Source organism: Oceanobacillus senegalensis (assembly GCF_900176885.1).
Classification (GTDB): Bacteria; Bacillota; Bacilli; order Bacillales; family Amphibacillaceae; genus Oceanobacillus; species Oceanobacillus senegalensis.
Genome location: NZ_LT839648.1, coordinates 1,121,405 through 1,236,747 on the forward strand (window position 1 = coordinate 1,121,405; position 115,343 = coordinate 1,236,747).

At 34.3% G+C, this 115,343-nt stretch carries 119 protein-coding genes, 6 tRNA genes, 1 other RNA gene, 1 riboswitch and 3 other annotated features (2 of these 130 running past the window's edge); of the genes, 97 read left to right on the forward strand and 29 right to left on the reverse strand.

From position 1 onward, the window contains the following. From recJ to dtd, 4 genes are all read left to right on the forward strand, one after another. Positions 1-839: the final stretch of a single-stranded-DNA-specific exonuclease RecJ gene (gene recJ, locus CAO17_RS05260; protein ID WP_085991808.1), read on the forward strand. 1,474 nt of this gene lie to the left of the window's left edge; the window shows 839 of its 2,313 coding nt (coding positions 1,475-2,313); the start codon falls outside the window, past its left edge; it ends in the stop codon at positions 837-839. After that, entirely contained in the window at positions 829-1,341 is a 513-nt protein-coding gene (locus CAO17_RS05265; protein WP_085991809.1) for an adenine phosphoribosyltransferase, read from the forward strand. The genes recJ and CAO17_RS05265 overlap by 11 nt, the downstream gene beginning before the upstream one ends. 308 nt (positions 1,342-1,649) lie before the next feature. Then, entirely contained in the window at positions 1,650-3,851 is a 2,202-nt protein-coding gene (locus tag CAO17_RS05270; RefSeq protein ID WP_085991810.1) for a RelA/SpoT family protein, read from the forward strand. A 29-nt stretch (positions 3,852-3,880) separates the two neighbouring features. After that, positions 3,881-4,327 (forward strand): D-aminoacyl-tRNA deacylase, encoded by a 447-nt coding sequence (gene dtd, locus CAO17_RS05275; protein WP_085991811.1) that lies wholly within the window; start codon positions 3,881-3,883, stop codon positions 4,325-4,327. 91 nt (positions 4,328-4,418) lie between these two features. On the opposite strand, the gene CAO17_RS05280 is transcribed toward dtd, so the two are convergent. Continuing rightward, positions 4,419-5,468 (reverse strand): N-acetylmuramoyl-L-alanine amidase family protein, encoded by a 1,050-nt coding sequence (locus tag CAO17_RS05280; protein ID WP_179151893.1) that lies wholly within the window; start codon positions 5,466-5,468, stop codon positions 4,419-4,421. Between the two features lie 101 nt (positions 5,469-5,569). Here CAO17_RS05280 and CAO17_RS20965 point away from each other — a divergent pair, with 101 nt between their 5' ends. The 4 genes from CAO17_RS20965 to ssrS all read left to right on the forward strand — a co-directional run bounded on the left by CAO17_RS20965 (position 5,570) and on the right by ssrS (position 9,537). Further along, positions 5,570-5,743 carry an RNA polymerase sigma factor sigma-70 region 4 domain-containing protein gene (locus tag CAO17_RS20965; protein WP_179151894.1) on the forward strand — a complete coding sequence of 58 codons (174 nt, stop codon included), beginning with the start codon at positions 5,570-5,572 and terminating at the stop codon, positions 5,741-5,743. 77 nt (positions 5,744-5,820) lie between these two features. After that, positions 5,821-6,040, forward strand: a binding site (T-box leader). 159 nt (positions 6,041-6,199) lie between these two features. Then, positions 6,200-7,489 (forward strand): histidine--tRNA ligase, encoded by a 1,290-nt coding sequence (hisS, locus tag CAO17_RS05285; protein WP_085991813.1) that lies wholly within the window; start codon positions 6,200-6,202, stop codon positions 7,487-7,489. After that, on the forward strand, positions 7,482-9,251 hold the full coding sequence (gene aspS / locus CAO17_RS05290) for an aspartate--tRNA ligase (RefSeq protein WP_085991814.1): 1,770 nt from the start codon (positions 7,482-7,484) through the stop codon (positions 9,249-9,251). The genes hisS and aspS overlap by 8 nt, the downstream gene beginning before the upstream one ends. A 108-nt stretch (positions 9,252-9,359) precedes the next feature. Continuing rightward, a non-coding RNA gene (gene ssrS, locus CAO17_RS05295) (6S RNA) lies at positions 9,360-9,537 on the forward strand. 125 nt (positions 9,538-9,662) lie between these two features. Here the strand turns inward: ssrS and CAO17_RS05300 are convergent. Then, complete coding sequence (locus CAO17_RS05300) at positions 9,663-10,361, reverse strand: RsfA family transcriptional regulator (RefSeq protein WP_085991815.1); 699 nt, start codon at positions 10,359-10,361, stop codon at positions 9,663-9,665. A gap of 185 nt (positions 10,362-10,546) precedes the next feature. After that, entirely contained in the window at positions 10,547-11,830 is a 1,284-nt protein-coding gene (locus CAO17_RS05305) for a replication-associated recombination protein A (RefSeq protein ID WP_085991816.1), read from the reverse strand. A gap of 207 nt (positions 11,831-12,037) precedes the next feature. Between CAO17_RS05305 and cymR the strand changes: the two genes are divergently transcribed. From cymR to mtnN, 17 genes are all read left to right on the forward strand, one after another. Beyond that, positions 12,038-12,457, forward strand: coding sequence for a cysteine metabolism transcriptional regulator CymR (gene cymR / locus CAO17_RS05310; protein WP_085991817.1), 420 nt, complete (start codon positions 12,038-12,040; stop codon positions 12,455-12,457). Between the two features lie 29 nt (positions 12,458-12,486). After that, positions 12,487-13,629, forward strand: a complete 1,143-nt coding sequence (locus tag CAO17_RS05315; RefSeq protein ID WP_085991818.1) for a cysteine desulfurase family protein — start codon at positions 12,487-12,489, stop codon at positions 13,627-13,629. Between the two features lie 35 nt (positions 13,630-13,664). Further along, complete coding sequence (mnmA, locus tag CAO17_RS05320; RefSeq protein WP_085991819.1) at positions 13,665-14,777, forward strand: tRNA 2-thiouridine(34) synthase MnmA; 1,113 nt, start codon at positions 13,665-13,667, stop codon at positions 14,775-14,777. 25 nt (positions 14,778-14,802) lie between these two features. After that, positions 14,803-15,474: a tetratricopeptide repeat protein gene (locus CAO17_RS05325; protein ID WP_085991820.1), complete on the forward strand. Its 672-nt coding sequence runs from the start codon at positions 14,803-14,805 to the stop codon at positions 15,472-15,474. Between the two features lie 13 nt (positions 15,475-15,487). Next, a complete protein-coding gene (gene recD2 / locus CAO17_RS05330; RefSeq protein WP_085991821.1) occupies positions 15,488-17,848 on the forward strand; it encodes an SF1B family DNA helicase RecD2 in 2,361 nt (786 codons plus the stop codon). An 84-nt stretch (positions 17,849-17,932) separates the two neighbouring features. Then, positions 17,933-18,118, forward strand: a complete 186-nt coding sequence (locus tag CAO17_RS05335; protein WP_179152013.1) for a hypothetical protein — start codon at positions 17,933-17,935, stop codon at positions 18,116-18,118. 39 nt (positions 18,119-18,157) lie between these two features. Further along, positions 18,158-19,231, forward strand: coding sequence for an AI-2E family transporter (locus CAO17_RS05340; RefSeq protein ID WP_085991823.1), 1,074 nt, complete (start codon positions 18,158-18,160; stop codon positions 19,229-19,231). A gap of 51 nt (positions 19,232-19,282) precedes the next feature. After that, positions 19,283-19,496: a binding site (T-box leader), on the forward strand. A 60-nt stretch (positions 19,497-19,556) separates the two neighbouring features. After that, a complete protein-coding gene (gene alaS, locus CAO17_RS05345; protein WP_085991824.1) occupies positions 19,557-22,199 on the forward strand; it encodes an alanine--tRNA ligase in 2,643 nt (880 codons plus the stop codon). Positions 22,200-22,456: 257 nt separating this feature from the next. Next, a complete protein-coding gene (locus CAO17_RS05350) occupies positions 22,457-22,723 on the forward strand; it encodes an IreB family regulatory phosphoprotein (protein ID WP_085991825.1) in 267 nt (88 codons plus the stop codon). Next, positions 22,724-23,137: a Holliday junction resolvase RuvX gene (ruvX, locus tag CAO17_RS05355; protein ID WP_085991826.1), complete on the forward strand. Its 414-nt coding sequence runs from the start codon at positions 22,724-22,726 to the stop codon at positions 23,135-23,137. A 13-nt stretch (positions 23,138-23,150) separates the two neighbouring features. Next, positions 23,151-23,432 (forward strand): DUF1292 domain-containing protein, encoded by a 282-nt coding sequence (locus CAO17_RS05360; RefSeq protein WP_085991827.1) that lies wholly within the window; start codon positions 23,151-23,153, stop codon positions 23,430-23,432. A 164-nt stretch (positions 23,433-23,596) separates the two neighbouring features. Next, a complete protein-coding gene (gene mltG / locus CAO17_RS05365) occupies positions 23,597-24,715 on the forward strand; it encodes an endolytic transglycosylase MltG (RefSeq protein WP_085991828.1) in 1,119 nt (372 codons plus the stop codon). A gap of 164 nt (positions 24,716-24,879) precedes the next feature. Then, entirely contained in the window at positions 24,880-25,533 is a 654-nt protein-coding gene (locus tag CAO17_RS05370; RefSeq protein WP_085991829.1) for an O-methyltransferase, read from the forward strand. Beyond that, a complete protein-coding gene (udk, locus tag CAO17_RS05375; RefSeq protein ID WP_085991830.1) occupies positions 25,530-26,180 on the forward strand; it encodes a uridine kinase in 651 nt (216 codons plus the stop codon). The genes CAO17_RS05370 and udk overlap by 4 nt, the downstream gene beginning before the upstream one ends. Positions 26,181-26,288: 108 nt before the next feature. After that, a complete protein-coding gene (greA, locus tag CAO17_RS05380; protein ID WP_085991831.1) occupies positions 26,289-26,765 on the forward strand; it encodes a transcription elongation factor GreA in 477 nt (158 codons plus the stop codon). A gap of 185 nt (positions 26,766-26,950) precedes the next feature. After that, positions 26,951-27,664, forward strand: coding sequence for a YrrS family protein (locus tag CAO17_RS05385; RefSeq protein ID WP_085991832.1), 714 nt, complete (start codon positions 26,951-26,953; stop codon positions 27,662-27,664). Positions 27,665-27,698: 34 nt separating this feature from the next. Beyond that, the gene (mtnN, locus tag CAO17_RS05390) at positions 27,699-28,391 is read left to right on the forward strand and encodes a 5'-methylthioadenosine/S-adenosylhomocysteine nucleosidase (RefSeq protein ID WP_085991833.1); all 693 of its coding nucleotides are present in this window, start codon (positions 27,699-27,701) and stop codon (positions 28,389-28,391) included. A 318-nt stretch (positions 28,392-28,709) separates the two neighbouring features. On the opposite strand, the gene sigK is transcribed toward mtnN, so the two are convergent. From sigK to sda, 8 genes are all read right to left on the reverse strand, one after another. Then, on the reverse strand, positions 28,710-29,417 hold the full coding sequence (gene sigK, locus CAO17_RS05395) for an RNA polymerase sporulation sigma factor SigK (protein ID WP_085991834.1): 708 nt from the start codon (positions 29,415-29,417) through the stop codon (positions 28,710-28,712). 148 nt (positions 29,418-29,565) lie between these two features. Then, positions 29,566-29,943 carry a monovalent cation/H(+) antiporter subunit G gene (gene mnhG / locus CAO17_RS05400; protein WP_245831766.1) on the reverse strand — a complete coding sequence of 126 codons (378 nt, stop codon included), beginning with the start codon at positions 29,941-29,943 and terminating at the stop codon, positions 29,566-29,568. Beyond that, on the reverse strand, positions 29,930-30,235 hold the full coding sequence (locus tag CAO17_RS05405; RefSeq protein WP_085991836.1) for a monovalent cation/H+ antiporter complex subunit F: 306 nt from the start codon (positions 30,233-30,235) through the stop codon (positions 29,930-29,932). Before CAO17_RS05405 ends, mnhG begins: the two co-directional genes overlap by 14 nt. Beyond that, complete coding sequence (locus CAO17_RS05410) at positions 30,232-30,708, reverse strand: Na+/H+ antiporter subunit E (RefSeq protein ID WP_085991837.1); 477 nt, start codon at positions 30,706-30,708, stop codon at positions 30,232-30,234. Before CAO17_RS05410 ends, CAO17_RS05405 begins: the two co-directional genes overlap by 4 nt. A 6-nt stretch (positions 30,709-30,714) precedes the next feature. Next, the gene (locus CAO17_RS05415) at positions 30,715-32,196 is read right to left on the reverse strand and encodes a Na+/H+ antiporter subunit D (protein WP_085991838.1); all 1,482 of its coding nucleotides are present in this window, start codon (positions 32,194-32,196) and stop codon (positions 30,715-30,717) included. After that, positions 32,189-32,527, reverse strand: coding sequence for a Na(+)/H(+) antiporter subunit C (locus CAO17_RS05420; protein ID WP_085991839.1), 339 nt, complete (start codon positions 32,525-32,527; stop codon positions 32,189-32,191). The genes CAO17_RS05415 and CAO17_RS05420 overlap by 8 nt, the downstream gene beginning before the upstream one ends. Further along, positions 32,528-34,849, reverse strand: coding sequence for a Na+/H+ antiporter subunit A (locus CAO17_RS05425; protein WP_085991840.1), 2,322 nt, complete (start codon positions 34,847-34,849; stop codon positions 32,528-32,530). It lies immediately after the preceding gene. Positions 34,850-35,164: 315 nt separating this feature from the next. Then, positions 35,165-35,311 (reverse strand): sporulation histidine kinase inhibitor Sda, encoded by a 147-nt coding sequence (gene sda, locus CAO17_RS05430; protein ID WP_085991841.1) that lies wholly within the window; start codon positions 35,309-35,311, stop codon positions 35,165-35,167. 523 nt (positions 35,312-35,834) lie between these two features. Here sda and CAO17_RS05435 point away from each other — a divergent pair. The 11 genes from CAO17_RS05435 to CAO17_RS05485 all read left to right on the forward strand — a co-directional run bounded on the left by CAO17_RS05435 (position 35,835) and on the right by CAO17_RS05485 (position 44,695). After that, positions 35,835-36,350 carry a YqeG family HAD IIIA-type phosphatase gene (locus CAO17_RS05435; protein ID WP_085991842.1) on the forward strand — a complete coding sequence of 172 codons (516 nt, stop codon included), beginning with the start codon at positions 35,835-35,837 and terminating at the stop codon, positions 36,348-36,350. Positions 36,351-36,352: 2 nt separating this feature from the next. Beyond that, positions 36,353-37,453 carry a ribosome biogenesis GTPase YqeH gene (gene yqeH / locus CAO17_RS05440; protein WP_085991843.1) on the forward strand — a complete coding sequence of 367 codons (1,101 nt, stop codon included), beginning with the start codon at positions 36,353-36,355 and terminating at the stop codon, positions 37,451-37,453. Positions 37,454-37,534: 81 nt separating this feature from the next. Next, positions 37,535-38,380, forward strand: coding sequence for a shikimate dehydrogenase (aroE, locus tag CAO17_RS05445; protein ID WP_085991844.1), 846 nt, complete (start codon positions 37,535-37,537; stop codon positions 38,378-38,380). Position 38,381: 1 nt separating this feature from the next. Further along, a complete protein-coding gene (gene yhbY / locus CAO17_RS05450; protein WP_085991845.1) occupies positions 38,382-38,672 on the forward strand; it encodes a ribosome assembly RNA-binding protein YhbY in 291 nt (96 codons plus the stop codon). 12 nt (positions 38,673-38,684) lie between these two features. After that, positions 38,685-39,254: a nicotinate-nucleotide adenylyltransferase gene (locus tag CAO17_RS05455; RefSeq protein WP_085991846.1), complete on the forward strand. Its 570-nt coding sequence runs from the start codon at positions 38,685-38,687 to the stop codon at positions 39,252-39,254. Next, positions 39,241-39,828: a bis(5'-nucleosyl)-tetraphosphatase (symmetrical) YqeK gene (yqeK, locus tag CAO17_RS05460; RefSeq protein WP_085991847.1), complete on the forward strand. Its 588-nt coding sequence runs from the start codon at positions 39,241-39,243 to the stop codon at positions 39,826-39,828. Before CAO17_RS05455 ends, yqeK begins: the two co-directional genes overlap by 14 nt. After that, positions 39,818-40,174 carry a ribosome silencing factor gene (gene rsfS / locus CAO17_RS05465; protein WP_085991848.1) on the forward strand — a complete coding sequence of 119 codons (357 nt, stop codon included), beginning with the start codon at positions 39,818-39,820 and terminating at the stop codon, positions 40,172-40,174. The genes yqeK and rsfS overlap by 11 nt, the downstream gene beginning before the upstream one ends. Positions 40,175-40,177: 3 nt before the next feature. Further along, positions 40,178-40,921, forward strand: a complete 744-nt coding sequence (locus tag CAO17_RS05470) for a class I SAM-dependent DNA methyltransferase (protein ID WP_085991849.1) — start codon at positions 40,178-40,180, stop codon at positions 40,919-40,921. 195 nt (positions 40,922-41,116) lie between these two features. Next, positions 41,117-41,653 (forward strand): helix-hairpin-helix domain-containing protein, encoded by a 537-nt coding sequence (locus CAO17_RS05475; protein WP_085994411.1) that lies wholly within the window; start codon positions 41,117-41,119, stop codon positions 41,651-41,653. Between the two features lie 182 nt (positions 41,654-41,835). Then, positions 41,836-42,399 carry a ComE operon protein 2 gene (locus tag CAO17_RS05480; protein WP_085991850.1) on the forward strand — a complete coding sequence of 188 codons (564 nt, stop codon included), beginning with the start codon at positions 41,836-41,838 and terminating at the stop codon, positions 42,397-42,399. Positions 42,400-42,415: 16 nt separating this feature from the next. Beyond that, the gene (locus CAO17_RS05485) at positions 42,416-44,695 is read left to right on the forward strand and encodes a DNA internalization-related competence protein ComEC/Rec2 (protein ID WP_085991851.1); all 2,280 of its coding nucleotides are present in this window, start codon (positions 42,416-42,418) and stop codon (positions 44,693-44,695) included. 145 nt (positions 44,696-44,840) lie between these two features. Here CAO17_RS05485 and CAO17_RS05490 read toward each other — a convergent pair whose 3' ends face one another. Continuing rightward, a complete protein-coding gene (locus tag CAO17_RS05490) occupies positions 44,841-44,975 on the reverse strand; it encodes a YqzM family protein (RefSeq protein ID WP_085991852.1) in 135 nt (44 codons plus the stop codon). Positions 44,976-45,425: 450 nt separating this feature from the next. Between CAO17_RS05490 and holA the strand changes: the two genes are divergently transcribed. Beyond that, the gene (gene holA, locus CAO17_RS05495) at positions 45,426-46,448 is read left to right on the forward strand and encodes a DNA polymerase III subunit delta (RefSeq protein WP_085991853.1); all 1,023 of its coding nucleotides are present in this window, start codon (positions 45,426-45,428) and stop codon (positions 46,446-46,448) included. 110 nt (positions 46,449-46,558) lie between these two features. On the opposite strand, the gene rpsT is transcribed toward holA, so the two are convergent. Continuing rightward, positions 46,559-46,825, reverse strand: coding sequence for a 30S ribosomal protein S20 (rpsT, locus tag CAO17_RS05500; RefSeq protein ID WP_085991854.1), 267 nt, complete (start codon positions 46,823-46,825; stop codon positions 46,559-46,561). Positions 46,826-47,114: 289 nt separating this feature from the next. Here rpsT and gpr point away from each other — a divergent pair, with 289 nt between their 5' ends. The 36 genes from gpr (at position 47,115) to CAO17_RS05685 (ending at position 85,728) form a co-directional block, all read left to right on the forward strand. Next, positions 47,115-48,227 carry a GPR endopeptidase gene (gene gpr, locus CAO17_RS05505; RefSeq protein WP_085991855.1) on the forward strand — a complete coding sequence of 371 codons (1,113 nt, stop codon included), beginning with the start codon at positions 47,115-47,117 and terminating at the stop codon, positions 48,225-48,227. A gap of 111 nt (positions 48,228-48,338) precedes the next feature. Next, entirely contained in the window at positions 48,339-49,514 is a 1,176-nt protein-coding gene (gene spoIIP / locus CAO17_RS05510; RefSeq protein WP_245831767.1) for a stage II sporulation protein P, read from the forward strand. Next, positions 49,511-49,840, forward strand: coding sequence for a hypothetical protein (locus CAO17_RS05515; RefSeq protein WP_218775534.1), 330 nt, complete (start codon positions 49,511-49,513; stop codon positions 49,838-49,840). The genes spoIIP and CAO17_RS05515 overlap by 4 nt, the downstream gene beginning before the upstream one ends. A 238-nt stretch (positions 49,841-50,078) precedes the next feature. Next, complete coding sequence (gene lepA, locus CAO17_RS05520) at positions 50,079-51,887, forward strand: translation elongation factor 4 (RefSeq protein WP_085991858.1); 1,809 nt, start codon at positions 50,079-50,081, stop codon at positions 51,885-51,887. A 156-nt stretch (positions 51,888-52,043) separates the two neighbouring features. Beyond that, complete coding sequence (gene hemW / locus CAO17_RS05525) at positions 52,044-53,207, forward strand: radical SAM family heme chaperone HemW (RefSeq protein WP_085991859.1); 1,164 nt, start codon at positions 52,044-52,046, stop codon at positions 53,205-53,207. Positions 53,208-53,297: 90 nt separating this feature from the next. Then, positions 53,298-54,329, forward strand: a complete 1,032-nt coding sequence (gene hrcA, locus CAO17_RS05530) for a heat-inducible transcriptional repressor HrcA (RefSeq protein WP_085991860.1) — start codon at positions 53,298-53,300, stop codon at positions 54,327-54,329. 127 nt (positions 54,330-54,456) lie between these two features. Then, positions 54,457-55,017: a nucleotide exchange factor GrpE gene (gene grpE, locus CAO17_RS05535; RefSeq protein WP_085991861.1), complete on the forward strand. Its 561-nt coding sequence runs from the start codon at positions 54,457-54,459 to the stop codon at positions 55,015-55,017. 33 nt (positions 55,018-55,050) lie between these two features. Further along, entirely contained in the window at positions 55,051-56,883 is a 1,833-nt protein-coding gene (dnaK, locus tag CAO17_RS05540) for a molecular chaperone DnaK (RefSeq protein ID WP_085991862.1), read from the forward strand. Positions 56,884-57,226: 343 nt separating this feature from the next. Beyond that, positions 57,227-58,357 carry a molecular chaperone DnaJ gene (gene dnaJ, locus CAO17_RS05545; protein WP_085991863.1) on the forward strand — a complete coding sequence of 377 codons (1,131 nt, stop codon included), beginning with the start codon at positions 57,227-57,229 and terminating at the stop codon, positions 58,355-58,357. 101 nt (positions 58,358-58,458) lie between these two features. Beyond that, the gene (gene prmA / locus CAO17_RS05550) at positions 58,459-59,397 is read left to right on the forward strand and encodes a 50S ribosomal protein L11 methyltransferase (protein ID WP_085991864.1); all 939 of its coding nucleotides are present in this window, start codon (positions 58,459-58,461) and stop codon (positions 59,395-59,397) included. 23 nt (positions 59,398-59,420) lie between these two features. Next, a complete protein-coding gene (locus CAO17_RS05555; RefSeq protein ID WP_085991865.1) occupies positions 59,421-60,173 on the forward strand; it encodes a 16S rRNA (uracil(1498)-N(3))-methyltransferase in 753 nt (250 codons plus the stop codon). 205 nt (positions 60,174-60,378) lie between these two features. Beyond that, positions 60,379-60,555: a 30S ribosomal protein S21 gene (gene rpsU, locus CAO17_RS05560; protein WP_047183793.1), complete on the forward strand. Its 177-nt coding sequence runs from the start codon at positions 60,379-60,381 to the stop codon at positions 60,553-60,555. Positions 60,556-60,570: 15 nt separating this feature from the next. Beyond that, positions 60,571-61,017: a GatB/YqeY domain-containing protein gene (locus CAO17_RS05565; protein WP_085991866.1), complete on the forward strand. Its 447-nt coding sequence runs from the start codon at positions 60,571-60,573 to the stop codon at positions 61,015-61,017. A 199-nt stretch (positions 61,018-61,216) separates the two neighbouring features. Continuing rightward, positions 61,217-62,551 (forward strand): NfeD family protein, encoded by a 1,335-nt coding sequence (locus CAO17_RS05570; RefSeq protein ID WP_085991867.1) that lies wholly within the window; start codon positions 61,217-61,219, stop codon positions 62,549-62,551. Positions 62,552-62,570: 19 nt separating this feature from the next. After that, positions 62,571-63,563 carry a flotillin-like protein FloA gene (floA, locus tag CAO17_RS05575; protein ID WP_085991868.1) on the forward strand — a complete coding sequence of 331 codons (993 nt, stop codon included), beginning with the start codon at positions 62,571-62,573 and terminating at the stop codon, positions 63,561-63,563. A gap of 33 nt (positions 63,564-63,596) precedes the next feature. Further along, positions 63,597-64,097 carry a hypothetical protein gene (locus tag CAO17_RS05580; protein WP_085991869.1) on the forward strand — a complete coding sequence of 167 codons (501 nt, stop codon included), beginning with the start codon at positions 63,597-63,599 and terminating at the stop codon, positions 64,095-64,097. 150 nt (positions 64,098-64,247) lie between these two features. Further along, positions 64,248-64,529 (forward strand): sporulation protein YqfC, encoded by a 282-nt coding sequence (gene yqfC, locus CAO17_RS05585; RefSeq protein WP_085991870.1) that lies wholly within the window; start codon positions 64,248-64,250, stop codon positions 64,527-64,529. A gap of 26 nt (positions 64,530-64,555) precedes the next feature. Further along, positions 64,556-65,782: a sporulation protein YqfD gene (yqfD, locus tag CAO17_RS05590; RefSeq protein ID WP_085991871.1), complete on the forward strand. Its 1,227-nt coding sequence runs from the start codon at positions 64,556-64,558 to the stop codon at positions 65,780-65,782. A gap of 3 nt (positions 65,783-65,785) precedes the next feature. Next, positions 65,786-66,754: a PhoH family protein gene (locus tag CAO17_RS05595; protein ID WP_085991872.1), complete on the forward strand. Its 969-nt coding sequence runs from the start codon at positions 65,786-65,788 to the stop codon at positions 66,752-66,754. Positions 66,755-66,823: 69 nt separating this feature from the next. Beyond that, complete coding sequence (locus tag CAO17_RS05600; protein ID WP_085991873.1) at positions 66,824-68,953, forward strand: HD family phosphohydrolase; 2,130 nt, start codon at positions 66,824-66,826, stop codon at positions 68,951-68,953. 1 nt (position 68,954) lies between these two features. Further along, positions 68,955-69,425, forward strand: a complete 471-nt coding sequence (ybeY, locus tag CAO17_RS05605; protein ID WP_085991874.1) for an rRNA maturation RNase YbeY — start codon at positions 68,955-68,957, stop codon at positions 69,423-69,425. After that, on the forward strand, positions 69,415-69,783 hold the full coding sequence (locus tag CAO17_RS05610) for a diacylglycerol kinase (protein ID WP_245831768.1): 369 nt from the start codon (positions 69,415-69,417) through the stop codon (positions 69,781-69,783). Before ybeY ends, CAO17_RS05610 begins: the two co-directional genes overlap by 11 nt. Before the next feature lie 280 nt (positions 69,784-70,063). Continuing rightward, the gene (era, locus tag CAO17_RS05615) at positions 70,064-70,969 is read left to right on the forward strand and encodes a GTPase Era (RefSeq protein WP_085991876.1); all 906 of its coding nucleotides are present in this window, start codon (positions 70,064-70,066) and stop codon (positions 70,967-70,969) included. 100 nt (positions 70,970-71,069) lie between these two features. Then, positions 71,070-71,216, forward strand: a complete 147-nt coding sequence (locus CAO17_RS05620; RefSeq protein WP_085991877.1) for a YqzL family protein — start codon at positions 71,070-71,072, stop codon at positions 71,214-71,216. A 64-nt stretch (positions 71,217-71,280) separates the two neighbouring features. After that, positions 71,281-72,024 (forward strand): DNA repair protein RecO, encoded by a 744-nt coding sequence (recO, locus tag CAO17_RS05625; RefSeq protein WP_085991878.1) that lies wholly within the window; start codon positions 71,281-71,283, stop codon positions 72,022-72,024. A gap of 213 nt (positions 72,025-72,237) precedes the next feature. Then, positions 72,238-72,409, forward strand: a binding site (T-box leader). A 61-nt stretch (positions 72,410-72,470) separates the two neighbouring features. Then, complete coding sequence (glyQ, locus tag CAO17_RS05630) at positions 72,471-73,349, forward strand: glycine--tRNA ligase subunit alpha (protein ID WP_085991879.1); 879 nt, start codon at positions 72,471-72,473, stop codon at positions 73,347-73,349. Continuing rightward, positions 73,350-75,434: a glycine--tRNA ligase subunit beta gene (gene glyS / locus CAO17_RS05635; protein WP_085991880.1), complete on the forward strand. Its 2,085-nt coding sequence runs from the start codon at positions 73,350-73,352 to the stop codon at positions 75,432-75,434. It begins immediately after the preceding gene. A 91-nt stretch (positions 75,435-75,525) separates the two neighbouring features. Next, positions 75,526-76,155 carry a transcriptional regulator CcpN gene (gene ccpN, locus CAO17_RS05640; RefSeq protein ID WP_085991881.1) on the forward strand — a complete coding sequence of 210 codons (630 nt, stop codon included), beginning with the start codon at positions 75,526-75,528 and terminating at the stop codon, positions 76,153-76,155. 34 nt (positions 76,156-76,189) lie between these two features. Beyond that, positions 76,190-76,993, forward strand: a complete 804-nt coding sequence (locus tag CAO17_RS05645) for a pyruvate, water dikinase regulatory protein (RefSeq protein WP_085991882.1) — start codon at positions 76,190-76,192, stop codon at positions 76,991-76,993. 351 nt (positions 76,994-77,344) lie between these two features. Beyond that, entirely contained in the window at positions 77,345-79,165 is a 1,821-nt protein-coding gene (gene dnaG / locus CAO17_RS05650; RefSeq protein WP_085991883.1) for a DNA primase, read from the forward strand. A gap of 31 nt (positions 79,166-79,196) precedes the next feature. Beyond that, positions 79,197-80,342 carry an RNA polymerase sigma factor RpoD gene (rpoD, locus tag CAO17_RS05655; RefSeq protein WP_085991884.1) on the forward strand — a complete coding sequence of 382 codons (1,146 nt, stop codon included), beginning with the start codon at positions 79,197-79,199 and terminating at the stop codon, positions 80,340-80,342. Positions 80,343-81,114: 772 nt separating this feature from the next. Further along, positions 81,115-81,483: a cytochrome c550 gene (cccA, locus tag CAO17_RS05665; RefSeq protein ID WP_085991886.1), complete on the forward strand. Its 369-nt coding sequence runs from the start codon at positions 81,115-81,117 to the stop codon at positions 81,481-81,483. Between the two features lie 114 nt (positions 81,484-81,597). Then, positions 81,598-82,314, forward strand: coding sequence for a tRNA (adenine(22)-N(1))-methyltransferase (locus tag CAO17_RS05670; protein WP_085991887.1), 717 nt, complete (start codon positions 81,598-81,600; stop codon positions 82,312-82,314). After that, the gene (locus tag CAO17_RS05675; RefSeq protein ID WP_085991888.1) at positions 82,307-83,428 is read left to right on the forward strand and encodes a Nif3-like dinuclear metal center hexameric protein; all 1,122 of its coding nucleotides are present in this window, start codon (positions 82,307-82,309) and stop codon (positions 83,426-83,428) included. Before CAO17_RS05670 ends, CAO17_RS05675 begins: the two co-directional genes overlap by 8 nt. 27 nt (positions 83,429-83,455) lie before the next feature. Beyond that, a complete protein-coding gene (locus CAO17_RS05680; RefSeq protein ID WP_085991889.1) occupies positions 83,456-84,769 on the forward strand; it encodes a DEAD/DEAH box helicase in 1,314 nt (437 codons plus the stop codon). A 65-nt stretch (positions 84,770-84,834) separates the two neighbouring features. Beyond that, entirely contained in the window at positions 84,835-85,728 is an 894-nt protein-coding gene (locus tag CAO17_RS05685) for a deoxyribonuclease IV (protein ID WP_085991890.1), read from the forward strand. A 49-nt stretch (positions 85,729-85,777) separates the two neighbouring features. Here the strand turns inward: CAO17_RS05685 and CAO17_RS05690 are convergent, their stop codons facing one another. Beyond that, complete coding sequence (locus CAO17_RS05690; protein WP_085991891.1) at positions 85,778-86,062, reverse strand: DUF2624 family protein; 285 nt, start codon at positions 86,060-86,062, stop codon at positions 85,778-85,780. A 187-nt stretch (positions 86,063-86,249) separates the two neighbouring features. Between CAO17_RS05690 and CAO17_RS05695 the strand changes: the two genes are divergently transcribed. After that, positions 86,250-86,630 (forward strand): hypothetical protein, encoded by a 381-nt coding sequence (locus CAO17_RS05695; RefSeq protein WP_143833723.1) that lies wholly within the window; start codon positions 86,250-86,252, stop codon positions 86,628-86,630. A 12-nt stretch (positions 86,631-86,642) separates the two neighbouring features. Here the strand turns inward: CAO17_RS05695 and CAO17_RS05700 are convergent, their stop codons facing one another. Next, on the reverse strand, positions 86,643-87,005 hold the full coding sequence (locus tag CAO17_RS05700; protein ID WP_085991892.1) for a hypothetical protein: 363 nt from the start codon (positions 87,003-87,005) through the stop codon (positions 86,643-86,645). 65 nt (positions 87,006-87,070) lie between these two features. Here CAO17_RS05700 and CAO17_RS05705 point away from each other — a divergent pair, with 65 nt between their 5' ends. From CAO17_RS05705 to phoU, 12 genes are all read left to right on the forward strand, one after another. After that, positions 87,071-87,706: an NfeD family protein gene (locus CAO17_RS05705; RefSeq protein ID WP_085991893.1), complete on the forward strand. Its 636-nt coding sequence runs from the start codon at positions 87,071-87,073 to the stop codon at positions 87,704-87,706. 322 nt (positions 87,707-88,028) lie between these two features. Then, on the forward strand, positions 88,029-89,657 hold the full coding sequence (locus tag CAO17_RS05710) for a Na/Pi cotransporter family protein (protein ID WP_085991894.1): 1,629 nt from the start codon (positions 88,029-88,031) through the stop codon (positions 89,655-89,657). A gap of 254 nt (positions 89,658-89,911) precedes the next feature. Then, positions 89,912-89,986: transfer RNA gene (locus CAO17_RS05715), tRNA-Asn, on the forward strand. 4 nt (positions 89,987-89,990) lie between these two features. Further along, positions 89,991-90,064, forward strand: a tRNA-Met gene (locus tag CAO17_RS05720). A gap of 38 nt (positions 90,065-90,102) precedes the next feature. Further along, positions 90,103-90,178, forward strand: a tRNA-His gene (locus CAO17_RS05725). Between the two features lie 17 nt (positions 90,179-90,195). Next, positions 90,196-90,272 (forward strand) — tRNA-Ile (locus CAO17_RS05730). Positions 90,273-90,291: 19 nt separating this feature from the next. Next, positions 90,292-90,384 (forward strand) — tRNA-Ser (locus tag CAO17_RS05735). A 32-nt stretch (positions 90,385-90,416) separates the two neighbouring features. After that, a tRNA-Phe gene (locus tag CAO17_RS05740) sits at positions 90,417-90,489 on the forward strand. Positions 90,490-90,654: 165 nt separating this feature from the next. Continuing rightward, positions 90,655-91,266, forward strand: coding sequence for a superoxide dismutase (locus CAO17_RS05745; protein WP_085991895.1), 612 nt, complete (start codon positions 90,655-90,657; stop codon positions 91,264-91,266). 97 nt (positions 91,267-91,363) lie between these two features. Next, on the forward strand, positions 91,364-92,635 hold the full coding sequence (locus CAO17_RS05750; protein ID WP_085991896.1) for an MFS transporter: 1,272 nt from the start codon (positions 91,364-91,366) through the stop codon (positions 92,633-92,635). Positions 92,636-92,676: 41 nt separating this feature from the next. Next, the gene (locus CAO17_RS05755; protein WP_085991897.1) at positions 92,677-94,752 is read left to right on the forward strand and encodes a peptidoglycan D,D-transpeptidase FtsI family protein; all 2,076 of its coding nucleotides are present in this window, start codon (positions 92,677-92,679) and stop codon (positions 94,750-94,752) included. A gap of 210 nt (positions 94,753-94,962) precedes the next feature. Continuing rightward, entirely contained in the window at positions 94,963-95,616 is a 654-nt protein-coding gene (gene phoU, locus CAO17_RS05760) for a phosphate signaling complex protein PhoU (protein ID WP_085991898.1), read from the forward strand. Between the two features lie 123 nt (positions 95,617-95,739). Here the strand turns inward: phoU and CAO17_RS20970 are convergent, their stop codons facing one another. After that, positions 95,740-96,261, reverse strand: a complete 522-nt coding sequence (locus tag CAO17_RS20970) for a hypothetical protein (RefSeq protein WP_179151835.1) — start codon at positions 96,259-96,261, stop codon at positions 95,740-95,742. A gap of 24 nt (positions 96,262-96,285) precedes the next feature. Then, positions 96,286-96,495 (reverse strand): hypothetical protein, encoded by a 210-nt coding sequence (locus tag CAO17_RS05770; RefSeq protein WP_085991899.1) that lies wholly within the window; start codon positions 96,493-96,495, stop codon positions 96,286-96,288. Positions 96,496-96,737: 242 nt separating this feature from the next. Here CAO17_RS05770 and rpmG point away from each other — a divergent pair, with 242 nt between their 5' ends. The 7 genes from rpmG (at position 96,738) to CAO17_RS05805 (ending at position 103,797) form a co-directional block, all read left to right on the forward strand. After that, positions 96,738-96,887 (forward strand): 50S ribosomal protein L33, encoded by a 150-nt coding sequence (gene rpmG, locus CAO17_RS05775; protein WP_019377954.1) that lies wholly within the window; start codon positions 96,738-96,740, stop codon positions 96,885-96,887. A gap of 142 nt (positions 96,888-97,029) precedes the next feature. Continuing rightward, positions 97,030-97,230, forward strand: coding sequence for a hypothetical protein (locus CAO17_RS05780; RefSeq protein ID WP_085991900.1), 201 nt, complete (start codon positions 97,030-97,032; stop codon positions 97,228-97,230). A gap of 111 nt (positions 97,231-97,341) precedes the next feature. Next, positions 97,342-98,886 carry a rhomboid family intramembrane serine protease gene (locus tag CAO17_RS05785; RefSeq protein WP_085991901.1) on the forward strand — a complete coding sequence of 515 codons (1,545 nt, stop codon included), beginning with the start codon at positions 97,342-97,344 and terminating at the stop codon, positions 98,884-98,886. Between the two features lie 81 nt (positions 98,887-98,967). After that, positions 98,968-100,425, forward strand: coding sequence for a spore germination protein (locus CAO17_RS05790; protein WP_085991902.1), 1,458 nt, complete (start codon positions 98,968-98,970; stop codon positions 100,423-100,425). Between the two features lie 105 nt (positions 100,426-100,530). Then, complete coding sequence (locus tag CAO17_RS05795) at positions 100,531-100,743, forward strand: YqgQ family protein (protein WP_085991903.1); 213 nt, start codon at positions 100,531-100,533, stop codon at positions 100,741-100,743. Next, positions 100,736-101,695, forward strand: coding sequence for an ROK family glucokinase (locus CAO17_RS05800; RefSeq protein WP_085991904.1), 960 nt, complete (start codon positions 100,736-100,738; stop codon positions 101,693-101,695). Before CAO17_RS05795 ends, CAO17_RS05800 begins: the two co-directional genes overlap by 8 nt. Positions 101,696-101,895: 200 nt before the next feature. Then, complete coding sequence (locus CAO17_RS05805) at positions 101,896-103,797, forward strand: LTA synthase family protein (RefSeq protein ID WP_085991905.1); 1,902 nt, start codon at positions 101,896-101,898, stop codon at positions 103,795-103,797. A 103-nt stretch (positions 103,798-103,900) separates the two neighbouring features. Here CAO17_RS05805 and CAO17_RS05810 read toward each other — a convergent pair whose 3' ends face one another. Next, on the reverse strand, positions 103,901-104,071 hold the full coding sequence (locus CAO17_RS05810) for a DUF2759 family protein (RefSeq protein ID WP_085991906.1): 171 nt from the start codon (positions 104,069-104,071) through the stop codon (positions 103,901-103,903). Positions 104,072-104,243: 172 nt separating this feature from the next. Here CAO17_RS05810 and CAO17_RS05815 point away from each other — a divergent pair, with 172 nt between their 5' ends. Continuing rightward, positions 104,244-104,867, forward strand: a complete 624-nt coding sequence (locus tag CAO17_RS05815) for an MBL fold metallo-hydrolase (RefSeq protein ID WP_085991907.1) — start codon at positions 104,244-104,246, stop codon at positions 104,865-104,867. A 103-nt stretch (positions 104,868-104,970) separates the two neighbouring features. Here CAO17_RS05815 and CAO17_RS05820 read toward each other — a convergent pair whose 3' ends face one another. The 9 genes from CAO17_RS05820 to comGA all read right to left on the reverse strand — a co-directional run bounded on the left by CAO17_RS05820 (position 104,971) and on the right by comGA (position 109,947). Beyond that, on the reverse strand, positions 104,971-105,213 hold the full coding sequence (locus CAO17_RS05820; protein ID WP_085991908.1) for a DUF2626 domain-containing protein: 243 nt from the start codon (positions 105,211-105,213) through the stop codon (positions 104,971-104,973). A 71-nt stretch (positions 105,214-105,284) separates the two neighbouring features. After that, the gene (locus tag CAO17_RS05825) at positions 105,285-105,980 is read right to left on the reverse strand and encodes a helix-turn-helix transcriptional regulator (RefSeq protein WP_085991909.1); all 696 of its coding nucleotides are present in this window, start codon (positions 105,978-105,980) and stop codon (positions 105,285-105,287) included. 99 nt (positions 105,981-106,079) lie between these two features. Beyond that, the gene (locus tag CAO17_RS05830; RefSeq protein ID WP_085991910.1) at positions 106,080-106,460 is read right to left on the reverse strand and encodes a hypothetical protein; all 381 of its coding nucleotides are present in this window, start codon (positions 106,458-106,460) and stop codon (positions 106,080-106,082) included. Continuing rightward, positions 106,432-106,887, reverse strand: coding sequence for a competence type IV pilus minor pilin ComGF (gene comGF, locus CAO17_RS05835; protein WP_085991911.1), 456 nt, complete (start codon positions 106,885-106,887; stop codon positions 106,432-106,434). The genes CAO17_RS05830 and comGF overlap by 29 nt, the downstream gene beginning before the upstream one ends. Then, positions 106,829-107,170, reverse strand: a complete 342-nt coding sequence (locus CAO17_RS05840) for a prepilin-type N-terminal cleavage/methylation domain-containing protein (protein WP_179151895.1) — start codon at positions 107,168-107,170, stop codon at positions 106,829-106,831. The genes comGF and CAO17_RS05840 overlap by 59 nt, the downstream gene beginning before the upstream one ends. Continuing rightward, complete coding sequence (comGD, locus tag CAO17_RS05845; RefSeq protein WP_085991913.1) at positions 107,154-107,585, reverse strand: competence type IV pilus minor pilin ComGD; 432 nt, start codon at positions 107,583-107,585, stop codon at positions 107,154-107,156. Before comGD ends, CAO17_RS05840 begins: the two co-directional genes overlap by 17 nt. Further along, the gene (gene comGC, locus CAO17_RS05850; RefSeq protein ID WP_085991914.1) at positions 107,566-107,907 is read right to left on the reverse strand and encodes a competence type IV pilus major pilin ComGC; all 342 of its coding nucleotides are present in this window, start codon (positions 107,905-107,907) and stop codon (positions 107,566-107,568) included. Before comGC ends, comGD begins: the two co-directional genes overlap by 20 nt. A 14-nt stretch (positions 107,908-107,921) precedes the next feature. Continuing rightward, complete coding sequence (gene comGB / locus CAO17_RS05855; protein WP_085991915.1) at positions 107,922-108,980, reverse strand: competence type IV pilus assembly protein ComGB; 1,059 nt, start codon at positions 108,978-108,980, stop codon at positions 107,922-107,924. Beyond that, positions 108,931-109,947 carry a competence type IV pilus ATPase ComGA gene (gene comGA, locus CAO17_RS05860; RefSeq protein ID WP_085991916.1) on the reverse strand — a complete coding sequence of 339 codons (1,017 nt, stop codon included), beginning with the start codon at positions 109,945-109,947 and terminating at the stop codon, positions 108,931-108,933. The genes comGB and comGA overlap by 50 nt, the downstream gene beginning before the upstream one ends. A gap of 165 nt (positions 109,948-110,112) precedes the next feature. On the opposite strand from comGA, the gene CAO17_RS05865 reads away from it, so the two are divergent. After that, a complete protein-coding gene (locus CAO17_RS05865) occupies positions 110,113-110,289 on the forward strand; it encodes a YqzE family protein (RefSeq protein WP_085991917.1) in 177 nt (58 codons plus the stop codon). A 42-nt stretch (positions 110,290-110,331) separates the two neighbouring features. On the opposite strand, the gene CAO17_RS05870 is transcribed toward CAO17_RS05865, so the two are convergent. Both CAO17_RS05870 and CAO17_RS05875 read right to left on the reverse strand, forming a co-directional pair. Beyond that, positions 110,332-111,102, reverse strand: a complete 771-nt coding sequence (locus CAO17_RS05870) for a YqhG family protein (RefSeq protein WP_085991918.1) — start codon at positions 111,100-111,102, stop codon at positions 110,332-110,334. Continuing rightward, a complete protein-coding gene (locus tag CAO17_RS05875) occupies positions 111,089-112,747 on the reverse strand; it encodes an SNF2-related protein (RefSeq protein ID WP_085991919.1) in 1,659 nt (552 codons plus the stop codon). The genes CAO17_RS05870 and CAO17_RS05875 overlap by 14 nt, the downstream gene beginning before the upstream one ends. Before the next feature lie 138 nt (positions 112,748-112,885). Then, positions 112,886-112,978: riboswitch (glycine riboswitch) on the forward strand. A 174-nt stretch (positions 112,979-113,152) separates the two neighbouring features. On the opposite strand from CAO17_RS05875, the gene gcvT reads away from it, so the two are divergent. Next, complete coding sequence (gcvT, locus tag CAO17_RS05880) at positions 113,153-114,265, forward strand: glycine cleavage system aminomethyltransferase GcvT (RefSeq protein WP_085991920.1); 1,113 nt, start codon at positions 113,153-113,155, stop codon at positions 114,263-114,265. A 17-nt stretch (positions 114,266-114,282) separates the two neighbouring features. Then, on the forward strand, positions 114,283-115,343 hold the 5' portion of the coding sequence (gene gcvPA, locus CAO17_RS05885) for an aminomethyl-transferring glycine dehydrogenase subunit GcvPA (RefSeq protein ID WP_085991921.1). Its footprint extends 292 nt past the window's final position; 1,061 of the gene's 1,353 nt are visible here — the first part of the coding sequence; its start codon is at positions 114,283-114,285; its stop codon lies beyond the right edge, outside the window.

The following is a 115,343-nucleotide window of genomic DNA, read 5'->3' on the forward strand; positions in this document are numbered from 1 at the left end:
GTAGTGCTAGGGATCATCTTAAAATGCAATTTAAAAAAGATAATATTAAATTAGAAGCAATTGGGTTTGGAATAGGTGATTTATTTTCAAACATTGCCCCAAAAACTCCTATTAAGGTTATCGGGGAATTAGGCATTAATGAATGGAATGGAAATAAAAAAGTGCAGATGATGATTCAAGATATAAGAATCGATACTTGGCAGCTATTTGATAATAGAGGAAGAAAATATTTTACTATACCGCGCGAATTTAACCAAACTGCTTTAGCATTGACTATAGATGGTCAGAGGCGGTTAGATGGAGACATAGAACATATTTCCTATGATATAAATAGCAAAGAATTTCAACATATCGATATATTATATATTTGTGATTTACCACCTAATCTGAAAGTTTTACGAGACATCGTTCAAGCAACTCGTCCAAAAATTATTCATACCTGTTATACTGTTGAAAACAGTGCCTATTTAACAACCTTTCCAACTAGAGATGAATTTATTTGGTATTATGCGCTAATAAAAAAACGTAAAGAACTAGATTTAAAACATGAACTAGCGGCTATTATGAATGCTAAGGGATGGAGTAAAGAACGCATTATTTTTATTTCTAAGGTGTTTTATGAATTAGATTTTGTTAGAATAAATGATGGAGTTGTTCAGATTAATCCGAACCCAAGTAAACGAGATCTTGCAGATTCAAAACTATACCAGAAACGAATGAATCGCATTGAAATTGAAAAAACGTTATACTACTCAAATTATGATGAATTAAGGAATTGGTTTTCAAGTTGTATGGATTATACGGAAACCGCCAAGGAGGAAATTTTGAATGGATTATAAACAGCATATAGAGATTGTAGAAAATTATCCGAAAGAAGGAATTCAATTTAAGGATATCACACCATTAATGAATAATGGAGAGGCATACAGAGCTGCGGTTAACGATATCGTTGAGTATGCAAAAGATAAAGAGGTTGATATAGTAGTCGGACCAGAGGCTCGAGGATTTATTATTGGCTGTCCTGTTTCCTATGCATTAGGAATTGGATTTGCTCCAGTAAGAAAAGAAGGAAAATTACCTCGTGAAGTCATAAAAGTAGACTATGGTTTAGAGTATGGAACAAATGTATTAACTATCCATAAGGATGCTATTAAACCAGGGCAGCGTGTGTTAATAACAGATGATTTATTAGCAACTGGCGGAACCATTGAAGCAACGATTAAATTAGTAGAAGAACTTGGCGGTATCGTTGCGGGATGTGCTTTTCTTATTGAATTAAGCTATTTAGATGGAATGGATAAGTTAAAAGATTATGATGTCCTAACACTTATGAAATACTAAATAATACGTAATCTGGGCTTGAATGAGTAAAAAAAATGCAGGTAAATAGGTCTGATGATATTGCAAAATTCGTCAGACCTATTATTATATATTTTTTTGTACTTTACTTTGTTTTATTTTATAAGTTTTTTAATTTAAAATGTTACATTAAAGTTAGTTTAGCCTGATATTACTTATTAGTTGGAATTAATGTTAAAATTATAGTAGACACAAAGTTTGAAAGAACATATAATGAAGGTTATATTTAACAGTATTAAGATATAAGCAGGAAGCAATTATACCTAGGATAGTAGAACAAAGGTGATCTTATGGCTAAAGACGATAATTATACAATTGAAGACATTAACGAAGTTGCTGGCAAATATCTATCTGACAATGATATGGCTTTTATTAATAAGGCTTATGAATATGCAAAAGAAGCGCACAAAGAGCAGTATCGAAAGTCCGGCGAACCATACATTATCCATCCTATACAGGTTGCAGGAATATTGGTAGACCTAGAGATGGATGCTGAAACGATAGCAGGTGGCTTTTTGCATGATGTTGTTGAGGATACAGACTATACATTTGATGATTTAGAGAAAGCTTTTAATCATGAAGTTGCAGTATTAGTAGATGGTGTTACCAAATTAGGGAAAATAAAATATAAATCTAAACAGGATTTACAAGCCGAGAATCATCGGAAAATGTTTGTTGCAATGGCAAAGGATATTCGGGTTATTCTTATTAAGTTAGCAGATAGACTTCACAATATGAGAACCCTAAAGCATTTGCCGCCAGAAAAGCAACGGATTAAAGCAAATGAAACGATTGAAATTTTTGCACCGTTAGCACATCGCTTAGGAATTTCGACGATTAAATGGGAATTAGAAGATACAGCTTTACGATATTTAAACCCACAGCAATATTATCGAATTGTGCATTTAATGAAGCAAAAAAGAATAGAACGTGAGAATTATATTCATGAGGTTATAGAGGAGTTAACTAATCAATTAAAAGAAGTAAACATAGATGCTGAAATGTCAGGTAGGCCTAAGCATTTATATAGTATTTACCAAAAGATGGTGAAACAAAACAAACAATTCAATGAAATTTATGATTTATTAGCGGTGCGGATTATTGTTGATAACATTAAAGATTGTTATGCAGCTCTTGGAATTATTCATACGAACTGGAAGCCGATGCCAGGACGTTTTAAGGATTATATTGCGATGCCGAAGCAAAACCTGTATCAATCCCTGCATACTACTGTTATAGGACCAAAAGGAGACCCATTAGAGGTTCAAATTCGCACAAAAGAGATGCATGAAATTGCTGAATATGGAATAGCTGCACATTGGGCTTATAAGGAAGGGAAGCAACTTAAAAAAGGGACTAAGACTTTTGAGGAAAAGCTTACTTTATTTAGAGAAATCTTAGATTGGCAGAGTGATACACATGATGCCGAGGAATTTATAGAATCCCTTAAAGTTGATTTATTCTCTGATATGGTCTATGTCTTCACACCTAAAGGGGATGTTATTGAACTTCCTTCAGGGTCTGTTCCGTTGGATTTTGCATATAAAATTCATACTGAAATCGGCAATAAAACTGTCGGTGCAAAAATTAATGGGAAAATGGAACCATTAGATTATAAATTAAAAAATGGTGATATTATTGAGGTAATGACTTCCAAGCATTCTTATGGACCATCGCAGGATTGGTTAAAAATTACACAAACATCACAAGCAAAAAGTAAAATTAAACAATTTTTCAAAAAGCAACGAAAAGAAGAAAATGTTCTAAAAGGAAAAGAAGTAGTTGATAAGGAAATCCGAGCGCTTAATATTAATCCTAAGGAAGTATTAACGCCTGAAAACCTTCAACGAGTATGTGAGCGATTCAATTTTTCTAATGAAGAGGACATGTATGCAGCAGTTGGTTATCAAGGGATTACTGGAGCATTAATTGCTACTCGGTTAACGGAAAAAATTCGTGAAGCAAAACAGAAAGAACAAAATATTGAACAGACTATTCATGAGGTTAACTCTAGTGTTCGTAACAGAAAGGCACATAAAAAAGATTCGGGTGTTCGTGTTGAAGGTGTGGATAATTTATTAGTTAGACTTGCTAAATGCTGTAATCCAGTTCCCGGGGATAATATTGTCGGGTATATCACAAAAGGTCGAGGAGTGTCTGTTCATCGTTCGGATTGTCCCAATGTCCAGTCTGATGAAGCAAAACAACGCTTTCTACATGTAGAATGGGGAAGTTCACAGACTATTGATAAACAATATCACGTTGATTTAGAGGTCTCTGCTTATGATCGAAGAGGATTATTAAATGAAGTTTTACAAGCAGTAAATGAGCTGAAGACCAACATAACCCATGTGAATGGTAGGTCTGACCGTAATAAAATGGCGATAATACAAATTACCATTCTTATTCATAACACACATCATCTTAGAAAAGTTGTTGAACGAATTAAACAAATTAGGGATGTTTACAGTGTTACCAGAACATTGCATTAATGGAATAAAAAGTAAAGAGGAATGATTGAATGAAGGCAGTAATTCAGCGAGCAAGAAATGCACAGGTTTCGGTAGAAAAAGAGATAGTGGGGAAAATAGATAACGGTTTTGTTGTTCTATTAGGTGTAACCCATGACGATACGGAGGAAGATATTGATTATCTTGTAAACAAAATTGTTAACCTACGTGTTTTTGAGGATGAAAACGAAAAAATGAATGACTCACTTAAAGATGTAGGTGGTAGTATATTATCTATATCCCAATTCACCTTATATGCAGACACAAAAAAGGGGAGGAGACCTAATTTCACTAAAGCTGCAAAACCTGATTTTGCTAAACAGATGTACGAGACGTTTAATGAAAAGATTAGAAGTGAAGGTGTATTTGTAGAAACTGGTAAATTTGGCGAAATGATGGATGTGTCCCTCACCAATGTAGGGCCAGTTACCCTAATTATTGATAGTAAATCAAGGTAGTCCGAAAGCAAGAAGCGCCTTTACAGTTCAAGAATGCAGCGTCCTAAGGGGCGTTCGTTTTTTAACCTGTAAGAGCGCTATTGTTTTGTATTTATTGATTAGCAAAATGTTTTCTTAACCCGTTTATAATTCCATTTACTAGTCGTTTTTGATAGAAGCTTGTCTGAAGTTGTTTTTCGGTATTTTGATTCGAGATAAAGCCAAGCTCAACAAGTACTGCAGGTTTAAAATTTTGCCTGAGAACGTAAAAATCGCCAAAACTAGTGCCTCTGTCCTCAGCGTTTGTCGCTTGGATTATACCTTCTTGTATAGCTTGTGCAAGGGCTTGGTTTTGCTCATGGTAATAGTAAGTTTCAATACCTTTAACATTTTGTTGTCTTGGAAAACTATTATAATGTATACTTATAAAAACATCAGCGTCTGAGATGTTGGCATAGCTAGCCCGCGATTTTAGGGAGATGAATTCATCATTAGGTCTAGTAAGCAATACATTTGCACCAAGAATAGATAGTTCGTTTTTCAATTTTAATGTGGTAAAATATGCAAAATCCTTTTCATAGGTTCCAGTTGCTCCAATTGCACCCACGTCATGTCCCCCATGCCCAGCATCTAACACGATATTTTTATTTTTAAAACGGAAGTGTCCTGCCTCATTATGACTTTTCGATTTCTGCACTAATGCCTTGTTTAAAAAACCTGTGTACTCGCCATTAGAAACTTCAATCCAATTGGTTGTTTGGGAAATAACATTAAATGTTTCACCACGATTAGCAAAAGTGATAATTTCAAATGCAATGGAAGGCCCACTACGTATCTGGGTGTTATCAAATGGAATGGTTAGCCTTTTTGAGCTAGGTGATTTAAGATTTACTGGTTGGCCAGAAATATTCACATAATCGGCTATAATCCACCCATTACTTCCTTTGAATTCAATTTTTATCCAATTATCTTTTATGTCTAGGATAGGATATTGATCATTAGTATTAGCTTGTCCAATCGGTGCAAACTGTGTACCCGGACCACTACGAACATTTACATGGTCGGCTGTAATGTTGGCATTATCAGCCGATGTTGATTTAGGTGATGAAAAGAAGGCTACTATAATCAGTCCAATGATAACGTATGATTTTTTATGTAGCAAAATTAGTTTTCCCCCATATTCTCTCATGTAGCGTTTCCACTAAGTATAATAAATTTACTCCCTTTAGGCAAAACTATAATGACTAAAGGAGGAAGATGTGGATGCGAATGCAAGATAAACAATGGAATGTTGGGAATAGCAAGGATGTATTTGGAGTGGATTTACATCACTTTATGAACTTAGATGGGCATGCTAATTATATGGAAATTGCCGAGGAATTTGGTATTTCTATTGGTGAAGTAAAAATGTTAAAGAAAAAGTTGAATCGCTCTTGACAAGATAAAGTATAAAGATTATTATTATATTCATTCCAGTTGATTTTAGAAAATACAGTTTCAATAGAAGTTTGATAAATGTACCTATGATGGAAAAAGTAATTAGTAGAACGCTTGGATAGAGAGAAAATGTCGCGGGCTGAAAACATTTTTGCAAGAAGAACTAATGAAAGACATTCCTGAGGTTTTATATTGAAATAGAGTAGATATAAACGTTTTACAGGCGTTAACTGTAAAGAGCGAATGTATGAATATGCATTAACTAGGGTGGCAACGCGGGTAACTCTCGTCCCTTTTCATAGGGATGGGAGTTTTTTTGTTGTCATTTTTAGTATAAAGCAGAAGAAATGCTCAATAGCAATTTATAGTATTAAAAGAGCTATGGCATTTTATAAAGAAATGAAGTAGCTTCTATTATACATATTAATTATTTGAAATCAGGAGGTAAGGAAGGAAATGAGTATGAAAGCACCTAGAGGTACGGTAGATATACTGCCTAAGGATGCAAAGAAATGGCAATATGTCGAAAATAAAATAAAAGACATATGTACCCGATACAATTTTGACGAAATTCGGACACCATTGTTCGAGCATACGGAAGTATTTCAACGTGGTGTTGGTGATTCAACAGATATTGTTCAAAAAGAGATGTATACCTTTGAGGATAGAGGGGGAAGAAGTTTAACACTTCGTCCTGAGGGAACAGCAGCCGTTTCCCGTGCATTCGTTGAGAATAAATTGTATGGAGAAGCAAGTCAACCAGTAAAATTATATTATTTTGCACAAATGTTCCGCTATGAAAGACCACAAAAAGGGAGAATGCGTCAGCTTAATCAATTTGGTGTAGAGGTTTTAGGTAGTGATGATCCTGCAATTGATGCAGAAGTTATTGACTTGGCAATGACGGTTTATCAAAGTCTTGGTTTGAAATCATTAAAATTAGTTATCAACTCATTAGGTGATAAAGAAAGTAGAACTAATCATCGGAATGCTTTAATTGAACATTTTACACCACATATAGACGAGCTTTGCGACGATTGTAAGGTTCGTTTAAATCAAAATCCACTTAGAGTTTTGGACTGTAAAAGGGATAGAGAGCATCCAGCAATGAAGACAGCTCCATCTATTTTAGAGTATTTAAATGATGAATCAAAAACTTATTTTGCACAGGTAAAATCTCATTTAACGTCAATGGGGATTGAATATGTTGTAGATCCTAATTTAGTACGTGGCCTTGATTATTATAATCATACAGCCTTTGAAATTATGAGTGACGCAGATGGTTTTGGTGCCATTACTACCTTAGCAGGCGGTGGGAGATATAATGGATTAATTGAGGAATTAGGGGGGCCTAACACCCCCGGAATTGGCTTTGGAATGGGGTTAGAACGTTTACTTATGGCCTTAGATGCTGAACATGTAACACTACCAGTAGATGAAAAACTAGATTGTTATTTTATAGCTGTAGGGGATGAAGCGGTGAACGAATCCGTTCGTCTTGTACATGCATTAAGGGCAAATGGCATTCAAGTAGAAAAAGATTATCTTGGTAGAAAAATAAAAGGCCAGTTCAAAGCTGCTGATAGACTTCAGGCTAAATATGTATTAATTCTAGGGGAAAGTGAATTAGAAAATAATATTATTAATGTAAAATCAATGGAGTCAGGAGAACAAATTGAAGTTCCATTAGACCAGTTAATAGAAACAATGCAGAGAAATCTTCAGGGAGGAAAAAGCAATGAGTAATCGTCTTCTAGCAGGTACATTGACAGAAAACCAAGTTAATCAAGAAGTTTTATTAAAGGGTTGGGTGCAAAAACGCCGTGACCTTGGTGGATTAATTTTTATTGATCTCCGTGATAAATCAGGACTTGTACAGGTTGTATTTAATCCTGATTTTTCTGAAGAGGCATTACAAGTAGCGGATAAAATTAGAACAGAATATGTCGTTGAAATTAAAGGTAAGGTAGTTAAAAGAGATGAAGCTACCTATAATACCGCAATGAAGACCGGTAAGATTGAAGTCATTGCAAATGAAATTATCATCTTAAACAAGTCAAAAACACCGCCATTTACAATCCAAGATGAAACAGATGTTTCAGAAGATTTACGACTGAAGTATCGATATATTGATTTGCGAAGAAGTTCATTACAAGAAACGTTTCAATTACGTCATCAAACAACTCAAGCAATACGTAACTTTTTGAATAATGATGGGTTCCTTGAAATGGAAACACCAATTTTGACGAAAAGTACACCTGAAGGGGCACGTGATTATTTAGTGCCTAGTCGTGTTCATCCGGGGGAGTTTTATGCATTGCCACAGTCCCCTCAATTATTTAAGCAGTTAATTATGATGAGTGGCTTTGAAAAATATTATCAAATTGCTCGCTGTTTTCGTGATGAAGACCTTCGTGCTGACCGTCAACCAGAATTTACTCAAGTTGATATTGAGACATCCTTTATGACAAGTGATGAGATTATGGAAATGACAGAACGCATGATGCAGCAGGTTGTTAAAGAAGTGAAGGATATAGATATTGAATTACCTTTAGAAAGTATGCCATATCAGGAAGCGATGGATCGGTTTGGGTCAGATAAACCGGATACTAGGTTCGGACTTGAATTGATTCATGTATCTGAAATTGTTGCAAACTCTTCTTTTAAAGTATTCCAAGGAGCGGTTGAAAATGGTGGAAAAGTGGCACTGTTAAATGTTCAAGGTGAAGCGAAAAGCTATTCGAGAAAAGATATTGATAAATTAACAGATTTTGTAAAAATTTATGGTGCTAAAGGTCTTGCTTGGCTAAAGCTAGAAGAGGGCGAGTTAAAAGGACCTATTTCGAAGTTTTTATCAGAGGATGAAAAATCCGGTATAATTTCTAAAGCAAATGCTAAGGACGGAGATTTATTATTATTTGTGGCTGATAAAAATTCAATAGTTTATGATAGCTTAGGTGCATTAAGGTTAAAACTAGGTAAAGAGTTGAATCTTATTGATGAATCGAAGTTCAACTTTCTATGGGTAACGGATTGGCCACTATTAGAATATGACGAAGAATTAGGCAGATATTTTGCTGCACACCATCCATTCACATCTCCTGTAGAAGAGGATATGGATAAGCTAGAATCATCTCCAGAAACTGTTCGTGCTAATGCGTATGACCTAGTATTAAACGGGTATGAGCTTGGTGGGGGATCTGTACGTATCTATCAACGTGATGTTCAAAATAAGATGTTTAAGGCCCTTGGCTTTACAAAGGAAGAGGCAGAGGAGCAATTTGGATTCTTACTAGAAGCATTAGAATATGGTGCACCACCACATGGAGGAGTTGCACTTGGACTTGATCGAATTATTATGTTATTAGCCGGTAGATCTAATCTAAGAGATACGATTCTATTTCCAAAAACCGCTTCTGCATCTGATTTACTAACAGCAGCGCCTAGTGCAGTTAGCAATGCTCAGTTAAATGAATTGGGTATTCATTTAACGGAAAAAAATGATTAATTTGTTTAGCTGATGACATACTTTTGTAATGGCTTTTCATAATAATGAATGTTGCGAAAATTACGTTGGCATGTTAATATAAATTTACAAAGTAAAATAACTTATGTATATATCCTGATATGTACGTCTTTTTAATATATTTTGACCGAACAACTTTACAAATGGGAGCATCGAGTTTTTATGTTGCGTGCATGCCATCAAATGGTGGAAGCATAACATGCATAAAATAGGGCACCCACCTGCCAAATGCGGGATCAAAAAATAAGACGGCATTATCGGGATATATATATAACAGCTAATTATTGCAATAATTGATAAAATCGAAGCTTATTTTATACTTCACTCTAAACTAAAATTAAATTTTTATAAAGTGTATAAAAAAACTGACTCAAATTTATTGAGTCAGTTTTTTTAGTTCGAACTTTGAGCTACTTGCTCTAAATTACCGTTTTTATCCATTCGGAATGTTGGAGCTTTTATGGTGTCCTTATCATCAAAAACGGTCATCTTTCTAGCTCTTTCCATAATCTGGATAAAGGTTTGGTAATCTTCTTTAATAGCATTCATTTCATCTTCGGTTTGTCCTAATTGTTTTTCTAAACTATTTATTTTTTCTTTTAACATGCTATTCTCTCTTTGCGTTTGCTCTAATGATGCTTTTGATTGATTAGAAGCGTAGTAGTCTTTCTTTATTTCTTTTAAATATTGTATGACCATATCTAATGAAATAGCTGGTATTTCTGTTTGTTCTACCTTCTCTGGAAGGGTTATCCGTTCTTCATCAGATGGTAGTTCTTCAGAGGCAAATTCTTCAAAGTGTGCGCTAGATAGGACAGGAGCTATTGGTTTTCTAAACTGTCCTGATTTTCTTGCCATAGCACGCTTCTTTTCTTTTCTTTGCCTTTTTGCAAGGTCGATAGCACTATCGTATTTTTGTCTAACTTCTGCATTCCAGCGAAAACCGCAAGCTGCAGATGTTCGATTTAACTTGTCTCCAACCTCTTCAAAAGCATTTAGTTGTGTACTTCCTTCTCGAATATGTCTTAAAACCGTTTCAGCTAACAATAAATCATCTTCATGTGACCAAGCATCTTGTCTGACTTTAGCCATTGTGTTCAACTCCTTTTCCTAGCAGCATAAACAATAGTTTCGTACAGATAGGTATTCTCTTTAACTTGATATAAGTTTAGTAGGAAATCTATCTGCCCTTGAAAAATGATAATCATCTATGGAAAATAGATTTCCTTCGATGATTGGTGTTACTTTTTAATTATTGTTACCAGGAAAAGTGAGTTTTATACCTTTTTTCTTTTCTGTTGATTAATTTTATCATAGACTTGTTTCAGGGCTTGTTCAAATTTACCAGATTCTTTTGGGGAGTAGTAGTGTTTGTTTTTTATAGAATCAGGCAAATATTGTTGAATCACCCATCCATTTTCCGAATTATGTGGATATAAGTAGTCAACTCCACGTCCTAGTTTTTGTGCACCTTGGTAGTGTGCATCCTTAAGGTGGGCTGGTATTTCTCCACCCTTACCACTACGAATGTCGGATAAAGCTGCATCTAGTGCCTTATAAGCTGAGTTGGACTTTGGCGATAAACATAATTCAATAATAGCAACACTAAGGGGAATACGAGCTTCAGGGAAACCTAAGCGTTCTGCTGCCTGAACAGCTGCAATGGCTCTAGGACCTGCTTGTGGATTCGCTAAGCCGATATCTTCGTATGCCGTTACAATCATCCTTCTGGCTATACTGTCTAAATCACCAGCTTCGATTAACCTTCCAAGATAATGCAGTGCAGCATCTACATCACTTCCGCGAATTGATTTTTGGAAGGCGGAGATCACGTCATAATGTGCATCACCATTCTTATCATGAGAAAAGCTTTTCTTTTGCATACATTCTTCAGCTATTTCAAGTGAAATCACCGTTTGATTGCTTGAATCAGATGGTGTAGATGATACAGCTAGTTCCAATCCATTTAAAGCTGATCTTAAATCCCCACCTGAGGAATTTGCAAAATGCTCTAATGCCTCATCAGTAATATGTATATTTATGTTTCCATAGCCTTTTTCTTCATCATGAATGGCTCTGATAAGTGCATTTTTTATATTATCAATCGTAAGGCTATGTAATTCAAATAGATGGCACCGGCTACGAATAGCAGGATTTATGGCATGATATGGATTACTAGTCGTACAGCCAATCAAGGTTACTAGATTACTTTCTAAATGAGGTAAGAGAAAATCCTGTTTTGCTTTATCCAGACGATGAACCTCATCCAGTATAAGTACAATGTTTCCACGCATTTTCGCTTCTTCAACAACGATTTCCATGTCTTTCTTTTTATCAGTGACTGCATTAAGCAATTTAATGGGCAACCCCAAACTCTTCCCTAAGGCATTGGCCATTGATGTTTTCCCTGTACCTGGTGGTCCAAATAAAATCATGGAAGATAGTTTTTCTGCTTTAATCATGCGATTTAATATTTTTCCCTCTCCAACAAGATGTTCTTGACCAATAATTTCATCAATATGTGTAGGTCGCATTCGAAAAGCTAATGGTTCTTGTTTCATTTTCTCCGTCCTTTGTATATGATATTTTAGTATAAAGCTTAATTCCAATTCGGGTGAAATGCAAGGAACAAGTCATTCATGATATAATATCATGTACTGCTAAATGAAATAAATCTAATTCTCACATGCAAATGACATAAGACGATAACATTCAACTGAAAATATAATAAAGAATCGAAAATAAAAACTACTGAGGTGACAAACAATATGAAAATTTCAACCAAAGGAAGATACGGTTTAACGATAATGATTGATTTAGCAAAAAAAGAAGGGAATGGACCAACATCGCTAAAATCAATTGCTAAGGATAATGATTTATCCGAACACTATTTAGAGCAACTGGCATCACCATTAAGAAATGCAGGTCTCATAAAAAGCATTCGTGGTGCTTACGGTGGTTACGTATTAGCAAAAAATGCGAAGGAAATAAAAGCAGGTGATATTATACGTGTATTAGAGGGTCCTATCACCATTGTTGAAGGGATAGAGGATGAGCAACCAGCCCAGCAAGAATTATGGGGTAGAATACGAGATGCAATTAAAGGTGTATTAGATCGAACCACTTTAGAAGACTTAAAAAATCACGATGACGGCGAAAAACAACAAGCTTATATGTTTTATATTTAGTAGTAATGGACAGAAAGGAATCTGTGAGTATGGAAGCAATTTACTTGGATCATGCAGCAACAACGCCAATTGAAAAAGAAGTACTGGAAGCTATGTATCCGATTTATGAGCAAACATTCGGTAATCCATCTAGTGTACATTCATTTGGTAGAAAAGCTAGACGTGTTTTAGATGAAGCTAGACGTGTAATGGCTAAAAGTATCAACGCAAATGAAAAAGAAATTACCTTTACCAGTGGTGGAACGGAAGCGGATAACTTAGCTTTAATCGGAACAGCTCTTGCCAATAAGGAACGAGGTAAACATATAATAACAACAGTTATGGAGCATCATGCTACACTTCATACTGCAGAGTATTTGGAAAAACAGGGGTTTGATGTAACTTATTTGCCCGTATACGAGGATGGTATGATACGTGTAGATGACTTAAAACAAGCATTGCGAGATGATACCATACTAGTTTCGATTATGTATGTAAACAATGAAACTGGAATGGTTCAACCTATTGAACAAATTGGGGAAATCTTATTTAATCATCCAGCATTTTTCCATACTGATGCTGTCCAGGCTTATGGTTTATTAGATATTAATGTAAAGGAGCTGGGAATTGATTTATTATCCGTATCCTCTCACAAAATTTATGGGCCAAAAGGGGTCGGCTTCCTATATGTGAAGGAAGGGGTTCCTATTCAAACATTACAATTTGGGGGAGAACAGGAGAGAAAACGGCGTCCTGGTACAGAGAATGTAGTTAGTATAGTCGGTTTCCAAAAAGCGGTCGAACTTTCAATGGAACGTAAAGAGGAACGTAATCAACAGTATAAAATGTTTAAAAATTTGTTTTTACAAGTGCTTCGGGAAAATGGAGTAACCTTTACTATAAATGGTGATCCTGATTCACAAATTGCTTCTATTGTAAACCTGAGCTTCCCTGGTGCGAATGTTGAACAATTGTTAACCAATTTTGACCTAGATGGTATTGCTGCTTCAAGTGGAAGTGCTTGTACGGCGGGAAGTGTGGAGCCTTCACATGTATTAACAGCCATGTTTGGAGAAAATAACCCATGTACAACAAATTCTATTCGATTCAGCTTTGGAAACTTTAATACTACTGAAAACGTAAAAGAAGCAGCAAATCGTATTGCAAAAATAGTAAAACGGTTAACCTCGTAAGGATACTGAAATCATAAAAAGGAATGTGAGTTAACATGAAAGATAATAAAGATATACGAGTGGTTGTAGGAATGAGCGGAGGTGTTGATTCTTCCGTCGCAGCATTATTACTAAAGGAACAGGGATATGATGTTATTGGCATATTTATGAAAAATTGGGATGATACGGATGAGTTCGGTGTTTGTACAGCAACAGAAGATTTTGATGATGTGGTTCGAGTTTGTAATCAGCTTGATATACCTTATTACTCCGTTAACTTTGAAAAAGAATATTGGGATAAAGTATTTACTTATTTTTTAGATGAGTACAAGGCAGGAAGAACACCAAATCCAGATGTTATGTGTAACAAAGAGATTAAATTTAAAGCATTTTTGGACCATGCGCTGTCATTAGGTGCAGATTATTTAGCTACAGGACATTATGCGCAAGTTCGAGAAGTGGATGGAACAGTGCAAATGCTACGCGGTGTCGATGATAACAAAGATCAAACTTATTTCCTTAATCAATTATCTTCAGACATTTTAAGTAAAGTGATGTTCCCGCTAGGTGACATACCTAAATCAAAAGTACGTGAAATTGCTAAAGAGGCAGGGTTAGTAACTGCTAGTAAAAAGGATTCAACAGGGATATGTTTTATTGGAGAACGTAATTTTAAAGAATTCTTAAGTGAATATTTACCAGCTCAACCAGGGGAAATGAAAACGTTAGATGGAGAGGTAAAAGGTCGTCATGATGGATTAATGTACTACACACTAGGTCAAAGACAAGGTCTAGGAATTGGTGGACCAGGAGATCCTTGGTTTGTTGTTGGAAAAAATCTAAAAGAAAATACATTGTATGTAGAACAAGGCTACTCTAATGATAAATTATATTCAGAAGCGTTAATTGCAACGGATATAAATTGGATTAATCCAGACTTGGTTGAAGAATCGTTTACATGTACTGCAAAATTCAGATATCGTCAAAAGGATAGTGATGTTACAGTAACTTTACTAGATGAAGGTAAAGTTAGGGTTGATTTTCATGAGAATCAACGTGCGATTACCCCAGGACAGGCCGTAGTTTTTTATGATGGAGAAGTATGTCTTGGTGGGGCAACCATAGACATAGTTATTAAAAATGATCAAGCACTATCTTATGTCGGCTAAGGGTACACTTAAAAGGAGTTATACGATGGATAAAAATACAAAGGGAATTAAATTTCTAGAGGAGCAAAAATACGAGGAAGCTGCGAAGCTCTTTAATGAGGTAATAGAAGAAAATCCTAATGATCCATTAGGGTATATTAATTTCGGGAATTTGCTATTACACCTTAAAGAGTATAAAAAAGCTGAGCGTTTCTTTAATCGAGCAATTGAATTAGATGAAAAAGCGGCTACTGCCTATTACGGATTAGGGAATCTATTTTTCGAACTGGAAAATTTTAAAAATGCTGCAACACACTTTCAGCAGGCAATTCAACTTGGTTTGGATGAAGCAGACGTTTATTTCATGCTTGGTCTTACATTTGTTAATGAGGAGCAATTTAAGTTGGCTCTTCCATACCTATTGAGAGCTACAGAACTAGCACCGAATGATGAAGAAATGCTATTTCAGTATGGACTATCTTTGGCACAAAGTGGTACGTTAAAAGATGCAAAGGATATATTTATAAAAGTACTCCATAAAAATGAAAATCATGCAGATGCATGTTATAACTTAGGGGTAATTGAATTGTATGAAGAGAACGTCAATGAGGCACTTGAGCAATTTAATAAAGCATTAAAGATTCAACCAGATCATTTGTTAGCTATCAATGGAAAGAAAAATATTGAAAAGTTATTAGAAGAGAACACGGAAGAATAGTGAGGTTTTAATCATGGGAAACGTTCAGCAAATAGAAGAAAAAAAGTATATAAAGGGAGAATTGTTATATACAATCTTTCACAATGAAGCTGAACATTTTTCCATTGCAAAGGTAAAGGTTCAAGAAACAAATGAGGACTTTAAAGAAAAGGACGTGGTAGTAAAAGGATATTTTTCTAATTTACAAGAAAAAACTACCTACTATTTTTATGGAGAATTTGAGCGTCATGTGAAGTTTGGCTTACAGTATAAGGTTTTATCTTATCAGACCTATATTCCAGATACAAAAGAGGGCCTAGTATCTTATCTTTCTAGTGATTTGTTTTATGGTATCGGTAAGAAATTAGCAAAACGTATAATAGATAACTTGGGTGAGAATGCCGTATCTAAAATCCTAGACCAGCCCGACTGCTTAAAAAAAGTACCTGGTTTAAAGAAGGAAATTCGTGAAAAATTAGCTCAAACTCTTCAAGAAAATCAAGGATTTGAACACGTAGTCGTGAAATTATCTCAATATAATATTGGTTTAAAAATGTCCCAGAAAATTTATGAAGTTTATAAAGACGAATCGATTAATAAATTAGAAGAAGATCCATATCAATTTGTATTTGATATTGACGGATTTGGATTTCAAACAGCCGATGGGATTGCTAAACAAAATGATCTTCCCATGTCACATCCCAATCGAATTGGAGCCGGTTGTATTTACGTACTGCAAAAGAGTGTTCAAGACGGTCATGTATTTCTTCCAATAGATTATTGTGTTAATGAGGTTATAAACTTACTAACTGTTCATCACGAACTAACCCCATCTGTCATTGTAGATAGACTAGAAGAATTAAATACGGAGAAAAAAGTTATTATTTACGATGGTAATATCTATTTGCCGTCCTTATATTATGCGGAAGACGGCTTTTCTTCCCATTTAGATCGCATAATTCAAAAGAATGTGGATAATGAGATTGATATTGCTGAATTAATGAAGATTATTGGAGAAATAGAAGAAGAAGAGATATTAAGCTATGGTAAAGAACAATTTGAAGCAATTCACCAAGCTATTCATTCTAAATTAATGATTTTAACAGGTGGACCCGGGACAGGGAAAACAACAGTAATTAAAGGAATCATTAAAGCCTATGCTTCTAATTATGATCTTTCATTAGATCAAAAAGATTATAAAAGTAAATCAGATTTTCCATTTGTTTTGGCTGCCCCAACCGGACGCGCTGCTAAACGATTAACGGAATCAACTGGATTACCTGCCTCTACCATTCATAGATTATTAGGATGGAATGGCAATAATGGTTTTGATAAGGACGAACATGAGCAATTGGATGGAAAGTTTTTAATTGTCGATGAGTTTTCTATGGTTGATATTTGGTTAGCGAATAGTTTATTTAAAGCAATTCCAGACGATATGCAAGTTTTATTAGTAGGTGATGAGGATCAACTTCCATCTGTCGGACCTGGTCAAGTTTTATCTGACCTACTAATGAGCGGTGCGATACCTTCAGTAAGTTTAAGTGAAGTTTATCGTCAAAAAGAAGGATCTAAAATTATTCAGTTAGCACATGAAATTAAAAATGACACATGTACTGCTGAATCTTTAAAGAATGCTACAGACTTCAGTTTTATTAATTGTCATGAACATCAAATGATTGATGCCATAACAACTATATTTGAAAGGGCAAAAGATAAAGGCATTGATTTACGAGAAATGCAGGTATTGGCTCCAATGTATCGCACACAGGCAGGAATAACAGAGATTAACAAACACTTACAGCAATTAGTAAATCCTAAGTCTAAGGGAAGACGGGAAGTAAAGGCCAATGATGTTATATTCCGAGTAGGAGATAAGGTTATTCAATTAGTAAATCAACCTGAAGATGGTGTTTATAATGGAGATATTGGTGAAATTGTAGCCATTTTTAAAGAGAATGAAAATATGGAGAATGAAGAACAAATCGTGATTTCGTTTGATGATAAAGAGATTGCATACATGCGCAAAGAGTATGTTAATTTTATGCATGCTTACTGTATCTCTATTCATAAGTCACAGGGGAGTGAATTTCCGATTGTCATTCTTCCGGTTATTTCAGCATATCATCGTATGCTCCGGAAAAATTTGTTATATACTGCGATTACAAGAAGTAAAGATTCTTTAATCATTTGTGGGGAAAAGAATGCCTTTTTTAAAGGAATCAGTACGATGGATACAAATAAACGTCATACTACCTTGAGAGAACAGCTAAACCGAAAAATTAAATTATCCGAAAATGATGAAATACAGTCTGAGAGTGAAGAGGTAGAAATAAAGGGAATGGAAACAAGTGAGGAAACAGAATCACTCTCACCTTATGATTTTATGGAATAATTTCCATATTTATGTATATTTTAGAATCTTTCGGGCAAGCCTACCATTGTAAAGTTTTCTAAGAACGAGGTGTTAGATATGGTAATGCGTTGCCCGAATTGTAATGGAAAAGATATTGGGAAAATTGGTTCACAAAATTATTACTGTTGGACATGTTTTATTGAAATGACTGTAGTTAACAATGAGTTAGCTGTCCATCAAATAGAAGCAGATGGTAGTTTAAGCTCTTTGAACGATTTATTTTCCGATGAGGAACTAAAGTTACAATAACCTTCCTTCGCATTAAACTAGTTACTAGGGAGGGTTATTATGTTTCGGAATGAAAAGCGCATGACGATTATTTATTGGCTGATTCTTGGTATATTATTATTTTTATCTGTGTATTTACTTGTAAAAACCTTTCCATACTATGCGGTAGTTTTTGCATTTCTGTGGAAACTATTGACCCCATTTTTAATCGCATGCCTCATTGCTTATTTGTTATATCCAGTTATAGAAAAATTGCATCAATATAATATCCCTAGAGGTCTAGCTATTTTATTCATTTACCTATTATTTTTCGGTGGGGTCGGTTATCTAGTTTATCGTGTTTATCCAGCACTAGTTCAACAATTGCGTGATTTAACGGATAACTTTCCGGTGTTTGTGCAAACCTATCAAAGTATTATATACAGCTTGTATGAGTATACATCTTTTATGCCGGAAACAGTACATGATAAAATGGATGAATTCTTTATTGGCTTAGAAAGTTCCCTTAATCAAATATTATTCAAGCTTCTCAGTGGATTTACTAGAATATTTGATATGATTATTACCATTACAGTAATTCCAGTACTTGTATTTTATTTTCTAAAAGACTTTGATAAAATAAAAACTTCTATAAATCGGTTTATTCCAAAAAAATATAGGGAAAAAACCAGTAAAATGATTCATGCAATAGATGATAGCCTTGGAGACTATATACGTGGACAATTGATTGTCTGTGTATTTGTTGGTTTGACGGCATTAATTTTATTTAAATTTCTTAAATTAGAATATGCACTATTATTAGCTATCATTATGGGTATTACTAATATCATTCCATATTTTGGTCCAATTATTGGGGCGATACCGGCAATAGTTATATCGTTTACAACAACCAATTCGATAAAAATGGTTATATTTGTTTCTATTGGAATTTTTGTTATTCAGGTTATAGAAGGTAATCTTCTATCTCCTTATATTGTAGGAAAAAGTGTTGCCATTCACCCAGTTGCGATTATTTTTGTATTATTATTAGGGGGCCAATTATTTGGTGTGATAGGGATGATTTTAGCAGTCCCCGTACTATCAATAATTAAGGTGGTTATGAATCATATCTTAGCCTTTCCAGCTAGGCGTTGACAACGGCTTTGAAGTTTTTTATACTCAAAATATGGAAAAGTGTATATCATAAATAAAATGTTGATAGTGATAAGTACATGTTAATTTAGGTTCGAAAGAGAGGGATTTCCATTAGGCTGAAAGAAATCCGAATCTAATTTCATGGAAAGCTACACTGGAGTGCGGTTAATACCCGCCGGTTTTCAGACCGTTAACATGGATTAAAGTGGTGAATGGTTATGTCATTCATTATTAGGGTGGTACCGCGAATAATCTCGTCCCTGCATCAAGCAGAGAGGAGATTTTTTTAGTTTTCATAGCAGCTTAAGAAAAAGGAGGGCTTTATATGAAGGAATTATCTTCATCAGAAGTGAGACAAATGTTTATTGATTTCTTTAAAGAAAAAGGACATCGTGTGGAACCCAGTGCATCACTTGTTCCAAAGGATGATCCAACATTATTATGGATTAACAGTGGTGTTGCTACATTAAAGAAATATTTTGATGGGCGTGTAATCCCTGAAAATCCTCGTATTGTCAATGCGCAAAAATCCATTCGAACTAATGATATCGAGAATGTTGGATTTACGGCTAGACATCATACCTTCTTTGAAATGCTTGGTAATTTCTCTATCGGGGATTATTTTAAAAAAGAAGCAATCGAATGGGCATGGGAATTTTTAACAGGTGAAAGATGGCTAAACTTAGAATCTGAATTATTATCCGTTACTGTACATCCTGAAGACGATGAAGCATACGATATATGGCTAAATGAAATAAAAATCCCTAAAGAACGTATTATTCGTCTAGAAGAAAACTTCTGGGATATTGGTGAGGGGCCAAGTGGACCAAATACGGAAATTTTCTATGACCGGGGTGAAGCATATGGAAATGACTTGAATGATCCTGAATTGTATCCTGGTGGCGAAAATAGTCGTTATTTAGAAATATGGAATTTAGTATTTTCTCAATTCAACCATAATCCTGATGACACGTACACACCTCTTCCTAAGAAAAATATTGATACGGGAATGGGGTTAGAGCGAATCGTTTCGGTTATACAGAATACACCTACAAACTTTGAAACAGATCTATTTATGCCGATTATTCGTAAAGTAGAGGATTTAGCTACTATCTCTTATGGTAAATCAGATGAAGCTGATACCGCATTTAAGGTAATTGCAGACCATATTAGAACTGTTAGTTTTGCGATTGGAGATGGAGCACTTCCATCAAATGAAGGAAGGGGCTATGTACTAAGAAGACTCCTTCGCAGGGCGGTACGATTTGCAAAAGAAATTGGTATTAATAAACCATTTATGTTTGAATTAGTGGAAACCGTTGGAGAAATTATGAAAGATTTCTATCCTCAAGTAGTAAAACAAAAGGAATTAATTGAATCAGTTGTTAAAGTAGAAGAAGAGCGATTTCATGAGACATTGAATGACGGCCTTGAAATATTAACAACCATTATGAAAAAAGAAAAGGAAAAAGGTAGTACAGTATTTCCTGGGGAGGAAGTATTTCGTTTATATGATACCTATGGTTTTCCTAAAGAACTAACAGAGGAGTATGTGGAGCAACAAGGGTTTACTATTGACGAAGAGGCATATAATAAAGAAATGGAAAAACAAAGGAACCGAGCTAGAAATGCAAGACAAAAAGTAGATTCTATGCAAGTTCAGAATAGCGCTCTTAGTGAAGTAGATGTAGATAGTACATTTATAGGATATGATACACTAGAGACAGAAACGAATCTCGCTGCAATTTTTGATGGGAATCAACTATTGGAACAGCTGAACAAAGGGGATAAAGGTTATATTTTCTTAACCGAAACACCGTTTTATGCTGAAAGTGGTGGTCAAATATCAGACCATGGCTGGATATATACGGAAACAGCTTCGGCTTATGTGGAAAATGTACAAAAAGCTCCTAAAGGACAACACATTCATCAAATTGTTATTAAAGATGGAGAATTACGTACAAATGATAAAGTAAAAGCCATAGTGGATGATGAATTTCGTTCATCGATTATTAAAAATCATACTGCAACCCACCTCCTGCATCAGGCGTTGAAAGATGTGCTTGGTTCTCATGTAAATCAAGCTGGTTCATTAGTTACTCCAGAAAGACTACGGTTTGATTTTTCACATTTTAATCCAGTAACAGGGGAAGAATTGGAAAAAATTGAGAAAATCGTTAATGAAAAAGTATGGAAAGCACTGCCTGTTGAGATTAATCTTAAGAAATTACAAGAAGCTAAAGAAATGGGTGCGATGGCTCTATTTGGTGAGAAATATGGCGAAATCGTAAGAGTTGTCCAAATTGGTGACTACAGCATTGAATTGTGTGGTGGTTGTCATGTTCAAAACACTTCTGATATTGGTATATTTAAGCTTGTTTCAGAGAGTGGAATTGGAGCTGGAACACGTAGGATAGAAGCTGTAACAAGCAAATATGCTTATTCTCATTTACATTCTAAACTAAGCATTTTAAAGAATTCTTCTAAGCTGCTTAAAGCAAATGAAGAGAAAGTACCCGAAAGAATTGAGGGCTTGTTTCAAGAAATAAAACAACTTGAGAAGGAAAATGAATCTCTTAGTGCAAAGCTAGCAAGCGCAGAAAGTTCTTCTATACTTGAGCAAGTGGAAACCATTGAGGGTGTTTCAGTCTTAGCTCAACAAGTGAATGTTAAGGACATGAACCAGCTTCGAACAATGATTGATGATTTAAAACAGAAACTTACTTCTGGTGTTATCCTGTTGGCAACCGAAAATAATGGTAAAGTACAGCTTGCCTCGGGCGTTTCAAAAGATTTAGTTGATAAAGGATATCACGCAGGGAATTTGATTAAACAAGCTGCTAGTGCCTGTGGTGGAGGCGGTGGTGGCCGTCCGGATATGGCGCAAGCGGGTGGAAAAGACCCTAATAAGATAAAAGAAGCAATACAAACGGCAAAAGAATATGTTCTAGCTCAAGCTAGTAAATGATATAAGAAAAGTTCATCCTTGCTAACTTCTAGGAAAACTATCCTAGAGGTTAGTTTCACTTTATTGTACTTACATGTTAGAATAGTTACAGTAGAATTTCGCTACGATCATATTTTAATAAAATTACCATATGCTGCAAATAGTGAAATAGTAGTGTTAATTTTTTTCAAACAGCTTAAAGGACGAAGTATAATAATAAGCAATTTATTCGCAGAGGAAAGAGCGAATACGAGTCTTTCTAAAAATGAGGTGTTAGAATGTCTTCGATTGATAAAACGATGAAGTTTAACTTTTCAGAAGAACCATATGATCAGGATATTAAGGAAATTCTTTTTACGGTACATAATGCCTTAAAAGAAAAAGGGTATAATCCAATAAATCAAATTGTTGGCTATCTATTGTCTGGTGATCCGGCTTATATTCCTAGATATAACGATGCTAGGAACTTAATACGGAAGGTTGAGCGTGATGAAGTAATAGAAGAATTAGTGAAATATTATCTAGAACAGCAGAAGGCGGATTAAATGAAAACAATGGGACTTGATGTTGGCTCGAAAACGATTGGAGTCGCAATAAGTGATGCACTTGGTTGGACTGCTCAAGGCTTAAAAACCATATATTGGGACGAATCTAATATAAAATCGGCAGATGAGGAACTAAAAGAAATTATAAGAGAACACGAAGTTGGTAAAACTATTATTGGTCTACCCAAAAACATGAACGGAACAATTGGGGAACGAGGCGAGGCATCGCAGAAGTTTGCAAAACACATAGAGGATACGTTTCATATTCCCACTGTTTTATGGGATGAAAGATTGACCACAATGGCTGCTGAGAGGGTTTTACTGGAAGCAGATATGAGTAGAAAAAAACGAAAAAAGGTAATTGACAAAATGGCAGCAGTAATGATATTACAAGGTTATTTAGACCACAAGTAAAAGGGGTGTAAGTGTGTCACTAGAAAGAAAAGAACGAATTATTGTTCCTAATGAAGACGGCGAAGAACATTTATTTGAAGTATTATTTACCTTTGACGTGGATGATACGGGAAACTCTTATATTGCAGTAGTTCCTGTTGAGCAATCAGAGGATGAGGAAGTGGAAGTTTATGCCTTTCGCTATGAAGAAAACGAGAAGGAAGATCTAACACTGTTCCCAATTGAATCAGATGAAGAATGGGATATGGTAGAGGAAATGTTAAATACCTTGTCTGATGAGGAATTAACTGAATAAATCAACGGACTGGTGTCGAAATACGGCATCAGTTTTTCTTTGGTTGCTATTATATTGACGTTAAATGAAAATAATAATAATCTTTATTCTCTTAACTTCCCCAAAAAATATGGATATTATTGTACTTTTTTAGTATAATAAGTCGAATGAGAGGGGGAAACGGTATGTCCAAAAAGAGAAATAAAGAAGGTTTCAAGGACAATCTCATTAAACGAAGTAAAGAAGCAAAAAAGGTTCGTAAAATTGTATCCATTATTATTTTATCTATTTTAGTTATATTCATGATTAGTGTAACAGCAGGTTTTCTATATATTCAGTCTGCTTTGAAACCAGTTGATCCATCTAGTGATGAAAATATTCATGTTGAAATACCACTTGGTTCTTCCACTTCGACTATAGCAAATATTCTAGAGAAGAACGGTATTATTAAGAATGCTATCATTTATCAATTCTATATAAAATTTAATAATGAGTCTGATTTTCAAGCTGGTAATTACACGTTCTCACCATCAATGACATTAAATGAAATCACACAAGCTCTGAAAACTGGAAAAGTAATGGAAGAACCGTTATATTCTATTACGATTCCTGAAGGACTTAATATTGAAGAAATAGCAGAAATTTATGCGGAGCATTTACACTTTACGAAAAAGGAATTTATTGACGTTGTAAATGATAAGGGCTATGTCGAGGAATTAGTTGACCGCTTCCCGATTTTACCGGATGTCATTCTAGAGAATGATGAAATTAAGATGCCTTTAGAAGGTTACTTATTTGCCGCTACCTATGATTATTATGAAAAGGAACCTAGTATAAAGTCTATAATTGAAAAAATGTTAAGTCAGACACAAGAAGTAGTATCTCCATATTTGGATAGGATAAAAGAGAAAGAACTTACAATACACGAGGCTTTAACACTCGCTTCATTAGTTGAAAAAGAGGCAGCTAAAAAAGAACAAAGAAAAACGATTGCTGGTGTATTCTATAATCGATTAGAAAAGGGTATGAGACTACAAACGGATCCAACCGTTGCTTATGCGGTAGGGGAACACTTGGAAACGACGTTAAATAAACATCTAGAAACAGAATCACCCTACAACACTTATCAAATTACTGGACTACCAATAGGTCCAATTGCAAACTTCTCAAAAAGTTCTCTAGAAGCAGTGATTAATCCCGAAGAAACAGATTATATATTCTTCTTGCATGATAATGAGGGAAATATTCACTATGCTGAAACGAATGAAGAACATAATAAGAATAGAGCAAAGTATTTAGATTAAAACAAGGAATTTCCCTTATATGCATCGCTATAATTATAGTTAGTACAATTTTTTAGAAAACAACCAAGATAATTTTAGAAATGTGATCACCTTTCACATTTCTCATTTTTTTTACTGAGAAGCTTAATACTTGATAAACGGTTTACAGGAAAGAGGTAATGGATATGAGTGAAACTCAAAATAACTATTTGAATCAAACACTACCTCCAAACGAAGAATGGGTTTTGGAAATAGAAGATCAAGCTATAAAAGATAACGTTCCGATAATGGATCGAGTTGGAATAAATTTTGTTATGCAGTTGGTTCGAATTTCAAAACCAACGTGTATCTTGGAAGTTGGAACCGCTATTGGTTATTCAGCTTTACGTATGTTACAAGCAAATCCTAAAACATCCATTGTGACCATAGAAAGAGATGAAAAACGCTACCAACAAGCATTGGATAACATTAAACATCAAAAAAAGGAAAGTAATATTGATGTCATTTTTGGTGATGCATTAGAGGAATTGCAACATTTAGAAAAGGGCAAGTTTAACCTGATATTTATTGATGCTGCAAAGGGACAATATAAACATTTTTTTGATCTTTGTTTGCCTTTACTTTCAGAAAACGGAATTATTGTAACCGATAATGTATTATTTAGAGGTTTTGTTGCCAATCCGGAATCAGCACCAAAACGATATAGGAAAATGGTTGATAAGCTAAGAGATTATAATGAGTACTTAATGAAACACGAAGATTTCCACACAACCATTATTCCAATTGGAGATGGAGTTGCAGTAAGTTATAAGAAAGCGAAAGGGAGATATCATACATGAAAGGAAAACCAGTAGTAATTGGTGTAGCTGGCGGAAGTGGTAGTGGTAAGACTTCTGTTACCCGGTCAATATTTGAACGTTTTTCAGATAAAACCATTCTTGTCATCGAACAAGATTATTACTATAAAGACCAAAGTCACCTACCTTTTAAGGAACGATTAAATACAAATTATGATCATCCACTAGCATTTGACAATGATTTATTGATTGAACATCTTCATAATTTATTAGAGAATAAATCAATTGAAAAGCCTGTTTATGATTATTCCATACATACTAGGTCTAAACAGGTTATTCCGGTAGAACCAAAAGATGTAATTATTTTAGAGGGAATTTTAGTATTGGAAGATCCAAGGTTGTTAGATTTGATGGACATTAAGGTATATGTTGATACTGATGCTGATCTTCGAATTATAAGAAGATTGACAAGGGATATCAAAGAGAGAGGGAGAACTTTAGACTCTGTAATTAATCAATATCTAAATGAGGTAAGACCGTCACATTTACAATTTATTGAGCCAACAAAACGATACGCAGATATTATTATTCCTGAAGGTGGACAAAATCAAGTTGCCATAGATATTATAGCTTCAAAGATTGAAAATATTTTATCAAAAAAGAAATTAAATGAAGGGGAAATTTCTTGATTATTTACAGAAAGTCTGCCATAGTAATGATTAGCATATTTTACTACTAGAAACTAGAGCGTAATCAAAACGCTTATTTGATATGTTTGTAAAAGGAGTGTTTTTTAAATGGCTGAAGAAAAAAGTTATTATATGACAAAAGAGGGGAAAGAAAAATTAGAAAAAGAATTAGAATACTTAAAAACAGATCGAAGACAAGAAGTGGTTGAACGAATCAAAATAGCACGTGACTTCGGAGACCTTTCTGAGAACTCTGAGTATGATGCAGCAAAAGATGAACAAGCTTTTGTGGAACAGCGTATTACACAAGTCGAAAAGATGATTCGCAATGCTGTTATTATCGAGAATGATGAGGCAAATGCTAATATTGTTTCGCTCGGTAAATCTGTTACATTCATTGAATTACCAGATGGTGATGAAGAGACATATACAATTGTTGGTAGTGCTGAGGCAGATCCATTTGAAGGAAAAATCTCTAATGACTCACCAATGGCAAGAAGCTTACTTGGTCAAGAAATTGGTGCAGAGGTAACGGTTGCAACACCAGGTGGCGATATTCAAGTAAAAATCTTAAAAGTAGAATAAATGAATGGAAGTAGGAGTTACTATGACTCCTGCTTTTTCTTTATACGTTTTAAGAGCCTATGTTCGTTTATTATTAACATTTTTAGATTGTTAAAATGCATATTGAAAAATAAAAACATTTTCCTATTTCATGTAATCTATACTATGATAATATAATAAAGGTATGATATGAGGAGGGGAGTAAAATGAGTAACAAGAAACATACAAGAAAAGTTAAGTTTGAAAAACGAAGGAAAAATACAAAATTTACTTCTTTGATTTTAGTTATTGGTGTAATATTGTTTATATCGCTGACAGCTATTTGGTTGTTTGGTGGAGGAAGTGAAGTAGCCGATGATTCAGAAACGGAAGAACAAGAAGTAAAAATTACTCAAGAAAATGATGATAATGAGACTGATGTAAAAGTGAATGAAAAAGAAGAAGAAGAAGCTATATCACAAAAGGAAACACAGCATTCCGTGAAAGAAGAAAAACAAGACGAGCAAGAAACTATCGATGAAGATGAAGATAAAAAAAATGATGAAAATAAAGATGAAACAACAAATAATGATCAAGATGTTGTAATAGAGGAAGTAGAATCTAGTGATGAAAATGTCTTAAAAGCCTATGAAGGTGATTGGGAACCAGTTGGTACAATTCAAGAAGGACCACATACCGTTACATATGACAGTGGTTCACAAGATAGAAAAGAAATGAAAAAGGCAATTTTATTGGCTACAGGTTTAAATGGGAATGATTACACCGTATGGTGGATTGGCAATGGGGGAGATCAAAAAGTCATAGCCACTGTGTCTGATAAAGCAGAATCAGAAATTTACCGAGTTTATTTATCTTGGGTAGATGAAGAAGGTTGGAAGCCAACGAGGGTGGAAGAACTAAAGGAAAACGATAAGAAATAAGAGCAAGAATGTATTAGAAATTGGAGGCTACAAATTGACGATAGGAATTATTGGAGCAATGGATGAAGAAGTCAAGTTATTATTAGAAAATATGAAGGACCAATCAGAACAGAAGGTAGCGGGCTGCCTTTTTGTTGAGGGAAAATTACATGATCACCATGTTGTCCTTTTAAAATCAGGAATAGGAAAAGTTAATGCAGCGATGGCAACAACCATTATGCATGAGCGATATGCCCCATCCCATGTCATTAATACAGGTTCTGCGGGTGGTTTCTCTAAAAAGTTAGAGGTAGGTGATGTTGTACTGTCATCTAAGGTTGTCCACCATGATGTGGATGTGACAGCATTTGATTATGAATATGGCCAAGTACCAGGCTTACCTTCAATGTATGAAGCAGATTCATATCTAGTTTCGAAAGCTATTTCGGCAGTCAATCAATTGAAATTAAATTACGAAGAGGGAATAATAGCAACTGGTGACTCATTTATGGAAGATCCGAATCGGGTTGCCTTCGTTAGGGAAAAGTTCCCATCGATGATTGCTTCTGAAATGGAAGCTGCGGCGGTTGCACAAGTATGTCACCAATATGGAAAGCCATTTGTAATTATTCGAGCGCTGTCTGACATTGCAGGCAAGGAATCTTCTGTTTCATTTGATGCTTTCCTAGACAAAGCAGCAAAAAATGCAGCAGAACTTATTATGACAATGATTAAATTCATGAAGTAAACTAATTTATCGCAGGTTAAGGGACAGTAATACCCCCACCTCAAAATGGAGGAAATATTAATCATTTTAGGTGGGGGATGAAAGAAAAACCCCATTGGTTGAAAATTCACTTTATGAAGAGCGACTATGGAACAAAGGCTAAGAACGCCACGTCCTGTGGAAACGCCTTCGTGATCACCATCGTGTTGGCCTGAAGTAGGCTCAGCAGCGCCTAAGGTGAGCGTAGTTTATTTCCGTAGTGGTCTATATGCACGACCTGTTCGGATTTTACTTTGATATAAACACTTTTGTTCTAGTCTCTGTTTAAATATGGTGGGATTATATATTATCTCTTTCTTGACGATAATATTCGTGAAATACCTTCATTAAGGCTCTTTTTTCTATTCGTGAAACATAACTACGAGAAATATTTAGTTTTTTAGCTATCTCTCTTTGTGTCATTTCTTTTGAATCATTAAGACCATATCGATATACAATAACTTCACGTTCTCTGCTATCTAAAATTGAAAAGTATTCTTGCATTTTTTCAATTTCCATATTGAGCTGGATGTACTCAATGATATTTTCATTTTCTGCCTCTAATATATCTATGAGGCTAATTTCATTTCCCTCTTTATCTTGACCAATTGGATCATGAAGAGAAACATCTTTTTTAACCTTTTTTAAAGCCCTTAAATGCATAAGTATCTCGTTTTCAATACAGCGTGCAGCATAGGTGGCTAGCTTAGTACCTTTATCTAATGAAAAACTTTCAACCCCTTTAATTAATCCAATCGTACCAATTGAGATAAGATCCTCCATATCTTCCCCTGTATTTTCAAACTTTTTTACAATATGAGCGACAAGGCGCAAGTTATGTTCAATCAGTTTGTTCCTAGCGATTTCACTACCTTCCTGCATTTCTTTTATATATTTCTTTTCTTCATCTGGTGGTAATGGCTGAGGAAAGGCATGATTTTTTACATAGGAAACAAAGAAGAGGACTTCCTTTACAAGAAGAGCAAGTACTGTTAATATTCCAGACAAACACATGCACCTCCTATAATAATATTCAAACTGTGTAAAAAGAATTCTTGTGTTTGGGTATTTGCCTATATTACAACTCTATGTAGGGAAGGGGGCTTTTGTGTCTGTCCATTAAAATAAAACATAAAAAAGTGACCTTTTTAAAAGGTCACTTGTTGTTTAGATTAGCTTTATATTGTTCATAAGCATCGTTGCGATTTTTAATAACTGGTGAAATTCCTTTTGAATGAGCTGCTCTGGATATCATATGAGCTGATACAGGATTGGTTATCATCATAAATAAAATCGCAATTAACAACTTCCCACTAATAATATCGTGGTGAAGGTATAAATATAGAAATGCTGCAATTAAAATTCCAGCAATTCCTAGTGTGGATGCTTTAGTTGCGGCATGTAGCTTTGTATAAACATCCGGAAATCGAATAATTCCAATGGATGCAGATACTATAAGGAATGCACCAATTAGTATGGAGAGGATGATTAGTATATTTATAATAATTTGGAAGAACATTTCAGTTTCTGTCAATGATAGCACCCTCTTCATAGTATTTAGCAATACCAACCGTTCCTAAGAAAGCAAGGATACCAATTAGTAGAACCACATCATTTAGTTTATCTGTAACAAGATAGATGGATAGTAATCCAGCAACAGCCATTAAATTTGCACCAATTGTATCTAATGCAATCGCTCTAATAGCATTATCTGGGCCAATAATGATTTGATACATTAAGATTGCAAGGGATATGGCAATTGCTAAAAATCCAATAGTAACCGAAATCTCGACAATATTATTTGTTATCTCTAAGATCTCCCTCATCTTGTCACCTCCATAATAGCTTTTTCAAATGAATTTTTGATATCATTTATCGATTCCTCTGTATCGTCAATATTCATAGCATGGACATACAAATAATGGTTATCAGCAGATACAGCTACAGATAAGGTTCCCGGCGTTAATGAAATGAGAGTGGTTAGAATAGTTATTTCCCAATTTGATTTAACGTCAAGAGGTATTTCAAAGATCCCTGGTTCAGCTAATTGCTTTGGTGAGTAAATATATTTAAGCATTGTAATATTTGATAAGATTAATTCTCTAATAAAAATTAAAATTAACTTAATAATATTTTTGACTTTAATTAGATAAAAAGGACCTGGTATAAACCTCCTTAACACAAATAGTAAAATAATCCCTAAGAGATATCCAATAATAAAACTTGGTGCAGTGTAGGATTCACCTAGAAACATCCAAAGAATAGCAATTGTTATATTAATAATAATTTGAAAGGCCATGTTTCACTACTCCTTTAGTACAGAATCAATATAAACCTCAGGATTAAGTAAATATCCTGCAATGGAATCGGTGATTGGATAAAAGTATTCTGCCCCTACACCTAATATAACTGTTAAGGATATTAGAAAAACAACTGGTGCAATTAAACCTTTTGTAGATACTGGTTTTAAGTTTTTCATTTCATCTTTCTTTCCCCAAAAAGCATGAATGAAGATTTTTATGATAGAATAGAGGATTAAAAGACTTGTTATAAGGGCAATGACAGCAATAACAACCTCATCACTTCTAAATGCACCATCAAGTAGCATCAGCTTTCCAATAAATCCACTAAATGGTGGGATACCTGCTAAAACAAAAGCACTAATAAATAACAGCCATCCTAGAACAGGGTAATGATGGATTAATCCACCCATCTTACGTAAATCTGACGTGCCAGCCACATATGCAATTACACCTACTAATAGGAATAGTGCTGCTTTAACTATAATATCCTGCATGAGATAATAAATGGACCCACTTAAAGCCTCTTGATTGAATATACCAATTCCCATAATGATATAGCCAATAGCAGGGATAATATTATAAGCTACTATCAGTTTAATATTATTTGTAGAGAGTGCTCCAATGACACCGAAAATCATGGAAAGTCCTGCTACCCAAATAAAGAAATCATGGGTGAGTTCTAATTTTTGATTGAATATTAATGTAAATACCCGTAATATCGAATAAATACCGACTTTTGTTAATAATGCACCAAATAAAGCTGAAATAACTGGGTTTGGTACTATGTAGGAATTAGGTAACCAATAATATAACGGGAATAACGCTGCTTTCGTTGCAAAAACAAAGAACAGCAAGAAGGCGATTGTTGTTAAAATACCTTGTTGATCAACTTCTGCCACTCGTTTAGCAATTTGTGCCATATTAACTGTACCTACCGCACCATAAACAAAGGCGACTGCCGTAACGAATAACATGGAAGAAAATACATTGATTAATACATATTTCATAGATTCTCTTAATTGAACTCTATCTCCACCTAAGACAATTAGGGCATAAGAGGCCATTAATAATACTTCAAAGAATACAAAAAGGTTAAATAAATCCCCAGTAATGAACGCACCGGACACACCAGTAATTAGGAAAAAGAAAAAGGGATAGAAATAGTACTTCTCTTTTTTTTCAAGGCCCGCATGTGGTGCATAAAAAGCACATCCTACAGCAACTAAATTAGTTGAGAGAACTAATAATGCTGCCAACATGTCAACAACTAATATGATTCCATACGGTGCAATCCAATCACCTGTTTGCAATACTACCGTTCCATTTTCATCTACATATAGGAAGAGATAAATTGCAACGGCTAAGCCAATTAGTGAAAACACTTTCGTCAATAATCTTGAAATTTTAACATTAGAGTTAAAAAATATTAAGATTATTGCTGATAGTAACGGCAAGACAATCGGTAAAACTGCTAAATTACTCATTTGATTTACCCCTTAACTGTTCCATATTATCTGTATTGTTTTCTCTTGTTGTTCGGTATGCTAATACAAGAAGAAGACTTGTAATACCAAAACTAATAACAATGGACGTAAGAATTAAAGCCTGTGGTAAAGGATCTGTGTACTCTGTAATACCATCCATTAAAATAGGTGGTTGACCGGTTTTTAGTTTACCCATTGTCAAAATAAGCAAATGGGCACCATGGGATAACAATACAGTACCTATAATAATACGTAGTAACTGTTTCTGTAACAAATTATAAATGGCAGGTGCAAAAAGAACACCACCAAGAATAATAATTAATATTTCCATTTATTCCGCCTCCTTTTTCTTTTTTAATTTAATAAGAGAAAAGATGGCCAGTGCTGCAATTCCTAGCACAGTTATTTCGAATAATGTATCTAGTCCACGGAAATCCACTAGAATTACGTTAACGATATTATCCCCACCACCGAGTTTATAGGAATTCTCGATAAAATAATCAGAAATGGATTTGAACCAATTGGAGCTATGTGCCGATATTCCTATTAAGATAATTAATAATCCAAATCCAGCAGAAATAAAGATGTTTGTAAATTTATTTGATAGTGTTTCTTCCCTTTTTCTTAAATTCGGCAAGTGATAGAAACATAATAAGAACAGAGCAATGGATATCGTTTCCACAGTTAACTGTGTTAATGCAAGGTCTGGAGCACGGTAGATTACAAATAACATAGATACGCCATAACCTACGATTCCAGTTACTAAAATAACTGCAACATTATTATTTACAAATAGAGTAGCTATAGCAGCAATCATAATTATTGTTACGAGAGCAACCTCAAGGCTCGTTACATCAGCTACCTGGCTAAAGTCAATTGTAAATCCATTTGTTAACCACATATACATCAAAGTTACGATGAATGTAGTGCCTAATATTAAAATCATATATGTTCTAAGAGAACCAGTCATATATGTATTCGTAATACCTGCAGAGTAGGTATCCAATTTTTCTATTATTGTGTTATATACGCGATTAAAGCTTAAGTTACCTGGTAAAATGTTGTAGATACCTTGCCACTTTTTACGGGTCAAGAATAGAATGATTCCTACGCCTACTACGATTAATGACATGATTAATGGTGGATAATTAAACCCATGCCAAAATGCTATATCATGGTATTCTACATTACTATTAACCGCTTCCGCAGCATGTTGTAGGAATGTGCCATTCACCATATTAGGGAATAATCCAATTAAAACAACACCAAGCACAAGAATAATAGGGGAGATTAACATCCCAATTGGTGCTTCATGAGGTTTCTTCGGTAGCTTGTCCAGTTGTTTCGGTCCAGTAAATACTCCAAAAAAGAAGTACATGGAATAAACAAAGGTAAAAATACTACCGAAAACAGCAAGGTATGGTATAGCTTGACTAAGCCATGCTGCACCTTCCAAACCAAGTGTTGCGTCGAAAAATAATTCTTTACTATAAAATCCATTTAGGAATGGTAACGGTACACCTGCCATGGAGAACGTAGCAAATACGGCTAATGTACCTGATATAGGTAATAGGGTAAATAGACCACCTAGTTTCCTTATATCACGTGTCCCGGTTTCATGGTCAATTATTCCAGCAATCATAAACAGGCTACCTTTAAATGTCGCATGGTTTAAAATATGAAATACAGCAGCAAATACGGCGGCTTCTGTTCCAAAACCAAGCATTGCCATAATCATACCTAATTGACTGATGGTAGAGAAAGCCAAAATACCTTTTAAATCGGTCTGCCTGACTGCCATGTAGGAGCCCCAGCAAAGCGTTACAATACCGATAAGGCTTACAATAATAAAGAAACCTTCATATAAAGCAAAGATAGGTGAAAATCTAGCAACTAAAAATATGCCTGCTTTTACCATGGTTGCTGAGTGTAGATACGCACTAACAGGGGTTGGTGCTTCCATTGCGTCAGGTAACCAAATATGGAATGGAAATTGTGCAGATTTTGTAAATGCACCTAGTAGTATGAAGATTAAAGTTAGAAGTAGATAATCACTTTCTAAAATAATATCTACCTGTTCTATCATTCCTTGAATACTAGTTGTACCAGTAATAATCGTTAGAAGTATGAACCCTCCAAGTAAACTTAAACCACCAAATACGGTTATAAGCATTGATTTTAACGCGCCATATCTTGAACGCTCTTTAAAATTCCAATAACCAATTAATAAAAATGATGAAATGGATGTTAATTCCCAGAATGCATATAATGCAAAAACGTTATCAGATAATACAACACCTAACATTGCAGCCATAAACATTAATAGGTAGACATAAAAATGTCCCAACTTTTCTGATTTGTCTAAGTACCATATTGAATAGAGTACGACTAATGACCCAATTCCACTAATTAGTAAAACAAATAGTAAACTTAGTCCGTCTAAATAAAAGTCTAGGTTCAATCCTAGGGATGGTATCCAATTGTATGTTTGTCTAATTGGACTAAAGTTGGCTCCGATAAATTGGATAAAGTAAAGAAAGATGATAAAAGGGATGAAAAAAACAAAAATACCAGTATGTATTCGATCTTTTACTTTACTAATCCATGGTACAAATATAGCAAACAGTAATGGAGCGAAAACTGCGTAAATCATCTAATACTATTCCTCCTTTATAAATTAAGTCTTCTTGAGCATAACCATATTATTTCCTATAATAGGAAATAATGTAAAAGAATGCCTAATCTTGTAAAAGTGTCTAATAATGGTTTTTGATGGTGAACTATCCATTGGGAATTGTAATATGTTGTGGAATTTTGTTTACTTTGGGAATCCAACTTTTATCATAATATATAATAAAAGTTTATACAAACATAGTCTATCGTAGTCATTATTATATTAAAAAATAAATAACTCCTGCTTGGGGGGAGCAGGAGTTTGGAAAAAACCGATATTATTTGGTATCCATGATTAACTAGTTTTAATCCATTTAATTTTGTGTGATAACTTTCTTCTATGAATTTCTTCTTCTATTAATGAGATAAAATCAGGGCTTAAATTTAAATCGTTTGCTGTATAATAGGATTCAATTAGTAGGTCATCAGATAAATGTTCCATCCATACAGCCCTCCTAAGTAAATTGTCTTGCTTGATTTAAGTTAATAATAATTTACCATGTTTCTCAAACTAGGACAAGACACAAGTTATCTACATAAGCCTGTAGATAACTTGTTAGTAATATCACATTTCTCTGTAAAAAATGGATAACTTAGCCTGTTGAAAATGTTAGTAAAGTTATCCACATTCGAAACATGGAGATATTTGTCGAACGATTTTTTAAAATCTTATCGAAAAAACACATATTTAGTATGATTTTTATCATATATTTACTGTTTGCCCACCTAAAGGAAATATGTCTTACACGATGAAAGGTTCGTTAGCCTGTTTATCGCAGGTTAAGAGGCATCATACCCCACCTCAAAGATGGAGGAAAAACGAATCCCTTTTAGGTGAGGGATGAGAGAAAACCCCACTGATTGAAGATTTACTTTATCTGGGACAGAACTATCATATTATGGTAAATTATTGTAGGATTGTTTTATGTAATTATAGCCGAAGAAATTTGATGAGGTGTAATAACGTGTTAAGTAAATTTTTGCCCAATGAGCATGTAAAAAGCATTTTTGATATTCACCCTAGTACCTTAACGGAGAAAGGAATTAAAGGCATCATAACCGATTTAGATAATACGCTTGTAGCCTGGGATGTTGCTGATGCGACACCAGAGGTTATTCAGTGGTTTAAATTAATGAAGGAACATGATATTCAAATAACGATTATTTCTAATAATAATCTTGACCGAGTTAAGGTGTTTTCTGAACCATTAGGCACGCCATTTGTTTATAGTGCCAGAAAACCATTACGTCGTGCTTTCAACAAAGTTCGGAAACAAATGAAATTAAAAAAAGAAGAAATAGTAGTTATTGGTGATCAAGTTTTAACTGATGTCCTTGGTGGGAACATTGCTGGTTTCTACACCATATTAGTTGTTCCGATAGTAAAATCTGATGGAAGAATAACAAGAATAAATCGGAAAATAGAACGGAGAATATTAAACTATTTTAGAAACAAAGGTAAAATCAGCTGGGAGGAATGAGTGTGGAACATATTTTTTGTCAAGGTTGTGGAGCAAAAATACAAACAGAAAAACCTGATAAAATAGGGTATACTCCAAAGTCTTCACTAGAAAAGGAAAATGTAATGTGTAAGAGATGTTTTCGATTAAAACATTACAATGAAATTCAGGATGTATCTATAAGTGATGATGATTTCTTAAAAATGGTTAGCTCGATTCGAAACGCTAGCGGTTTAGTTGTCCATGTTATTGATATATTTGATGTAAATGGAACGTTAATTAAAAGTCTTCCTAGGATTATCGGAGACAATCCAATTATCTTAGTTGGTAATAAGGTGGACTTGTTACCGAAATCAACAAATAAGCGTAAATTGGTTCAATGGTTACAAGGCGAAGCAAAAAACGCAGGAATTAAAGTATTGGATGTCTTTTTAATATCATCTATTAAGGGACACGGCATGGATGACCTTACTTATCAAATCGAAGCATATCGAAAAAATAGAGATGTGTTTATAGTAGGGACAACCAATGTAGGTAAATCTACATTTATAAATCGGTTAATTAAACAAACAACAGGTTATCAGGATGTAATTACTACATCGTATTTTCCAGGAACTACCCTAGGTTTTATTGAAATACCTTTGGATGATCACTCTTCATTAATAGATACTCCTGGAATTGTAAATCGTCAACAAATTGCTCATTATGTTGATGACGAGGACTTGAAATTGATTACTCCTAAAAATGAGATTAAGCCACGGATATATCAGTTAAATAGTTCACAGACGTTATTTTTTGGAGGATTGGCCCGATTAGACTTTATGAAAGGGGGAAGACAACCCTTTGTCTGCTATTTTTCTAATCAACTATCCATTCATCGAACGAAACTGGAAAAAGCCGATCATCTATATAAAAATCATGTAGGAGAATTACTATCACCTCCAAATGAAAAGTCATTAGAAAAATTACCAAAGTTAATAGAAAGCACATTTAAAATTTCGCAGGATAAGACAGACATCGTTTTCCCAGGATTAGGATGGGTAAGTTTATCAGGGGAACCAGCTACGGTTGTAGCTTATAGTCCTAAAGGAGTAGCTGTTACAATTAGGAAATCATTGATTTAAAGAGACCTTACTACGCATTCTGTACATCTCAATTTAAAGTCTGGCTTCACTAAAAAATTGAATATTGGGGGAGGAGAAATCATGTCTTATAATTTTAAATTAATTGGTTATCCAATTGAGCATTCACTGTCACCATGGATACATGAGCAATTTTTGAGAAAAACTAACATACAGGGAAGCTATACAATTAATGAAATACCAACAGATGCTCCATTTGCAGAGAGCATTGAAAAGATGAAAAAAGAAAAAGTAAATGGATTTAATGTTACCGTACCATATAAACAAAAAATAATTCCGTTATTAGACGAAATGGATCGTAATGCTAAAAATATTGGGGCTGTCAATACGGTATTAATAAAGGATGGAAAATTAATTGGTTACAATACTGATGGAAAAGGATATGTCCGTTCTTTAGAAAATAAAATTCCTAACCTGGTAAATGAGAAATCAAAACGTATTTTAATTCTCGGGGCAGGTGGTGCTGCTCGAGGAATCTACTATGGTTTGAGTGATGCAGGATATCAACATATTGATATCGCTAATAGAACGAAGGAAAAAGCAGAGGAAATAGCAAGTATTAAGCAAACCTCTACAGAAACGCAGATTATAACATTAAAGGAAGCTGAACGAAACTTAAGTGAATATGACGTTATTATTCAAACTACCTCTGTAGGGATGAAACCCGAAGTGGATAATTCGGTTGTCTCTTTACAGAGATTAAAGCCAGAAACTATTGTAAGTGATATCGTATATCAACCAATTAAAACAACTTTTTTGAAACAAGCTAAACAAAAAGGATCTACCATCCATTTTGGACATACTATGCTTTTATATCAAGCAAAATTAGCTTATGAAATTTGGACAGAAATCGATGTTCAGATAGATAATATGGATGAAGAACTACAATTAATTTTGGAAGGAAGATAATATGCTAACAGGTAAACAAAAACGATTTTTGCGTTCAGAAGCGCACCATATGAAGCCGATATTCCAAGTTGGAAAAGTTGGAGTAAACGAGAATATGGTAAAGCAAATTAGGGAGGCATTGGAAAAACGGGAGCTATTAAAAGTGAGCATTTTGCAAAATTGCATGGAGGATAAGGATTCCGTTGCAGAGCAGATTGCGGAGGGTACGGAGGCAGAAATTGTTCAAATTATTGGTAACAATATTGTTTTGTACAAGGAATCACAAGAAAATAAACAATTACAGTTACCTTAAAGGAGTTATAGAGTGAAACGGATAGGTATTTTAGGTGGTACATTTGATCCACCACATCTTGGTCATTTAGTTATTGCTGAAGAAGTTCGTGTTGCATTGGAATTAGAAGAAATTTGGTTTATTCCAACATATACACCACCACATAAGAATGATTCCCAGACAAGTGCTTACCACCGTATGAAAATGTTGGAAAGTGCAATTGACAGTAATAATAGTTTTAAATTAAATACGATAGAAATGGAACGTTTAGGTAAATCATACACGATAGATACCGTCAAAGTATTAAGAAGTGAATTTCCGGATTACAAGTTCTATTTCATTATTGGTGCAGATATGGTGGAGTATTTACCAAACTGGAATAAAATTGATGAATTGGTCCAGTTGATACAATTTGTAGGTGTAAAAAGGCCCGGTTATAAATTAGAGACTCATTATCCATTAATAGAAGTAACTGTACCAATACTTGATATTTCTTCAACAATGTTAAGAAGAAGGTTACGAAATAAAGAGTCCATCAAGTATATCGTACCAGATAAAGTTCATAGATATATTAGGGAGAAGGGGTTATATGAAGATAGATGATGCAATAAAAGTGGTTGAACCCTTTTTAACGAAGAAAAGATTTGAACATACAATAAGGGTAAAAGATACTGCTGTTTTGTTAGCTGAAAGGTATAATGTATCTCAATCTAAAGCTGAGCTTTCTGCCATTTTTCATGATTATTGTAAGTATCGATCACTAGAAGAAATGAAACGAATTATAAAGGAAAGCTCTCTTCCAAAGGATTTATTACAATATCACCATGAATTATGGCACGGTCCTGTAGCATCCATATTAATTGAAAGAGAATACGGGATTCGAAACCGTGACATACAGCAAGCAATTTATTATCATACTACTGGAAGAGCAAATATGAGTAATTTAGACATGGTATTGTTTCTTGCAGATTATATGGAGCCTGGCAGGGATTTTCCGGGGGTAACACAAGTGAGGGAAATGGCAGAAAAAGACTTAGTAAGAGCTTGCTGGATGGCATCCAAAAATACAATAACATTTTTAATGCACAAAAATTCCAGGATATATCCAGATACATTTTATGCCTATAATGATCTTACATTACGGATTAATGGAGGTAATGGAATAAATGGAGATTAAGGAAATAGTACAACAAATTGCTATAGCATGTGATGATAAACGCGCGGAAGATATTATTGCGCTTGATATGCAACAGGTATCATTAGTTGCTGATTATTTTGTCATTTGTCATGGTAGTAATGAGCGGCAAGTACAATCCATTGCTAGAGAGATTAAAGATAAAATGGATGAATTAAAGATAGATGTCAAAAGAATGGAGGGGTTAGAACAAGCACGTTGGGTTTTAGTGGATGTAGGTGACGTAGTTTGTCATATATTCCATAAGGATGAACGTAGCTATTATAATCTTGAGCGACTTTGGGGAGATGCGGACCGTATTCCATTAGAAATAGGATTGGAAGGGTAGAAGATGGAATATAAGCAGATGGCCTATGTGTATGATAAATTTATGGCTGAGGCTCCCTATGACAAATGGATACAGTTTACCCTTGAAAGGTTGAAAAACAAAAAAATAAAGACAATAGCCGATTTAGGATGTGGGACAGGAGAAATTACTGTCCGATTAGCAGAAGAAGGTTTTCAAATGATTGGTGTTGATTTTTCGATGGACATGCTTTCTTATGCAGAACATAAAGCTAGTAATAAAAATGTACCAATCACTTGGCTACATCAGAATTTACAGGAATTAGAGGGGCTAAATGATCTTGACGTAGCCATTAGCTATTGTGATGTTATCAATTATATTACGGAAGAAGACAACCTAAAGAATGTTTTCCAAAGAATTTATCAAAGCTTAAAAAAGGATGGGGTTTTTATATTTGATGTTCACTCGATTTATCATGTAGAACAAAACTATAAAAACCAAACCTTTGCTGATGTGATGGAGGATGTTTCTTATATTTGGTTTTGCTTAGAAGGTGAAACCATTGGTGATATGTATCATGATTTAACTTTTTTTGCCTTAGATGGTGACAAATATATACGTTTTGATGAAATCCATCATCAACGGACTTATTCTATAGATTTTTATAAAAAGTTATTATATGAAATTGGATTTCATCATGTACAAGTATATGCTGATTTTCGATTAGAAGAAGAGAATATAACAAGTGATTCAGAGAGAATATTTTTTGTGGCTGAAAGATGCGAGTGATTAAAAACTCGTATCTTTTTTTAAAAAAATAAAGGATTTTGTAAAGTGATGTCGAAAATATTAGTGTACCCAGTTAGTCATATAACCTAGCGTAACCTCCCCTTTATCCCCAAATTCTATAATTGGAAGTGATTCTACTTGTTTGAACTCCTGAAAAAATATTCTTTTTTTCTCATATTAGGTATCCTCATTGTTATGTTTATCGTGTTTTCCGGTGAAAGTAAAATACAACCAGAGTATCAAGCTGCACATCCACTTCCGTCTGCAGATACAAATACCGAGCAAAACAATTTGGAAGTAGAGTTAAATAACTTGGTTGTAGATGTAAAAGGCGCAGTAACAAGCCCTGGTGTATACGAAATGGAAGAAGGTATGCGAGTAAATGATGTTATCCAACAGGCAGGTGGTTTTACCGATAGTGCTGATACTTCTCAAGTAAATCTAGCACAGAAATTAATGGATGAGATGGTTATTATCGTCCCAGATTTAAGTGATGGAACGGCACCTGTTTCTGAATCAAACAATAATAGTAATAATGGTAAAGTTAGATTAAATTATGCTACGAGAGAAGAAATAGAATCTTTAAATGGTATAGGTCCTTCGAAAGCACAAGCTATCATTCAATATAGAGACGAAAATGGACTTTTTCATTCGATAGAGGACCTACTAGAAATCTCTGGAATTGGAGAAAAGACATTGGAACAAATGAAAGATTCTGTCCAGGTTCCATGATGACGTAGCACATAACGATAATTAATTTTAAATGGGTATGGCATCATACCGAAAGAGAAGGTAGTAATAAGAATATACACCGGTGTTTATGTCGAAAAACTTCATGAAGCGTCGGATATTGACGGATTTTTATGTTGGCGTGTAAACTAATTGTAATGTAAAAAAGAGTTTGGAGGATTTATATGGAAAGAATTTCATGGAATCAGTATTTTATGGCACAAAGTCATCTTCTTGCCCTTAGAAGTACTTGTAAGAGATTAATGGTAGGCGCTACTATTGTTCGAGATAAGAGAATAATTGCAGGCGGTTACAATGGAAGTGTTTCAGGTAGTGTACACTGTATGGATGATGGTTGTTATGTGATTGATGGTCATTGTGTGAGAACAGTCCATGCAGAAGCAAATGCATTATTACAATGCGCGAAATTTGGTGTGCCTACAGATAATGCAGACATATATGTAACGCATTACCCATGTTTGCAGTGCTGCAAGCAAATCATACAAGCTGGTATTAAAACTGTTTATTATGCCGAGGATTATCGCAATCATAAGTATGCCATTCAGCTATTTAATGAAGCGGGTGTGGACACCATAAAAGTAAAGTTAGATTACCTAGCAGTTGACACAAATTATAAAGAAAAACATCGATTAGTAAACGAACTTCTAAATAAACTAGAAGAATCAAACGATGATGAACAAGAAATTAGAAACCTAAAAGATAGAGTAAGTAGTTTATTTACTTTATAGAAGCAGGGTGAAATGAATGAAGGGATCTTGGTATATTGTAGCCATAGCAATAATTATCTCCACCATGGCTATATATTTTAATAGCTATTTCTTCCTTATCTTTTATGGGTTGTGGTTATTTTATTTGTATAGGAGTAAACGGTTAGGGAATATTCCCATCCTTGTTTCCTTAACCTTTCTTCTCTTTTCACTTTATTATATCCCCGATGTAACTAATAATCCAATTCACAATATAAAAATTAATTCAAAAGAGCAGATTGAAGGAAAAATTGTAAGTACTGTTCTATCCACTAAGAAAAAAGTCGAATTTACACTTCAAGAAACCAACACACGCAATAAACTTCTAATCGTTCACTTCCCTCATTCCAACCTAGATACATCGAAACTCAAGCACGGAGCAGTGTGCACCGTTACAGGACAAAGGGAGAAACCAAAAGAACCAAGTAGTCCTGGACAATTTCGTTATGGAGATTACTTAAGAAAACAGGGAATAACAAATCAGTTTATCGTCTCTTCCATGGAGGATATAAAATGTGAGGGTTCCTCATTTTTTCATCGTTTTCATCATATTCGTTCGAATTTAATTACAAAGATGGAAGAAAATCTAAGCCCATTTACTTCTGCTTGGCTTAATGCATTAGTATTAGGGGATGATAGTAGTTTACCGGAAGAAACGGTACGTGTATTTCAAAGATGGGGGCTTACTCATCTTGTGGCGATTTCAGGAACACATATTGCATTGTTATTAGGCTTTTTTTATTTTTTAGTGATAAAATTATCCATTTTAACGCGAGAAAAAGCACAATGGATGGTGGTGATTTTGCTTCCAATCTATGCAATTTTAGCTGGTGGCGAACCATCTGTTTGGCGTGCTAGTGTTATGGTTATTATGGTTATACTACTACATAAACTTCGCTTTAGGTTTAGTGCATTAGACGTGTTTTCATTTGCTTTTATTGTACTGATTTTTTTGAACCCGTATTTTGTTTATCAGGTAGGATTTCAATTGTCCTTTCTTGTTACGTTTGGAATTATATTATCGAGAAGGTGGCTTGGTATTACAAATAATTCTTTTTACCAAGCACTAAAAATTAGTCTTGTCGCTCAATTAATTATACTTCCTCTACAATTTAATTATTTTTCCTTACTACAGCCCTTATCTATTCTCTTAAATGTTATTGTCATTCCTTATTTTTCACTTATTGTACTTCCATTGATGTATGTATTATTACCCATAACTCTTCTTCCTTTTTCATTCTTCCATATAATAGATCATTTTTTTATTATGATACATTCATTTATTCTATCCCTTCTAACATGGCTTGATTCATCTGTGAATTTTACATGGATACTTGGTGAATTTACGCCTGGAATGTCTGTAATTTATTATATTATTTTCTTTAGCCTAATGATTAAAATACAGAATGACAAAAAGAAATTGGCATTTTCATATGGGATTATATTAGTTTTATTTCTTTTTCTTCTAATTGTTCGACCTTATTTTTCACCAATAGGATCCGTATCGATGCTAGATATCGGTCAGGGTGATGCATTTGTCATTGAACTGCCATATAGAAAAGGGGTAATTATGATTGATGCTGGGGCGAAAGTTTCTCTTGAAGATGGATTAGCAAGTGACAAAATATATAATCATACCATCAAACCATTTTTAGATTCAAAAGGGATACAAAGGATAGATGCCTTATTTTTAACTCATGAGGATGCCGATCATGTTGGAAGTGTAGAGTATTTACTGAAGGATATAAATGTTGAAAATATTTATATATCCACCTTTTACGAGGTATCGAAAGAAGAAGAACAATTATGGAGTTATAAAGATATCCCAGTTCGCCGAATTTCTGATGGAGAACAAGTTACAATCCAAGACCATTCTTTCTTTGTCCTTGGACCAAGCAAAAATGCAAAGACACCAAATGATAATTCAATTATTTTATTTACAGAATTTGGAGGTTTAAAATGGCTCTTTACAGGGGATATAGGTAAAGACATCGAAAAAGATTTAATGAACAGATACCCTAATATTAGAGCGGATGTTCTAAAAGCCGCACACCATGGAAGCATCACATCAACAGATGAGGATTTTTTAAAACAGTTAAATCCATCAACTGTCCTTATATCAGTAGGGGAGAATAATCGATATGGTCATCCAGCAGATGAAGTTATACAGCGAATTAAAGCGAGTAATGATGTTCGTCTTTTACGTACTGATAAACATGGAACAGTTACATTTCGTTTTAAATATGATACAGGAACCTTTTTTACATATTTACCATAGTATAATCACGGAAACAGTTATGGAAATTAAATTGAATGAACAATCTACATCACCAGATGAAAAATAAAAAAGAGACTGTCTATACATCAGTCTCTTTCATATGCGAGTGGAATATGAAAAATATTCATCCTCTGTAAACAATCGATTAGCCACCAACCACACTGATGATGACACCAATAGTAAATATCCCTACAAAGAAAATAAATGAACCTAGAAATCCTTTAATGGAATCAACTACATCGTTATTTCTTGATTGTGGATTATTTTCGAATTCGTTCACAATTACCCCTCCTATTTCATCAATAGTATATAGCAAATAAACTAAAAAATCTACTTATGTATAAAGATTGTCACAAATGTTGGGACAGTTGAGTAGACCAAGAAAGTACTTTTGTTTAGTTTATTATAAACGAAAAAAGATATGACTTACTTCCATTTCCATCCATTAACAGGGAATAAATTTATACATTCTTACTTAACTAGAAAGACTTAACAACTATACTTTTGCTAAGAACGCATAAGCTATAAGCAAATATCGCTTTAACATTTAGTTTCTAGAGCTAAGTGTTAAGCGTTCATATAGATCTGGAGGGAAATTCAATGGGTATTAAAGGTGGTGAAATTTCCCTCCACTTACTTCTTGCTATTCCTTTATATACAATTTACCATATATGTATATAAAAAATGAACTAAAAAGTAAAAAAGTTCATTTTGTAATGGAGTGAAAAAGATGTCGACATACATAGAATTGTTAAAAGAAGTAAAAAAAAATCAAATTGCTCCTGTCTATCTTCTCTATGGAACGGAAAATTATTTAATTGACACTATTAGAAAGGAAATAGTTAATCGAGTATTAGGATCGGATAAAGAAAATCTGTCTATTTTCGATTTAGAGGAAATTCCCATACAAGAAGTAATTGCTGATGTTGAAACCTATCCATTTTTTGGTGATAAGAAATTAATTATTGCTAATAATCCAGTTTTTTTAAAGACAAAACCAGATAAGTTGCCATTTGAACACAATTTAGATGTATTGGATGTCTATTTGGAAAATCCTGTTGATTATTCCATATTGCTTATTATTGCACCTTATGAAAAGCTGGATGAACGGAAAAAAATAAGTAAACTCTTAAAACGAAAAGCCGCTGTAGCAAATTGTGAGCCTATTAAGGAAAAAGATGTTAAAGGCTGGATTAAATCTTTAGTTCAACAATTCAATATTACGATGGATGATGGTGCATACGAAGTTATTGAGAGTGAGCTTTCCACAAATCTTCAATTATTAGAGCAGGAATTAAAAAAGTTTGCTCTATACGTTGGTGAAGATGGTCATGTAACAAAAGATATGGTTGAAAATTTAATATCTCATACTTCCAATAGCTCTTCTTTACGTTTAGTAGACGCGGTAATTGCTAGAGATATGCATAGAGCAATTTCGATTTATAGAGATCTTGATAAAATGAACGAGGAACCTATTGCTTTAATTGGGTTACTTGCTTTTCAGTTTCGTACCATATTACGAGTGAAGTTATTAAGACAAAAGGGATATAGTCAATTTCAAATGCAAAAACAGTTGGGGGTTCACCCTTATGTAATTAAAATTGCTATGAGTAGAGAAAGGCAATTTACAGTGGAAAAACTGCAATCCATTATGGACAGGCTTGCAGAAACGGATGCTGTTATGAAGCAAGGGAAAATGGAAAAACAACTTGCATTTGAGCTGTTGTTACATCATTTAATTCAAGTAGCTTGAAGAGCTTTTTCTAATGTAAACTGTGAAGTATGAATAAAACGAATAGGCATAAAAAAACGATCCGTATTGGATCGTTTTTTTTATGCATTATCAGTTAAGCATTAGAGCAATTATGCTCCAAGATTATTAACTTTTTCAGCTAGACGTGATTTTTGACGTTTTCCATTGTTTTTATGGATAATCCCTTTTTGAACAGCTTTATCAATTTGCTTCACTGTATCTTTAAGAGCAGCTTTCGCGTTTTCTAAATCTTTTGCTTCAACTAATTTCTCTACATTCTTAATAGCAGTACGCATTTCAGATTTTTGAGCTTGATTAGCTGAACGTTTTTTATTGTTTGTTTCAACACGTTTAATTGCAGATTTAATATTTGCCATGTATTTCACCTCCTAGTAGGACACGGTTAGACTTCATTAACATCCATAGAAGATTCTTCATTTAAATATAGTCTACCAAATCAATAACTTTGAAAGTTAACAAAGGTTATTTTACCAGAGGAAGTGGTGTATTTCAATATCTTTGTTAGTAATTAGGATATTATTCCCTGAATTTGAATATTCAATCTATTGTGTGCTGTAGCTTTTACAAGCTTTTCATACATGTTGTATGATTTTAGTTTTCTTGTTCATTCTAATAAATAAGATGTTTGGAAAGGATGTCATTATAATGGATGAAACCAAAAAAGATGAAAATTTGAAAGCCTTTCAAGTAAGAACCGATTTAGCCGTAGAAGCTAAGGATATGTATGTTAATTCAGAACAAAAAAAGGAGGACGAGATAAAAGGTGTAACATTTAAGGAAAGACATCAAGATGATATTAAAATTTCCTACGTAGATATAGACGAAGATGGTGCTGAATTAATAGGGAAAAAACCAGGTTCTTATGTAACTATTTATGCAGATGGTGTGAAAAGGCAAGATACCAAACGCCAGGAAAATGCAGCAAAAATTTTAGCAAAAGAACTGGAGGAATTGGTTGAAAAAAATAATATACCAAAGGATGGCATGGGGCTTATCGTTGGGTTAGGTAACTGGAATGTCACACCAGATGCACTCGGTCCGATGACTGCTGAAAAAACACTTGTTACAAGTCATTTATTTAAACTTCAGTTTGAAAGTGTTTCAGAAGGTTATCGACCTGTAGCAGCAGTTACTCCCGGTGTAATGGGGGTTACAGGTATTGAAACTAGTGATATTATCTTTGGGATTGTAGAGAAGGCTAAGCCTGATTTTGTCATAGCAATCGATGCTTTAGCTTCAAGGTCCGTTGAACGTGTGAATGAAACCATTCAATTATCTGATTCCGGAATTCATCCTGGATCTGGGGTTGGGAATAAGAGGAAGGAATTAAGTAAGAAGACACTAGGAGTACCGGTCATAGCAATAGGTGTTCCTACGGTCGTCGATGCTGTTACGATTACAAGTGATACGATAGATTATATTCTAAAGCATTTTGGAAGAGAGTGGAAGGAAAAGGATCGTCCTTCCAAAGCATTATCCCCTGCAGGTATGGCATTTGGGGGAGAAAAATTAACGGATGAGGATTTACCAGATGAAGAAAAAAGAAAAACGTTTATGGGAATAGTAGGAACTTTATCGGAAGAAGAAAAAAGAAAACTAATTCAGGAGGTATTAACACCGTCTGGAAATAATTTAATGGTAACACCAAAGGAAGTAGATGGATTTATGATAGATATGGCTAGTTTACTTGCGGAAGGGATTAATGCAGCCTTACATGAGAAAGTTGATATTACAAATTTTGCCTCCTACTCCCGGTGAAATCTCATAAATTTCTATTAACTTTTATAAAAAAAATAGATAGTAACTGTTCTACTCTCTGATAGCCGTTCATAGAGTTAAGTATGGATGACATCAGAAAGAGGTGGAAGAGTGGCTTCGAAATATGGAGATATCAAAAGGCGAACATATCTTTTTTATAAAAGAAGTGGACTGTATCTAGTTAGCTTAGCTGTTTTATTTATTTTAATTGGATTACTCACTACCATACAGCCTGCATATCGAATTTCATCTGAAATGATTACTAAATGGACTAGTGATATTGATAGTTCCGTCTTTTTAAATTTAATTGGAATGGAGAACAGAGGTTTTAAGCAGGCACTTCCAGAAGAAAATCAATTTCCTAGCTTATCCTCTTCTCTGTTTCAGGTAGCAACAAGTATTAAGCCTAATGATCCTAGAAGCTTACTGGGAAATGAGATACCAGGATTTTCAATTTATGATAATCAAATTTTAATTGCTGGTGAGGGGACAGATTATACTAACCTTCCATATGAATCCTCGCCACCATTGGAAGAAGTGCTAAAGGATAGAGAGGCAGTGGTGGAAACAGAAGAAAATGATAATGTCGAACAAAAACAAGATGAAAATATGCCTACTACTGGTGAAAGAGAAGTTGTTTATCTTTATAATTCTCATAATCGGGAGTCTTTTTTACCGCATTTACCCGATGAAACAGACCCAAATTTAGCCCATCATTCTGAAGTGAATATAACAAAGGTTAGTGAACGCTTAGCAAAATCTCTTGAAGCAAAAGGGATTGGAACAGAGGTTGAAGATGCGGATATTGGAAATCTATTAAATAAAAAAGGTTGGGAGTATCATCAATCCTATGATGCTGCAAGGGGAGTAGTAGAAGAAGCAATAGCCGGAAATAAAGATATACAATTCGTGTTTGATATACACCGAGATGCTATGCCTAGGGAGCATACGACTATGGAAATGGATGGAAAGTCTTACGCAAAAATTATGTTTGTTGTTGGAAAAGAACATGCAAATTATGAGAAAAATTTAGAATTGGCTACGGAATTACATTACTTGTTTGAGGAAAAATACCCTGGACTGAGTAGGGGGGTACTACCTAAAGGTGGGGCAGGTACTAATGGGGTGTTTAATCAGGATTTATCTGAAAATGCAGTATTAATCGAATTTGGTGGTGTAGGAAATAATTTAGATGAATTATATCGAACAGCTGATATTGTAGCAGAAGTATTTAGTGATTATTATTGGGATGCAGAAGAAGTAGATAGTAATTCTCAGGAGGAATGAAAATGATCCGTTCGGTTGTTATTTTATTATTGTTAGCTGTATTTTTTCTATCTGGCACTCTATATGGAATGAATTCAACAAATAATAATCTACAAGCAAATAATAATAGCAATAAAGTAGAACAATTAGAGACGACCGCTAGTCTCGAAAAACATATGGAAAAGGTCGAAGTAGAAACACCACAGACAGTAAAAGAGGATGTTATGGATATGGAAAATAATATACAGCTTACACAAAATACCGCATCTTTTTTGGAAACAAGTGTACAAGGCTTTTTTGAATTAGTTGTGGGTATTCTTTACCAAATAGCCGAAATATTCTTCTAAATAGTGAGGTAATAAACGAACGGATTTTAGTATATTGAAGTAGGGGCAGAAAACACAATCCCTATTCCCTGATAAGCGTGGAGGGGGGGCTGGGATGTTTTCTGCTCTTATTTCTATTTATAGGTTCTAGATTGAATATATTGATTTCAATTGCTATAATCATTCTTATTGGATACCCTTCTAAATATTTTAATCTTTTATCAAAATTGATAAAGGACATGTAGGAGTGAACATCAAAATGGGGAACAAACAAAGGAAAGTACGTAATTTTTCGATTATAGCTCATATTGATCACGGGAAATCGACATTAGCTGATAGAATTTTAGAAAATACAGAAACTGTTTCAAAAAGGGAAATGAAAGAACAATTATTGGATGGTATGGAATTAGAACGGGAAAGAGGTATAACGATAAAATTAAATGCTGTTCAATTAAAATATACCAGTAAAGACGGCGAGGAATATCTATTTCATTTAATAGATACACCGGGACATGTGGATTTTACATATGAAGTTTCTAGAAGTCTTGCTGCTTGTGAAGGTGCGATATTAGTTGTTGATGCTGCACAAGGCATTGAAGCCCAGACCTTGGCGAATGTTTATTTGGCAATGGAAAATGATTTGGAAATTATCCCAGTTATAAATAAAATCGACCTACCTAGTGCTGATCCTGATCGTGTGAAACAAGAATTAGAGGATGTTCTTGGAATTGATGGTGACGAAGCAATTTTAGCATCGGCGAAAGCAAATATTGGTATTGAGGAAATTTTAGAGCGAATTGTGGAGGATATACCTGAACCAGCAGGCGAGCCAGATGCACCGTTAAAAGCACTAATATTTGATTCTCTATATGATTCTTATCGTGGTGCTATTGCCTATGTATGTGTAAAAGAAGGAACAGTAAAAGTTGGCGATAAAATTAGGATGATGGCAAATGGCAAAGAATTTGAAGTGAATGAAGTAGGAGTGTTTACTCCAAAGGCTACATCTCGTAACGAATTAACTGTAGGTGATGTTGGATTTATTACAGCATCCATTAAAGATGTGAAGGATACTCATGTTGGGGATACAATAACCAACGCGTTACACCCTGCTGAGCAAGCACTTCCTGGATACAGAAGGTTAAATCCGATGGTGTTTTGTGGACTCTATCCAGTTGATTCCAATGATTACAATGATTTACGTGATGCATTAGAACGTTTGGAGTTAAATGATTCGGCACTACAGTACGAACCGGAAACATCACAAGCACTTGGTTTTGGATTCAGGTGCGGATTTTTAGGGTTATTGCATATGGAAATTTTGCAAGAGCGTATAGAAAGAGAATTTAATATTAATTTAATTACAACAGCTCCAAGTGTAATTTTCGAAGTAGAAAAGACAGATGGAGAAGTGTTGAACGTGGACAATCCGTCAGTTATGCCTGATCCACAAGTGATTCATGAAATTCGCGAGCCTTATGTTGAAGCTACCATTATGGTACCTAATGATTTTGTTGGTCCAGTTATGGAAATAGCTCAAAAGAAACGTGGGAATTTTGTCGATATGCAGTATGTGGATGAGATACGGGTAAATGTAGTTTATCATATTCCATTATCAGAAATTGTGTATGACTTCTTTGATCAGTTGAAATCACAAACGAAAGGGTATGCATCATTCGATTATGAGTTAATTGGATATCAGCCTTCAAACTTGGTGAAAATGGATATTCTACTTAATGGTGAGACTATTGATGCATTATCCTTTATTGTCCATCGAGATTTTGCTTATAGTCGAGGCAAACAGATTGTTGATAAATTAAAAGAGTTAATTCCAAGACAGCAATTTGAGGTACCAGTTCAAGCTGCAATAGGAAATAAAATAGTTGCACGTTCGACAATCAAAGCAGTTCGAAAAGATGTTACTGCAAAATTATATGGTGGGGATATTTCCCGTAAGCGTAAATTGCTGGAAAAACAAAAAGAAGGTAAAAAACGTATGAAGATGGTTGGTTCTGTCGAAGTACCTCAAGAAGCGTTCATGGCTGTGCTCGAAATGAATGAAGACTGAGACGAAAGTCAAGACTGTAAGATAAATTAGTTAACAATATATTAAAAGCGGGAGGGAAAACTTAGAAGCACCTGCACTAAGTTTTTCCCTTTTTATTTTGAGGCTATATGTGTCAAAGAGTTAAAGCCTATTACCTTAAGAAAGGAACGAATACAAGTGAAGCAACAAGTTCAGTCGGTATATATTCACATCCCTTTTTGCACGCAGATTTGTCACTATTGTGATTTCGTGAAGTTCTTCTATAACGAAAAAAAAGCAACCGAATATTTGTATGCATTAGCAAATGAAATTAATACTAATATAAAAGGGATGAACCATAAAATTAGTACGATTTATATAGGTGGTGGTACCCCTACTGCTTTAAGCTATGAACAGTTGAAATTTCTTCTAGAATTTTTAAGTAAAAAGTTCGATGTTCAGAACTGTGAGGAGTATACCATAGAAGTAAATCCAGGAGATATTGATAAGGAAAAGGCCAAGCTCTTAAAGGATTATGGAATTACACGAATATCATTTGGAGTCCAAGTAATGGATAATCGGCTATTAGAAGAAATAGGAAGGGTTCATCGGGTGAAAGATGTTTACAAAACCGTTGACCTTTTCGAGCAACAGCATTTTTCAAATATTAGTCTGGACTTAATGTATGCCTTGCCACATCAAACTGTTGAGCAGTTCCAATCTTCCTTGAAAAAAGCATTAGAATTTAATTTGCCACATTATGCGACATACGGATTGCAAATCGAACCCAAAACGGTTTTTTATATGCGTCATAAAAAAGGTTTATTACATCGCCCGACGGAAGATGATGAGGTAATAATGTATGAAATATTAAAAGAAAATATGAAGAAGAATGGAATAAATCAATATGAAATTAGTAATTTCGCCAAACCTGGTTATGAGAGTAAGCACAATCTTACCTATTGGAGTAATGGATATTATTATGGATTTGGTGCAGGTGCCCATGGTTATATACCGGGAAAACGAATTACAAATTTAAGACTGTTACCTGCATATGTTAAAAAGGCCATGGAAGATGGGGAGCCTATTTTACAAACAGAAACGATTTCATTAAGAGAGAATATTGAAGAGGAAATATTTTTAGGATTACGTAGAATTAAGGGGATAAGTAAAAGCGAATTTTTAAAGAAATTTGGTTTTGAAATAGATTCGTTCTTTAAAAGAGAGTTAGGGGAGTTAATTAATCAGGATTTACTCTATGAAAAAAATGATTCAATCCGTCTAACTGACAAAGGAATGCTATTAGCTAATAAAGTATTTGAAAGATTTATGATAGAGGATACCGATTTAGTAAGTATTTAGGTCATGATTATTGACAAAGAAAATAGGATTTGTTAATTTATTATTAGCATTAGCACTCGCATTTACCGAGTGCTAACAGGGGTGAACATCATGCTAACAGAAAGGCAATTATTAGTGTTACAAATGATTATTGATGATTTCATCGAGACTGCTCATCCAGTTGGCTCTCGTGCCCTTTCTAAGAAGGAAAAAATTCCATATAGTGCAGCTACTATTCGAAATGAAATGGCTGATTTAGAAGATATGGGGTTTCTTGAAAAAACTCATTCATCTTCTGGACGCATTCCCTCTGAAAAAGGGTATCGCTATTATGTGGATCATGTAATCGCTCCGTTTTCAAATCAGCATAATATAAAAATAATAAGAAATATTATTGAAGATGGATTCTATGAGTTTGAACAAATTGTTCAAATGTCAGCAGAGGTATTATCTGAGTTAACAAATTATACTTCCATCATTCTAGGGCCAGAACTTAGTGAGACGAAGCTTAAGCAGCTACAGATTCTTACTTTATCTGCTCATACTGCGGTAGCGATTCTAGTAACCGATACAGGTCATGTAGAACATCGTACATTTACCATACCTAATGAAATCCAACCATCAGAACTGGAGAAAATGGTGAATATACTTAATGACCGTCTGCGGGGGGTTCCCATTCTACATTTGGTAGAAGTTTTTCAAAAAGAAGTTGCTGGTATAATGGGAAAACATATTCGCGACTTTGATAAATCCTTTGACTATTTACAGGCTATATTTTTACAAGAACATCCTGTAAAGCTGTATATAGGTGGAAAATCTAATATACTCATGCAACCTGAATTTAATGATGTTGACAAGATTAGATCCTTTTATACCATGATGGAAAATGAAAATGAAATAGCTAATTTGTTAAAAAATACAAAGCATGGTATTGGCGTATCCATTGGTAATGAGAATGAAGTAGAGGCCATAAAGGATTTAAGCTTAATCACTGCTACCTATCAATTAGGTGAAGAGCAACTAGGTACTATTGCATTGCTAGGCCCTACTAGAATGGAATATCGTAAGGTGATAACCATTCTATCCAGCCTTTCCAAAGAAATGTCAGAAGCATTTTATAAATGGTATAAGTCTTCTGAATAGGAATCATCAAAAAAATGTGGTAGGGTAATACCTGCCACATTTTGGAGTGTGCTTTAAGTTAGTATGTAATCATGTAAATATGTTTCATAAAGGGTATAACCTATTCTTATAAATGGAGGTGGCAGTCATGGAAGAAACAAACAAAGCAATTAACGAAGAAACGAACCAAGAAGAGGTAGTGGATAATAAAAATCATTCTGAAGCTACGGATAATATTGACCAAGATTCTTTTAAAGAACTTGAAAGTCAAGTAGAAACATTAAAGGCTGAAAAAAATGATACTTATCAACGCCTGTTACGACTACAAGCTGAATTTGATAATTATAAAAAACGCACCTTAAAAGAAAGAGAAGCTGATAGAAAGTATAAATCCCAAGATCTGGCCAACGAGTTATTGCCAGCACTTGATAATTTTGAGCGTGCATTACAAGTTGAAGTTACAGATGAAACAAAGAACTTGATTGAAGGAATAACTATGGTCTACAAGCAGCTAGTTGAAGCTTTAAAATCACAGGGTGTGGAACCAATAGAATCTGAAGGTAAGGAGTTCGACCCTAATGTTCATCACGCTGTAATGCAGGTAGAGGATGAAACATTTGAATCTAATGTAATAGTTGAAGAACTACAAAAAGGATATATACTTAAAGACAGAGTTATTCGACCGGCAATGGTAAAGGTTAATAAATAAAACATAACAGTAACTAAGGAGGAACATAACGTTATGGGTAAAATAATCGGAATTGACTTAGGTACAACTAATTCATGTGTGTCAGTAATGGAAGGTGGGGAAGCAGTAGTCATCCCAAATCCTGAAGGGAATCGTACAACACCATCTGTAGTAGCTTTTAAAAATGGTGAAAGACAAGTAGGAGAGGTTGCTAAACGTCAAGCAATCACAAACCCTAATACAATTCAATCTATCAAACGCCATATGGGTACGGACTACAAAGTGAAAATTGAGGATAAAGAATACACTCCACAAGAAGTATCTGCAATCATTCTTCAACACATTAAATCTTATGCAGAAGACTATATTGGTGAAACAGTTGATAAAGCAGTAATTACTGTTCCTGCATATTTTAATGATGCTGAGCGTCAAGCAACAAAAGATGCTGGTAAAATTGCTGGGCTAGAAGTAGAACGTATCATCAATGAGCCAACAGCAGCAGCTCTAGCGTATGGTATTGATAAGGAGGAAGAAGATCAAACATTATTAGTTTATGACCTTGGTGGTGGTACATTTGACGTATCTATCCTTGATATTGGTGACGGTACATTTGAAGTGGTTGCAACAGCAGGTGATAACCGTCTAGGTGGAGATGACTTTGACCAAGTTATTATTGACTACATGGTACAGGAATTCAAGAAAGAAAACGGTATTGATTTGTCACAAGATAAGATGGCAACGCAACGTTTAAAAGATGCTGCTGAGAAAGCTAAAAAGGATCTTTCTGGTGTAACGCAAACTCAAGTTTCTCTTCCGTTTATCACAGCGGGTGAAGCAGGACCATTACACTTAGAAATGACCATTACTCGTGCAAAATTTGAAGAGTTATCATCAGAATTAGTAGAGCGTACAATGGTTCCAACACGTAAAGCTTTGTCTGATGCTGGATTTAGTAATAATGATATTAATAAAGTTCTCTTAGTTGGTGGATCTACTCGTATTCCAGCAGTACAAGAAGCAATTAAAAACGAAATCGGTAAAGAACCTTCTAAAGGCGTGAACCCAGACGAAGTGGTTGCATTAGGTGCAGCAATTCAAGGTGGGGTTTTACAAGGTGATGTAAAAGATGTTCTATTACTTGATGTAACTCCATTATCACTTGGTATTGAGACAATGGGGGGCGTATCTACAAAATTAATTGAGCGTAATACTACAATCCCAACAAGTCACTCTCAAGTGTTCTCAACGGCTGCAGATAACCAAACAGCTGTAGATATTCACGTATTACAAGGGGAAAGAGAAATGGCTGCGGATAATAAAACACTTGGCCGTTTCCAATTAACAGATATTCCACCAGCTCCGCGTGGTGTTCCTCAAATTGAGGTATCCTTTGATATTGATGCAAACGGTATTGTTAATGTTCGTGCGAAAGATTTAGGAACGAATAAAGAGCAATCCATTACAATCAAATCTTCCTCTGGCCTATCTGATGAAGAAGTAGATCGCATGGTTAAAGAGGCTGAGGAGAATGCGGAAGAAGATAAGAAACGTCGTGAGGAAATAGACCTTCGTAATGAAGCAGATCAGTTAGTATTTACCACTGATAAAACATTAAAGGACCTTGGTGAACAGGTTTCTGAAGAAGAAAAGCAAAAAGCAGAATCTGCCAAGGATGAATTGAAACAAGCGTTAGAAGCTAACGATATTGAACAAATTAAAGAGAAAAAAGAAGCACTTCAAGAACAAGTACAACAATTATCTGTCAAACTATATGAGCAAGCACAAGCACAAGCGCAAGCAGCCCAAGGAGATCAAGCTGCAAATGATGCTGATGATGTTGTAGATGCTGATTATCAAGAAGTAGATGACGATAAAGATAATAAATAATGATTAGAGAGCATGGGTTAATTATTATCATATAATAATTATTAGCTTTCGATTCCTAGAAAAAGTCAAAGTCAGGACTATCTTGACTTTGACTTTTTTACTAAGGTTGTTTTAGTAGTTTTTGTTGTTTTTTGTAGCAAAATCAAAGTGTTATGCGTAATAACATGTTCAGATTATGGGTATGGAAATATCGCTACGGAAATACAGAAAGCATCCTTCACTTAAAATGCAGTTCCAAAAATAGAATATGTGAATGAAAATGAATCAAGTTTATTTGCTAACCTAAGTCAAATGATGATAATATAAAACGTATGCTAAAGTGTGTCGGGAGAGTGATTTTGCAATGAGTAAGCGTGATTATTATGAGGTACTGGGAATTGAAAAAGGTGCCTCAAAAGATGAAATAAAAAAAGCTTATCGTAAGTTAGCTAGAAAATACCATCCAGATGTTAGTAAAGAAGAAAATGCAGCGGATAAATTTAAAGAGGTAAAGGAAGCTTATGAAGTTTTAAGTGACGAGAATAAGCGAGCTCAATATGATCAATTTGGTCATGCTGGAACAAGTGGTCAAGGGTTCGGTGGCTTTGGTGGTGGAGCCGAAGACTTTGGTGGTTTTGGAGATATATTTGATATGTTCTTTGGTGGAGGAAGAAGACGTGATCCGAATGCTCCACAACAAGGAGCAGATTTACAATATACAATGGTTTTAGATTTCGAAGAAGCAATATTTGGTAAAGAAACCGATATACGTATTCCGAGGGAAGAGACCTGTGAAACGTGTAGTGGTTCTGGTGCGAAACCTGGTACAAAAGTTGACACTTGTTCCCATTGCCACGGTTCGGGTCAACTGAACCAAGAACAAAATACACCATTCGGTAAAGTGGTAAACCGTAGAGTATGTCATTATTGTGGTGGATCCGGGAAAATGATTCAAGATAAATGTGGTACTTGTGGTGGCTCCGGTAAAGTTAAGAAAAATAAGAAAATCCATATTAAAATTCCTGCTGGCATTGATGAAGGACAGCAAATCCGTGTGACAGGTAAAGGAGAACCTGGTAAAAATGGTGGGCCGGCTGGTGATTTATTTGTTGTTATACAAATAAAACCACATGACTTTTTTGAACGTGAGGGTGACAACATTTATTGTGAATTACCAATCAATTTTGCACAGGCTGCCCTTGGTGATGAGTTAGAAGTACCAACCGTTCATGGGAAAGTAAAATTAAAAGTCCCTGCTGGAACACAAACAGGTAAATTGTTCCGTTTAAGAGGAAAAGGGGCACCTAATGTACGTGGTCGCGGACAAGGCGATCAATTAATTAGGGTTCGCGTTGTTACTCCAACTAAATTATCGGATAGAGAGAAAGAGTTATTACGTGAGTTTAGTGATTTACGAGGCAATGATGTGACAGAAGAAGAGGACAGTTCTCTTTTCCAACGTTTTAAAAATGCCTTTAAAAACCACAACGAATAAATAATATATAAATGATTCTTTCATATGTGCTTATTGAAAGAATCATTTCCATACATATTTAGTTTTCCCAAATAAGTATTTAAGAAATGGGTGGATCAGAATTGAAGTGGTCAGAAATTTGTATTGAGACAACGAATGAAGCAGTTGAGCCAATATCTAATATCTTACATGAAACAGGTGCGAGTGGTTTAGTTATAGAGGATCCTCAAGATCTAGTTGCTTCCATGGAGTCACCATTTGGGGAAATATATGAACTTAATCCAGACGATTACCCTGAAGAAGGTGTCCGGATTAAAGCATATCTTCCTGTTAATAGTTTTCTAAGTGAGACAGTTGAGGAGATTAAACAAGCCATTAATAACCTTCTTACCTATGATATTGATGTTGGAAAAAATAAGGTTACATTAAGTGAAGTAAATGAAAAAGAATGGGCTACAGCTTGGAAAAAGTACTACCATCCAGTAAAAATCTCAAAAAGAATTACAATTAAACCGACTTGGGAGGAATACGCACCTGTATCTAGTGATGAGATTATAATTGAACTAGATCCAGGGATGGCTTTTGGAACAGGTACCCATCCGACAACTGTTCTGAGTATGCAGGCATTAGAACAATATTTGCAACCGGGAGATGTTGTAATGGATGTAGGTAGTGGTTCCGGTGTGTTGAGTATCGCATCTGCTCTTTTAGGTGCTGAGAAGGTTTATGCCTTTGATTTGGACGATATAGCTGTGAAGAGTACGATGCAAAATGCGAAACTTAATCAACTGAATAAAGCAATTGAAGCTAAGCAAAACAATCTGTTAAATGATGTAAATATAAAATCTGACATTATAGTTTCAAATATTTTAGCTGAGATTATTATACAATTTGTAGATGATGCATGGAAAAACCTTAATAACGGTGGTTTGTTTATTACATCAGGAATTATTCAGAATAAAAAACAACTAGTTAAAGATAGTTTAATGAAACAAGGATTTGAAATAATAGTTGTTAATGAAATGGAAGATTGGGTATCCATTGTAGCTAAGAAGGTTTAAAACGAGAAGAGTAGGTGCAAACATTGCAACGATATTTTATTCCAGCGAATTTCTGGGAAGAAAGCAACGTTCATATTGAGGGTGATGATGTACACCACATGACAAGGGTTATGCGTCTAACATCTGGAGACCAAATAATTTGTAATCATCCAAATGGGGAGGCGGCAGTATGTGAAATTCTAGAAACGAGTAATAATTATGTTAAAGCTGCTATACTTCAATGGATTGAACAACATGTAGAACTCCCTGTACATGTTACAATTGCTCAAGGTATTCCTAAAGGGGATAAATTCGATTTAGTATTACAAAAGGGAACTGAATTAGGTGCAAATGCTTTTATTCCATTAAAGTCAGATAGGACTATCGTTGTATGGGATGATAAAAAGGCGGAGAAGAAGGTAAAGCGTTTTAAAAAAATAGTTAAAGAAGCTAGTGAGCAATGTCATCGGAATAAAATACCAGAAGTAAAAGCGCCCATAGGAATGTCTGAACTACTAAAAGAAAGTTCAGAATATGACTTTAAAATAATTGCTTATGAGGAAGAAGCCAAAACAAAGAAATATCATACATTTGGCTCGATATTGAGCCGGATGGGAAATGGACAGAAAATACTAGTATGCGTTGGACCAGAAGGTGGGTTCACAGAAGAAGAAATCGCCTTACTAAAAGATAATAATTTTCATGCAGTACGGTTAGGTCCACGAATATTACGTTCGGAAACAGCTCCATTATATGCACTAGCGGCCATTTCCTATCACTTTGAAGAAATGGGTTAATGTACATAAATAGAAAAAATTTGTCCGACTTTTATAATGACTGTTCACTTTAATATTTTCCAAGACATTTATTATTCTTAGATGTTTCTTAAAATAATTAGTTGACCAATTGATAGTATTATATTATACTTTAAAGTGGCATGTGAGATATGGATACATATGCCTTATAATTTTGGTTTTGTGCTTCGGAGGGAGGGAAATTAGCATGTCAAATACAACTCGCGTTCGTAAAAACGAGTCTCTTGAAGATGCTCTTCGTCGCTTTAAACGTAGTGTGTCAAAAAGTGGTACACTATCTGAATATCGTAAGCGTGAATACTATGAAAAACCTAGCGTACGCCGTAAGAAGAAATCTGAGGCTGCTAGAAAGCGTAAATACTAAAGAAGGTGCAGATTCATGTCATTACTCGATACTTTGAACCAAGATATGAAGCAAGCGATGAAGAATAAGGATAAAGAAACCTTAAGTGTCATTCGCATGATTAAGGCTTCAATACAGAATGAATCGATAAAGCTTGGTAAAGATATACTATCAGAAGACGAAGAATTAACAATATTGTCTAGAGAGGTAAAACAAAGAAAAGATTCCCTCCAAGAATTTAAATCCGCTGGACGCGACGATCTTGTTAACAAAATGGAAACTGAGTTATCTGTTGTTAAACAATATATGCCTGAACAGCTTTCAGCTGAAGAGCTAGAGAATATTGTTCAGCAAACGATTCAGGAAGTAAATGCTACAACAAAAAAAGATATCGGTAAAGTGATGAGTGCAGTTATGCCTAAAGTAAAAGGGAAGGCTGATGGCTCACAAATAAAAGAAGCTGTATTACAACAGTTGGATTAAAAGAAAAAGGTTCTTATCTTTGGATAAGAGCCTTTTTTACACGTTAAAAAGGTTTAAATTTTATCAAGGCTGTAATATGACTGACATAGTGAATATTTTCAAAGGTTTCATGTAGTATATCATAAAAATAATAAATAAATGAAACCTTTCTTTATACATACCGTATACGTATTATGATGGAAAAGGAGGTGTAAATAAAATGCTGAAAAAATGGTCCACCCCATACATAGTATTAATTGCAATGATATGTATTTTTTTTGGTTTTAGCACAAATCATGTAATCAATGCCGAATCAGAGGATAGTAGGGGGAAATTAGTTTATTTCATTCCAATCGAGCGAGAAGTAGAACGAGGCTTGCAGGCATTTTTAGAGAGAACAACTTCAGAAGCAATTGGTTCTGGTGCAGATCATATTATTTTTGAGATTGACACACCTGGTGGACGGGTAGATTCAGCCGGACAGATTGCAACAATTATACAAAATTTAGAAATACCTACTACTTCCTTCATCATTAATGAGGCCTTATCTGCCGGTTCTTACATCGCATTAAATACAGATAATATATACTTTGTATCACATGCAACAATGGGGGCTAGTGGAGTAATCACGGGTGACGGAACTGCTGCTGATAAAAAGGCACAATCAGCATGGAAGGAGAAAATGATTGCGGCTGCAGAATCAAAGGGGAGGGACCCAATTTTTGCTGAGGCTATGGCCGATCCAAGTATACACTTACCTGAATACGGAGCACCCGAGGGAGAATTCCTTACACTTAATCCAAATGATGCACTTGAAATTGGATATGCAGAAGGTATTGTAGATGATCGTGTCGAATTGCTTCATAAGTTAGGCTTATCAGAGGCTAGAATTATTGAAACAGAACCTACCTTAGCTGAAGAAATAGCTAGATTTTTAACCAATCCGGTTGTATATTCTATTCTCTTGTCTTTGGCAAGTTTAGGACTTATTGTAGAGCTCTATTCTCCTGGATTTGGAATACCAGGAATTATGGGCTTAACAGCATTAATTCTCTTTTTCTATGGACACATAGTTGCAGGCTTAGCAGGTATGGAGGCGCTAGTACTACTAGTTTTAGGGATAATCCTAATTATAGTTGAGTTTTTTGTTCCTGGAGGTATATTGGGTCTACTAGGTATTGGATCAATTCTAGGAGCATTATTAATGTCAGGATATGATATTGGTCAAATGTCAATGAGTATCGGGATAGCATTTCTTGTAGCAATTATAACTAGTGTTATCCTATTTAGAAGGATAGGTTTGGATAAAGGTGTTTTTAGACATATTATACTAAGGGACTCCACGGAAACAGAATTAGGTTATGTATCGTCTGCAAGTAGGGACGACCTTTTGACGATGGAAGGTATCGCGCTCACTACATTACGTCCTTCAGGTATTGGTGAATTTAAAGGGGAAAGAATTGATGTAGTCTCAGAAGGAAGTTTCATTGATAAAGATAGTCCTATCAAAGTGGTTAAAGTAGAGGGCTCTCGCGTTGTGGTTAGAAGAAAATAAAATAATAGGAGGAGTTTAAATGAATTTTACAGATTTAATGCCGCTTATCATCATAGCGGTCATTCTAATTGCAGTTGTTGTACTATTTACTTTTATTCCAGTAGCATTGTGGATTAGTGCATTAGCTGCAGGGGTTAGAGTTAGTATTTTCACGCTGGTAGGTATGCGCTTGCGACGAGTTGTGCCGAGTAGAGTCATTAATCCGTTGATTAAAGCTCATAAGGCTGGTCTTAATGTAAAAATCAATCAGTTGGAAAGCCACTACTTGGCAGGTGGTAATGTGGACCGAGTTGTTAATGCCTTAATTGCTGCACACCGTGCTAATATTGAGTTAACATTTGAACGTGCTGCTGCTATTGACTTAGCAGGTCGTGATGTATTAGAAGCTGTACAAATGAGTGTCAATCCAGAAGTTATTGAAACCCCATTCATTGCTGGTATTGCTATGGACGGGATAGAAGTAAAAGCAAAAGCAAGAATAACCGTTCGTGCAAATATCGACAGACTTGTCGGGGGTGCCGGTGAGGAAACTATTATAGCACGTGTTGGTGAAGGGGTAGTAAGTACCATTGGTAGTTCTGAAACACATGCACAGGTTTTAGAAAATCCGGATTCCATTTCTCACACAGTATTAGCTAAGGGGCTAGATGCAGGTACGGCGTTTGAAATCCTATCTATTGATATCGCTGATGTAGATATTGGTAAAAATATTGGTGCAATCCTGCAAACAGACCAAGCGGAAGCAGACAAAAATATTGCGCAAGCTAAGGCAGAAGAACGTCGTGCCATGGCTGTTGCTCAAGAACAAGAAATGGTTGCTCGTACTCAAGAAATGCGTGCAAAAGTTGTTGAAGCAGAAGCGGATGTACCACAAGCATTGGCAGAGGCTTTGCGTTCTGGGAAAATGGGAGTTATGGACTACTTAAACTATCAAAATATCAATGCAGATACAGATATGCGTGACACTATTGGTAAGTTAACAAAAGAAAATGATGATAATAATGATAACTAATAAATTATTTTTTATTAATGAAGGAGGAGTTTAATGGAGGGGTTATTCGAAGCGATTTTTAGTAATTTCTTTTTAATTCTTATTGTCATTTCCGGTATTATTGGATTTTTTAGAAATAATTCTGGAGAAGATCAAAAGAAAAAACAATCAAATCGACCGATGCGCCCCGAAACTCCTTCAAATAGGAACCAGAGGGCAGACAGTCATTCTAAACCAATAAATCAATCTAGTCCGACAATGACTATGACGGTCGAAGAACAACAACAGCAACAGATGGAGCGATTGGCGAGTCGATTAAAAACAAACGCGAACCAGCCCTTAGATGATAATACAGAGAACCCCATGATTAATGAAAATTTAGCGGGCTTATCTAGTCATAATTACTCCAAGGAACAAAAGGAGCTAAAAAGGCAAATAGGTACGAATTTAAAGGGGAAAGGGTTAATACAAGGGATTATTATGTCAGAGGTTCTAGGGTCACCGCGTGGAAGAAGTCCGTATCGGAATGTTATACAAAAACGTCAGATGAAATAAACATTAAAAGAAAAGCTATTAACGGATAAGCATAAGCTTATTGCTGTTAATAGCTTTTTTTGTACCGAGAAATTTTGTGTTCAAATTGAAATGTGATGTTCTTATCTCTTTAATACATTCATACTATGTATGTGAGAGGGGGATGCATACGTGAAGAAATTGCAACAGCGTATCCAATCATTATTAATTAACTCTTTTGCACTTCCTTCTGATGTTATTCTCGAGTTACCAAGAATAACAGTCATTGGACAAATTCATGTGTACATTGAAAATCATCAGGGATTAGCAACCTATTCTGATACGGAGCTTAAATTAAAAGTGAATAAAGGATATGTACAAATAAAGGGAAATTCTTTTGTATTAAAAATGATGCTTCCAGAGGAAATATTACTGGAAGGTACTATCACTGACATTACATTTTTGCCAGATTAATATATTCAGAGTTTTAGGAGGAAGAAATGAGACAGGTACAAGGCACTTTTTTCACAGGATATGTAACCATTGTAGTTAAAGGAAATAACCCTGAATTATTTTTTCAAATGTGTACAAAAAGAGGTATTACCGTTTGGAATATTAGAAAGTTAGAACAGGATACTTGTGAAGGTAATATTAAAATAGCAGATATTAAAGAAGTAAGAAAATTAATAAGAAGAACTGAATATAAGCTATCCTTTACCAAAAGAAAAGGGTATCCTTTTCTTTATAAACGGTTTATACGAAAAAAACCATTGCTGGTTGCTCTTACGTTAAGTATATTATTGGCATTATTCTTATCTAATATTCTATGGAAAATTGAAATAACGAATGTTCCTAAAGAAATAGAAGAAAAAATAGAGAAACAGCTGGATAGATATGGTATTCACCGAGGGGCATGGATATTCTCATTAGAGTCTCCCAATACTATCCAGCAAAAATTAGTGGAAGATGTTCCAGAATTATTATGGGTAGGTGTCGATCAAAAAGGGACAACCTATTATTTAGAAGGAGTAGAAAAGGTCATTGTAAAAGAAGAGCAGAGAAGTGGGCCCAGAAACTTAATAGCCACAAAAAAAGGTGTTATCAAAAATATGTATGTTGCAAAAGGACAGCCCATGGTTCAAGTCAATGATTATGTGGAACAAGGTGATTTACTTGTATCAGGTGAAATCAATGGGAATGAGGACAAAAGTGATCAAGAGGATGAGGAAAAGAAGGAGAAGGCAGTTGATTATGTGGCGGCAGAAGGTGAGATTACAGCACAAACTTGGTATGAAGTAAAAGCTACTGTTCCATTACAATATAATTATGAAAAATTAACAGGGAATAAAGAAAAGAAGTATTTCCTTGAACTGGGGGATTTTCGATTACCTATATGGGGATTTCGTAATCCTGACTTTGATGCAATTCATTATGAGATTAATGAAAAACCAATAAATTTTTTAAGATGGGAATTACCAATAAAAATAGTGGATACAGTACTTAGTGAGAAAAAATATCTTCAAGGAGAAAGAACACAAGAAGAGGCGATTAAATTGGGGATAAAGCAAGCTAAATCTGATTTATTGTTAGAATTAGGTCCCGATGCAAAAATATTATCTGAAAAAGTTTTGCATGAATCTATGGACCATGGTAAAGTAAAATTAACCTTATATCTTACAGTAGAGGAAAATATTGCACGTGGACAACCTATAAATCAAGGAGATTAGTTTATGTCTGAAAATTTAACGGAAATTGATTTGCATGTAGCAAATCCAAACGAAGCCTTAGCTTTATTTGGTACAAATGATAAACATCTTAAATTATTAGAAAAAAAATTAAATGTTTCCATTGTGTCAAGGGGAGAATTAGTAAGTGTATCAGGTGAAGCGAAGGCAATCACGCTGGTTCAAAATATTTTAACAACCCTTCTTACAGTAGTTCGAAAGGGGATTACAATTTCCGAGCGTGATATTGTTTATGCAGTTGATTTAGCTAAAGAAGGTAAAATAAATCAACTTGAAACACTCTTTGAAGATGAAATTACTAAAAATGTTAAGGGTAAATCAATTCGTGTAAAAACACTAGGTCAAAAAAGCTATATTTCCGCAATTAAGAACAATGATCTTGTGTTTGGTATTGGGCCAGCGGGTACTGGAAAAACGTATTTAGCGGTTGTGATGGCAGTTAATGCCTTGAAAAAAGGTGAAGTAAAACGAATTATATTAACAAGGCCCGCCGTTGAAGCTGGAGAGAGTTTAGGTTTTCTTCCAGGTGATCTGAAAGAAAAAGTTGATCCTTATTTAAGACCATTATATGATGCACTGCACGATGTTCTAGGTGCGGAACATACCTTACGATTAATTGAAAGAGAAACTATTGAAATAGCCCCGCTCGCATATATGCGTGGTAGAACACTAGATGATGCTTTTGTCATTTTAGATGAAGCTCAAAATACGACAACAGCACAAATGAAGATGTTTTTAACAAGATTAGGCTTTGGTTCAAAAATGGTTATTACTGGTGATATTACGCAAATAGACTTACCAAAAGGAGCAATGTCTGGTCTGCAGGTTGCAGAAGAGTTATTGACAAATGTAGATGGTATATCTTTTATCTATTTGAATCAATCTGATGTAGTTAGACACCCATTAGTTCAAAAAATCATTGAAGCATATGAAAAAAGTGATTCCAGATATTAATAATTAAAGTAAGACCCAAATAAATGGGTCTTATTTCTGTCTCTGAAATCGTGAATAGGTGTGAAACAAATGAAAAGAAATTCTGGATGGTCAATTTTTCCATTTAAAAAGGTAAAACCAAGATGGTTGATTTTTCCTACTGTCTTTTTGTTAGGTGTAGTCACCTTTTTGGTCACAGTTAATAATATATCTACAGAGACATATGATATAGAAAGATTTAGTATCGCTACAGAAACCATTCGTTCACCAATTAGTTTGGAGGATGAACAGGAAACAAAGCGAAAAATTCGAGAAACTGTTCAATCGGTAGTAGATCGATACGACATACATAATGAGATAACGATAGAGCAGATTAGTTATGCAAATGAGATTTTTGATGCTATTTCAACTTTAGATAATGAAAATGGTGAGGCAGAATCAACGGAGGAAGAAAATCAAACAACAGGTCAAGAAAGCGTTCGGAAATTAAAGGAGCTATTATCAAAGGAAATAACGGAAAATATAAGTGATGAAACACTATTGCAATTAATGCAAATACCTAAAAGGGAACGGGAAATTGGACTCCATTTTCTACTTCGTAATTTAGAGGAAACATTTAATAACGGTGTTCGAACAGAAAATTTACAAACAGCAAAAGCTAAGATAGGAGAAAGTATTAAAAATTCTACACTATACGAGGACTTAAAAGAGCCTTTACAGAATCTAAGTGAATTTCTTGTTGTCGAGAATTCATTTTTTGATGTGGAACAAACGATGGAGGCACGAAAAGAAGCAGCTAGCAGAGTAGAACCAGTAATGATAACAGCTGGAGAAGTAATTGTCCATGAAGGTCAAACGATTACAGATGAGATATATGATAATTTAGAATTAGTTGGTGTTCTAGATGGGCAGCGTAATGTTCTTCCAATTATTGGTTTAGCTTTATTAATCATATTATTATGTTCTGTGTTAGTATTTGAGATGAACTTATTAGACAGGAATAATAAATTAAATCAAGCTAAGATTATAACTGTAATTATTGTTTCTATTCTTAGTATTGTCTTGATGAAAATTGTAAGTTTATTTATTCAAGAATATAGTCAATTATTTTATCTTGTACCGATTGCAACTAGTGCACTTCTTTTGAAATTACTCATCAATGAACGGATTGCCTTTATATTATCCATATTTTATGCCATTATAGGTAGTCTTATTTTTAATCATGAAATAGTTGGATACCTAAATGTAGAGGCTGGAATCTATTTACTATTCTCCCAAGTAGCAGCAGTTTATTTTCTAACGAATGTCAAGGACCGTACCACTATTTTAATGTCTTGTTTTGGTGTAGGTGTAGTTAATCTAACAGTGGTACTATCATTTTTATTTCTTTCTATTGAAAAATATGCACTGCAGGATTTATTTATTCAGTCAATATTAGCATTGATTTCATCTCTACTATCCGTTGTACTAACGATAGGCTTATTACCGTTTTTTGAAACGATATTGAATATGATATCTGATGTAAAATTATTACAACTATCTAATCCGAGTCATCCTTTACTTAAAAAAATATTAACCGAAGCTCCGGGTACGTATCATCATTCAATAATGGTTGCTAATTTAAGTGAGACTGCTTGTGAAGCGGTAGGAGCAAATGGCTTATTAGCTAGAGTTGGTGCATATTATCATGACATAGGGAAAACAACGAAGCCAAATTACTTTGTTGAAAATCAATTGTCGACTAGAAATCCACATGATTTTATTGATCCTATCATGAGTGCTAAAATAATAATTAGCCATCCCTATGATGGTGCGGAATATTTAAGAAAATATCAATTTCCTAAAGAAATTATTGATATCGCAATGCAACATCATGGAACTTCGTTATTAAAATACTTTTATTTTAAGGAAAAAGATAATAATAAACATGTAAAAGAATCTGATTTTAGATACCCAGGACCTAAGCCTGCATCAAAAGAAGCAGCTATTATTTGTATCTGTGATTCTGTTGAAGCTGCTGTTAGAAGCTTAAAGGAGCCTACTGAAGAAAAAATAGAAAATCTTGTATCGTCCATTATTAATGACCGAATGATGGATAATCAATTGGATGAAAGTCCGTTAACACTCAAGGAATTAAAAGTTGTACAAAATACAATTTGTGAAACACTTAAGGGAATATTTCACTCTAGAATACAATATCCAATGGAGGAGGATAAATAAAATGAATATAGACTTTCACGATAATACTAAAACAATCAAAGAGGATATAATTGATTTATTGTATCGTCTACTTCAATTTGCAGCTAAGGAGGAAAATGTTTTAAGTGAGGCTGAAATGTCTGTGAATTTCGTTGATAATAAAGAAATACAAGAAATAAATCGAAACTACCGGCAGAAAAATACGCCAACAGATGTTATCTCCTTTGCTATGCAAGAAACAGTTGAAGGTGAAATGGATATAAATGATGACGAAGTGAATTTGCCCCTTACATTGGGAGACATTGTTATTTCTGTTGAAAAGGCTAAGGAGCAGGCAGAAGATTATAATCATTCCTTCGAAAGGGAAATTGGATTTTTAGCCGTTCATGGGTTTCTTCATTTATTAGGTTATGATCATATGACCGAAGAAGATGAAAAAAGGATGTTTGGAAGACAGGAAGCAATTTTAGGTGAATTTGGTCTTGAAAGGTAAGAGGAAAAAAATTGGTTTTATCTATGCTTGGAATGGATTAAAGGAAATATACAAAACTGAATTTAATTTTCGCATTCACTTATGCGCTGCCATTTTGGTGATTATTGTTAGTGTAGTTTTACAAATAACTCTAATCAAATGGGCGATAGTTATGCTCGTTATAGCATTTGTATTAGTTGCAGAAATTATTAATAGTGCAGTCGAGAAAATGATTGATTTTATAAAACCAGAATACCATCCGGTAGCTGGAGTGATAAAAGATGTAGCCGCAGCGGCAGTACTTTTGTCAGCCATTTTTGCGGTAATAATTGGTATTATTATTTTTTTACCCGAATTATATGAAATCTTTATAAGGTAAGCCAGCAAAAAAGGCTTATCTTATTTTAATTGGTTATTTTTGGAAGGTTGTTTTGTGATAAAATCTATAATACGTTTTAACTTGACTCCTTTGGCAATATGTTGATTTTCGCTACAAAGGTAATCCATTTCTGCATGTTATGCGAATAACGTGTTATTTTATAGAAGGAAAGAAACTTTTAATAGCTTTTGTCGAATGTATGAAACTAATAAGAAATTGTAGTATTATATGTATTAATTACATTACAGAAAAAGACACATAACGTCCTGGAGGATTCAATATGGAAATTACGAATTATAAATCTGGCTTTATTGCTATTATTGGTCGACCGAATGTAGGGAAATCTACATTTTTAAATCGAGTCATTGGACAAAAAATCGCCATAATGAGTGATAAACCACAAACAACACGAAATAAAATTCAAGGTGTTCTAACAACAGATGACGCACAAATGATTTTTATCGATACACCTGGTATCCATAAACCGAAACACCGGTTAGGGGATTTCATGGTACAGGTTGCTGAAAATACATTAAATGAAGTTGATGCCGTTCTATTTATGATAAATGCAAAAGAAGGTTACGGTAAGGGTGATCAATTTATTATGGATCTCCTCGAAAAAGTTAAAAGCCCTGTTTTCTTAATTATAAATAAAATTGACTTGGTTCACCCAGAGGAATTACTTCCGCTAATTGAACAATATAAGGATAAGGTAGATTTTGAAGAGGTTATTCCTATATCTGCATTAGAAGGGAATAACGTAACTCTCTTATTAGAAGGGTTGAAAAATCATTTGCCAGAAGGGCCACAGTTTTATCCAGAGGAGCAAATTACGGACCATCCTGAACGATTTATTATTACGGAATTAATAAGAGAGAAGGTATTGGAGTTAACAAGAGAAGAAGTACCACATTCGATTGCAGTAATAATGGAAAATTTAGAGAAAAGAGATTCGAATGCTATCTTTATTCAAGCAACCATTGTGACCGAGAGAAAAACGCAAAAAGGAATATTAATTGGTAAGCAAGGAAGCATGTTAAAAGAAATTGGCAAAAAGGCACGAAAGGATATCGAAGCATTACTTGGATCTAAAGTTTATTTAGAATTATGGGTAAAGGTGAACAAGGATTGGAGAAATAAACAGAGTCAACTAAATGAATATGGTTTTCGCAAAGATGAGTATTAATTAGTAAACATGGTAAATTTTAATACTTATGATTATGAAAGTGTGGGTCAAGCTAAGGGTACAGTTACATTATTTAAACTTTAGGAAAGGTGGTTTTTTCATGATCGACCTTACATGGAAACTTTTTAGTCAAACAGGCGATATTGAGACATATTTGTTGTATAAAGAATTAGAATCTGAGCAAGGCCACACTAATTATAGTATGAAGGAAAATGAAGAAGAATCACCACTTGAAACAAATTTATAATGTAACTTACTCAAGCACTTGCTAATTCAGGTTCATATATGGTAATTGGGAAAGGTGAAGCGGTGTGCTTGAAAAAATTGATGGATTTGTAATGAAAGAAAGAGACTATGGAGAGACACATAAGATTGTAACGATTTACAGTAAAAAACTCGGTAAATTCACGGCATTAGCTAGAGGTGCAAAAAAGCCAAAAAGTAGAATGGCTGCTGTAACGCAGCCTTTCATTTATGCTCAATTTTTTATTTACATCAATAAGGGGCTTAGCACGATTCAGCAAGGAGAAATCATTGATTCGTATCGTTTGATTCGTGAAGACATTGTAAAAACAGCTTATTCTGCTTTTATCATGGAAGTAGTTGATAAATTGATTGAGGAAAAGCAAAGTGATATTTACCTTTTTGAACAGTTACAGCATACTATGGATTATATTTCTAATAATGAGGAAGCAGAAATCCCTGTCATGATGCTCGAAATGAAGTTATATCAAAAAGGCGGGATTGCCCCTGTTGTAGATTGCTGTACTAACTGTGGAAATAAAGAGCAGCCATTTGTATTTTCGGTTGTAGAAGGTGGTTTATTATGCAGGCGATGTATGCAATTAGATCCTGATGCGTTTCGGCTTTCCAATTCATTAGTAAGACTTTTATATATTTTTTCTAAGGTGGAACTTGAAAGAGTAGGTTCCATTTCTGTAAAAGATGAGAACAAAAAAATGCTTCGTCGATTATTAGATACATATTATGAGCGGTATGGGGGTTATTATATTAAATCTAGAAAGTTTTTAAATCAGTTAGATATGTTTAAATAGGCTTTTATTGACATTCTGAATGGGATAAAGTATTATTTGTACATAAAGTGAAACTTCATTCAGTGAGAGGATTTACTTCTTTCACTGAATGTTAATGGAGCGAATTGGGTGTTTACTGGCTGTTGATTTTCACTTATCTTCATTGATCCACCTAAAACCTTGAAGTGGGTGGTCTTATAGCTAGTTAACCTACGATAATTCTAATAAAAATAGGAAATTGCGAAGAAAGAGAAGAGTATCTACTGCATTCTATTCTTAGCGAGTCCGGGATGGTGTGAGCTGGATAGTAGAAAGGTTGAGAAAGGCGCTCTGGAGCAATTGATATAAAGTGGCTCTATTTTAATAGAGCAATTAGGGTGGAACCGCGGTAAAAGCCGTCCCTATGCTGTTTAACTAGCATAGGGACGGCTTTTACTATTAATAAAACAATTGGAGGTATAAGATAGATGAATATCCAGAACATGATTTTAACACTTCAAAAATATTGGTCTGAGAAAAACTGTATTCTGATGCAAGCCTATGATGTAGAAAAAGGTGCGGGTACGATGTCACCGATGACCTTGCTAAGAAGTTTAGGTCCTGAGCCATGGAATGTAGCTTATGTAGAGCCTTCAAGAAGACCTGACGATGGAAGGTATGGAGAAAATCCTAATCGTCTTTATCAGCATCATCAATTCCAAGTTATCATGAAACCATCTCCAGAAAATATTCAGGAGTTATATTTAGATTCACTAAGGCAGTTAGGAATTGATCCTTTAAAACATGATATTCGTTTTGTAGAGGATAATTGGGAAAACCCTACATTAGGGGCGGCTGGACTTGGTTGGGAAGTTTGGCTAGATGGAATGGAAATCACACAATTTACCTATTTCCAGCAGATAGGAGGATTGGAGGCTAATCCTGTTTCTGTTGAGTTAACCTACGGAATTGAGCGTTTAGCAGCATATATTCAGGATAAGGAGAATGTTTTTGAATTAGAGTGGAATGACGGTGTTACAGTACATGATATTTTCTATCAACCGGAATATGAACATTCCAAATATACTTTCGAGGAATCGAACACGGAAATGTTATTTGAATTATTTACAATGTACGAAAAGGAAGCCAAAGTGACAATGGAAAAAGGATTAGTTTTTCCAGCATATGATTATGTTTTGAAATGTTCTCATACATTTAATCTTCTTGATGCCAAGGGAGTTATATCTGTAACAGAACGGACTGGATATATTTCAAGAATTCGTAAATTAGCTAGAAATATTGCGAAAGCTTATGTTGCAGAACGTGAAAGACTTGGTTTTCCAATGCTTAATAAGGAGGAGAAATAAATGACAAAAGATGTATTGTTTGAAATTGGATTAGAAGAATTACCTGCCCGATTTGTAGATGATGCAGAGAAGCAATTACTAGAAAAAACAAAAGATTGGTTAAATGACTTACGAATCTCCTTCGAAAAAATTACTACTTATTCAACACCTAGAAGACTTGCTGTATTGATTAATGGGATAGCAGAATTTCAGGAAACGATAGAAGAAGAGGCAAAGGGTCCTGCAGTAAAAATTGCAAAAGATGGTAATGGAGATTGGACGAAGGCTGCCATAGGGTTTACAAAAGGACAAGGAAAGACAGTAGACGATATTTATACGAAAGAAGTTAAAGGTACTTCCTATATATTTGTTAAAAAGCACATTGAAGGAAAAAAATCAGTGGAATTACTACCTGAATTTAAAACTATTATTGAATCTATTCAGTTCGGAAAAAATATGCGTTGGTCTACACAAACAATGAGATATGCACGTCCAATTCGTTGGCTTGTTGCTTTATATGGTAAGGAAATTGTACCGTTTGAAATTGCTTCTGTTCAAACAGGAAATAGGACATATGGTCACCGATTTTTAGGTGATAAAGTGATGATTAATAATCCAGAGGACTACGTATCTGTCTTACGAGAAAATTATGTCATTGCTGACCCTAAGGAAAGAGAGCAAATGATTTTATCACAGATTAAAGAACTGGAAAATCAGAAGAAATTTCGTATTCCAGAAGATAAGGAATTACTAGATGAAGTACGGAATTTAGTGGAATATCCAACCGTTTTCCTTGGTTCGTTTGAAGACAAATACTTGAAATTACCATCAGAGGTGTTAATAACCTCTATGAAAGAGCATCAGCGATACTTCCCAGTGAAATCACATGATGGTGAATTATTACCTGGCTTTATTGGAGTAAGAAATGGGGATAATCAATTCCTAGAAACCGTTATAAAAGGGAATGAAAAAGTACTTAGAGCACGTTTATCTGATGCAGAATTTTTCTATGAGGAAGATCAAAAACATTCGATTAATACGTACTTAGAAAAGCTAGAACGTGTCGTTTTTCAAGAAAAATTAGGAACGTATACAGATAAAGTTAATCGTGTAATTTCTATCACAAAGCAAATTTGTGATTTATTAGAAGTTGATTATGAAACAGCTAAAAAAGCAGTAAGGACTGCTGAAATTAGCAAATTTGATTTAATGACAAATATGGTTAATGAATTTACTGAACTGCAAGGTATAATTGGAGAAAAATACGCTGTTTTGTTTGGTGAGGATAAAGAGGTCGCTCAAGCTATTAGAGAGCATTATTTACCAAAACAAGCAAGTGGAATACTTCCAGAGACGATGGCGGGTCAGATTGTAAGTATTGCTGATAAATTAGATACCATAGTAGGCTGTATCTCAATTGGACTAACCCCTACAGGTTCTCAAGACCCATATGGATTACGACGTCAGGCAACAGGTGTTTTAAGAATTGCTAGTGAGAATAATTGGAATGTCTCATTAGAATCAATGTTAAATATTACAAATTCTGTTTATGAGCAAACTAATATCGAGATGCAGGATAAGGAGGAAATTTCAAATGCATTACATGATTTCTTCAAATTACGTGCATCATTCTTACTGAAAGAAATGAATGTTGAAACAGATGTTATCCATGCTGTAATTGAAAATAATATTGGTGTATTTAACTATACTGAGAAAAAAGCAAAGTTATTATCGAAAAAACGCAATGATGAAACATTCAAGCCTATACAGGAAGCATTAGTTAGGATATTGAATTTGGCGAAGAAAGCGGATCAATTTCAAGTGAATGAGACATTATTTGAGACAGAATCAGAATCATTCTTGTACAAGGTATTACAAGAAATTAAGGATGATTTTCAACAAGCAAATAAAATTGCGAATGCAGAATCAGCTTTAGATTCCTTAAGTAAGTTAGCAAATCCTATTCATGAATTCTTTGATCATAATATGGTGATGGCAGATGATGAAAAAATTCGAGCTAATCGTCTAGCACTTGTAAATACTATTGCTAATACTATTTTAGAGTATGCAGATCTTTCCTTAATTGAATGGAAGCAACATCAATAAAAAACATATAGTATAACTTAATTTCCCTTTCCATCATAAGTGAGTTATAATTATTAGTAATAGTATGTCATATTAGCAAGGCGGTGAAAGGGTGGAATTATCAAAGAGACAACAAGAAATCATAGAAATTGTTAAGGCTGATGGACCGATCACCGGTGAAAATATCGCAGAGAGGCTTAGTTTAACTAGGGCAACGTTAAGGCCTGATTTAGCTATATTAACAATGGCTGGCTTTTTAGAAGCTAGGCCAAGAGTAGGCTATTTTTTCACTGGTAAGACTGGTTCTGAATTGCTTTCTGAAAAAATAAAGAAGTTTAAAGTTCATGAATTTCAGCAAGTACCGATTGTTATTAAAGAAAATGTATCGGTCTATGATGCTATTTCCACTATGTTTTTAGAAGATGTAGGGACACTCTTTGTATTAAATGAGAAGGGTTGCTTAAGTGGTGTCCTATCTCGTAAGGACTTATTACGTGCAAGTATGGGGCAGCAAGATTTAAATAGCATTGCTGTACATATTATAATGACAAGAATGCCTAATATAAATGTTTGTCAAAAGGATGATTTATTGCTTGATGCAGCTCAGCAGCTGATTAACAAAGAAATTGACGGACTACCTGTAGTAAAGGAAGGTGAAGAAGGATTAGTTGTAATAGGGAGAATAACAAAAACAACTATTACAAAGGTCTTTGTAGAGCTAGCAATTGATAGCCATGTGTAAAATAGTTACATCAGTTTGGGAGGGGTAACGAATTGTGAATACTGAACGAAACGTATATATTGTTTCAGATTCTGTTGGTGAAACGGCTGAGTTAGTTGTTAAAGCTGGCTTAAGTCAATTTAATAGTGAGGAATATAAAATTTCTCGCATCCCTTATGTAGAAGACGAGGGAACGATTAATGAATGTTTACAGTTAGCTAAGGACAATAATGGTATTATAGGTTTTACTCTAGTTAATCCTGTTTTACGTAATTATTTAAATAAGAAGGCGAATGAATTAAATATCGAAGCCATAGATATAATGGGGCCGATGATTGACGCCATGGAACGGGTTTTTGAAAATCCGCCGAGATTAGAAGCTGGTCTTGTTCATAAATTAGATGAGGATTATTTTAAACGGGTTGAGGCCATTGAATTTGCGGTTAAGTATGATGACGGTCGTGATCCTAGAGGTATTGCAAGAGCTGATATTATTTTAATTGGAGTTTCACGCACTTCAAAAACACCGTTATCTCAGTATTTAGCACATAAGAGATTAAAGGTGGCAAATGTACCAATAGTACCAGAGGTAGATCCACCGGAAGAATTATTTGAGGTTGATTCGAAGAAATGTATTGGTCTTCGGATTCGTCCGGAAAAATTAAATGAAATAAGAAAAGAGCGGTTAAAGGCATTAGGGCTTGGTGATCAAGCAACCTATGCTAATTTAGATAGAATTCATCAAGAACTTGAATATTTCAACAAAATTGTGGATAGAATAGGTTGTAAAGTCATTGATGTTTCGAATAAAGCTGTTGAAGAAACAGCAAATGTAATTTTACAAATGTATCATAAATAACATGATATTAACGAAAAACATTCTACCTTTTGTAGAATGTTTTTCTTCTGTTTGGAAAATAAGGAAACTTTTTGATAGAAATTTTTATCAAACTGTATTATAATATTAATTTGTGTAAAGATGTATATAATAAGAGTAACACTTTATTTGGAGATATTCTGAAAAATAAAACATTCATTCTAAGGAAGGAATTATAATATTTTTGTAGAAATATACAATAAAGCATTATTAATGGATGCACCTTCACAAAATAAGTAATAAGGGAGGAAATTTTTTTCTTCATCATAAAAAAATTGTCGAATTGTGAAGGAAAATTAAAAAGAATAACGAATACTATAATATGGTGGTAGAATGGCCAATCAAATACCGGAAGAAGTAATTGAAGAAGTAAGGAAATCCAATGACATTGTTGATGTTATTGGAGAGTATGTTCAATTAAAGAAACAGGGTAGAAACTTTTTTGGACTTTGTCCATTTCATGGAGAAAAAACACCATCTTTTTCTGTTTCACAGGAAAAACAAATTTTTCATTGTTTTGGATGTGGAAAAGGTGGTAATGCAATTACTTTCCTAATGGAAATGGAAAGCTACTCCTTCATTGAGACAATAAAGTATCTTGCTAATAGGAGTGGAATAAATCTACCAGATATAGGTAGTGAAAGGGAGTCTCCTCTTTCTAAGGAAAACCAGAATATCTTATCCGCTTATGAATGGTTAACTAAACTATATCATCATTTAATTCGATTTACAAAGGAAGGTAAAGAAGGACTACACTATTTAAAAGATAGAGGCATTAGCGAACAGGCAATTGATGATTTTCAATTAGGTTTTGCTCCAAACTCAAAGATATTTACGGCGGAATTTTTGAAGCAAAAGGGATTCAATCAAGCTTTATTAGTCCAATCAGGTTTACTTTCTTTACAAAATGACAATAGTGTAACTGACCGATTTAGAGGGCGAATCATTTTCCCTATTCGTAATCATTTAGGTAAAACGATTGCTTTTGGTGGGAGATTAATATCAGAAGGTGAACCGAAATACCTAAATAGTGCAGAAAGTGAACTATTTCAAAAAGGGAAGGTTCTTTATAATTTTGATTTAGCAAAAAAACATATTCGCAGAGAAAATGAAGTAATATTATTTGAAGGATATATGGATGTCATATCCGCTTATCAAGCTGGAATTAATAATGTCATTGCTACACTAGGAACCGCGTTAACGGATTACCAAGCAAAGCTGTTGAATCGATATGTTGATACAGTAGTTATTTGTTATGACGGTGACCGCGCAGGACTAGAGGCAACTTATAAAGCTGCAAACCTTTTGCGAAAAGTTGGTTGTCAAGTGAAAATCTCCAACCTACGTGAAAATTTAGATCCAGATAGTTTTATTAAAGCGTATGGAGGAAAAGCTTTTAAAAAAGAAATAATTGACACGAGTGACACGTATATTAGTTTTTATATGCGATACCGGAAAAAGGACTTTAACTTAAGCCTAGAAGGAGATCGTATTCAATATATAGAAGATGTTATTAAAGAAATATCACTTATTAATAGTTCTGTTGAAAGAGAATATTACTTAAAAGATCTTCATAAAGAATATAATATTTCTATGGAATCTCTCAATGAAGAGGTTGAAGCCCAACGAAATAAACAAGGATATTATCATAAAAAGGATAATACAGATAAGAACAGAAATACTAATAGAGCAGCAAGTTATCGTAGTAACCATAATTTATTACCTGCTTATCAAAATGCGGAAAGAAAATTGCTATCATATATGATTCAGGATTCATTTATAGCTGATAAAGTTCAAGAAGAAATAGGTGCAGGTTTTAATATTGATGCGCATAAAATACTGGCAACCCATTTATATGCTTTTTATGAAGAAGGGCATTCATCAGATGTTAGTTTATTTATCGAAAAATTAGAAGATCATGATTTAAAAAAATTAGTAACAGAAATAGCCATGTTACCATTTTCTGATGAAATAAGTGATAAGGAAATAAATGACTACATCCGAATGATTCAAGCGCAGAAAAACGATTATGTAAATATTCAATCACTAAAGGAACAACAGAGGGTGGCAGAGCAGCAGAAAGACCCGATAAAAGCTGCCCAAATTGCAATGCAGATTATTGAATTAAAAAAGCAGATAAAAGGAACAACATAAAAGTCTATTTAATTTGGAAGGAGGGGGACTCATGACTGATAAAAATCAATCACAAATTAAAGAATCAGAACAAACATTAGAGCAGGTAAAAGAAGCCTTAACTGAAATTGGTAAGAAGCGTGGTACATTAGCATATGAAGAAATTGCTGACCGCCTTTCGAATTTTGAGATTGAATCAGATCAAATGGATGAGTTCTATGAACACCTAGAAGATCAAGGGATAGAGGTTATTGGTGAATCGGATGATGACCCTAATATGAAGGAAATTTCAAAAGAAGAAAAAGCAGATGATGAAGATGATGAAGATGAAGATTTCAACTTGGAAGATTTAAGTGTTCCACTTGGAATTAAAATTAATGACCCGGTAAGAATGTATTTAAAAGAAATTGGTCGTGTAAATTTATTATCGGCTGCGGAAGAAATTGAACTGGCGACCCGAATTGAGGAAGGTGACGAGGAAGCCAAGAGACGTCTGGCTGAGGCTAACCTCCGACTTGTTGTTAGTATAGCAAAACGATATGTTGGACGTGGTATGCTATTTTTAGACCTTATTCAAGAAGGAAATATGGGGCTTATTAAAGCCGTTGAAAAATTTGATTATCGTAAAGGTTTTAAATTTAGTACGTATGCAACCTGGTGGATTCGTCAAGCTATTACAAGAGCGATTGCTGACCAAGCAAGAACCATTCGTATTCCAGTTCATATGGTTGAAACGATTAATAAGTTAATTCGAGTACAACGTTCACTTTTACAAGATTTAGGTAGAGAGCCTACACCGGAAGAAATTGGTGAGGAAATGGAACTGGCACCTGATAAGGTACGTGAAATTTTAAAAATTGCACAAGAACCAGTGTCACTTGAAACTCCGATTGGTGAAGAAGACGATTCTCATTTAGGTGACTTTATTGAAGATCAGGAAGCGATTTCTCCATCCGATCATGCAGCATATGAATTATTAAAAGAGCAATTAGAAGATGTTTTAGATACACTTACAGATAGAGAAGAGAATGTTCTTCGTTTACGTTTTGGACTTGATGATGGACGCACAAGAACTTTAGAAGAAGTTGGTAAGGTATTTGGCGTTACAAGAGAAAGAATTCGTCAAATTGAAGCCAAGGCCTTGCGTAAGTTAAGACACCCTAGTCGTAGTAAGCGACTAAAAGATTTTATGGATTGATGATGAGTAGTGAAGTCATTGAGAGCAGTTCTCTGTAATCAATGGCTCTTCTCTTTGATTTTGTTGGAACGTATTCCCTTTGCAATCGGAATAGCGAAGTTCGGCACCGTTACATGCTGGGTGATAGGTGTGTCAAGTAATCGGGTCGAAACTATTGTTAAAGAAATAAAGTATTGGAAAGAACATAAACTTCTACCTAAACAATATTGTGATTTTCTACTTGCTCTTTACACAAACGGAGACAATTAACTACTTGAAAGGATTTCTAAATTTTATGTGGGTGCTTATTTTCAAGTTGTATTGTTAATGCTCTTGTTACCGTTTTCTTTTCTTGTGATATATTTTACGAAATTTCATGAGGTTTTGCAACTAGCTACCATATTCTTTTTTTCAGTTACTCTGTTTGGTGTTACATTTATTATAGGTGGAGAAAGGTTTATTACCATCACCTCGCACTTGTTGTTACTTTATTTATATTTCTAATGCTGACCCTATTTTTAAGTGGTCTGCTATTTAATGAAAATATAGTAGTTAATTCAAGTATTCTTATTCTTCATTTCTTCATTTTGTATGTTGGTTTGCCCTCATTGGAAGGCTCATTTGAATTATATACTAATAACAGGTATTTTGGGGCTATTAATTACCACTTTTTACATTTTTTTATAAAAATTCACATCTTTATCCTTTAAACTAAATCAATTTTCGAGTAAACTATATATAGTCTGATATATTCTAAATATACAAAAGGGGATTACATAAGGAGGAAAACATTATGAAAAAGAACCCACTAATACCTTATGCAATTATTGCTGTAGTAGGGGTACTAGCTGTAATTATTATATCTTTTGTTGGCGTCGGACAACGTGATGCAATTCAGCAAGCTGAAGAAGGTGGAACTGAGCAATCAGCAGAGGGGGAAGTTTCGACAGATCCTGAAGCTGTTTTCCAGGCAAATTGTGCTGCATGTCATGGAGCTGATTTATCTGGTGGTATGGGGCCAGACTTAACAACTGTTGGTTCTAAGTATAATGCGGAAGATATTACTGGAATTATTCAAAACGGTAAAGGGCAAATGCCAGCAGTACAAATTCCTGCTGAAGAAGCTCAATTACTTGCCGAGTGGCTAAGTGAAAAACAATAATACTGAAATATTTGTGAAGCTTTCTGCTAACAACAGAAAGCTTTTCTTTTTGTTCTTTAGAACAGTATAATAAATATTAAGTTGAAGTAGAACATTACACAAGAGGAGAGAATTATGATTAAATCAATTAATCTTTCTACACGGTTATTAACAGTAGCAAAATACATACAAAAGGGGGCAAAATTTGCTGATATTGGTTCAGATCATGCTTATTTGCCATGTTATATATGCTTAAAGGATTATACGGCTAAAGCTATTGCTGGAGAAGTGAACGAAGGTCCTTATAACAGTGCAAAAGAAAATGTGATACACTATAACCTCTCTGATGTAATCGATGTTCGTTTAGGAGATGGTTTAGAGGTTATAAAGGCTGAGGATGAAATTGATCATGTGATTATTGCCGGTATGGGAGGATCTTTAATCAAAAGTATTTTAGACAATGGTAAAAAAATGTTGGAAAACGTTCATCGTATTATTGCACAGCCTAACGTAGATGCAAGAAATGTGAGACAATGGTTAACAACGCACCATTTTATTATAAATCATGAGGCGGTTATAGAAGAAAGTGGTCATATTTACGAGGTAATTGTAGCAGATAAGGAACCATCAAAAATTTCTAATCCGAAAGAGTTAGACGATAAGGAATTATTATTTGGTCCAATCTTATTAAAAAATAAAACGAAAAGTTTTTATGCAAAATGGACTCATGAACAGGAAAAATTACAACGTATTATCGAACAAATGAAACAAGCTAAAGAAGTAGATGTTGAAAAAATTGTACAATTCGAAAAGGAATTAAAATGGATTGAGGAGGTTTTAAAAGATGACTAACCGTAACTTGTTAAATCATTCAACTGTTTTCCAAGTAATGGAAAGATGGGCACCAAAAGCATTGGCGTATGATTGGGATAATGTTGGTCTTCAAATAGGGTCTTATAATAAAAAAGCAAATAAAATCATGGTTACATTAGATGTTTTAGAATCTGTCGTAGATGAGGCTATAGAAAAGAATGTAGATCTTATTATTGCTCATCATCCATTATTATTTAAGCCAATGAAACAAGTAAATGTCGATACATCACAGGGAAGAATTGTTAAGAAGTTGGTGGAACATGATATAACTGTGTATGCAGCACATACCAATTTGGATGCTGCTAGTGGCGGTGTAAATGATATGCTATGTGATTCACTTGGTGTCCATTCCGTGGATGTACTTATTGAGACAAAAAAAGAGAATCTCTATAAGATAGTCGTTTATGTTCCAACCAGCCATATAGATGAAGTTAGAAATGCTTTATCTAATAGCGGGGCCGGACATATCGGAAACTATAGTCACTGCACCTTTCAATTAAGGGGACAAGGTACATTTAAACCACTTGAAGGAACCAATCCATATATTGGTACAAAGGATGAGCTAGAGATAGTTGATGAGGTTCGGTTAGAAACCATTGTACAGGAAAGTCAATTACATAATGTGATTCGGTCATTGATTATGGAACACCCGTATGAAGAACCGGCATATGATATTTTTCCGCTCAAAAACGAGGGGAATCGTTATGGGATTGGTCGGATTGGACAGGTTTCAAAAGAGATGCGTCTCCGTGACTTTTGTGAACATGTAAAAAAATCCTTTAATATGGATCATATTAGGGTAACTGGTAATTTAGATAAAAAAGTTAAGAAGGTAGCGATTCTTGGTGGAAGTGGAGAAAAATATATTCATTTAGCTAAGAGAAAAGGTGCTGATGTATACATTACGGGGGATATGACATTCCATCAGGCACAGGATGCATGGCAATCTGGACTAGCTGTTATTGATGCAGGGCATTATATAGAAAAAATCATGAAACAGAATACAGTAAATTATTTACAAAAATCTTTAGATATGGAAGCTAACAATATTATCGTTTCAGAAACAAATACAGACCCCTTTCAGTTTATTTAAATTAGAGTCTAAAGGAGTTTTTACATTATGAGTCAAAATCAATTTGAGAGTTTTCATTTTAAGCCTATTATGTACGATGTGGTGGAAGGTTTAAAATTTAGAAAGCCAACAGAAATACAGGAGAAGGTTATTCCAAAAGTATTAAAGGGGCAAAGTATCATCGGACAGTCCAGCACAGGTTCAGGGAAAACGCACGCATATTTGCTTCCTTTATTTAATCAAATTAAGGTCTCTAAAAGACAAGTTCAATTTGTCATAACAGCTCCAACTCGGGAATTAGCGACGCAAATTTATGATGAAGTTAGGAAAATCATTAAATTAGCTAATCAAGAAGGAAGCTGGATTGCTAAGTTATTAGTTGGTGGTACAGACAAGCAGAAGATGATCGAAAAGCTAAAAGAACCACCACACATTGTGGTTGGTACTCCTGGTCGTATTTTAGATTTGGTAAAGGAAGACGCTATATGCATTTATTCAGCTGAAGCTTTTGTAATTGATGAAGCAGATTTAATGCTGGATTTAGGTTTTATAAATGATGTGGACCAATTATTGATTCGCTCTAAGAAGGATATTCAATTATTAGTGTTCTCTGCAACGATTCCACAAAGATTGGAGCACTTTTTCAGAAAATATTTAGAAAACCCGGTTTATGTTAAATTAGCCGATCAAATTTCACCCGAAAAGATGGAACACCGACTTATAGCGGTAAAGCATCGTGAAGAGGCGGATATTATTATCGAGATTTCCAAAGCAATTAATCCATATTTAGCTATTATCTTTACAAATGGGAAGGAACAAGCAAACGAATTATCATCTATTCTAATTAGTAAGGGATTGGATGTCGGTCTTATTCATGGAGGTTTGACACCAAGGGAAAGAAAACGTGTATTAAAAGATATTCAAAATCTTAAGTTTCAATATGTTGTTGCTACAGACCTTGCTGCAAGAGGGATTAATATAAAAGGGGTTAGCCATGTCATTAATGCGCAAATTCCGAAAGAAGAAGAATTTTATATCCATCGGGTAGGAAGAACCGCAAGAGCTGGGATGGAAGGGACAGCGATAAGTCTTTATCAAGAGGATGACTTAACATTAATAAAAAAATTAGAAGAAAAAGGACTTCATTTCACATATGTAGATGTGCGAAATGGTGAATGGAAAGAGGCAAAGTCTTGGAATGAACGTCATTTGCGAACAAAAACAACAACAAATATAGAAAAGGAAGCATGGAAACGAGTTCCAAAAGCCAAAAAAGTCAAACCAGGTTATAAGAAAAAAATGAAACAACAACAAGCTTCAATAAAGAGACAGCTCACTAAGAAATCAAAATATAAGAAATAGACTTGACGGTATGTTTGAATCAATAAGTATTGGAAGTACTGCTGAATAAAGAAGAGGTGTATGAATTGTTAAAAATAGGATCTCATGTATCAATGAGTGGGAAAAAAATGCTTTTAGGCTCAAGTGAGGAAGCCTCAGCATATGGTGCAAATACATTCATGATTTACACGGGGGCACCACAAAATACGAGACGTAAACCAATTGAAGAATTAAATATAGAAGCGGGCCTAGAACATATGGATAAACATGGCATGTCTGATATAGTAGTACATGCTCCATATATTATTAATATAGGAAATACAACGAAACCAGCAACATTTGAATTAGGTGTAAATTTCCTTAGGAGTGAAATAGAGCGAACAGAGGCAATCGGTGCAAAACAAATCGTCTTACACCCAGGCGCACATGTTGGGGCTGGATCGGATGAAGGAATAAAGAAAATAATTGAGGGTTTAAACGAAGTACTTGATAAAGATAACAGTGTTCAAATCGCTCTGGAAACTATGGCAGGAAAAGGAACTGAAATTGGGAGATCATTTGACGAGATTGCAAAGATTATTGATGGGGTAGCCTTAAACGAAAAACTATCTATATGTATGGATACCTGCCATATTCATGATGCAGGGTATGACATTGTAAATGACTTTGATGGGGTACTTCTAGAGTTCGATAAAATAATTGGAATAGACCGAATTAAGGTAGTACATGTAAATGATAGTAAAAATGAACGGGGAGCACATAAAGATCGGCATGAAAATATAGGTTTTGGTCATATTGGTTTTAAAGCACTACACTATGTCATTCATCATCCCCAATTACAAGAATTACCAAAAATCTTAGAAACTCCATATGTTGGTGAAGATAAAAAAAATAAAAAAGCTCCGTACAAATTTGAAATTGAAATGATTAGAAATGGACATTTTGAAGAGGATTTAAAAGAGAAAATTTTAAATCAGTAATAGTCAATAATAAGAAAGAGGGTAACATTCTGTGATGTTACCCTCTTTCTTATTCAAATAAATGTTGCAATCCATATGATCTAATTATCTCATCCAATAAATTTCTTGCTTCTTTAGCTGTGTTGATATCTGTAATATGTGCTAATTCCTGAAACATTTTTTCACGATCTTTTAATTTAAATGGATCTAGGGAATTTTGTTTTAAGTATTTGGAAATTTGTTGTGCCTGTTGTCTGGAAATTGAGAATCCATACTGTCTTCCGTAAAAAAGTAATTCATCGGAATTAATCTGTTTTAACTTATTCTTTACTAACTCTTTTATAAAAATGGACATATTGAAAAACTCCCCAAAGAATTTTCTTCTATACTATATGCAAACAAAACAAAAAAATAAACTTGTCTTGCCTATATAGTGGAAAGTTTGCAAGTGTATACAATGCTTCCACAAAATAACATTATTATAAAAGCGAGTACTCCATACACTATAACTGCACCTCATCACAGAAAAGGAGGTCAAGGACATGGATGAACAAAAGAACAATCGTGTAGAAGAGGCACCTCGCCATGGAGAGAATCATGGTGAAGAGATAAAAAATCAGGATTTTGTTGGGATTGAGCCAGATAGCACTAGAAACGAAGAATATGCAGCTGAGTTTACAGCAGATGATTATGATGTTAGAAATAGATCGGAGACAGATGGAGAAGTAAATAGCATGTGGGGATGGGTTGGGTTAGCTTTATCCATCATTTCATTCTTCATGTGGCCGATAGTTTTAGGAGCTGCAGGAATAATTTTAGGGTTTGTCTCCAGAGCTCGTGGTGCAGACACCCTTGGTAATATTGCTATTGCAGCAGGGGCAATATCCATATTGATAACAGTCTTTATATTGCCTTTCGTATAGCTATATAAAATGTTAAAAGGAGACTGAAGAATTGGCTTCGGTCTCCTTTTTATTGTATAGGGGAAAAAAATAATAATTATGTGATTCCAGTTCGTATGGATTGACTCCAGGATTAATTTGTTTAAAATCTGTAAGTATTTGCGATGATTCGAAATGTTTTAGGTGCTGTTTATTAATTTCTTCTACAATTGACAACACGGTATCACCAGGAGATACTTTAACTTTCATTATGGTGAAATCAACTTCATTAAAAATATGAACTTGATCCGTTAAAGTTTGATTAGTTCCTGGTATACTTAAAGATAAATCTTTATAAATACTTATTAAAAGCAGTATAATAAATATATACATAAAATATCTTTTTAATACATGCATCATTTTCTCCTTTTTCTGAAACCAATTAAGTCTCGTTTTCGTATTATAAATGGAGGAGGGATTCTTTGGAAATATTTAATTTAGAATGGATTGGAATTATTATAACTGGTCTTGGTACATTATTTATACTTGGTGAAGTTTTAGTAAATGCTCGCGGTATTTTTGGTATCTTGGGTATTGGCTTCATGACGATATATTTTGGTGCTTATGTGGTAGAAACAAGCTCCTTTGTTATTATGCTTATTTTATATTTTATTGGTTTATTACTTATAATTATTGATGGAAAAATATTAAATGATGGAACTTTAGCAACGATTGGATTGGTTACGATGTTAGTTGCCGTAGCAATTGCTGCACCATCTTTTACGGCTGGATTATATTCGGTACTAGGAGTTATTATTGGCGCTTTTAGTTCTCTTTTATTCCTCAAGGTATTTAAGAAAAGGGAAGTGTGGACTAAGCTTGCCCTAAAGGATCAACTAACAAGTGAAGCAGGTTATAATTCACTTAATAAGGAGTATGAATCATTAAACAATCAAATAGGAATAACATTAACCGATTTACGCCCTGTTGGAACGATTCAAATCAAACAAAAAGAATATAGTGCCATTTCCAATGGTCAATGGATAGAAAAAAATATAGAAGTCCAGGTGATTCAGGTGGATGGAACGAGAATCCTGGTGGAAAAAGTGGATAAATAATGAAAAGAATAAGCTAACACATTCTCTAAAAAAGTGAATGGTGTTAGCTTTTTTTTTAAATAAACAGATACAAAATAATCGTATATCTATAGAATATATGGAATGGCTAATCAAATTTTTGGTTTCTTTTTAATTGGATCTTAACAATTTATGAAGAATGGTAATAGATGAAATAGGGGAATAACTAAATATAGGAATCAATAAATTCATTTGTTAATTTAATGTAAATTTTTGTCGTAACGCCTTTACAATGTCTTTACGTATATTTACTATGGATTAGGGTAACCGAACAAGACAAACAGAATGAAGGGATGTTTCGAAATTGGATCTAGACATACAGAAGTTGATATTCGAATTTGTTGGAGGATTAGGTATTTTCCTCCTAGGGATAAAATTTATGGGAGACGGTCTGCAAAAATCAGCTGGTGATCGATTAAGAGACATTTTAGATCGATTTACAAGCAACCCATTTCTGGGGGTACTTGCAGGTATGATTGTAACCATTTTAATCCAAAGTAGCTCAGGTACGACAGTTTTGACTGTTGGGCTAGTAAATGCTGGATTTATGACATTGAGGCAAGCAATTGGAGTCATTATGGGGGCTAATATTGGTACTACTGTTACCGCATTTATAATTGGTATTGATTTAGGGGAATATGCATTACCAATAATGGCTGTTGGGGCATTTCTATTATTTTTCTTTAAAAAGCCAATCTTTAATGCTGTGGGTCAAGCTGTATTTGGATTTGGATCTTTATTCTTTGGTTTAGAACTAATGAGTAGTGGTATGAAGCCATTACGTTCATTGGAAGCCTTTCATGAATTAACCGTCAGTATGAGTGATAATCCAATATTAGGGGTAGTTATTGGGACCGTATTTACAGTAGTTGTTCAAAGTTCCAGTGCAACCATTGGTATTCTCCAAGGTTTATTCGCAGAAGGAGCCATGACCTTAGATGCAGCAATACCAGTACTATTCGGGGATAATATCGGGACAACAATCACTGCTGTTTTGGCCTCCATTGGTGCTAGTATTGCAGCGAAACGTGCGGCATTAGTCCATGTTACCTTTAATATGATTGGTACAACAATATTTTTACTACTTTTAGGTGTATTTACATCCTATGTATCCTATTTACAAGGACAATTTAATCTAAATCCTGAGATGACGATTGCCTTTGCGCACGGAAGCTTTAACATTATGAATACAATCATACAATTTCCATTTATTGCAGGCTTAGCATGGCTAGTAACAAAAGTGATTCCTGGTGAAGATTCTATTGTTGAATACAAACCACAGCATTTAGATCCTATTTTTATTCAGCGTTCCTCTTCAGTAGCATTACAACAGGCAAAAAATGAAGTGGTTAGAATGGGAGAATATGCATATAAAGGTTTAGAAGAAACTCATTCATATTTAGCTACAAATTCTAAAAAACACTCAGAAACAGCAACGCAAATTGAGGGTGCCATAAACAGTTTAGATAGAAAAATCACAGAATACCTTGTTAATATTTCTTCTGCAGGTTCGATGACGGAAGCAGAAAGTGAAAAACATACAGCACTTATGGATTCGGTTCGAGATATGGAACGTATTGGTGATCATTTTGAAAATATCATTGAATTAGTTGATTATAAAATTTCCAATAAAGTTCAAATAACGGATCAAGCAATGGATGATCTAAATAATATGTTCGATTTAACATTAATGACAGTTAAACAATCGGTTCATGCATTAGAAGAGTCGAACAGAGAAAAAGCTCTTGAAGTTATGCAAAAAGAAGAAGAAATTGATAGAATGGAAAGACAATATCGTAAAAAACACATTATTCGAATGAATGAAGGACTTTGCTCAGGATCAGCAGGTATTGTGTTTGTTGATATTATTAGTAACTTAGAGCGTATTGGTGATCATGCGGTAAATATTGCAGAAGATGTTTTAGGGGAATAATCTTTAGGAAAGAAAGTGTTTTACTTTCTTTCCTTTTTCAATTTAAGTTACCTTGTTTCAATATCGGACACTAGTAATTTGCATTACAAAAATATCCGTTTTAAGGGAGTTATTTACTATTTATTGAAATTGTTTTTAATAAGTGTTACTATAAACTTTGTTGTTTCTGATAGATGTTTGTCGGAAATAGTTGACTTTTTTGGAAGAACATGGTATTTTATATATTGTGCTATTTCAATGATACTTATAATTATTCCACAGTAGCTCAGTGGTAGAGCAATCGGCTGTTAACCGATCGGTCGTAGGTTCGAATCCTACCTGTGGAGCCAACATGGCGGTGTAGCTCAGCTGGCGAGAGCGTACGGTTCATACCCGTGAGGTCGTGGGTTCGATTCCCTCCGCCGCTATCATACTTTATTGGACAGATTATATCATACAAAATATGGCGGTCGTGGCGAAGTGGTTAACGCACCGGATTGTGGCTCCGGCATTCGTGGGTTCGATTCCCACCGGTCGCCCCATATAAAGAAATAGTAACGGACCCTTAGCTCAGTTGGTTAGAGCTATCGGCTCATAACCGATCGGTCGCAGGTTCGAGTCCTGCAGGGTCCACCATTTTATTTTCATATTTCTTGGAGGTATACCCAAGTCTGGCTGAAGGGATCGGTCTTGAAAACCGACAGGCGGGTCAAACCGCGCGGGGGTTCGAATCCCTCTACCTCCTCCATATATATGAAATACATAAAATATAATAAAATTGGCTCGGTAGCTCAGTCGGTAGAGCAACGGACTGAAAATCCGTGTGTCGGCGGTTCGATTCCGTCCCAAGCCATTACTTTCAGACAAGTAGAAATACTTGTTTTTTATTATTTAAAAATTTAATTTCTAGTAATTCCCAAGTCTTATGCAAATTATTTGCATGTTCTAGCGAGCAGTGATAACCTTCTAATTAAAGGGTTGATAACCTTATTTTACCATTTTAAGGAGGAAGAAAATCATGGCAAAATTTGAATTACCAGAATTACCATATGCATATGATGCATTAGAACCAACAATCGACAAAGAGACAATGACAATTCACCATACGAAACACCATAACACATATGTTACTAAATTAAATGGTGCTCTTGAAGGTGTTTCAGAGTTAGAAGGTAAATCTGTAGAAGAAATTATCAGTAATCTTGATGCTGTTCCAGAAGCAAAACGTACAGCTGTACGTAACAATGGTGGCGGACATGCTAACCATAGTCTTTTTTGGAAAGTTTTATCCCCAAATGGTGGAGGAGAGCCAACTGGCGAATTAGCTGATAAAATTAATGAGAAATTTGGAAGCTTTGCTAAATTTAAAGAAGAATTTGAAACTGCAGCTGCAGGCCGTTTCGGTTCAGGTTGGGCTTGGCTAGCTGTAAATAATGGTGAACTAGAAGTTACCAGCACACCAAACCAAGATTCTCCTTTAATGGAAGGTAAAACTCCTATTTTAGGAGTAGACGTTTGGGAGCATGCTTACTATTTAAAATATCAAAATAGACGCCCTGAATATTTAGCTGCATTCTGGAATGTAGTTAACTGGGATGAAGTTGCTAAAAATTTTGATGCAGCTAAATAAATAAATAAACGAAACACGTGGGACTTTCCCACGTGTTTTTTTGCATATCTAACTTCTATTCGACCAAACTAAGAATAGACCAAAGGAGTAGTTAGATATGTTGAAAATACTTCAATCATTTCAAAGTAAAATGGATATTAATCGTGATTTATTATTGTTATTGCTTATCGGTGGATTGTATTCTCTTGGAATTTTTCTATCCAATACTTTCGTGAATATTTATTTGTGGAGACAATCCGGAGATTACGTAACGATTGCTGTTTATAACCTTGGAATAAATATATTTCAAGCAATGACCTTTATATTAGCAGGAAGGCTAGCTAAAAAGGTTGATCGTATTATAGTTTTAAGATTAGGGGTTATATTTTTATCCTTATTTTTTTTATCTGTCTTAATTATAGGGGAAAAAGCTTCTACATTTAATTTTCTCCTTGGGTGTTTATTAGGTATCGGTTATGGATTTTATTGGCTTGCTTTCAATGTATTAACCTTTGAAATTACTGAACCGGATACACGTGATTTTTTTAATGGGTTTTTAGGCGTCTTACAATCGTTAGGTGGTATGGTTGGTCCATTGCTTGCAGGTATTATCATTTCTAAAATGGATGGAAACGTCGGTTATACAACAATCTTTACTATTTCATTTATATTATTTATCTGTGCGGTTGCTGTTAGCTTCTTTTTAAATCGGAGAAGTGCAAAAGGGAATTTCCATTTTAAACGTATTTTACATGAAAAACAAAATAATAAGAATTGGAGTCGTATTTTAAATGCCCATTTTTTTCAGGGGATCCGAGAAGGGGTATTTGTATTTGTAATCTCGATTTGGGTGTTCATTGTAACGAAAAGTGAATTTGCATTAGGTACATTTAATTTATTTTTATCTGGTCTATCTGCTGTTTTGTATTTTATTGTTACAAAATTTATCAAGCCATCTATGAGAAAAAAGGCTATATTAGTTGGGGCTTGTCTTCTATATTTTTCTATATTTATCATATTATTTGATCTAAGTTATTTCCTTTTAATTGTCTACGCTATCATTATTGGTATTGCTTATCCCATTATCAATGTACCTTATGTATCTTTAACTTACGATGTCATTGGGAAAGCATGGAAGGCAGGGGAATTACGGATTGAATACATTGTTGTTCGTGAACTATTTTTGAACAGTGGCCGAATTGTGTCAGTTATTTTATTTTTAATTGCAGTTTCTTTGTTTAATGCAGAGAAAGTAATTCCAATAATACTTGTTCTTTTTGGAGCAGGACATGTAATCATTTATCTATTTGTAAAAAATATTTATTTAGGAAGTACACCGCATAAGGAAATATTGATGAAGGACCAGATAACAGACGAAAAGAATAGATAGACGAAATAATTAAAGTATATTTAATGGTTGGGGGAAGTAAAATGAGTAAAAATAGAAAGAAAAAAACTCAATTACCCTTTCGTATTAATCTATTGTTCTTCGTTATATTTCTGCTGTTTTCTGTACTTATACTCCAACTAGGTGTTGTCCAGATCTTAAATGGAGAGAATTTCCAACAAGAAATAAACCGCACGATTAAGGATACAACTAAAGTTCCCGTACCAAGAGGAAAAATCTATGATCGTGATTTAGATGTAATTGTTGATAATAATCCCATCTATTCTATTACGTATACACCAGAAAAAAGGTTAGAGGCCAAGGATAGGCTAATTATAGCCGAAAAGTTGGCTGAATTCATTACAATGGTTCCCGAGGAAGAAAAGGACCCTGAAAAATATCTAGATAAAAAGTTAACGGAACGTAATTTAAAGGAGTACTGGTATCTAAATAATAAAGATGAGGCAAATAATCTCCTGTCAGATGTAGATTTACAAAAATTAAGTCATGCCGAGGCTTACAATAAAACGTTAGAACTAATACCAGAAGAGGAAATTAGTCAGTTCAGTATGAATGAGAAGGAAGTTATTGCCATTAAGAAGGAGTTGGATAAAGCACATTCTTTAATACCGCAAATCGTAAAAAATAAAGGGGTTACTGCAGAGGAATATGCTAAGGTTTCAGAACATTTGGATGTATTGCCAGGTATTAACGCTACCATAGATTGGAATAGGTCCTATCCGTATGGCGATACAATAAGGAGTTTGTTAGGATCTATTACAACCCAAAGTGAAGGAATACCAGCTGAATATGAAAGTTATTATCTGACGAGAGGTTACAATAGAAATGATCGAGTGGGAACCAGTGGTTTGGAGGAATACTATGAAGACGTATTACGGGGAAGAAAAGAACAGGTTCAATATACAACAACAAAAAATGGAGTTATTATTGATACAGAAACTATTGTAGAAGGTGAACGTGGGAAGGATATAGTTCTTACGATTGATATGGAATTTCAGAAAGCAGTAGATAATATTCTAAAAGAGGAATTACGGAAAGCTATACAAAAGCATCCACATGCCAATCGTTTTTTAAGAGACGCGCTTGCGGTAGTGATGAACCCACAAACCGGGGAGATATTGGCAATATCTGGGCAACGTTACGATAGAAAGGTGAAGGAATTTAGAAATGAGGCTTTTCGAACGTTATATGATGCACACCGTCCAGGATCTGCTATTAAAGGTGCTACTGTTTTAACAGGATATGCGTCTGGTGTTATTCAACCTGGTGAAAGCTTTTTTGATAGAACTATCAAAATAGCTGGTACACCGGAAATGTCTTCCTATGCTAATCTTGGTTTAGTAAATGATTATGATGCATTAAAATTATCATCTAATATATACATGTTTTATATTGCATTACGTATGGGGGGAGAGTTTCGATATCCTTTTCCAAATGGAAGTACTGTTTCCATTGATAAAAGTGCGTTTCAGGAATTCCGTAATTATTTTTCACAGTTTGGACTCGGTGTTAAAACGGGTATTGATTTTCCTTATGAAGCAACAGGTTATGTAGGTCCAGAACCTGTTGCAGGGAATCTATTGCACTTTGCTATCGGACAATATGACACTTACACAACCATCCAACTAGCCCAATATGTGTCCACCATTGCAAACGGAGGGTATCGTGTTAAACCTCATGTGGTAAAAACAATTCACAAGCCAGATGGCAAGGAAGAGCAGTTAGGCTCAATCTATCGTTCAGTGAATACTACTGTTTTAAATTTAATTCAAATGGACCATATAGAAAGGGTTCAAGAGGGATTTAGAAGGGTATTTCAGGAGGCTAGGGGAACGGCATCCAATTTCTTTGTGAACAAAAATTATAATCCTGCTGGAAAAACAGGTACAGCACAAAGTGATTATTTCCATCAAGAAACAGATACTATATATAAAACAGAGAACCGAACTTTAGTGGGCTATGCTCCTTTTGATAATCCAGAGGTCGCTTTTGCGGTCATTGTACCCAATCTAGGCCCAAATGTAAGGGAACAGCATCCAATAAATAACTTAATCGGCGAAAAAATTTTAGATACCTACTTTAAAATGAAAAAAGAATAAGCATATAAATTCAAAAGAGCAATAATAGTAATAATAGTAATGAATAAACAAGTCAAAATCTCCAAATACATAGGAACTTTGACTTGTTTATTCAGCTTCGGAGTCATCCCTTAGGTTAATTTACACCTAATTTACAGTGAATTAACAATATTAAGCTATAATAGTGTTAGTAACTGTAATATAATAGAGAATGAGGAAGTGAGAATAACAATGGAAACTCGTAACCAATTTCGGAATGAGCTAGAGGAATTAAATAAGTATATAACGAGGCTTGCAACATTATCGCACGAGGCGTTGGAGAAGGCAATTTCAGCTCTTCATACGCAAAATCTAGATAAAGCAAATCAAGTTGTAGAGGATGATAAACACATCGATCGCGCAGAAATAGAAATTAATGATAAAGCTGTACTTTTAATTGCTAAGCAACAGCCGGTTGCAACAGATTTACGTAAAATTATAAATGCTTTGAGAATTGTAACTGATATTGAAAGAATGGCTGATAATGCAAAAAATATAGCAAATTCAGCGATAAAATTAGGGAAAAATGAGATCAAAATTCCTGATGGTATAAATAAAATGTATGAAATAATAACCGAAATGCATAGAAAAATTATTTTAGCTTTTGAAAACGAAGATATTACTATCGCCAAGGAAATAGGTGTAATGGATGATAAAGTAGATTCATTGTACAATGATGTTGTTAGTGAATTACTTGGAGAAACTGCTACAAAACCGGAAAAAGTTCAATATGTTATGCAAATTGCCTTCTCAGCAAGGTATCTGGAAAGGTATGCAGACCATATTACTAACATTGGGGAAAGTATTTTATATCTAGTTAGAGGGGAAAATTACAGTCTAAATTAAGAAGACGATAACATTATATGGGCGGCTGCTCAAGGCAAAAATCAACATGCTCTAAAAAAATTCACTAGAAATAGGTTGGATGAATAAAAAAGGTTAAGCAGTAAAAAATAACTGCTTAACCTTTTAATTTGTTAGAGTCTCGGCAAGTTCATAGAAGCTCATGTCACTAGATACTTTAAATTCACCTAATTGAACTTTTAAGCTATAATCATGTTCTTCTAAATAATCAGTAAAATCTGATGCATTTTTAATAATTTTATTTTTCTCTAAAAGGGAGCTAATTTCTGAGGTAGGCATACCAGATTTAATATTTATAGTATATGTTGACTTTTCATCACCTTCATCAGAAGAGGAATTTTTATTTTTATCCTCTGTTGTTTCCCCTTTTTTGGACGTTTTCTTTTGTGATGTTTTGTCTTGAGTATCCTTATCTTTAGTTTTTTCCTTAGTTTCATCTGAATTTACACTCAGGGAAATGTACTCGGAATTGGATAATACATGATATCCTTCTTTCTCTATAAGTGAAATCATTTCATTAGTGGATAATTCTTTTGCTCCTTTGTTATCAAATAAGAAAATGCCAATTAACATAAGTATGCCGGCAGTAAATAAACCTATTGAGAAATATCTAACAAGTTGTTTCATCATTTTCTCCTCTTTACTGTTTAATTATTTTTCTAAATCATTTGTAAGCTCTTCAGGTAAAAGTTCTTCTTCTAAAATTTTTATTTTTTTCTTTATTTGATATGTTTCCTGCATACTTGATATGGATAATTGCTCCACTTGATCTTCAAGTTCTTCTATACGGTCATTCATAAAGAATGAAAGTACAAATAGAACAATTGCAATTATGATCACTGTAATTACTGCATAAATCATGTTGTTTCCTCCTTAATTATGTACATCGAAAAAAGAATATCACCCCAAAATGAGGGATTGTACCTCGAATTCTAATAGTTAATTTTTTACACATACTATTTATAACATAGAAATAAGAAGGAGAAAACTTTAAGTTTTTTCCATTTGATTCTTGATTGAAAAATAATTCTCTGGTATTATTAATTAAGTCTGAAACGATTTTGTTTTAATTATTGTAGATATTATAGTTTGGAGGGAAAATCATGCGCGTAAACATTACTCTAGCTTGTACTGAAACAGGTGATCGTAATTATATTACAACAAAAAACAAACGTACAAATCCTGAGCGTATCGAGCTTAAAAAATATTGTCCACGTCTTAAAAAACACACATTACACCGTGAAACTAAATAATTTCCCGGAATAAATACCAAAAGTCCTCTTATCGATTTCGATAAGGGGATTTTTATTTTAATAAATAAGGCTATAATACATGTATAATTCGCTAATACCTTCAAAGCATAATGGTAACTAACTTTAAAAGAAGGTGTTATTAATGAAGGTATTTGTTCAGTTGATTATAGTAGGCTCCTTGAGCTTGTTTGTATATAAGAAGAGATATCGTTTATTAAACTGGATGATGTCTATTGGGTTTCTCCGGAAGTATGCAGTACGAATTTCAATGAATATACCATCAATGCGAGCAAAAATTCTACCTAGTTTATTTGATAGTGAAGTTGAACAGGAATTATTATAATACAGAATGAAGGAAGTTGTATGTTAAATATGACTTCTTTTTTTATATAGGAATACATATTACTCATTTTAATTTTCTCTATGATATGATGTGGTGAGGGAAGGTGAATCAATGTACTTAGATGAATTGAATATAATGTACCAACTTGCAGCACATTTTGTAACTGAAGAAGGTTATGAATTAATACACATGAATGAGCAAGAGGTATGGTTAAAGAATTATGATAAAAAAAATTCAGAAGTCATTAGATTAACAACGAGGGGATTTGATTGGAAAAATCATTTGAAAAAAGATATCGCCATTGTTTTTCAGCAGGTAAAAGGTTTAAGGAAGGTATTAAAGGGAAAGCGAGTGGAGATACACAATGTCTATGTTTCTACATACCCTCCTGTAGATGATTGGGAAGCTTTGAAACGACCCATGAAGTTAAAGGAAAAGAATGCTGTTAAGATGAACGTATATTATTTGAATAGAGAAGATTTTATGGAAGAATTTGTACGATTAAAGGCCTCACTCGATTTACAAGATATTGAACTTAAACAAAATTTATCAGAAGAAGATAAAGAATTAGAAGTAAATAAACAACGTACTTTTTTGACTCAAATATTAAATAAAAAACAGCAAGAAAAAGAAAAAGTTTTTTCATATGGTAAGCCATTTTTTACATACATAATTATGGTAATTAATATTCTTCTATTTATTTTAGTAGAGCAAATTGGTGAAAGTAATGCTATTAATACGTTAGTCAAGTTTGGAGCAAAGTATAATCCTGCAATTATTCAAGACGGAGAATGGTGGCGTATTATTACTTCCATGTTTTTACATATTGGGTTGCTTCACTTGGTTATGAACATGATAGCTGTTTATTACTTAGGAACGTTAGTTGAAGGAATATATGGAAAATGGCGTTTCTTAATCATTTATTTCTTAGCAGGAGTTGGTGGAGGAATTGCTAGTTTTGCATTCTCCATAAATGTTTCCGCTGGAGCATCTGGGGCTATTTTTGGTTTGTTTGGTGCGCTTTTATTCTTTGGACTTAATTATAAGCAAATTTTTTATCAAACAATGGGGTTAAACATACTAATAGTATTAGCAATAAATATTGTCTTCGGTTTCTCCATTCAGCAAATTGACATGGCAGCACACTTAGGGGGATTAGCTGCTGGTTTTATAGCTTCAAGTATTCTACATCTACCTCATAAAAAAAATTCTCTTCTACAGCTTTTTTCTTTTATCTTTTACATTGGCTTGTTGTATGGTTTATGTTTGTTTGGAATAACAAATAATGAAAATAATCAAACTTATCATTTAATGATATTGGAGGAAGCCATAAAAGAGGAGAATTATGAAGAAACTATAGATGTAGCAACAAATGCATTAACAACAGTAGAAGGGGAAATGGATGCTATTATACTTTTTCAGCGATCATTTGCTTATATTAAGGTAGGTGAGATCGATTCGGCTATTGTGGATTTGGAAAAAAGTATATCCATTGACCCTCTTCCTGAGGCTTATTATAACTTAGCACTTCTTTACTATAATAAAGGCAAATGGGATAAAGCAGAAGAGAATATAAAAAAAGCTCATGAAGCGAATCCTAATGAAGAAGGTTTCTTTGATTTATATGAGCAAATAACAGGTGAACCAGTTAATTAAGGTTATTGGTTTAATAAAGTATAAAATTATTTATTTCGTTCAAACTAAGCCTATCATTCGATTGATGTTAGGTGTGAAACGATGGAAAATGAAAAAAAACCGCTTTATCCTTCTTTTGAGAAAAATGTGAACTACATTAGTGATAGACTGGGTGTGGATGACAGTTTTGATTTAATTCGTCTAGACATGGAATATGCAGGACGTAAGATGGCTTTATTCTTAGTTGATGGTTTTGCTAAAGATGAAATATTACATTATTTAATGAAATTTTTAGCTGAAATCAGTCCAGAGGATATAGAGCCTAATGCTTTTACAAAGCTTATGAAAACCTATATTCCATACATTGAGCTAGGTCAGGAGGATGATTTAAATCGAGCTGCGGATCAGGTTTTAGCTGGTCCAACAGTGTTATTTGTTGAGGGCTTGGATAAAGCAATTATTATTGATGCACGTACATATCCTGTCCGCTCTCCAGCAGAGCCCGACCTTGAAAGAGTGGTACGGGGTTCGAGGGATGGATATGTAGAAACAATTGTTTTTAATACAGCATTAACCCGAAGAAGGGTTCGAGACCGTTCTCTCAGAATGGAATATCTACAGATTGGTAGAAGATCGAAAACAGATATTGCGCTCTGTTATTTATCTGATATAGCCGATGAGAAACGAGTAGAAAAACTGAAAGATACACTAAAACTAATTGATACAGATGGTTTACCTATGGCTGAAAAAACAGTGGAAGAATATCTAAGTGGTAGGCATTGGAATCCTTATCCATCTTTACGGTACACGGAAAGGCCAGACACGGCAGCTGCACACCTTTATGAAGGGCACGTGCTTGTCATTATTGACGGCTCTCCTAGTGTTATGATTACACCTGCAACGTACTGGCATCACTTGCAGCACGCGGAAGAGTATAGACAAAAACCATTAGTGGGGGCTTATTTACGAATCATAAGATATATAGCAGTTTTTCTATCACTTTTTATCTTACCACTTTATTACCTTGTTTCGGTACAACCCGAGTACTTACCAGCGGGGTTGGATTTCATAGGACCTAATGAGGAAGGAAATATTCCACTCCTCTTACAGTTTTTACTTGCTGAGCTTGGTATGGATATGCTGAGGATGGCGGCGATCCATAGTCCAGCATCACTTGCTACAGCCTTAGGTCTCGTAGCGGCTATATTAATTGGACAAGTATCTGTAGAAGTTGGTTGGTTTTCCAATGAAGTTATACTTTATATTGCACTTGCTGCAATTGGATCATATGCCACACCAAGCTATGAGCTAAGTCTATCCAACCATATAGTACGGATTGTGTTTTTAATTATTACCGCTATTTTCGGAGGACCTGGTTTTGTAATCGGAATTACATTGTGGATTATTTATTTATCACGTATGAAGACATTTCATATACCATATTTTTGGCCATTTATTCCGTTTTCATTTCGGGCATTTAAACAAATCCTTATAAGGTCACCAATTCCGTTGCAACGGACTAGACCCGAGTTCTTAAATCCGGGAGACCCAGATCGCTAATATTCGGTCTGGGTTTTTCCGTTTTATTGAAAATCGAGTGATGTAATGCAACTGTAATTCATTTCTTTACAGAGATTTGCTATAATAAATAATGGTGATTTTTTAATGAAAACAGTTTATGATGTTCAACAATTATTAAAAAGATTCCACACTTTTATTTATACTGGAGATCGTGTTGGTGATCTAGAATTAATGGAAATGGAAGTAGATGACTTATACCAGTTTCAATTTATAAGTAATGATGATTATAAACATGCTAAGTTAATTTTAAGAAAAGAAAAAACAAGACTCATGAAACGGAGCGGTATGAATGAATAAAGTTATTATTGGTGCAGATATTGGTGGTACGACAATTAAATTAGGATTTATTAACATGGAAGGTGATATACTTCATAAATGGCAAATACCAACGAAGACTGCCAATAATGGTGCATCCATAATTACAGATATCTGGGAATCTGTTTTAACCAATTTAAGTGAGCAGAATCTTAGAAAAGAGGCTGTTCTCGGTATTGGAATTGGAGCTCCTGGATTTATAAATTCAGAAACTGGATTGGTGTATGAAGCAATAAACATTGGCTGGAAGAACGTTGATTTAGCAAAAGAGTTACAAAATATGTCAGGGCTTCCTGTCTTCGTTCAGAACGATGCAAATATAGCTGCTTTAGGTGAAAATTGGATAGGAGCGGGGAATCATTCTTTTAACATGATTGCTGTCACTCTTGGAACTGGTGTGGGTGGTGGAGTTATCGTAAATGGATCAATTTTAAATGGTGAAAATGGTATGGCTGGTGAAATTGGCCATATAAAAGTGGATCCAAATGGAATACCTTGTAACTGTGGTGGAATTGGTTGCTTGGAAACGATTTGTTCAGCAACAGGGATTGCTCGTCAAGGTATGGACGCTGTTACGTTAAATACAAGAAGTAATTTAGCTAGTTATTATAATAAAACAGGAAATATATCTGCTAAAGATATTTTAGAATTAGCGAAATCCGGTGATGAAACATGTTTACACATCGTCCAGCATACGACCAATATTTTAGGTATGGCTTTAGCAAATATGGCTTCACTAAATAATCCTTCAAAAATAATAATTGGTGGTGGCGTTTCGAAAGCAGGGACCTTCTTGCTAGATTATATAACCGATTCCTTTAAGAGACATGCAATACCGAAGATAAGTGAAACGTGTGAAATAAAACTTGCCCAATTAGGGAATGATGCGGGAATGATTGGTGGAGCATATTTAGTTAAAAAAAATGTTGGTTAAAAACTGTGAAATGATGTTTAATAATTAATTAAATCGAACAGTATAGTAAATATTAAGAAATTGTTAACTTAGTGAAACCTTTTTTTCGTATTATTCGTCATATAGTATAGTGGATGCTTCAATAAAAGTAATTCAATTTCTATCATTATTTTAAAAATAGATATATAGGATAATGTGGAGATTATTAGGAGGAATATTTGATGAAGCTTAAAAAGCCAAAAATACCGTTATTTATTTTGGCAAGTTTATTATTCGGGTTAAAGACGTATTTTGTTTATCGGTTTATGTTCAATGTTGAATTAGATAATAATATGCAGGAGTTTATACTGTTTATCAACCCATTTGTATCAGCTTTCTTATTATTTTCTTTAGCTGTATGGTTTAATAAATCATCAAGACAGATGAAGTTTTTACGGTATTCCATGTTTATAGCGACGTTTATTATTTTTGCAAATCTCGTATTCTATCGTCAGTTTACAGATTTTATTACTATTCCACAGCTATTTATGGGAAGTAATATGTCTGACTTGGGGTCTAGCATACTAACCCTTATTAAACCATATGACATTTTACTTTTTGCCGATGTGATTCTTATTTGGTTTATAAGTAAGAGGAAAGAAGAAGATTTGGCTGTATCTTATCAAAAAAGAGGAAAAGTATTCGCGCTTGCGATGTCCCTTTTATTATTAGCAGGAAATTTCTTTTTAGCTGAAATGGAAAGACCACAGTTATTTACTCGTGGTTTTGATAGAGAATATCTGGTGAAAAACATTGGATTATTTAATTACCATATATATGACATTATTCAGCATTCAAGGGCAGAATCTAAGAGAGTTTTTGCAGATGGCAATGAACTAAATGATATTGAAAAGTTCATTAACGAAAATGTAAAGATAGATGACAAAAAATCTTCTATGTTTGGTGCTGCTGAAGGGAAAAATATCATTTGGATTAATGCGGAATCCCTTCAATCTTTTGTAATTAATAATGATGTAAACGGAGATGAAGTAACACCTTTTTTAAATGATTTGATAGAAGATGAAGATACGTATTACTTTGAGAATTATTATGAACAAACCGGACAGGGAAATACGTCCGATTCAGAATTCTTAGTGGAAAATTCAATGTATCCTTTATCAAGAGGTGCAGTATTCTTTACTCACGGTGGAAATGAGTATCATGCTTTTCCAGAAATTATTAAGAAAGAAGGATATACCTCATCTGTTCTACATGCTAATAATGGAAGTTTCTGGAATAGGTTTCAAATGTATGATAGTTTAGGATTCGATCATTTTTATGATGAGAAAGCATATGAAGTTAACGAAGAAAATTCTGTTGGTTGGGGATTAAAAGATAAGCCATTTTTTGAGCAATCCATTAAATATTTGCAATCAATGGAAGAACCATTCTATGCAAAATTTATTACACTTACGAATCACTTCCCATTTGAATTAGAAGAGGAAGATCAATCAATTGAGCCGTATAACTCTAATTCAAACACATTGAATAATTATTTCCCTGCAGTCCGATATATGGATGAGGCGATAGAAGGATTTTTTGAACAATTAAAAGCTACAGGGATATATGAAGATTCCATTATTGTTATAATGGGAGATCACATTGGGATTAGTGCCAACCATAATAAAGCAATGAGTAAGTATTTAGGGAAAGAAGAAATAACTCCGTATGATCAGGTTCAGTTACAACGAGTTCCATTATTTATTCATATCCCAGGTGATGGTAACGGAAAAACAATTTCAAAAGTATCAGGACAAATTGATATGAAACCAACAATGTTAAGTTTATTGGGAATTGATGTATCTAAAGATATTTATTTTGGAAATGACTTATTCGCCGAAAATAGAAAAGGTTACATTGCACTTAGAAATGGTGATTTTGTAAGTGATGAGTATATATCAACTGCAGGTATATGCTATGATAGGGAAACTGGTGAACCTGTAAAGGCAGCAGAATCTAACACGTCAGACACAAACGATAACTCAAATGCTTGTAGTACAATTAGTGAAAAAGTCCAAACAGAATTACAGCATTCTGATGATATAATTTACGGAGATTTACTTCGCTTTTATGATTTTAAATGACAAAAGCGTAAGTGCCCAACTATAGAAAAAGTTCTTGATAAACATTAAAAAAACTGCTTAGGATTTAAAGCCTAAGCAGTTTTTTTATAAACAATCTCAAAGGTTAGCCGCTAATCTCAGATATAATGGTCGCGATGGAAAAGAATCCAAAGACAACAGCAGTAGCAGCCGAAAATAGTAGCGCAAAAATGTTCTTATACTTTAATTGACGAACTACTGATACTACAGCTAAAATAGCGACCAAAAGGAAAACAATACCTAGTACAATATGCATTGATTTTAACCTCCTTGTGCTCTTTCTCCCGAATAGTTAAATTTTGCTTTGGGAAGTATTTTTATATTATTATGTAATTAATCAATACAATATCATTTTATAGTAATATATGGGTTTTGTCGAGATATATACAAAGTAGATTTTCATAAAATATGTTATTTGGAGGAATTATATGAATATTATAGGTTTATCTGTAGGTCCACTAGGTACTAATTGTTATATACTTTTCAATGATAGTGAAGCAATCATTATAGACCCTGGTGGAGAGCCAAATAAGATAATAGAAGTTATCAATAAAAAGGAGGCTGAAGTTAAGGCAATTCTCTTAACTCATGCACATTTTGATCATATTGGGGCAGTAGGGTATTTGAGAGATTTTTATCAGGTGGATGTGTATGTACATAAAGAAGAACAATCATGGTTAGGGGATTCTCAATTAAATGGATCGTCCGCCTTTATTGGACAAGAGATTGTAACCAATAAGGCAGAACATGAATTAACTCCAGGCAAGTTGGAAATATCTTCATTTTCTTTGAAAGTTATACATACACCTGGACATTCTCCGGGAAGTGTAAGTTTTGTAATTGCTGAGGAGTCCATCGTGGTTGGAGGTGATGTGCTATTCCGGGAAGGGATTGGACGTACTGATTTGCCAGGTGGGAGCATGTCTCAATTGGAAAACAGTATAAGAAAATATTTTTATACGCTAGATGATGATTTTATTGTCTATCCCGGACACGGACCAGAAACATTAATAGGATATGAAAAAAGAAATAACCCATTTATTAGAGGCTAGGTCCTTAAGGTTTGCCATGTAATATAAATGAATTGGAAAATCTGAGTTAAGTTTAACAAAAAAGCTCTGCACATAACTTTAAATGTGCAGAGCTTTTTTGTCTTTAATGTCCAAAACCTGGTACAAGTATAAATTCTGAATACCATGTAAAACCAATCATGAATACTGTGCAATATGCACCGAATAAATACATATACATTCTTTCAGATAATTTCAAATAACCCAATGTAAGGAAAAACACCGTTTGAACAAGGAATAATAGCGCTGTTCCAATCATATCACCAACGTAGAACATTACTGTAAATATACCTGTCCAAAAGGCAAGAACACGAAACATACGATCCATGTGAGTCCCCCCCTTTTAGATAACGTTATCATTGATATTATAAACAAGAAATGCCTTCTTGTAAACGAATGTTAATTGTTAGCTTGTAAATTTGCTCTATAAGAGCAATTTTCACAGCCATTAACAAAAATATTATTCTCTTCGATTAGATCAATACTTTCAAAAAGGACCTCAAACATTCCTTTTAAAAAGGCATGATGCATCTTACAAATCATTTCAGGATTATTTGTAGCAATTTCTTTAAATGGACAGTTATTTACATCAAATTTTACACAGTTTTCTTCCTCAACGTAAATGAAATTAGAATACATTCCTAACATGGTGGAAGCGTCTTCTAGAATTCGTATTTTGTCATTGATTGTGAGATTATTTACTTGTTGATAATTATTGATGATTTGTCTACCATATTTTTCCCCTGTTGCATACAATGCTTGTTTTCCAGTTTCTCCCATTTCAGCTAAAGATTCAATCACGATGGATGAAAGTAATTTATAATCACGGTGAGGAAAATTCAGCTCTATCACTTTATCTGATAATCGGTATAGTCGACTAGGGCGTCCACCTCTTCCTGTTTTTTCAGAGTAGGAGACAATCATGGATACGTCTTCTAATTTAGAAAGGTGCAGCCTAGCCACATTGGGATGTATCTTAAATTGTTTAGCGATTTCAGAGACATTCACTACTTTATGATGTTCAATCATATATTGATAAATATGGTACCTTGTTGGATCACTTAATACGTTTGTAACCTTTAATGTTTGTTCCACACTGAACACCTCATCACATAGTTTGTTACTATTATTATAATAGAAAGCATAGTAAAAAAGGCTGAGATCATTCGATTGTTAAAATTTATTCATATTTAGTTAGAGGTTATTCACTTTTTGTATATTGTGTGGAAATGTATATTTAAATTTTAATTGATTTGTGGTAATGGTAAACAACAACCTATATTGCTGTTCATCTTCTGTAACATGTATTTTTACATTGCCGTCATTGAAACGATAGGTTAATTCACTAGGAGTAATTAATGACGATGTATTCATTTCTTCTATGAGCTTCGTTCTTCCTCTTTGAAAAAGTGTTTCTACACGTATATGTTCCAGGTATTGATTAGTTAGTTCGATTTCATTCCGGTAAACGCTTATCATTGATGTAACGATAATTATGACGATTGTCGATACAAATAAAACATATGGCAATATAAACCCTTGTTGTCTAGTGATAATAGACAATATTTTTTTCATAAGTTTCTCCTTTTGAACTTGTTATATGGAGTCGTACACCAATAGAATTTGCTTCAAATTCTATTTTTTTAACCCCACGTAACAGTATTTCATGACCAGTACCATTCACTTGTCTTCGGACAGTATTACCATATTGTTCAAAAGTAACTTTTGAATCACTTTGGTATAGAACTAGTTTGTCTTTAAGCACATGATTTTCCTCTGAATTAATCATTTCATCACGCATAAATTGAAAGAACTGTTGGATAGATAATTCGTTATCATTCGCTGAAAGGTGATTAGTTGCTTGAAATAAATAACCAACTAAGGGTAAAGTTAATACTATAATCGAAATGGCAAATAGTAAGGAAACGAAAGAAAATGCTTTCTCATCTTTGAGGTAGGCCATAAAAGCAAATGGTCTCGTCAGTATGTCTCCCATTTTCATAAGCCGCACATCCTTTTATAAATCCTCTTTCTCTTGTAAATGAAAAAGTAACCGTTCTACCGGTGATTTCATCGGTATAGTGATTCGGTACGGGTTTGTTTTCCCACAAAAAGGGTTGTAATTCATCATGAAGATGATACGAAATATTCCGCCTATCCTTGAGAATTCCTTGTTCTTTGGAAAGAAGGGTTATCATTGGAATAAAGGTTGAAACTAGGGTAAAGAATATACTTGTTGCTACAATAACTTCTATCAATGTAAATCCATTACCGCTCTTCAACATAGAATCCCCCTTTACCAAGTGGAAAAACAATAAGATAGACTGCATCATTTAACTTAATTTGTATCTTTTTACGATTAACAATTGTTCCTGAATTTTTAAATAAAATCTCATGTCCTTGTCGATTGTCTATATCAATTCCTTTAGGAAATGTTCTTCTGATAAGTACTTTTGCGCCATTTCTTATTTTGTATCCATCAGAATAAAAGGTTAGACGAACATAACTCTCTGTTGTAGTTGAAAGGTTTTGTGTGTATAAGACATCTGACTTAAGGACATTTATGAATTGTTGAAATCGTATCTTTTCTATTTTGTCTATTGATATTGGTGGATAAAGTAGTACAAATATAGACAATATACTTAAAGCTATTAGAACTTCAAGAAGTGTAAATCCGTTTTTATTTAATTTCTTCATCATCTAAATCCATCTCGGTAGTATATGGATTAACAACGGTACCCTCATTTAAGGTTAATGGTTGGTCGTTAGGACAAGATTTTTGTTCTTCTGTGATATATCCATCTTCAACTAAAATATCAATGCTTGTTGGACTTTTGTGATTTTCAATATAATAGGCATCAGCCTGTGCTTGGACTAATGACACAAGAGCATCACATCCTTTTTCATTGATTTCCGCACTTCTTCCACTAAGGTTTGGAAGGATAAGGATAATAAGAACAGTAATTACCATTAGAACGATCAGCATTTCTATTAATGTAAACCCTTTATTATTTTTAAACATTTATATTCGCTCCTTTATATTGTTTTAATGATTTGAAACATTGGCCACATCAATGTCACATAAATAAAAATGATAAAAGCCCCTAAAATAATGAAGAAAACTGGTTGTAATAATGTAATTATTTTTACAGTTTTATTTTCGATTTCCTCTAATAGCATTTCTGAATAAATGGACAAATCTTTTTCAAGCATTTCTATATCCGTTTCTTTCTGAAATATGGATTGGAGCTGTTTTTGTAGAAATTGAAACTTTGATAATACATGTTCAAGATGTACACCATTCGATAACTCACTTATTAAAATAGTTGTGTAATAGGAAATAATCGGTAATTTTTGTTGCTCTGACATATTTTTAAGGATTTCTTTGAAAGACATTCCTGTTTTAAGAAGTGAACTAAAGTGAGTAGCAAAGAAATAAGAGGTTTGTGTCTTGATGTATAATCTAAAAATGGGAATCCGTTCGTATATTTGAAGTCTATTTTGAATGGGGATTTTTGGTTTTATCCATATCCATAGAATACTTAGTAATATAGCTAAAGATATTGTGGTTAGAAGAAGGGAACCTAAAAAATCAATAATCTTTATAGAGAATATGACTGTCCATGTTGAATCCGTTTCATTAGGAATAATATTTGCGAAAGAGGGGAGAACAAATTGTTTCATAAAATACAGTAACAACGAAAAAATAACGAACAGAATAAGAGGATACCTTAAAATTTGTTTGAATTTTTTCTCATTGTGTATTCGTTGCTGGAAAATATAGGCACATTTCTCAATACTCCCCACTAAATCATTGTTGGTACGAACGAAATACAGGTAAGAAGTGATAAAGTGGTGGAAATGAGCTTCTTCAAATGCACGATCAATTGTTTTCCCACTTTTTAAAGAATAAGTAATAATCGTCGTGGATTCTGTCATATCCTTATCCCATTTGAGAACTTCTAATGCCTGGATAATTGGATACCCATTTTGTAGCAACCTAGTTAAGCGTTTAAGAAATCTAAGCTGTTTTTCTTTTGACATTTTATTTTTGTGGACTAACCAAACCTTCTTTTTGAATGAAACCATACGCATATGCCTTCCTTCTTAATTGTTGAAATGAGGAGAAACCTTGTGTGTTTGCTATATCACCTCCCCAAATGCACTCTTCTAGTAATTTGCCGTCTAAAAGTTCTAAGATTGCTGCACGTCTCTTAATTTTTGTTTTATATTGTATGGGCAAAAGCTCCATTGCAGCAACAGCAATAAGCGTTTGATGTAAATCAGTTTGATTTATTCCCATTTCTAAGAGCCTTTGTATTGTTCCAATCGCATTTTTAGCATGTAATGTACTCATAACAAGATGACCAGTTAAAGCAGCTTCAAAGGCAAAACGTGCCGTATATTTATCACGGATTTCACCAATCATAATAATATCCGGATCATGTCGTAATGCTGCTTTAAGACCAGTTTGATAAGTAATTCCTGCTTTTTCGTTAACTTGTACCTGAATTATATCTTGGATATCTTTTTCAATGGGATCTTCCAGTGATATGGTTTGATAGGAGTCTTCTTGAAGGATGGCTTTGAGTAGTGCATACAATGTTGTGGTTTTACCACTTCCTGTTGGACCTGTGAAAAGAATTAGTCCGGAGCGATTAGTAATCCAATTTCTAATTTTTTGGTATTGATAAGGGAAAAGGAAAAGATTGTTTAAAGTGTAGCTTTCATGTTGTGGAAGGATACGAATAGCCAAGCTCTCTAATTGATTAATTGGGAGCGTTGATAGTCGAAGTGAGTAATTCATTTGTCTTTCTAAATGGTCAATGGTTCCATCCTGTGGTTTTCTTGTTTCTCCAATATCCATTCCTGATGTGAATTTGTAATAGGTAAGTAACAATTGATATTGATTGGTCGAAATCTTTTTATATAAAATACGTTTACCAAGAATTCGAAAGTAAACATCGGTTTCGCTGGAGAAGGGGTAGAAGTGGATATCAGATGCTTGCTGCTCGATGGCGGCTTTGAGTAGTGTAGAAGAAAGTATTGAAGTAGAACTCAATTATTTTCAACTCCTTAAGATATTCGGTTAGATACATTATTCGACAAGCTTCTGCTAAATCCTTCTTTTTTGGAAAAAATTTTTGAAAAAAATTTTTGTTTATTCGAATAAACCTTTTTTATTCAGTTTATCCTAAGTATATAGATAATCAATGAGGTGAAGAGAATGTCTGGTAATGATTATATAAAATTTGTTACTGAGCAAGTAGTATCTTATTTGGATTTACCAGTAGAAGAAAGAAAAAAGCGCAAATCCCAGCAAAAAGAGGAGACAAGCATATCCAATCGTTGGTTTGGGGTATTACCCTTTGTATTAAAATCTTTAAGAAAGAAGGCAGAGTAGTAGTCGCTATTCTGCCTTCTTTGTTCTTTCTTTATCATGTAGTTATTCGGTTAAATAAAATATACCTCCGTTGATCACTTCAAATGTGATGATAGGCTTATATCGCTCGGAAATCTCCTCTAGTTCTTTTTCCATTTGTTCGTTATCTTTATCATTGTTATAAAAGTGCTTTAATGTCTCCTTCTCTTCCTCTAATGTCTGAATGGAGTCCTCAGCCCAATCGTGCGTCTGATTTTCGATGTAGTTGGAAATAACCGCTTCAATTCGTTTGAAACCACTTTTCAATCGAATAATAGGTGAAATAGTGTAGCAATAGTCGCATATAGAGGTTTGTAATGGTAGAATATTTAGATATTCCATCATCTCTAAGCGCATATTTCCGTTTACTAACTGAAGACCAATTGAGATTATCTCATCTTTCTTGTATTTTCCCTTATAGCTAATTTTCATATTTATTACAAGCCAAGGATATAATGGAGTATTTTGATTTGGGTTCACTTGTTGAAATAGCTTTGTAAATTTTTCATTATTCTTAAGATGATTTAAAATTTGCTGTAGTCTTGGACTGCCAAAATGAACCCATTCTCCTTTTTCATCTCTTTTATCGGGGCTAGTGATAAGCGTTAATTGCATTGGCTCTCCTTTTTGTCCGATTTTTTTTATATAATGCCAGTAAAAAGGGCGGTTCATTAGGGAGCGATCCATTTCTTCCGTTAGTTGAATTCGTAATAAACCATCCTGCTTTTCTTCTATCCTACATTGATGAAATGAAAAATAATCCTGCAAAAACTGATCTAAATTAGTTATAGCCATAGTTTTGCTCCTCCTGATTATTTTCTTTTAACGAATGTTGAATAATACTAGTTAAATTATCTAGTTTAATTTTTACTTCACCAACAGAGGTTGATTCATTATAAATAGTTTCTAATTCTGATTCCATACTTGAGATATTTAGCTCTGCTAAAATATTATCTAAATTTCCAATAACTTGTTCAAATAAATTTATTTTTTCATATAGCAGTGTCATAATATGCTCTTCTATCGTTTCTCGAACAGCAAAGTTATAAATGTTAACATCATGTTTTTGACCAAAACGATGAATTCTACCAATTCTCTGTTCCAGTCGCATTGGATTCCAAGGAAGATCATAATTAATTAAATGATGACAAAATTGTAGGTTTATACCTTCACCACCGGCTTCTGTTGCTATAAGAACTTGGGCGTGGTTTTGGAATAGTTGTTTCATCCAATCTTTTTTTCCACGCTTAAACCCTCCTCGGAAGGGTACAGAGGAAATTCCGTGCTGTTGCAGGTACCATTGTAGGTAAATCTGTGTGGCACGATATTCTGTAAAAACAATTACCTTTTCGTCCCCGATTTGTTTAATGAGTTCTACAAGCTTTTCTGCTTTAGAGTGATGTGGAAGTTGCTCAATTTTAGATACCACTGGCTGGATATACGACTCCGTATTGTTTTCATTCATTAGTTTCTTTAGGGAGAGATAGCATGCCTCACGAGAGGAACATATTTCTCTTAAAAAGGTAATCTTTGAAAAGGTAGAAAAGACAGAAGTGACGGATTCTAAATCTTGATATACATCAATTTCTTCCTGTTTGAAGTCAATCCAGACTGTTTCAATATTTCTTTTGGTTTGATTGAGGCTTGTGTTTCTTCTTGTATTTCTAACCATAACTTTTTGAATGAGTTGTTTTAGATAGGCATCTTGATTAATTTTGTTTCTTCCTCTTCCGTATTTTTCTAGGAAGGAATCGTAATTTCCAAGATGACCAGGTTTTAAGATAGATATTAGGTTAAATATCTCAATTAATCTATTCTGTACTGGTGTTGCTGTTAAGAGCAAACAATAATTTTTCTTTAAAGCTCGTACAAACTCATAATTCTTCGTTCTATGATTTTTTAATTTATGCGCTTCATCAATCAATATGAAATCATATTCAATATCTAATATTTTCTCTCGGTGTGGGGGGCGTTTAGCTGTATCTAATGATGAAATAATAATATTTTGATCCCAATGATAATTTTTTCGATGTGCAATTGCCGGAATATAGAATTTTTCATTTAACTCCTTAACCCATTGATTTACTAAGGAAGCAGGAACAAGAATAAGAGCATTTTTAACTAATCCACGAATCATATATTCTTTCAGAATGAGCCCTGCCTCGATGGTTTTTCCTAATCCTACCTCATCTGCTAATATAGCTCTTCCATTCATAGACTCAATAACCTGTTCTGCTGCTTGTATTTGGTGATCGAGAAAATTTACATGTGGTAAGTATTCTAAAGCACGTAACCCCTTGAATTCAGGAGTCATGGTTGTAAGTTCAGCATGATATGCCATAGAGAATAATTCCCAGCTAGAAAATGGCCCATCTGCTTCAAGTCTTGATTCTAATTCTGTAATAAATTTTAAATCTTTTTTCATCTGAATAGAATCCATATAATACTTCCTTTTTTATTTAATAAAATTTGGATTTAGCTATATTTTTCTAAAATTGTATGATATAATCGTAACTAAATTAAGGATTTATCGATTTTGATAATTAGTATAACCAAGTTTTCGTATAATATGATGCGGATGATTACAAGGGGAGAGCTTACTTTCAGACAGTAACGCCGAAGGAGCAAGCAACTATGTGAATCTCTCAGGCAAAAAGACTCTTGTAGGACGCAACTCTGGAGAGTGTTTACAAAGTAAACCGCCTACGAAGCAAGTATTTTTATTCAGGTTAACTCCTAGTAAAGATACGCAACTTTCTGGTTGAAGGACAGAGATTTCTCATTCATGGAGAAATTCTGTCCTTTTATAGTGTTTTAGGTGGATAGAAGTAGAGGGGGAGGATGAATGAGCGAATTAAAAAAAACACCAATCTACCCTGAATATGAAGCACAGGGTGCTAAAACGATTGATTTTGGTGGATGGGATTTGCCTGTTCAATTTTCTAGTATTAAGGATGAGCATGAAGCAACTAGAACGAGGGCAGGGTTGTTTGATGTTTCCCATATGGGTGAAATAACGGTTAAAGGTCCCAAAAGCCTTGATTTCTTGCAACAGTTAACCACTAACGATGTATCCACTTTATCACCTCAACGTGCCCAATATACGTTAATGTGTAATGAAAATGGGGGAACAGTGGACGATTTTATCATCTATATGCTTGCTGATGAGGATTATTTATTGGTTGTAAATGCGGCAAATACGATGAAAGACTTTGAATGGTTGAATAAGAATAACACATATAGTAAAGAAGAAGTGGAAATCCGTAATATTTCTAGTAATATTGTCCAGTTAGCTCTTCAAGGTCCAAAAGCGGAAGTGATTTTACAAACGATTACCAAGACCAATTTAAAGGAAATAAAATTCTTTCATTTTAACAAAGAGGTTTATTTTTCAGGTATAGGAAAAGCTGCCATTGTATCACGAACTGGATACACTGGGGAGGACGGTTTTGAAATATATATTGACCAATCAGAAGGACGTAATCTATGGAATGTAATTTTAGATGCTGGAAGGGATTATGGTGTGCAACCAATCGGTCTTGGAGCAAGGGACACTTTACGTTTTGAAGCTAATTTAGCACTTTACGGACAAGAACTTTCTGAGAATATTTCACCGATTGAAGCAGGTCTTGGCTTTGCGGTTAAAGTAAATAAAACAAGTGACTTTATTGGTAAATCCATATTAAAAGAACAGGTGTCAAAAGGTCCTAATAGAAGGCTTGTAGGGATTGAAATGGTGGATAAAGGAATCCCGCGTCATGGTTATGAGGTTTATAAAAATGAACAAAAAATTGGTTTCGTAACATCAGGTACACAATCACCAACATTGAATAAAAATTTAGGTATAGTACTTATAGATTCAGAATGTTCTGAGGTTGGCACTGAATTGTTCGTTCAGGTTCGGAAACGGACGTTAAAGGCAAAAGTAATACCAACACCATTCTACAAACGAGGATAAATTTAGGGGGCGACATTATGGAGTTTCGTTATTTACCTATGACAGAAACAGATAAAAAGGAAATGTTAGATACAATAGGTGTAACATCTACGGATGACTTGTTTTCAGATATTCCCGAAGCGGTTCGGCTTAAAAGAGGATTGAATCTTAAAAAGCCGGCGAATGAATATCAATTAAAAAAAGAATTAAGTGAAATGGCAGGGAAGAATTTAAACCTAAAGGAATACACTTCATTCCTTGGTGCAGGTGTTTACGATCATTTCATTCCTTCCGTTGTCGATCATGTTATTTCACGTTCAGAATTTTATACGGCTTATACACCATACCAGCCAGAAGTATCACAAGGTGAATTACAAGCCATTTTTGAATTTCAAACGATGATCTCAGAGTTAACGGGAATGCCGATTGCTAATTCATCCATGTATGACGGTGGTACAGCATTAGCAGAAGCAGTGAACTTGAGTGCAGCACAAACCAAACGCAAAAAAGTTCTAGTGTCGAAAACGGTTCACCCTGAATCAAGAGAGGTAATCGAAACATACGCTCTGGGACAAAATTTAGAAATCGTTGAAATCGGTATCGCAAAAGATGGTAAAACAGACTTAGCAGAATTAGAAAAGCATTTAGATGAGAATACGGCAAGTGTAGTTATTCAATATCCAAATTTCCTTGGACAAATTGAACCCTTAGAAGAAATAAATAAGCAGATTAAGAATCAAAAGAAAACCATGTTTCTTGTTTCAAGTAACCCACTTGCTTTAGGGTATTTAACACCTCCTGGTGAGTTTGGTGCTGATATTGTTGTTGGAGACACACAGGTATTTGGAATTCCAGCTCAATTTGGTGGCCCGCATTGTGGATATTTTGCTACGACAAAGAAATTGATGCGTAAAGTCCCAGGGCGTTTAGTCGGTCAGACAACAGATGAGAATGGTGAACGAGGCTTTGTACTGACATTACAGGCAAGAGAACAGCATATTAGAAGGGAAAAGGCTACTTCCAACATTTGTTCCAACCAAGCATTAAATGCACTTGCAAGCTCTGTTGCAATGAGCTCCATTGGAAAACAGGGATTAAA

What these genes read in the sequence shown, in the direction of transcription:
- CAO17_RS05565 (WP_085991866.1), top strand. Translation starts at nt 60,571, where the DNA reads ATGTCATTACTCGATACTTTGAACCAAGATATGAAGCAAGCGATGAAG.
- CAO17_RS05270 (WP_085991810.1), top strand. Translation starts at nt 1,650, where the DNA reads ATGGCTAAAGACGATAATTATACAATTGAAGACATTAACGAAGTTGCT.
- floA (WP_085991868.1), top strand. Translation starts at nt 62,571, where the DNA reads ATGAATTTTACAGATTTAATGCCGCTTATCATCATAGCGGTCATTCTA.
- CAO17_RS05795 (WP_085991903.1), top strand. Translation starts at nt 100,531, where the DNA reads ATGAAAACAGTTTATGATGTTCAACAATTATTAAAAAGATTCCACACT.
- comGF (WP_085991911.1), bottom strand. Translation starts at nt 106,887, where the DNA reads ATGAAAATGGGAGACATACTGACGAGACCATTTGCTTTTATGGCCTAC.
- comGD (WP_085991913.1), bottom strand. Translation starts at nt 107,585, where the DNA reads ATGATGAAGAAATTAAATAAAAACGGATTTACACTTCTTGAAGTTCTA.
- CAO17_RS20965 (WP_179151894.1), top strand. Translation starts at nt 5,570, where the DNA reads ATGCGAATGCAAGATAAACAATGGAATGTTGGGAATAGCAAGGATGTA.
- yhbY (WP_085991845.1), top strand. Translation starts at nt 38,382, where the DNA reads ATGCTAACAGGTAAACAAAAACGATTTTTGCGTTCAGAAGCGCACCAT.
- holA (WP_085991853.1), top strand. Translation starts at nt 45,426, where the DNA reads ATGTCGACATACATAGAATTGTTAAAAGAAGTAAAAAAAAATCAAATT.
- comGC (WP_085991914.1), bottom strand. Translation starts at nt 107,907, where the DNA reads ATGTTTAAAAATAATAAAGGGTTTACATTAATAGAAATGCTGATCGTT.
- ybeY (WP_085991874.1), top strand. Translation starts at nt 68,955, where the DNA reads ATGAATATAGACTTTCACGATAATACTAAAACAATCAAAGAGGATATA.
- lepA (WP_085991858.1), top strand. Translation starts at nt 50,079, where the DNA reads ATGGGGAACAAACAAAGGAAAGTACGTAATTTTTCGATTATAGCTCAT.
- yqeK (WP_085991847.1), top strand. Translation starts at nt 39,241, where the DNA reads ATGAAGATAGATGATGCAATAAAAGTGGTTGAACCCTTTTTAACGAAG.
- CAO17_RS05695 (WP_143833723.1), top strand. Translation starts at nt 86,250, where the DNA reads ATGGATGAACAAAAGAACAATCGTGTAGAAGAGGCACCTCGCCATGGA.
- CAO17_RS05620 (WP_085991877.1), top strand. Translation starts at nt 71,070, where the DNA reads ATGATCGACCTTACATGGAAACTTTTTAGTCAAACAGGCGATATTGAG.
- greA (WP_085991831.1), top strand. Translation starts at nt 26,289, where the DNA reads ATGGCTGAAGAAAAAAGTTATTATATGACAAAAGAGGGGAAAGAAAAA.
- CAO17_RS05480 (WP_085991850.1), top strand. Translation starts at nt 41,836, where the DNA reads ATGGAAAGAATTTCATGGAATCAGTATTTTATGGCACAAAGTCATCTT.
- CAO17_RS05690 (WP_085991891.1), bottom strand. Translation starts at nt 86,062, where the DNA reads ATGTCCATTTTTATAAAAGAGTTAGTAAAGAATAAGTTAAAACAGATT.
- CAO17_RS05470 (WP_085991849.1), top strand. Translation starts at nt 40,178, where the DNA reads ATGGAATATAAGCAGATGGCCTATGTGTATGATAAATTTATGGCTGAG.
- CAO17_RS05675 (WP_085991888.1), top strand. Translation starts at nt 82,307, where the DNA reads ATGACTAACCGTAACTTGTTAAATCATTCAACTGTTTTCCAAGTAATG.
- gpr (WP_085991855.1), top strand. Translation starts at nt 47,115, where the DNA reads ATGGATGAAACCAAAAAAGATGAAAATTTGAAAGCCTTTCAAGTAAGA.
- CAO17_RS05420 (WP_085991839.1), bottom strand. Translation starts at nt 32,527, where the DNA reads ATGGAAATATTAATTATTATTCTTGGTGGTGTTCTTTTTGCACCTGCC.
- cccA (WP_085991886.1), top strand. Translation starts at nt 81,115, where the DNA reads ATGAAAAAGAACCCACTAATACCTTATGCAATTATTGCTGTAGTAGGG.
- CAO17_RS05300 (WP_085991815.1), bottom strand. Translation starts at nt 10,361, where the DNA reads ATGGCTAAAGTCAGACAAGATGCTTGGTCACATGAAGATGATTTATTG.
- CAO17_RS20970 (WP_179151835.1), bottom strand. Translation starts at nt 96,261, where the DNA reads ATGAAACAACTTGTTAGATATTTCTCAATAGGTTTATTTACTGCCGGC.
- gcvT (WP_085991920.1), top strand. Translation starts at nt 113,153, where the DNA reads ATGAGCGAATTAAAAAAAACACCAATCTACCCTGAATATGAAGCACAG.
- CAO17_RS05340 (WP_085991823.1), top strand. Translation starts at nt 18,158, where the DNA reads ATGTTTCGGAATGAAAAGCGCATGACGATTATTTATTGGCTGATTCTT.
- aroE (WP_085991844.1), top strand. Translation starts at nt 37,535, where the DNA reads ATGTCTTATAATTTTAAATTAATTGGTTATCCAATTGAGCATTCACTG.
- sda (WP_085991841.1), bottom strand. Translation starts at nt 35,311, where the DNA reads ATGGAACATTTATCTGATGACCTACTAATTGAATCCTATTATACAGCA.
- CAO17_RS05800 (WP_085991904.1), top strand. Translation starts at nt 100,736, where the DNA reads ATGAATAAAGTTATTATTGGTGCAGATATTGGTGGTACGACAATTAAA.
- CAO17_RS05485 (WP_085991851.1), top strand. Translation starts at nt 42,416, where the DNA reads ATGAAGGGATCTTGGTATATTGTAGCCATAGCAATAATTATCTCCACC.
- CAO17_RS05875 (WP_085991919.1), bottom strand. Translation starts at nt 112,747, where the DNA reads ATGGATTCTATTCAGATGAAAAAAGATTTAAAATTTATTACAGAATTA.
- grpE (WP_085991861.1), top strand. Translation starts at nt 54,457, where the DNA reads ATGGAAGAAACAAACAAAGCAATTAACGAAGAAACGAACCAAGAAGAG.
- glyS (WP_085991880.1), top strand. Translation starts at nt 73,350, where the DNA reads ATGACAAAAGATGTATTGTTTGAAATTGGATTAGAAGAATTACCTGCC.
- CAO17_RS05865 (WP_085991917.1), top strand. Translation starts at nt 110,113, where the DNA reads ATGTCTGGTAATGATTATATAAAATTTGTTACTGAGCAAGTAGTATCT.
- CAO17_RS05810 (WP_085991906.1), bottom strand. Translation starts at nt 104,071, where the DNA reads ATGCATATTGTACTAGGTATTGTTTTCCTTTTGGTCGCTATTTTAGCT.
- rpmG (WP_019377954.1), top strand. Translation starts at nt 96,738, where the DNA reads ATGCGCGTAAACATTACTCTAGCTTGTACTGAAACAGGTGATCGTAAT.
- CAO17_RS05830 (WP_085991910.1), bottom strand. Translation starts at nt 106,460, where the DNA reads ATGAAAAAAATATTGTCTATTATCACTAGACAACAAGGGTTTATATTG.
- CAO17_RS05815 (WP_085991907.1), top strand. Translation starts at nt 104,244, where the DNA reads ATGAATATTATAGGTTTATCTGTAGGTCCACTAGGTACTAATTGTTAT.
- CAO17_RS05805 (WP_085991905.1), top strand. Translation starts at nt 101,896, where the DNA reads ATGAAGCTTAAAAAGCCAAAAATACCGTTATTTATTTTGGCAAGTTTA.
- CAO17_RS05785 (WP_085991901.1), top strand. Translation starts at nt 97,342, where the DNA reads ATGTACTTAGATGAATTGAATATAATGTACCAACTTGCAGCACATTTT.
- dnaG (WP_085991883.1), top strand. Translation starts at nt 77,345, where the DNA reads ATGGCCAATCAAATACCGGAAGAAGTAATTGAAGAAGTAAGGAAATCC.
- udk (WP_085991830.1), top strand. Translation starts at nt 25,530, where the DNA reads ATGAAAGGAAAACCAGTAGTAATTGGTGTAGCTGGCGGAAGTGGTAGT.
- rpsT (WP_085991854.1), bottom strand. Translation starts at nt 46,825, where the DNA reads ATGGCAAATATTAAATCTGCAATTAAACGTGTTGAAACAAACAATAAA.
- CAO17_RS05595 (WP_085991872.1), top strand. Translation starts at nt 65,786, where the DNA reads ATGTCTGAAAATTTAACGGAAATTGATTTGCATGTAGCAAATCCAAAC.
- CAO17_RS05370 (WP_085991829.1), top strand. Translation starts at nt 24,880, where the DNA reads ATGAGTGAAACTCAAAATAACTATTTGAATCAAACACTACCTCCAAAC.
- CAO17_RS05700 (WP_085991892.1), bottom strand. Translation starts at nt 87,005, where the DNA reads ATGCATGTATTAAAAAGATATTTTATGTATATATTTATTATACTGCTT.
- CAO17_RS05870 (WP_085991918.1), bottom strand. Translation starts at nt 111,102, where the DNA reads ATGGCTATAACTAATTTAGATCAGTTTTTGCAGGATTATTTTTCATTT.
- CAO17_RS05425 (WP_085991840.1), bottom strand. Translation starts at nt 34,849, where the DNA reads ATGATTTACGCAGTTTTCGCTCCATTACTGTTTGCTATATTTGTACCA.
- CAO17_RS05670 (WP_085991887.1), top strand. Translation starts at nt 81,598, where the DNA reads ATGATTAAATCAATTAATCTTTCTACACGGTTATTAACAGTAGCAAAA.
- rpsU (WP_047183793.1), top strand. Translation starts at nt 60,379, where the DNA reads ATGTCAAATACAACTCGCGTTCGTAAAAACGAGTCTCTTGAAGATGCT.
- aspS (WP_085991814.1), top strand. Translation starts at nt 7,482, where the DNA reads ATGAGTAATCGTCTTCTAGCAGGTACATTGACAGAAAACCAAGTTAAT.
- mnmA (WP_085991819.1), top strand. Translation starts at nt 13,665, where the DNA reads ATGAAAGATAATAAAGATATACGAGTGGTTGTAGGAATGAGCGGAGGT.
- phoU (WP_085991898.1), top strand. Translation starts at nt 94,963, where the DNA reads ATGGAAACTCGTAACCAATTTCGGAATGAGCTAGAGGAATTAAATAAG.
- ruvX (WP_085991826.1), top strand. Translation starts at nt 22,724, where the DNA reads ATGAAAACAATGGGACTTGATGTTGGCTCGAAAACGATTGGAGTCGCA.
- CAO17_RS05410 (WP_085991837.1), bottom strand. Translation starts at nt 30,708, where the DNA reads ATGGCCTTTCAAATTATTATTAATATAACAATTGCTATTCTTTGGATG.
- CAO17_RS05385 (WP_085991832.1), top strand. Translation starts at nt 26,951, where the DNA reads ATGAGTAACAAGAAACATACAAGAAAAGTTAAGTTTGAAAAACGAAGG.
- era (WP_085991876.1), top strand. Translation starts at nt 70,064, where the DNA reads ATGGAAATTACGAATTATAAATCTGGCTTTATTGCTATTATTGGTCGA.
- glyQ (WP_085991879.1), top strand. Translation starts at nt 72,471, where the DNA reads ATGAATATCCAGAACATGATTTTAACACTTCAAAAATATTGGTCTGAG.
- CAO17_RS05580 (WP_085991869.1), top strand. Translation starts at nt 63,597, where the DNA reads ATGGAGGGGTTATTCGAAGCGATTTTTAGTAATTTCTTTTTAATTCTT.
- CAO17_RS05265 (WP_085991809.1), top strand. Translation starts at nt 829, where the DNA reads ATGGATTATAAACAGCATATAGAGATTGTAGAAAATTATCCGAAAGAA.
- CAO17_RS05840 (WP_179151895.1), bottom strand. Translation starts at nt 107,170, where the DNA reads ATGTTGAAGAGCGGTAATGGATTTACATTGATAGAAGTTATTGTAGCA.
- CAO17_RS05750 (WP_085991896.1), top strand. Translation starts at nt 91,364, where the DNA reads ATGTTGAAAATACTTCAATCATTTCAAAGTAAAATGGATATTAATCGT.
- CAO17_RS05405 (WP_085991836.1), bottom strand. Translation starts at nt 30,235, where the DNA reads ATGAGGGAGATCTTAGAGATAACAAATAATATTGTCGAGATTTCGGTT.
- CAO17_RS05820 (WP_085991908.1), bottom strand. Translation starts at nt 105,213, where the DNA reads ATGGATCGTATGTTTCGTGTTCTTGCCTTTTGGACAGGTATATTTACA.
- CAO17_RS05745 (WP_085991895.1), top strand. Translation starts at nt 90,655, where the DNA reads ATGGCAAAATTTGAATTACCAGAATTACCATATGCATATGATGCATTA.
- CAO17_RS05570 (WP_085991867.1), top strand. Translation starts at nt 61,217, where the DNA reads ATGCTGAAAAAATGGTCCACCCCATACATAGTATTAATTGCAATGATA.
- CAO17_RS05335 (WP_179152013.1), top strand. Translation starts at nt 17,933, where the DNA reads ATGCGTTGCCCGAATTGTAATGGAAAAGATATTGGGAAAATTGGTTCA.
- CAO17_RS05305 (WP_085991816.1), bottom strand. Translation starts at nt 11,830, where the DNA reads ATGAAACAAGAACCATTAGCTTTTCGAATGCGACCTACACATATTGAT.
- CAO17_RS05475 (WP_085994411.1), top strand. Translation starts at nt 41,117, where the DNA reads ATGTTTATCGTGTTTTCCGGTGAAAGTAAAATACAACCAGAGTATCAA.
- CAO17_RS05755 (WP_085991897.1), top strand. Translation starts at nt 92,677, where the DNA reads ATGAGTAAAAATAGAAAGAAAAAAACTCAATTACCCTTTCGTATTAAT.
- CAO17_RS05680 (WP_085991889.1), top strand. Translation starts at nt 83,456, where the DNA reads ATGAGTCAAAATCAATTTGAGAGTTTTCATTTTAAGCCTATTATGTAC.
- CAO17_RS05350 (WP_085991825.1), top strand. Translation starts at nt 22,457, where the DNA reads ATGTCTTCGATTGATAAAACGATGAAGTTTAACTTTTCAGAAGAACCA.
- comGB (WP_085991915.1), bottom strand. Translation starts at nt 108,980, where the DNA reads ATGCGTATGGTTTCATTCAAAAAGAAGGTTTGGTTAGTCCACAAAAAT.
- yqfD (WP_085991871.1), top strand. Translation starts at nt 64,556, where the DNA reads ATGAGACAGGTACAAGGCACTTTTTTCACAGGATATGTAACCATTGTA.
- dtd (WP_085991811.1), top strand. Translation starts at nt 3,881, where the DNA reads ATGAAGGCAGTAATTCAGCGAGCAAGAAATGCACAGGTTTCGGTAGAA.
- rpoD (WP_085991884.1), top strand. Translation starts at nt 79,197, where the DNA reads ATGACTGATAAAAATCAATCACAAATTAAAGAATCAGAACAAACATTA.
- alaS (WP_085991824.1), top strand. Translation starts at nt 19,557, where the DNA reads ATGAAGGAATTATCTTCATCAGAAGTGAGACAAATGTTTATTGATTTC.
- CAO17_RS05600 (WP_085991873.1), top strand. Translation starts at nt 66,824, where the DNA reads ATGAAAAGAAATTCTGGATGGTCAATTTTTCCATTTAAAAAGGTAAAA.
- CAO17_RS05780 (WP_085991900.1), top strand. Translation starts at nt 97,030, where the DNA reads ATGAAGGTATTTGTTCAGTTGATTATAGTAGGCTCCTTGAGCTTGTTT.
- CAO17_RS05415 (WP_085991838.1), bottom strand. Translation starts at nt 32,196, where the DNA reads ATGAGTAATTTAGCAGTTTTACCGATTGTCTTGCCGTTACTATCAGCA.
- mltG (WP_085991828.1), top strand. Translation starts at nt 23,597, where the DNA reads ATGTCCAAAAAGAGAAATAAAGAAGGTTTCAAGGACAATCTCATTAAA.
- dnaJ (WP_085991863.1), top strand. Translation starts at nt 57,227, where the DNA reads ATGAGTAAGCGTGATTATTATGAGGTACTGGGAATTGAAAAAGGTGCC.
- CAO17_RS05315 (WP_085991818.1), top strand. Translation starts at nt 12,487, where the DNA reads ATGGAAGCAATTTACTTGGATCATGCAGCAACAACGCCAATTGAAAAA.
- rsfS (WP_085991848.1), top strand. Translation starts at nt 39,818, where the DNA reads ATGGAGATTAAGGAAATAGTACAACAAATTGCTATAGCATGTGATGAT.
- hisS (WP_085991813.1), top strand. Translation starts at nt 6,200, where the DNA reads ATGAGTATGAAAGCACCTAGAGGTACGGTAGATATACTGCCTAAGGAT.
- CAO17_RS05325 (WP_085991820.1), top strand. Translation starts at nt 14,803, where the DNA reads ATGGATAAAAATACAAAGGGAATTAAATTTCTAGAGGAGCAAAAATAC.
- cymR (WP_085991817.1), top strand. Translation starts at nt 12,038, where the DNA reads ATGAAAATTTCAACCAAAGGAAGATACGGTTTAACGATAATGATTGAT.
- CAO17_RS05790 (WP_085991902.1), top strand. Translation starts at nt 98,968, where the DNA reads ATGGAAAATGAAAAAAAACCGCTTTATCCTTCTTTTGAGAAAAATGTG.
- CAO17_RS05770 (WP_085991899.1), bottom strand. Translation starts at nt 96,495, where the DNA reads ATGATTTATGCAGTAATTACAGTGATCATAATTGCAATTGTTCTATTT.
- CAO17_RS05515 (WP_218775534.1), top strand. Translation starts at nt 49,511, where the DNA reads ATGAAAATGATCCGTTCGGTTGTTATTTTATTATTGTTAGCTGTATTT.
- recD2 (WP_085991821.1), top strand. Translation starts at nt 15,488, where the DNA reads ATGGGAAACGTTCAGCAAATAGAAGAAAAAAAGTATATAAAGGGAGAA.
- hrcA (WP_085991860.1), top strand. Translation starts at nt 53,298, where the DNA reads ATGCTAACAGAAAGGCAATTATTAGTGTTACAAATGATTATTGATGAT.
- dnaK (WP_085991862.1), top strand. Translation starts at nt 55,051, where the DNA reads ATGGGTAAAATAATCGGAATTGACTTAGGTACAACTAATTCATGTGTG.